Source organism: Pseudomonas sp. B21-015 (assembly GCF_024749285.1).
Taxonomy (GTDB): Bacteria; Pseudomonadota; Gammaproteobacteria; order Pseudomonadales; family Pseudomonadaceae; genus Aquipseudomonas.
Genome location: NZ_CP087196.1, coordinates 4,860,412 through 4,975,754 on the forward strand (window position 1 = coordinate 4,860,412; position 115,343 = coordinate 4,975,754).

The 115,343-nt window shown below is 58.7% G+C and carries 103 protein-coding genes and 1 tRNA gene (2 of these 104 only partly in view); 43 read left to right on the forward strand and 61 right to left on the reverse strand.

Annotated features, from left to right (window positions below; translation table 11 throughout):
• Both LOY38_RS22170 and aqpZ read left to right on the forward strand, forming a co-directional pair.
• Window positions 1-377, forward strand: the end of a protein-coding gene (locus tag LOY38_RS22170; protein ID WP_258697057.1) for an ABC transporter ATP-binding protein. The gene continues 1,456 nt to the left of window position 1, outside the view; 377 of the gene's 1,833 nt are visible here — the last part of the coding sequence; its start codon lies off the left edge, out of view; the stop codon is at window positions 375-377.
• Between the two features lie 281 nt (window positions 378-658).
• Window positions 659-1,357 (forward strand): aquaporin Z, encoded by a 699-nt coding sequence (aqpZ, locus tag LOY38_RS22175; protein WP_258697058.1) that lies wholly within the window; start codon window positions 659-661, stop codon window positions 1,355-1,357.
• Window positions 1,358-1,377: 20 nt separating this feature from the next.
• Here aqpZ and LOY38_RS22180 read toward each other — a convergent pair whose 3' ends face one another.
• The 7 genes from LOY38_RS22180 to aceK all read right to left on the reverse strand — a co-directional run bounded on the left by LOY38_RS22180 (window position 1,378) and on the right by aceK (window position 12,539).
• Window positions 1,378-2,502 (reverse strand): GNAT family N-acetyltransferase, encoded by a 1,125-nt coding sequence (locus LOY38_RS22180; protein ID WP_258697059.1) that lies wholly within the window; start codon window positions 2,500-2,502, stop codon window positions 1,378-1,380.
• Window positions 2,503-2,650: 148 nt separating this feature from the next.
• Complete coding sequence (locus LOY38_RS22185; RefSeq protein ID WP_258697060.1) at window positions 2,651-3,994, reverse strand: OprO/OprP family phosphate-selective porin; 1,344 nt, start codon at window positions 3,992-3,994, stop codon at window positions 2,651-2,653.
• Between the two features lie 228 nt (window positions 3,995-4,222).
• The gene (locus tag LOY38_RS22190; protein WP_258697061.1) at window positions 4,223-4,459 is read right to left on the reverse strand and encodes an anti-sigma factor; all 237 of its coding nucleotides are present in this window, start codon (window positions 4,457-4,459) and stop codon (window positions 4,223-4,225) included.
• Window positions 4,453-5,064, reverse strand: coding sequence for an RNA polymerase sigma factor (locus tag LOY38_RS22195; RefSeq protein ID WP_258697062.1), 612 nt, complete (start codon window positions 5,062-5,064; stop codon window positions 4,453-4,455). The genes LOY38_RS22190 and LOY38_RS22195 overlap by 7 nt, the downstream gene beginning before the upstream one ends.
• A 186-nt stretch (window positions 5,065-5,250) precedes the next feature.
• Window positions 5,251-6,372: a beta-ketoacyl-ACP synthase III gene (locus LOY38_RS22200; RefSeq protein WP_258697063.1), complete on the reverse strand. Its 1,122-nt coding sequence runs from the start codon at window positions 6,370-6,372 to the stop codon at window positions 5,251-5,253.
• Between the two features lie 309 nt (window positions 6,373-6,681).
• On the reverse strand, window positions 6,682-10,593 hold the full coding sequence (hrpA, locus tag LOY38_RS22205; RefSeq protein WP_258697064.1) for an ATP-dependent RNA helicase HrpA: 3,912 nt from the start codon (window positions 10,591-10,593) through the stop codon (window positions 6,682-6,684).
• Between the two features lie 224 nt (window positions 10,594-10,817).
• Window positions 10,818-12,539, reverse strand: a complete 1,722-nt coding sequence (aceK, locus tag LOY38_RS22210; RefSeq protein WP_258697065.1) for a bifunctional isocitrate dehydrogenase kinase/phosphatase — start codon at window positions 12,537-12,539, stop codon at window positions 10,818-10,820.
• A 129-nt stretch (window positions 12,540-12,668) separates the two neighbouring features.
• Between aceK and LOY38_RS22215 the strand changes: the two genes are divergently transcribed.
• Window positions 12,669-13,577 (forward strand): DMT family transporter, encoded by a 909-nt coding sequence (locus tag LOY38_RS22215; RefSeq protein ID WP_258697066.1) that lies wholly within the window; start codon window positions 12,669-12,671, stop codon window positions 13,575-13,577.
• 164 nt (window positions 13,578-13,741) lie between these two features.
• On the forward strand, window positions 13,742-15,322 hold the full coding sequence (locus LOY38_RS22220) for a diguanylate cyclase (protein ID WP_258697067.1): 1,581 nt from the start codon (window positions 13,742-13,744) through the stop codon (window positions 15,320-15,322).
• 39 nt (window positions 15,323-15,361) lie between these two features.
• On the opposite strand, the gene LOY38_RS22225 is transcribed toward LOY38_RS22220, so the two are convergent.
• From LOY38_RS22225 to cysK, 4 genes are all read right to left on the reverse strand, one after another.
• Entirely contained in the window at window positions 15,362-16,225 is an 864-nt protein-coding gene (locus LOY38_RS22225; RefSeq protein ID WP_258697068.1) for a DMT family transporter, read from the reverse strand.
• A gap of 98 nt (window positions 16,226-16,323) precedes the next feature.
• Entirely contained in the window at window positions 16,324-16,488 is a 165-nt protein-coding gene (locus tag LOY38_RS22230; protein ID WP_258697069.1) for a hypothetical protein, read from the reverse strand.
• Between the two features lie 260 nt (window positions 16,489-16,748).
• Window positions 16,749-17,687, reverse strand: coding sequence for an aspartyl/asparaginyl beta-hydroxylase domain-containing protein (locus LOY38_RS22235; RefSeq protein ID WP_258697070.1), 939 nt, complete (start codon window positions 17,685-17,687; stop codon window positions 16,749-16,751).
• A 234-nt stretch (window positions 17,688-17,921) separates the two neighbouring features.
• The gene (cysK, locus tag LOY38_RS22240; RefSeq protein ID WP_258697071.1) at window positions 17,922-18,896 is read right to left on the reverse strand and encodes a cysteine synthase A; all 975 of its coding nucleotides are present in this window, start codon (window positions 18,894-18,896) and stop codon (window positions 17,922-17,924) included.
• A gap of 126 nt (window positions 18,897-19,022) precedes the next feature.
• Between cysK and LOY38_RS22245 the strand changes: the two genes are divergently transcribed.
• On the forward strand, window positions 19,023-20,099 hold the full coding sequence (locus LOY38_RS22245; RefSeq protein WP_258697072.1) for a DUF748 domain-containing protein: 1,077 nt from the start codon (window positions 19,023-19,025) through the stop codon (window positions 20,097-20,099).
• Here the strand turns inward: LOY38_RS22245 and LOY38_RS22250 are convergent.
• A complete protein-coding gene (locus LOY38_RS22250; protein ID WP_258697073.1) occupies window positions 20,096-20,599 on the reverse strand; it encodes a DUF2442 domain-containing protein in 504 nt (167 codons plus the stop codon). The two genes, LOY38_RS22245 and LOY38_RS22250, sit on opposite strands and share 4 nt — an antisense overlap.
• Entirely contained in the window at window positions 20,587-20,817 is a 231-nt protein-coding gene (locus LOY38_RS22255) for a DUF4160 domain-containing protein (RefSeq protein WP_258697074.1), read from the reverse strand. Before LOY38_RS22255 ends, LOY38_RS22250 begins: the two co-directional genes overlap by 13 nt.
• A gap of 202 nt (window positions 20,818-21,019) precedes the next feature.
• Between LOY38_RS22255 and LOY38_RS22260 the strand changes: the two genes are divergently transcribed.
• Both LOY38_RS22260 and LOY38_RS22265 read left to right on the forward strand, forming a co-directional pair.
• Window positions 21,020-21,865 (forward strand): MoxR family ATPase, encoded by an 846-nt coding sequence (locus LOY38_RS22260; RefSeq protein ID WP_258697075.1) that lies wholly within the window; start codon window positions 21,020-21,022, stop codon window positions 21,863-21,865.
• Between the two features lie 32 nt (window positions 21,866-21,897).
• Window positions 21,898-23,076: a VWA domain-containing protein gene (locus LOY38_RS22265; RefSeq protein ID WP_258697076.1), complete on the forward strand. Its 1,179-nt coding sequence runs from the start codon at window positions 21,898-21,900 to the stop codon at window positions 23,074-23,076.
• A 116-nt stretch (window positions 23,077-23,192) separates the two neighbouring features.
• Here LOY38_RS22265 and LOY38_RS22270 read toward each other — a convergent pair whose 3' ends face one another.
• The 4 genes from LOY38_RS22270 to LOY38_RS22285 form a co-directional block, all read right to left on the reverse strand.
• Window positions 23,193-24,119 (reverse strand): biotin-dependent carboxyltransferase family protein, encoded by a 927-nt coding sequence (locus LOY38_RS22270; RefSeq protein ID WP_258697077.1) that lies wholly within the window; start codon window positions 24,117-24,119, stop codon window positions 23,193-23,195.
• Window positions 24,116-24,820 carry a 5-oxoprolinase subunit PxpB gene (gene pxpB, locus LOY38_RS22275; protein ID WP_258697078.1) on the reverse strand — a complete coding sequence of 235 codons (705 nt, stop codon included), beginning with the start codon at window positions 24,818-24,820 and terminating at the stop codon, window positions 24,116-24,118. Before pxpB ends, LOY38_RS22270 begins: the two co-directional genes overlap by 4 nt.
• Window positions 24,817-25,569 carry a 5-oxoprolinase subunit PxpA gene (locus LOY38_RS22280; protein WP_258697079.1) on the reverse strand — a complete coding sequence of 251 codons (753 nt, stop codon included), beginning with the start codon at window positions 25,567-25,569 and terminating at the stop codon, window positions 24,817-24,819. The genes pxpB and LOY38_RS22280 overlap by 4 nt, the downstream gene beginning before the upstream one ends.
• Before the next feature lie 63 nt (window positions 25,570-25,632).
• Window positions 25,633-26,934 (reverse strand): MFS transporter, encoded by a 1,302-nt coding sequence (locus tag LOY38_RS22285; RefSeq protein WP_258697080.1) that lies wholly within the window; start codon window positions 26,932-26,934, stop codon window positions 25,633-25,635.
• Window positions 26,935-27,108: 174 nt separating this feature from the next.
• Here LOY38_RS22285 and LOY38_RS22290 point away from each other — a divergent pair, with 174 nt between their 5' ends.
• The 4 genes from LOY38_RS22290 to LOY38_RS22305 all read left to right on the forward strand — a co-directional run bounded on the left by LOY38_RS22290 (window position 27,109) and on the right by LOY38_RS22305 (window position 33,398).
• Window positions 27,109-28,038 carry a LysR family transcriptional regulator gene (locus tag LOY38_RS22290; protein ID WP_258697081.1) on the forward strand — a complete coding sequence of 310 codons (930 nt, stop codon included), beginning with the start codon at window positions 27,109-27,111 and terminating at the stop codon, window positions 28,036-28,038.
• Window positions 28,039-28,149: 111 nt separating this feature from the next.
• Window positions 28,150-30,072, forward strand: coding sequence for an IucA/IucC family siderophore biosynthesis protein (locus LOY38_RS22295; RefSeq protein ID WP_258697082.1), 1,923 nt, complete (start codon window positions 28,150-28,152; stop codon window positions 30,070-30,072).
• Window positions 30,062-31,273 carry an MFS transporter gene (locus tag LOY38_RS22300; protein WP_258697083.1) on the forward strand — a complete coding sequence of 404 codons (1,212 nt, stop codon included), beginning with the start codon at window positions 30,062-30,064 and terminating at the stop codon, window positions 31,271-31,273. The genes LOY38_RS22295 and LOY38_RS22300 overlap by 11 nt, the downstream gene beginning before the upstream one ends.
• Before the next feature lie 13 nt (window positions 31,274-31,286).
• On the forward strand, window positions 31,287-33,398 hold the full coding sequence (locus tag LOY38_RS22305; RefSeq protein WP_258697084.1) for a TonB-dependent receptor: 2,112 nt from the start codon (window positions 31,287-31,289) through the stop codon (window positions 33,396-33,398).
• Window positions 33,399-33,509: 111 nt separating this feature from the next.
• Here LOY38_RS22305 and LOY38_RS22310 read toward each other — a convergent pair whose 3' ends face one another.
• The 3 genes from LOY38_RS22310 to LOY38_RS22320 are packed head-to-tail and all read right to left on the reverse strand — an operon-like array spanning window position 33,510 to window position 35,371.
• Window positions 33,510-34,052, reverse strand: coding sequence for a DUF2937 family protein (locus LOY38_RS22310; protein WP_258697085.1), 543 nt, complete (start codon window positions 34,050-34,052; stop codon window positions 33,510-33,512).
• A gap of 12 nt (window positions 34,053-34,064) precedes the next feature.
• Window positions 34,065-34,841: a class II glutamine amidotransferase gene (locus LOY38_RS22315; protein ID WP_258697086.1), complete on the reverse strand. Its 777-nt coding sequence runs from the start codon at window positions 34,839-34,841 to the stop codon at window positions 34,065-34,067.
• Between the two features lie 32 nt (window positions 34,842-34,873).
• Entirely contained in the window at window positions 34,874-35,371 is a 498-nt protein-coding gene (locus LOY38_RS22320; protein WP_258697087.1) for an MFS transporter, read from the reverse strand.
• A 302-nt stretch (window positions 35,372-35,673) separates the two neighbouring features.
• On the opposite strand from LOY38_RS22320, the gene LOY38_RS22325 reads away from it, so the two are divergent.
• Window positions 35,674-37,728, forward strand: a complete 2,055-nt coding sequence (locus LOY38_RS22325) for a S9 family peptidase (RefSeq protein WP_258697088.1) — start codon at window positions 35,674-35,676, stop codon at window positions 37,726-37,728.
• A gap of 153 nt (window positions 37,729-37,881) precedes the next feature.
• Window positions 37,882-38,355 carry a cyclic nucleotide-binding domain-containing protein gene (locus LOY38_RS22330; RefSeq protein WP_258697089.1) on the forward strand — a complete coding sequence of 158 codons (474 nt, stop codon included), beginning with the start codon at window positions 37,882-37,884 and terminating at the stop codon, window positions 38,353-38,355.
• On the opposite strand, the gene LOY38_RS22335 is transcribed toward LOY38_RS22330, so the two are convergent.
• On the reverse strand, window positions 38,352-38,642 hold the full coding sequence (locus LOY38_RS22335) for a hypothetical protein (RefSeq protein ID WP_258697090.1): 291 nt from the start codon (window positions 38,640-38,642) through the stop codon (window positions 38,352-38,354). The genes LOY38_RS22330 and LOY38_RS22335 overlap by 4 nt on opposite strands.
• Before the next feature lie 95 nt (window positions 38,643-38,737).
• Between LOY38_RS22335 and LOY38_RS22340 the strand changes: the two genes are divergently transcribed.
• From LOY38_RS22340 to LOY38_RS22355, 4 genes are all read left to right on the forward strand, one after another.
• Window positions 38,738-39,424, forward strand: a complete 687-nt coding sequence (locus LOY38_RS22340; RefSeq protein WP_007898703.1) for a spermidine synthase — start codon at window positions 38,738-38,740, stop codon at window positions 39,422-39,424.
• A 49-nt stretch (window positions 39,425-39,473) separates the two neighbouring features.
• Window positions 39,474-39,845 carry a YajD family HNH nuclease gene (locus LOY38_RS22345; RefSeq protein WP_007944009.1) on the forward strand — a complete coding sequence of 124 codons (372 nt, stop codon included), beginning with the start codon at window positions 39,474-39,476 and terminating at the stop codon, window positions 39,843-39,845.
• A gap of 214 nt (window positions 39,846-40,059) precedes the next feature.
• The gene (locus tag LOY38_RS22350; protein ID WP_007942196.1) at window positions 40,060-40,530 is read left to right on the forward strand and encodes an RNA methyltransferase; all 471 of its coding nucleotides are present in this window, start codon (window positions 40,060-40,062) and stop codon (window positions 40,528-40,530) included.
• A gap of 80 nt (window positions 40,531-40,610) precedes the next feature.
• On the forward strand, window positions 40,611-40,988 hold the full coding sequence (locus LOY38_RS22355; RefSeq protein WP_258697091.1) for a DUF2892 domain-containing protein: 378 nt from the start codon (window positions 40,611-40,613) through the stop codon (window positions 40,986-40,988).
• A 126-nt stretch (window positions 40,989-41,114) separates the two neighbouring features.
• On the opposite strand, the gene LOY38_RS22360 is transcribed toward LOY38_RS22355, so the two are convergent.
• The gene (locus LOY38_RS22360; RefSeq protein ID WP_258697092.1) at window positions 41,115-42,344 is read right to left on the reverse strand and encodes a hypothetical protein; all 1,230 of its coding nucleotides are present in this window, start codon (window positions 42,342-42,344) and stop codon (window positions 41,115-41,117) included.
• A gap of 126 nt (window positions 42,345-42,470) precedes the next feature.
• Complete coding sequence (locus LOY38_RS22365; RefSeq protein ID WP_007942199.1) at window positions 42,471-42,920, reverse strand: YcgN family cysteine cluster protein; 450 nt, start codon at window positions 42,918-42,920, stop codon at window positions 42,471-42,473.
• Between the two features lie 279 nt (window positions 42,921-43,199).
• Here LOY38_RS22365 and LOY38_RS22370 point away from each other — a divergent pair, with 279 nt between their 5' ends.
• Window positions 43,200-43,793: a nitroreductase family protein gene (locus LOY38_RS22370; protein WP_258697093.1), complete on the forward strand. Its 594-nt coding sequence runs from the start codon at window positions 43,200-43,202 to the stop codon at window positions 43,791-43,793.
• A gap of 126 nt (window positions 43,794-43,919) precedes the next feature.
• On the opposite strand, the gene LOY38_RS22375 is transcribed toward LOY38_RS22370, so the two are convergent.
• From LOY38_RS22375 to LOY38_RS22400, 6 genes are all read right to left on the reverse strand, one after another.
• Window positions 43,920-44,852 (reverse strand): D-2-hydroxyacid dehydrogenase, encoded by a 933-nt coding sequence (locus LOY38_RS22375; protein ID WP_258697094.1) that lies wholly within the window; start codon window positions 44,850-44,852, stop codon window positions 43,920-43,922.
• Between the two features lie 123 nt (window positions 44,853-44,975).
• Window positions 44,976-45,269, reverse strand: a complete 294-nt coding sequence (locus tag LOY38_RS22380) for a YcgL domain-containing protein (RefSeq protein ID WP_253419765.1) — start codon at window positions 45,267-45,269, stop codon at window positions 44,976-44,978.
• Window positions 45,266-46,399, reverse strand: a complete 1,134-nt coding sequence (gene rnd, locus LOY38_RS22385) for a ribonuclease D (RefSeq protein ID WP_258697095.1) — start codon at window positions 46,397-46,399, stop codon at window positions 45,266-45,268. The genes LOY38_RS22380 and rnd overlap by 4 nt, the downstream gene beginning before the upstream one ends.
• A 180-nt stretch (window positions 46,400-46,579) precedes the next feature.
• A complete protein-coding gene (locus tag LOY38_RS22390; protein ID WP_258697096.1) occupies window positions 46,580-47,242 on the reverse strand; it encodes a class I SAM-dependent methyltransferase in 663 nt (220 codons plus the stop codon).
• Window positions 47,243-47,314: 72 nt separating this feature from the next.
• The gene (locus LOY38_RS22395; RefSeq protein WP_258697097.1) at window positions 47,315-48,964 is read right to left on the reverse strand and encodes a phosphoethanolamine transferase; all 1,650 of its coding nucleotides are present in this window, start codon (window positions 48,962-48,964) and stop codon (window positions 47,315-47,317) included.
• A gap of 166 nt (window positions 48,965-49,130) precedes the next feature.
• Window positions 49,131-50,438: a glutamine synthetase family protein gene (locus LOY38_RS22400; RefSeq protein WP_408980638.1), complete on the reverse strand. Its 1,308-nt coding sequence runs from the start codon at window positions 50,436-50,438 to the stop codon at window positions 49,131-49,133.
• Window positions 50,439-51,032: 594 nt separating this feature from the next.
• Here LOY38_RS22400 and LOY38_RS22405 point away from each other — a divergent pair.
• The 3 genes from LOY38_RS22405 to LOY38_RS22415 all read left to right on the forward strand — a co-directional run bounded on the left by LOY38_RS22405 (window position 51,033) and on the right by LOY38_RS22415 (window position 54,262).
• Window positions 51,033-52,217, forward strand: coding sequence for a cyanate transporter (locus tag LOY38_RS22405; RefSeq protein ID WP_258697099.1), 1,185 nt, complete (start codon window positions 51,033-51,035; stop codon window positions 52,215-52,217).
• 14 nt (window positions 52,218-52,231) lie between these two features.
• Window positions 52,232-53,179, forward strand: coding sequence for a DMT family transporter (locus LOY38_RS22410; RefSeq protein WP_258697100.1), 948 nt, complete (start codon window positions 52,232-52,234; stop codon window positions 53,177-53,179).
• A gap of 147 nt (window positions 53,180-53,326) precedes the next feature.
• Window positions 53,327-54,262: a LysR family transcriptional regulator gene (locus LOY38_RS22415; protein ID WP_258697101.1), complete on the forward strand. Its 936-nt coding sequence runs from the start codon at window positions 53,327-53,329 to the stop codon at window positions 54,260-54,262.
• A 3-nt stretch (window positions 54,263-54,265) separates the two neighbouring features.
• Here LOY38_RS22415 and LOY38_RS22420 read toward each other — a convergent pair whose 3' ends face one another.
• From LOY38_RS22420 to LOY38_RS22430, 3 genes are all read right to left on the reverse strand, one after another.
• Window positions 54,266-54,631 carry a 5-carboxymethyl-2-hydroxymuconate Delta-isomerase gene (locus tag LOY38_RS22420; protein WP_258697102.1) on the reverse strand — a complete coding sequence of 122 codons (366 nt, stop codon included), beginning with the start codon at window positions 54,629-54,631 and terminating at the stop codon, window positions 54,266-54,268.
• A gap of 59 nt (window positions 54,632-54,690) precedes the next feature.
• Window positions 54,691-55,617, reverse strand: a complete 927-nt coding sequence (locus LOY38_RS22425; protein ID WP_258697103.1) for a LysR substrate-binding domain-containing protein — start codon at window positions 55,615-55,617, stop codon at window positions 54,691-54,693.
• A 166-nt stretch (window positions 55,618-55,783) separates the two neighbouring features.
• Window positions 55,784-55,975: a DUF1508 domain-containing protein gene (locus LOY38_RS22430; protein WP_074874292.1), complete on the reverse strand. Its 192-nt coding sequence runs from the start codon at window positions 55,973-55,975 to the stop codon at window positions 55,784-55,786.
• 318 nt (window positions 55,976-56,293) lie between these two features.
• Here LOY38_RS22430 and LOY38_RS22435 point away from each other — a divergent pair, with 318 nt between their 5' ends.
• The 4 genes from LOY38_RS22435 (at window position 56,294) to LOY38_RS22450 (ending at window position 58,753) form a co-directional block, all read left to right on the forward strand.
• The gene (locus LOY38_RS22435; RefSeq protein WP_258697104.1) at window positions 56,294-56,794 is read left to right on the forward strand and encodes a hypothetical protein; all 501 of its coding nucleotides are present in this window, start codon (window positions 56,294-56,296) and stop codon (window positions 56,792-56,794) included.
• Window positions 56,795-56,806: 12 nt separating this feature from the next.
• Window positions 56,807-57,049, forward strand: coding sequence for a hypothetical protein (locus LOY38_RS22440; protein WP_258697105.1), 243 nt, complete (start codon window positions 56,807-56,809; stop codon window positions 57,047-57,049).
• A gap of 106 nt (window positions 57,050-57,155) precedes the next feature.
• Complete coding sequence (locus tag LOY38_RS22445; protein ID WP_258697106.1) at window positions 57,156-57,839, forward strand: NYN domain-containing protein; 684 nt, start codon at window positions 57,156-57,158, stop codon at window positions 57,837-57,839.
• 197 nt (window positions 57,840-58,036) lie between these two features.
• The gene (locus LOY38_RS22450; RefSeq protein WP_258697107.1) at window positions 58,037-58,753 is read left to right on the forward strand and encodes a 4'-phosphopantetheinyl transferase superfamily protein; all 717 of its coding nucleotides are present in this window, start codon (window positions 58,037-58,039) and stop codon (window positions 58,751-58,753) included.
• Between the two features lie 65 nt (window positions 58,754-58,818).
• On the opposite strand, the gene murI is transcribed toward LOY38_RS22450, so the two are convergent.
• The 10 genes from murI to cysC all read right to left on the reverse strand — a co-directional run bounded on the left by murI (window position 58,819) and on the right by cysC (window position 78,647).
• Window positions 58,819-59,643, reverse strand: coding sequence for a glutamate racemase (gene murI / locus LOY38_RS22455; RefSeq protein ID WP_258697108.1), 825 nt, complete (start codon window positions 59,641-59,643; stop codon window positions 58,819-58,821).
• 265 nt (window positions 59,644-59,908) lie between these two features.
• Window positions 59,909-60,769, reverse strand: coding sequence for a bifunctional 2-polyprenyl-6-hydroxyphenol methylase/3-demethylubiquinol 3-O-methyltransferase UbiG (locus tag LOY38_RS22460; protein WP_258697109.1), 861 nt, complete (start codon window positions 60,767-60,769; stop codon window positions 59,909-59,911).
• Between the two features lie 105 nt (window positions 60,770-60,874).
• Window positions 60,875-61,753 (reverse strand): TauD/TfdA family dioxygenase, encoded by an 879-nt coding sequence (locus tag LOY38_RS22465; protein ID WP_258697110.1) that lies wholly within the window; start codon window positions 61,751-61,753, stop codon window positions 60,875-60,877.
• 1 nt (window position 61,754) lies between these two features.
• Window positions 61,755-62,519: a sulfotransferase family protein gene (locus LOY38_RS22470; protein ID WP_258697111.1), complete on the reverse strand. Its 765-nt coding sequence runs from the start codon at window positions 62,517-62,519 to the stop codon at window positions 61,755-61,757.
• A complete protein-coding gene (locus LOY38_RS22475; RefSeq protein WP_258697112.1) occupies window positions 62,516-71,467 on the reverse strand; it encodes a non-ribosomal peptide synthetase in 8,952 nt (2,983 codons plus the stop codon). The genes LOY38_RS22470 and LOY38_RS22475 overlap by 4 nt, the downstream gene beginning before the upstream one ends.
• A 95-nt stretch (window positions 71,468-71,562) precedes the next feature.
• A complete protein-coding gene (locus LOY38_RS22480) occupies window positions 71,563-72,969 on the reverse strand; it encodes an FAD/NAD(P)-binding protein (protein ID WP_258697113.1) in 1,407 nt (468 codons plus the stop codon).
• Window positions 72,970-73,090: 121 nt separating this feature from the next.
• The gene (locus tag LOY38_RS22485; RefSeq protein WP_258697114.1) at window positions 73,091-74,578 is read right to left on the reverse strand and encodes an efflux transporter outer membrane subunit; all 1,488 of its coding nucleotides are present in this window, start codon (window positions 74,576-74,578) and stop codon (window positions 73,091-73,093) included.
• A 90-nt stretch (window positions 74,579-74,668) separates the two neighbouring features.
• Window positions 74,669-76,003: an MFS transporter gene (locus LOY38_RS22490; protein WP_258697115.1), complete on the reverse strand. Its 1,335-nt coding sequence runs from the start codon at window positions 76,001-76,003 to the stop codon at window positions 74,669-74,671.
• 62 nt (window positions 76,004-76,065) lie between these two features.
• Window positions 76,066-77,895 carry an amino acid adenylation domain-containing protein gene (locus tag LOY38_RS22495; RefSeq protein WP_258697116.1) on the reverse strand — a complete coding sequence of 610 codons (1,830 nt, stop codon included), beginning with the start codon at window positions 77,893-77,895 and terminating at the stop codon, window positions 76,066-76,068.
• 92 nt (window positions 77,896-77,987) lie between these two features.
• A complete protein-coding gene (gene cysC, locus LOY38_RS22500; RefSeq protein WP_258697117.1) occupies window positions 77,988-78,647 on the reverse strand; it encodes an adenylyl-sulfate kinase in 660 nt (219 codons plus the stop codon).
• A gap of 489 nt (window positions 78,648-79,136) precedes the next feature.
• Between cysC and LOY38_RS22505 the strand changes: the two genes are divergently transcribed.
• The 5 genes from LOY38_RS22505 to LOY38_RS22525 all read left to right on the forward strand — a co-directional run bounded on the left by LOY38_RS22505 (window position 79,137) and on the right by LOY38_RS22525 (window position 86,191).
• Window positions 79,137-79,616 carry a ParB N-terminal domain-containing protein gene (locus tag LOY38_RS22505; RefSeq protein ID WP_258697118.1) on the forward strand — a complete coding sequence of 160 codons (480 nt, stop codon included), beginning with the start codon at window positions 79,137-79,139 and terminating at the stop codon, window positions 79,614-79,616.
• Window positions 79,617-79,693: 77 nt separating this feature from the next.
• On the forward strand, window positions 79,694-80,683 hold the full coding sequence (gene sbnA, locus LOY38_RS22510; protein ID WP_258697119.1) for a 2,3-diaminopropionate biosynthesis protein SbnA: 990 nt from the start codon (window positions 79,694-79,696) through the stop codon (window positions 80,681-80,683).
• Window positions 80,676-81,707 (forward strand): 2,3-diaminopropionate biosynthesis protein SbnB, encoded by a 1,032-nt coding sequence (gene sbnB / locus LOY38_RS22515; RefSeq protein ID WP_258697120.1) that lies wholly within the window; start codon window positions 80,676-80,678, stop codon window positions 81,705-81,707. The genes sbnA and sbnB overlap by 8 nt, the downstream gene beginning before the upstream one ends.
• 126 nt (window positions 81,708-81,833) lie before the next feature.
• Window positions 81,834-83,048, forward strand: coding sequence for an efflux RND transporter periplasmic adaptor subunit (locus LOY38_RS22520; protein ID WP_258697121.1), 1,215 nt, complete (start codon window positions 81,834-81,836; stop codon window positions 83,046-83,048).
• Window positions 83,045-86,191 (forward strand): efflux RND transporter permease subunit, encoded by a 3,147-nt coding sequence (locus LOY38_RS22525; protein ID WP_258697122.1) that lies wholly within the window; start codon window positions 83,045-83,047, stop codon window positions 86,189-86,191. Before LOY38_RS22520 ends, LOY38_RS22525 begins: the two co-directional genes overlap by 4 nt.
• A gap of 420 nt (window positions 86,192-86,611) precedes the next feature.
• Here the strand turns inward: LOY38_RS22525 and LOY38_RS22530 are convergent, their stop codons facing one another.
• On the reverse strand, window positions 86,612-86,833 hold the full coding sequence (locus LOY38_RS22530) for an AlpA family transcriptional regulator (RefSeq protein WP_258697123.1): 222 nt from the start codon (window positions 86,831-86,833) through the stop codon (window positions 86,612-86,614).
• 55 nt (window positions 86,834-86,888) lie between these two features.
• Window positions 86,889-87,161 (reverse strand): hypothetical protein, encoded by a 273-nt coding sequence (locus tag LOY38_RS22535; protein ID WP_258697124.1) that lies wholly within the window; start codon window positions 87,159-87,161, stop codon window positions 86,889-86,891.
• A gap of 76 nt (window positions 87,162-87,237) precedes the next feature.
• Between LOY38_RS22535 and LOY38_RS22540 the strand changes: the two genes are divergently transcribed.
• A complete protein-coding gene (locus tag LOY38_RS22540; RefSeq protein ID WP_258697125.1) occupies window positions 87,238-88,128 on the forward strand; it encodes a hypothetical protein in 891 nt (296 codons plus the stop codon).
• A 421-nt stretch (window positions 88,129-88,549) separates the two neighbouring features.
• Here LOY38_RS22540 and LOY38_RS22545 read toward each other — a convergent pair.
• From LOY38_RS22545 to dapA, 5 genes are all read right to left on the reverse strand, one after another.
• Window positions 88,550-88,639, reverse strand: a tRNA-Ser gene (locus LOY38_RS22545).
• Between the two features lie 84 nt (window positions 88,640-88,723).
• Entirely contained in the window at window positions 88,724-89,437 is a 714-nt protein-coding gene (gene purC / locus LOY38_RS22550) for a phosphoribosylaminoimidazolesuccinocarboxamide synthase (protein WP_007898671.1), read from the reverse strand.
• A 28-nt stretch (window positions 89,438-89,465) separates the two neighbouring features.
• Window positions 89,466-90,224 (reverse strand): MBL fold metallo-hydrolase, encoded by a 759-nt coding sequence (locus LOY38_RS22555; RefSeq protein WP_258697126.1) that lies wholly within the window; start codon window positions 90,222-90,224, stop codon window positions 89,466-89,468.
• 4 nt (window positions 90,225-90,228) lie between these two features.
• Window positions 90,229-91,344, reverse strand: a complete 1,116-nt coding sequence (bamC, locus tag LOY38_RS22560) for an outer membrane protein assembly factor BamC (RefSeq protein ID WP_258697127.1) — start codon at window positions 91,342-91,344, stop codon at window positions 90,229-90,231.
• 17 nt (window positions 91,345-91,361) lie between these two features.
• Window positions 91,362-92,240 carry a 4-hydroxy-tetrahydrodipicolinate synthase gene (gene dapA, locus LOY38_RS22565; RefSeq protein ID WP_007941448.1) on the reverse strand — a complete coding sequence of 293 codons (879 nt, stop codon included), beginning with the start codon at window positions 92,238-92,240 and terminating at the stop codon, window positions 91,362-91,364.
• Window positions 92,241-92,566: 326 nt separating this feature from the next.
• Here dapA and LOY38_RS22570 point away from each other — a divergent pair, with 326 nt between their 5' ends.
• Window positions 92,567-93,127: a glycine cleavage system protein R gene (locus tag LOY38_RS22570; RefSeq protein WP_253551533.1), complete on the forward strand. Its 561-nt coding sequence runs from the start codon at window positions 92,567-92,569 to the stop codon at window positions 93,125-93,127.
• 10 nt (window positions 93,128-93,137) lie between these two features.
• Window positions 93,138-93,611, forward strand: coding sequence for a peroxiredoxin (locus tag LOY38_RS22575; RefSeq protein ID WP_258697128.1), 474 nt, complete (start codon window positions 93,138-93,140; stop codon window positions 93,609-93,611).
• 47 nt (window positions 93,612-93,658) lie between these two features.
• Here the strand turns inward: LOY38_RS22575 and LOY38_RS22580 are convergent, their stop codons facing one another.
• Entirely contained in the window at window positions 93,659-94,729 is a 1,071-nt protein-coding gene (locus LOY38_RS22580; RefSeq protein ID WP_258697129.1) for an AI-2E family transporter, read from the reverse strand.
• A 31-nt stretch (window positions 94,730-94,760) separates the two neighbouring features.
• Entirely contained in the window at window positions 94,761-95,000 is a 240-nt protein-coding gene (locus tag LOY38_RS22585) for a sulfurtransferase TusA family protein (protein ID WP_007898654.1), read from the reverse strand.
• A gap of 98 nt (window positions 95,001-95,098) precedes the next feature.
• Here LOY38_RS22585 and LOY38_RS22590 point away from each other — a divergent pair, with 98 nt between their 5' ends.
• Complete coding sequence (locus LOY38_RS22590) at window positions 95,099-96,532, forward strand: M48 family metalloprotease (RefSeq protein WP_258697130.1); 1,434 nt, start codon at window positions 95,099-95,101, stop codon at window positions 96,530-96,532.
• A gap of 76 nt (window positions 96,533-96,608) precedes the next feature.
• Here LOY38_RS22590 and LOY38_RS22595 read toward each other — a convergent pair whose 3' ends face one another.
• From LOY38_RS22595 to rpoE, 4 genes are all read right to left on the reverse strand, one after another.
• Window positions 96,609-98,036, reverse strand: a complete 1,428-nt coding sequence (locus LOY38_RS22595) for a DegQ family serine endoprotease (protein WP_258697131.1) — start codon at window positions 98,034-98,036, stop codon at window positions 96,609-96,611.
• A gap of 246 nt (window positions 98,037-98,282) precedes the next feature.
• A complete protein-coding gene (locus tag LOY38_RS22600) occupies window positions 98,283-99,245 on the reverse strand; it encodes a MucB/RseB C-terminal domain-containing protein (RefSeq protein ID WP_258697132.1) in 963 nt (320 codons plus the stop codon).
• A gap of 8 nt (window positions 99,246-99,253) precedes the next feature.
• Complete coding sequence (locus LOY38_RS22605; protein ID WP_258697133.1) at window positions 99,254-99,841, reverse strand: sigma-E factor negative regulatory protein; 588 nt, start codon at window positions 99,839-99,841, stop codon at window positions 99,254-99,256.
• Between the two features lie 30 nt (window positions 99,842-99,871).
• Window positions 99,872-100,453 carry an RNA polymerase sigma factor RpoE gene (rpoE, locus tag LOY38_RS22610; RefSeq protein WP_003172477.1) on the reverse strand — a complete coding sequence of 194 codons (582 nt, stop codon included), beginning with the start codon at window positions 100,451-100,453 and terminating at the stop codon, window positions 99,872-99,874.
• A 557-nt stretch (window positions 100,454-101,010) separates the two neighbouring features.
• On the opposite strand from rpoE, the gene nadB reads away from it, so the two are divergent.
• Window positions 101,011-102,627: an L-aspartate oxidase gene (gene nadB, locus LOY38_RS22615; RefSeq protein WP_258697134.1), complete on the forward strand. Its 1,617-nt coding sequence runs from the start codon at window positions 101,011-101,013 to the stop codon at window positions 102,625-102,627.
• Here the strand turns inward: nadB and LOY38_RS22620 are convergent.
• Both LOY38_RS22620 and LOY38_RS22625 read right to left on the reverse strand, forming a co-directional pair.
• Window positions 102,596-103,048 (reverse strand): protein YgfX, encoded by a 453-nt coding sequence (locus LOY38_RS22620; protein WP_258697135.1) that lies wholly within the window; start codon window positions 103,046-103,048, stop codon window positions 102,596-102,598. The two genes, nadB and LOY38_RS22620, sit on opposite strands and share 32 nt — an antisense overlap.
• Entirely contained in the window at window positions 103,032-103,286 is a 255-nt protein-coding gene (locus LOY38_RS22625; RefSeq protein ID WP_007898624.1) for a succinate dehydrogenase assembly factor 2, read from the reverse strand. Before LOY38_RS22625 ends, LOY38_RS22620 begins: the two co-directional genes overlap by 17 nt.
• A gap of 149 nt (window positions 103,287-103,435) precedes the next feature.
• On the opposite strand from LOY38_RS22625, the gene LOY38_RS22630 reads away from it, so the two are divergent.
• Complete coding sequence (locus LOY38_RS22630; RefSeq protein WP_258697136.1) at window positions 103,436-104,377, forward strand: folate-binding protein YgfZ; 942 nt, start codon at window positions 103,436-103,438, stop codon at window positions 104,375-104,377.
• A gap of 35 nt (window positions 104,378-104,412) precedes the next feature.
• Entirely contained in the window at window positions 104,413-105,234 is an 822-nt protein-coding gene (locus LOY38_RS22635; RefSeq protein WP_258697137.1) for an HDOD domain-containing protein, read from the forward strand.
• Between the two features lie 176 nt (window positions 105,235-105,410).
• Here LOY38_RS22635 and LOY38_RS22640 read toward each other — a convergent pair whose 3' ends face one another.
• The gene (locus LOY38_RS22640) at window positions 105,411-106,799 is read right to left on the reverse strand and encodes a sensor histidine kinase (RefSeq protein ID WP_258697138.1); all 1,389 of its coding nucleotides are present in this window, start codon (window positions 106,797-106,799) and stop codon (window positions 105,411-105,413) included.
• On the reverse strand, window positions 106,792-107,463 hold the full coding sequence (locus tag LOY38_RS22645) for a response regulator (protein ID WP_007898613.1): 672 nt from the start codon (window positions 107,461-107,463) through the stop codon (window positions 106,792-106,794). Before LOY38_RS22645 ends, LOY38_RS22640 begins: the two co-directional genes overlap by 8 nt.
• A 221-nt stretch (window positions 107,464-107,684) precedes the next feature.
• On the opposite strand from LOY38_RS22645, the gene LOY38_RS22650 reads away from it, so the two are divergent.
• Genes LOY38_RS22650 through LOY38_RS22670 form a run of 5 tightly spaced genes read left to right on the forward strand, consistent with a single transcriptional unit; the run spans window position 107,685 to window position 113,064 of the window.
• Window positions 107,685-108,977, forward strand: a complete 1,293-nt coding sequence (locus LOY38_RS22650) for an OprD family porin (protein WP_258697139.1) — start codon at window positions 107,685-107,687, stop codon at window positions 108,975-108,977.
• Between the two features lie 43 nt (window positions 108,978-109,020).
• Window positions 109,021-109,998: a tripartite tricarboxylate transporter substrate binding protein gene (locus LOY38_RS22655; protein WP_258697140.1), complete on the forward strand. Its 978-nt coding sequence runs from the start codon at window positions 109,021-109,023 to the stop codon at window positions 109,996-109,998.
• A 58-nt stretch (window positions 109,999-110,056) separates the two neighbouring features.
• Complete coding sequence (locus LOY38_RS22660) at window positions 110,057-110,515, forward strand: tripartite tricarboxylate transporter TctB family protein (RefSeq protein ID WP_258697141.1); 459 nt, start codon at window positions 110,057-110,059, stop codon at window positions 110,513-110,515.
• Between the two features lies 1 nt (window position 110,516).
• The gene (locus LOY38_RS22665; RefSeq protein WP_019580849.1) at window positions 110,517-112,031 is read left to right on the forward strand and encodes a tripartite tricarboxylate transporter permease; all 1,515 of its coding nucleotides are present in this window, start codon (window positions 110,517-110,519) and stop codon (window positions 112,029-112,031) included.
• Window positions 112,024-113,064 (forward strand): AbrB family transcriptional regulator, encoded by a 1,041-nt coding sequence (locus LOY38_RS22670; RefSeq protein WP_258697142.1) that lies wholly within the window; start codon window positions 112,024-112,026, stop codon window positions 113,062-113,064. The genes LOY38_RS22665 and LOY38_RS22670 overlap by 8 nt, the downstream gene beginning before the upstream one ends.
• Before the next feature lie 102 nt (window positions 113,065-113,166).
• Here the strand turns inward: LOY38_RS22670 and ung are convergent, their stop codons facing one another.
• The gene (gene ung, locus LOY38_RS22675) at window positions 113,167-113,859 is read right to left on the reverse strand and encodes a uracil-DNA glycosylase (protein WP_258697143.1); all 693 of its coding nucleotides are present in this window, start codon (window positions 113,857-113,859) and stop codon (window positions 113,167-113,169) included.
• A gap of 132 nt (window positions 113,860-113,991) precedes the next feature.
• Between ung and LOY38_RS22680 the strand changes: the two genes are divergently transcribed.
• Window positions 113,992-115,104 carry an enoyl-CoA hydratase/isomerase family protein gene (locus LOY38_RS22680; RefSeq protein ID WP_258700777.1) on the forward strand — a complete coding sequence of 371 codons (1,113 nt, stop codon included), beginning with the start codon at window positions 113,992-113,994 and terminating at the stop codon, window positions 115,102-115,104.
• A gap of 54 nt (window positions 115,105-115,158) precedes the next feature.
• Here the strand turns inward: LOY38_RS22680 and LOY38_RS22685 are convergent, their stop codons facing one another.
• Window positions 115,159-115,343: the final stretch of a hypothetical protein gene (locus LOY38_RS22685; RefSeq protein WP_258697144.1), read on the reverse strand. The gene runs 286 nt beyond the window's last position; the window shows 185 of its 471 coding nt (coding positions 287-471); the start codon falls outside the window, past its right edge; the stop codon is at window positions 115,159-115,161.

Here is a 115,343-nt window from a genome sequence, read left to right on the forward strand (position 1 = left end):
ACTCCGAAGGCCGCACCGGTTTCGATGCACATGTCGGTGAGCGCGGGGTGAAACTCTCCGGTGGCCAGCGTCAGCGGATTGCCATCGCCCGGGTGCTGCTCAAGGACGCGCCGATCCTGATCATGGACGAAGCCACCTCGGCGCTGGACTCGGAAGTCGAAGCGGCGATCCAGGAAAGCCTCGAAACCCTGATGCAGGGTAAAACCGTGATCGCCATCGCCCACCGCCTCTCGACCATTGCCCGGATGGATCGGTTGGTGGTGCTGGAAAACGGCAAGATCGCCGAAACCGGCAGCCACGCCGAACTGCTGGCCCATGGCGGCTTGTATGCGCGGTTGTGGCAGCACCAGACCGGCGGGTTTGTCGGGATCGATTGAGTCTTGCGATCAACACCGACCCTGTGGGAGCGGGCTTGCTCGCGAAGAGGCCGTGTCAGTCGATATCAATGTTGCCTGATACACCGCACTCGCGAGCAAGCCCGCTCCCACATAGAACTGCGATAACCGCCAGAGCCCGTCAACCACGGACTCTGGCGGTTTTTTATGGCCACTGGAATTCCATAAAAACCCTGCTGTACTCAGCCAAGGTACTGGAGATGGTTCTGTAGTCCATCTACTGGATGCACAACGACAGTGGTATCTCGACAGGGAAATTCGCTATGTCTTTGTTCAAACGTTCAGCTACAGAATTGGTAGGTACGTTCTGGTTGGTGCTGGGAGGGTGCGGCAGTGCGGTGCTGGCGGCAGCATTTCCAAACGTGGGGATCGGTTTGCTGGGGGTGTCCCTGGCATTTGGTTTGACGGTGCTGACGATGGCCTTCGCCATCGGCCACATCTCCGGTTGTCATCTCAACCCCGCAGTCTCGGTCGGGCTGGTCGTCGGCGGACGATTCCCAGCCAAGGAACTGCCCGCCTACATCATCGCCCAAGTGCTTGGCGGGATCATCGCAGCAGCCTTGCTGTACTTCATCGCCAGTGGCAAACCCGGCTTCGAACTGGCCAGCGGCCTTGCATCCAATGGCTACGGCGAACACTCGCCAGGCGGCTACTCGATGGCGGCGGGGTTTGTCAGTGAACTGGTGATGACCGCGATGTTTATCCTGATCATTCTCGGCTCTACCGACAAACGCGCCCCGGCCGGCCTGGCGCCCATTGCCATCGGCCTGGCACTGACCCTGATCCACCTGATCTCGATTCCGGTCACCAACACCTCGGTCAACCCGGCCCGCAGCACGGGCCCGGCGCTGATTGTCGGTGGTTGGGCGATTCAACAACTATGGCTGTTCTGGCTGGCACCGCTATTGGGTGCCGTCATCGGTGGCGTGATGTATCGCTGGCTGGGTAAAGAAGACAGCTGACAAACGACATAGCGCGAAGATCAGCCTTGTCGGTAGGGCAAGGCGGTCTTCGCTTCTTCTGCATACCCCAGGACCCCGACCCGCTCACGCTCAAGGAAATCTTTCACCGCCGACTTCAAGCCCGGATGGCGCAGGTAATGCCAGGAATGGGTGATCACCGGTTCAAAACCGCGAATCAACTTGTGCTCGCCCTGAGCGCCAGCGTCAAAACGTTGGAAGCCATTGGCAATCGCGTAATCCATCCCCTGATAGAAACAGGTCTCGAAGTGCAGGCGATCGAACTCCGCCAGGCAGCCCCAGTAACGGCCATAAAAACTGTCGCCACCGACCAGACTGAAAGCCATGGCCACCGGTCGTGAGCCTTGCTTGGCCAGCACCACGCGAATCGATTCCGGCATGCGCTCGGCCAACAGACTGAAAAACTCCCGCGTCAGGTACGGCGTTTGCCGACGCACCGCGTAGGTATTGGCGTAGCAGGCATACACAAAGTCCCACTGCACCTGATCCAGTTGGCGCCCTTGCAGCCATTCGAAGTCGATGCCCTGCCCCGCCACTTGCTCACGTTCCTTGCGCATTTGCTTGCGCTTGCGCGAACTGAGGGCATCGAGGAAGTCCTGAAAGTCCCGATAACCGCGGTTCTGCCAATGGTACTGACAGCCAATGCGCTGCAACCAGCCAGGCTGTTCGGCCAATGCCGCGTCGGTGAATGGATCAGTGAAGTTGATATGGGCGCTGGAGAGTCCTTCGATCTCCAGATAACCCGGCAGGCTCTGCAGGAGCTCGAAACCGTCCTCGATCGTCGCCGCCAGCAATCGCGGCCCGCTGACCGGGCTGAACGGCACTGCCGTCAACAGCTTGGGGTAGTAGTCGATGCCAGCACGCTCGCAAGCTTCGGCCCAGGCATGATCGAATACGTACTCGCCGTAGGAGTGCCATTTGCGGTAACTGGGCAGCGCGGCGATCAGGCGATCACCTTCAACATGCAGCAGATGCTCAGGCTGCCAGCCGGAATGCGGGCCGAGGCTGCCGCTGTCTTCCAGCGCACCCAGAAAGGCATGGCGCAGAAACGGCTGAGTTTCCGGCACCAGCGCGTCCCAGGTGTGCGGCGCGATTTCAGACAGACGTTCCAGACGTTGCAGCGGCATCAGTATCCCCGACCATCATTCTCTACAGATGGGGCGAGTATCGCTTATCTGATGCTCCAAACCGAGACAAAAAACCCCGCCGAAGCGGGGTTAAAACGAGAGGAGCTTTAACGGATGAAGAAAGAGCTCGTACAGGGTTTGCTGCAATTTAGAACACGTATTGAGCGCGGACCACGAAGCCGTCACCGCTGTCATCACCGGTACGACGTGCCGGGGTAGTACCGCTGGCAGCCGTGGCATTGGTCACGTTGTCAGTCTTGGCCTTGAGGTAGGCGGCGGAAATTTTCACCGCTTCGTTGGCATACCAGTTGACGCCCAGGGTATGCACCTGAGCTTCGGCATCGCCGACATCGCGGGTCAGGCTGGCGGTGGTGATGTTGTCGTCTTCGACGGTCAGGCTGTCGTAGCGATAGAACAGCTCCCAGGCACCGATGGACTTGTTGGCTGGCTTGATCGCGTCGAACTTGCCGACTTTATAGCCACGGGCTTCACCGGTGAGGGTGTAGGCACCCTGAACGTAGAAACCGTGACCTTTGATGTCCTCAAGGTTACTGGCATCGGCCTTGGTTTTGCGGGCGATGTACTCACCCTGAATCGAGGCCGGGCCCATGGCGAAAGCGGCTTCCAGGCCGACAGCGTCGTCACGGTCATAGGAGCCGGCAGGCGAAGTGGCGCTGCCGCCCAGCACCGGACGGTTGCCGTTGGTGCCAGCATCGTTGCCGCCGAGGGTATCAACGCCACGCATGCCCATGCGGGTGCGATAGCGCGAATCGAAGGCGGTGTCGGAGACATCACGGGAAGCCACGTTCACACCGAAGTGCAGCACGTTGCCGGCGTCATGCAACGGGGCGAATACAAAGCGGCCGTTGACCTGTTTGACGCTGTTGCCATCGGTATCGTCGGTGTCTTTGCTGAACACGCCGGCGGAAGCGTAGAACGAATCGGCGAAGGTGCTGGAGGCTTGCAGACCCAGGCCATTCTGGTGGCTGTTTGCCCAATCAACCATGTCGTACGCCATGTTGCGCTCTGGCGCGGTGACCCACTTGGAGCTGGTGGCCTTTTCCAGGCCGAAGTCCGGGTCGAAACGACCGACTTTGATCGAGACCGGTTTGAAGCCGTTGTAGGCCAGCGACGCTTCGTCGAAGTAGCCGTTGTCGGAGTCACCGGTGTTATGGGAGAAGTCGTAGTTGATGGTGTAAGCCCAATCCGTGTACAGCACACCGGACAGTTCCAGGAACGCACGACGGAAGTAGGCCGCGTCGGCGGTGTCGCCGTTTTTGGTGTAGACACCATCGAACTGGCTGTAATCGGCCTGCAAGCGTCCGCCGAGTTTGAAGCTGAATTCTTTATCGGTGGTGGCGACCTCGAGGCCGCCCTTGGTTTTGACTACGATATCAGCGCCGTCAGAGGTGACGGTGCCAGCGAAAGCCTGGGCGGTTACTGCCATGGCCAGTGCGCTGGCGGCAAAACCGGCGAAGTGCTTACGGATCATCGAAGAGTTCCCCTAATTGGTGGTCTTGGCGTAAGAAACACGCGGGGCTGGCCCGCTGGTGTTGGGAGGGGATCTTGGCGATGGGGTATTTCAGCCGGGTTGCTGGTAGATAAAGATTTTATGACAGGGGAACTTTCTTACTTCGAATTGAAATAACGCGAGGACAGCGGCAAGCGATGAGCCGCAAGCCGCAAACCAGAGCGGATAAAGGGGGTACTGCCGGGGAGATCAGGATTTGTTCTTCAGATGTTCTTTGGCAAGTCGGTCAGCCAGCGCATCAAGATCAGTCACAGGTGGCTCAGGCATCACCTTCAGGGTGGCCTGGATCAACCGCATCTGCCGAATGAACCGCCGGCAATTGGGGCAAAACATCAAATGATGTCGCATCAGCAGCTTCTCGCGAAAACTCAATTGCCCATCGAGATAATCACTGGAGCGCGCCACTTGTTCCTTACAGGTCAGCATTCGCCGGTTTCCTCAAAATGTTCTACGGTCGCAAAGACCTTCAAGCGTGCCCGATGCAGCAGCACACGAACATTGGAGAGCGAGATTTCCAGAAGATTACAGATCTCCTCCAACTCCAGCCCCTGGCGCTCGCGCAACAACAAAACGCTGCGTTGCAGTTCCGACAGGCTGAGCAACGTGTGCTCCAGGCATTCGCGTAGCTCGCTTTCGATCAACAGCGCCTCTGGCGTGTCCTGATGCCAGGCGAACGGCGCCACCAGCCAATGCCCATCGCTCGATGAAAAACGATCGTCATCCACCGTGCCGTGAGGCGACGGCAGGTCATCGAGCAACACCTCCCGGCGGTTCTGCTTGTAGCGGTTCTTGGCCGAGTTGGCGGTGATGGTCAGCAGCCAGGTCTTGAGGCTCGAACGCCCCTCGAACCTGCCCAGGTTACGCACAACCGACAGCCATGCATCTTGAACCACTTCGTCGGCGTGCCGGTTACCTACGATAGCGTAGGCCACGGCACGCATGGCGCTCTGATAGGTGCTGACCAACTCTTTGAAAGCCTTTTGCTCACCTGCCAGCAAGCGCTCGAGCAGTTGCGCGTCGTCAGCCGCCATTAACAAACCCCTTGTCTTGACCTCGAAAATGAAAACAACAGGACTTCGCTGTAGGCGTCGTCCTGCTGGCATTTCCGAAAATTACAGCGTCCTGACTATTTCGAATGTAGGAACAATCCTCACAAATCGCAGGAAAGAACGACAGAAGTTCCGATCATCAAGAGCTCCGATCAACAGGAGTTCCAATCAACGCTTGCGCAGAATCACGCAGCCAATCGAGTAACCGGCGCCGAACGAGCTAAGCACGGCCAGCGAACCACTGATCAGATCGTCCTGATTCTTGTGAAACGAAATCACCGAACCGGCGGAACTGGTATTGGCATAGGTGTCGAGAATCACTGGGGCTTCTGCTTCGGTGGCTTCGCGGCCCAGCAGCTTCTTGACGATCAGGTGGTTCATGCTGAGGTTGGCCTGGTGCAGCCAGAAGCGCTTCACGTCGCTGACGTTGAGCTGGTTTTCTTCCAGGTGCGTGGCGATCAGCTCGGCGACCATCGGACAGACATCGCGGAACACCTTGCGGCCTTCCTGGACGAACAGCTTGTCGGGGGCACCGATGCCCTCTTCCGCCGCGCGGTTGAGGAAGCCGAAGTTGTTGCGGATGTTGTTGGAGAACTTGGTCAGCAGTTTGGTGCTGACCACGTCGAACTGATACTTGGAGGTCGCCAGATCGGCGCGCTCGATGATCACCGCGGTGGCGGCATCGCCGAAGATGAAGTGGCTGTCACGGTCGCGGAAATTCAGGTGACCGGTGCAGACTTCCGGGTTGACCATCAGGATCGCCCGCGCCTGGCCCAGTTGCACGCTGTTGGCGGCGGCCTGGATGCCGAAGGTCGCCGAAGAGCAGGCAACGTTCATGTCATAACCGAAACCCTGGATGCCCAGCGCTTCCTGAACTTCGATGGCGATAGCCGGGTAGGCGCGTTGCAGGTTGGAACAAGCGACGATCACACCATCGATGTCAGCAGCGGTCTTGCCGGCGCGCTGCAAGGCTTGCTCGGCCGCGCCGATGGCCATCTGGCACAGCACCGACCACTCGTCGTTGGAGCGCTCGGGCAAGCGTGGCGCCATGCGCTGCGGGTCGAGGATGCCTTCCTTGTCCATGACAAAGCGGCTTTTGATGCCGGACGCTTTTTCGATGAACGCTGCGCTGGATTCGGTCAATGCCTGGATTTCGCCACGCTCAATGGCCTCGGCGTTATCGGCGTTGAACTGTGCGACGTAAGCGTTGAAAGACTGCACCAGCTCTTCGTTGGAGATGCTGTTGGCCGGGGTGTAAAGGCCGGTGCCGCTGATGACGACGTTATGCATGGTCGTTTCTCTAATCTATTCAGGCAGAAAGCGCTGGCACCGACGTACCAACACACAAAGGGTCTATTCCAGGTTCCAGACGCAAACCTGGCATCGCTTTATTCCGATCCGCCCGGGCCCGTGGAGGCTCAAAACCGCGGGGCCGGCGTTTATAGGCGCGAAGTTTGCCATAAACGCTGGCTTTTGGCCCCTTTTGCAAGAGCAACAGCCTATCCAATGTGTGTGGGGCTTGCCCGCGATGAGGCCATCACATTCAACATCCATGTCGAATGATAGACCGCCATCGCGGGCAAGCCCGCTCCCACAGGATCAAGGTTCGACCTGGCTCCATTGCTTATTCAGGCGCTTGTCGGAGATCGGCACCTTGGTCCCCAGTTGCTGTGCGAACAGCGAGACCCGGTACTCCTCCAGCCACCAGCGATAAAGCTCCAGCTGCGGATCGCGTTTGCCTTCCTGGGCGTGTTTGTTGGCGCGGGTCTGGTATTGGCTCCAGAGGCCAGACAATTCTCCGCTCCAGACCCGGTCCTTCTGCACCTGAGCGCCGAGTTTCTCGAAGCGCTGCTCGACGGCCTTGAGGTAACGCGGCAGCTCCTTGAGCCACGGCATCGGCGTTTCACGCACGAACCCTGGATACACCAGATGGCTGAGCTGCTGCTTGATGTCGTTCAAGGCCACGGCTTGCGCCAGGTCGATCTTGCCCTTGAAGCGTTTTTGCAGGCCGTGCCAGTGCTTGAGAATCTCCAGGGTCAGCCTGGCCAGACGCTCGGCGTGCTCGGTCCAGGCGCCACGTTTGCGTTCGGCCAGCGACGCCAGGCCAGCGCCATCACGGGGCAACGGGTCTTCGCCGTCGAGGATGCAGCTGTCGAGACTGGCCAGCAGAATGTCTTCCACCAGGCTGTCGATGCGCCCCAATTCGCGGTACATCAGGCCCAACTCGGTCAGCCCCGGCAACTTGCCACGCAGGAACTTCGCCGGTTCCGCCAGTTGCTGCATCAGCAAGCGCTGCAAGGCCCGGCGATGCTGGAACTCGGCTTCGGCCGGCGTCGAGAAACGCCCTTCCTTGACCGTCCCGGCCTCTTCCACCAACGCCGGATACACCGTCATCGACAGCCCGGCGATCTTCTGTTGGGTTTTCTCGGCGACCGCCGCAAAGACTTTCGCCTCCACCGGCTGCTGACTTTTTGCAGTTTGCGGTACGGCTAATGCCGCTTGGCTGGCCTCGGCAAAGCGTGCGGTCAACTCGGCCAGATCGCGCCCTTCGCCAAGGAACTTGCCCTGGCCGTCGACGATTTCCAGGTTCATCCGCAAATGGCTTTCGACCTGCTGCGACGCTTCGGCCCAGGCCTCATCGCTGACCCGCGCCCCGGTCATGCGCAGCAACTCGCGGCCCAGCGCCTGGGGCAACGAGCCCTCGGCAAACGTGATGCGCTGCAACGCGGCTTTGACGAAGTCCGGCACCGGCACGAAGTTCTTGCGCAGGGCCTTGGGCAGGTTACGGACCAACGCGATGCACTTGGCCTCGATCACCCCCGGCACCAGCCATTCCAGACGCTCCGGCGGCAGCATCGGCAACAACGGTGCCGGCACGCGCAAGGTCACGCCGTCACGCGGATGGTTGGGCTCGAAGTGATAACTCAGCGCCAGTTCCAGATCGCCGATGTGCAGGGTGTCCGGGTAATGCGCGGCGGTGACTTCACTGGCTTCGCGGGCCAGCACGTCTTCTTCGCGCATGATCAGCAGCTGCGGGTCTTTCTGGCTGTTGACCCGGTACCAACTGTCGAAGGTGGCGGTCTGGTGAATCTCTGCCGGCAGTCGCGCATCGTAGAAGGCGAACAGGGTTTCTTCGTCGGCCAGAATGTCGCGACGACGGGCCTTGGCTTCCAGTTCGTCGAGCTGTTCCAGCAACTGTTGGTTGGCCGTCAGGCACTTGGCCTTGGATTGAATCTCGCCACGCACCAAGGCTTCGCGGATAAACAACTCGCGGGACACCACGGGGTCGACCGGCCCGTAATGCACTGGCCGGCGTCCGACCACGATCAGCCCGAACAGGGTGATTTGCTCGAAGGCCACGACCTGCCCACGCTTCTTCTCCCAATGGGGTTCGAAGTGGTTTTTCTTGATCAGGTGCCCGGCCAGCGGCTCGATCCAGTCGGCGTCGATCTTGGCGACCATCCGCGCGTAAAGCTTGGTGGTTTCCACCAGTTCGGCGGTCATCAGCCATTGCGGACGTTTTTTACCAAGCCCGGATGAAGGGTGAATCCAGAAGCGCCGCTGACGAGCGCCGAGGTAGTCGCCGTCTTCGGTTTTCTGACCGATCTGGCTGAGCAAACCCGACAGCACGGCTTTGTGCAGTTTCGGGTAATCCGCCGGCTCTTTGTTGAGGCCGAGCTGCATGTCGCGGCAGATCAGGCTCAACTGGCGATGGGAGTCGCGCCACTCGCGCAGGCGCAGGTAATTGAGGAAGTTCTTGCGGCACCAGTTGCGCAGCGGACTGGCCGTCAGGGCCTGGCGCTGCTCTTCGAAACCACGCCACAGATTGACCAGCCCGGCGAAGTCCGAGTCCACGTCTTTCCACTGGGCGTGGGCCTGATCCGCCGCTTGCTGACGCTCTGGCGGACGTTCGCGCGGGTCCTGAATCGACATGGCACTGGCGACAATCAGCACTTCCTGCAAGCTGCCGAGTTTGGCCGCTTCCAGCAGCATTCGACCCATGCGCGGGTCCACCGGCAGCCGCGCCAATTGACGACCGAGCGGGGTCAGCTGACTGTTGCGGTCCACCGCCGACAGTTCTTGCAGCAGGTTGAAACCGTCGCTGATGGCTTTGCCATCCGGCGGTTCGATAAACGGGAAATCAGTGATCTCGCCGAGGCGCAGATGGAGCATCTGCAAAATCACCGCCGCAAGGTTGGTACGCAGGATCTCCGGATCGGTAAATTCCGGCCGACCGATGAAATCTTCTTCGCTGTACAAGCGCACGCAAATACCCGGTTCGACCCGCCCGCAGCGACCTTTACGCTGGTTGGCGCTGGCCTGGGAAATCGCTTCGATGGGCAGGCGCTGGACCTTGGCGCGGTAGCTGTAGCGGCTGATGCGCGCGGTGCCGCTGTCGATCACGTAACGAATGCCCGGCACGGTCAACGAGGTTTCGGCGACGTTGGTGGCCAATACGACGCGGCGCCCTGGGTGCGACTGGAAAATCCGCTGCTGTTCGGCCGGCGACAGTCGTGCGTAGAGCGGCAGAATCTCGGTGTGCTTGAGCTGGGCCTTGCGCAGCATGTCTGCCGCGTCGCGAATCTCGCGCTCGCCGGGCAGGAACACCAGCACGTCGCCGGGGCTCTTGCGCTCACTGCGTTCAAACGCGGCGATTTCATCGAGGGTGGCGAGGATCGCCTGATCCACGGTCAGGTCATCCTCGACGCGGTTGCCCTCCTCGTCCTGCTCCAGGGTCAGCGGGCGATACCAGGTCTCGACCGGGAAAGTACGGCCGGAGACTTCGACAATCGGCGCATCGTCGAAGTGCTTGGAAAACCGCTCCAGGTCGATGGTGGCCGAGGTGATGATGACTTTCAGGTCCGGGCGACGCGGCAGCAGGGTTTTCAGGTAACCGAGCAAAAAGTCGATGTTCAGGCTGCGTTCGTGGGCTTCGTCGACGATGATCGTGTCGTAGCGTTCGAGGTAGCGGTCGTTCTGGGTTTCCGCCAGCAGGATGCCGTCGGTCATCAATTTGATCAGGGTGTTGGCATCGCTCTGGTCCTCGAACCGCACCTGATAGCCGACCAGCGCGCCCAACGGCGTCGCCAATTCTTCAGCGACCCGGCTCGCCACGCTGCGGGCGGCGATTCGACGGGGCTGGGTATGCCCGATCAGACCGTGCTGGCCGCGACCGATTTCCAGGCAGATCTTCGGCAACTGGGTGGTTTTACCCGACCCGGTTTCGCCGGCAATGATCAGCACCTGATGCTTTTGCAGCGCCGCTTTGATTTCATCGCGCTTGGCGGCGATCGGCAGGCTGTCGTCGTAACGAATCACCGGCAGGCTGGCGCGCCGCGCCAACACCTGATCACAGGACGCCTGCATGCGCGTCACCCACTGGGCCAGTTTGGCCTCGTCCGGTTTCTTGCGCAGCTCAAGCAACTGCCGCCGCAGCCGGTGGCGGTCGGCGAGCATGGCGTGATCGAGGTTTTTCAGCAGTTTGTCGATTGAAGGCGATTCGTCAGTCATCAGGTACGCAAAAGTCGTCTAGTGGCGCAGGGGGCGGATTGTCGCAGATTTGGGGCGCGCAGTGACGCGCTTTTGTGGCGAGGGAGCTTGCTCCCGCTCGGCTGCGAAGCAGTCGTAATCCTGCCAACGCGGCTTGTCTGAATCTCTGTGATGGATGGTTTTGGGGTCGCTTCGCGACCCAGCGGGAGCAAGCTCCCTCGCCACAGTGTGTTCACTCAGGTGGGCTACTCGTTATCAAGGCCCTTGCGCCGATACGGGAACACATCAATCACCTTCCCGGCCCGAATCGCTTCCTGCAGCCCCTTCCAGTAATCGGCGTTGTACAACTCGCCATGCAACTGATCGAACAATTTCCGCTGCCCGGAATCGGCAAACAGGAACGGTGGAAACTCCTCGGGAAACACATCCAGCGGCCCGATCGAGTACCACGGCTCGGAGGCCATTTCGTCTTCCGGCGTACGCGGTTGCGGGATGTGGCGGAAGTTGGCTTCGGTCAGGAAGCAAATTTCGTCGTAGTCATAAAACACCACGCGACCATGACGGGTAACGCCAAAATTCTTCAGCAACATGTCGCCGGGAAAGATATTCGCCGCCGCCAGCTGCTTGATCGCCAGACCGTAATCCTCCAGCGCCTCGCGCACCTGCGCCTCGTTGGCGTGTTCCAGATAAAGGTTCAACGGCGTCATCCGGCGTTCGGTCCAGCAGTGGCGGATCAGCACCGTATCGTCCTCCACCGACACCGTGGATGGCGCCACTTCAAGCAACTCCTCCAGGCATGCCGGCTCGAACTTGCTCAAGGGGAAACGGAAATCGGCGAACTCCTGGGTGTCGGCCATGCGGCCGACCCGGTCGACGCTCTTCACCAGGCGATACTTTTCGATCACCGTGGCACGGTCGACGTTTTTCGACGGTGAGAAGCGGTCCTTGATGATCTTGAACACGGTGTTGAAACCCGGCAGCGTAAACACGCTCATGACCATCCCGCGCACGCCGGGGGCCATGATGAACTGGTCGTCGGTGTTGGCCAGGTGGTTGATCAACGCCCGATAGAACTCGGACTTGCCATGCTTGTAGAAGCCGATCGAGGTGTACAGCTCGGCGATGTGCTTGCCCGGCAGGATGCGCTTGAGAAAGCCGATGAACTCCGCCGGCACCGGTACATCGACCATGAAATACGAACGGGTGAAGGAGAAGATGATCGACACCTCCGCCTCGTCGGTGATCAGCGCATCGATCTGAATGCCTCGGCCTTCGCGGTGCAGCAGCGGAATCACCAGTGGCCATTGCTCGTCCTGGGTATGAATGCGCCCCACCAGGTAGGCGCCCTTGTTGCGGTAAAGCACCGAGGAAAACAGCTCGACACTCAGTTGCGGGTCCTTGCAGACCCAGTCCGGCAGGTTCTCGCGCAATTGCGCTTCGAGGCGACGCAGGTCGCCGGGCAAATTGGCGTAGTCCTCACTGAAGCGGTAGTCGGCAAAGATGCTGGTGAGCATGCCCGACAACTGCCCCTGCGGCTTGTAGATGCGGGTTTGCGCGGCCCGGGCCCGGCGCAGGCTCGGCCGCGTGGTGTGGATGAACATGCAGCCGTCGCTGATCAGGTCGTGGCTGAACAGCCCGCAGAAAATCGAGTTGTACCAGGTCTCGGACAGTTCATCGTCGAAACGCAGGTCGATCAGGCTGATGTAAGCGCTTTTGACCAGCGGCCAGTTGCTGACGTCCATCAACACATCGGTGGCGAACGACGCATGCAAGTGCCCGACCGTTTCGCCGACCTTTTCTTCGTAGAGATTGATCCGCGCTGCCGAAGCGACTTGCGTCTCCTGCCACTGGGCCTGCTCGAAGCGGGCTCGGGCGCCATCGGTGATCTGACGGAAATGCTCGCGGTAATCGTCAAAGCCATCGAGGATCATTCGGGCGATGTCGGCGGCTGGCCATTGCTGCGGCATGGTGAAACCTCGGCGGCTGTTCTTATCGTTGGAGCCTGAGCTTAGTGGGCCTGTGTTACGCAACGCAAGCCATTGCCTTGTGCCCTGACAGGGGCGACACTTGCGCGCCAATCAAGGAAGGAAAGTGCTGTGAACCCCGTCGATATCCTGCGTTTGTTGTCACTTGCCGCCATTTGGGGTGCGAGCTTTCTGTTCATGCGCATTATCGCCCCAGTGATTGGCACAATCCCCACTGCCTTTTTCCGTGTGTCGATTGCCGCTGTCGGGCTGCTGGTGATCCTTGGGCTGATGCGCATCAGCTGGGATTTCAAAGGCAAACTCAAGACCGTGATGCTGCTCGGGCTGATCAACTCAGGGATTCCAGCGACCCTCTATTCCGTGGCCGCCCAAGTGCTGCCGGCCGGTTACTCGGCGATTTTCAACGCCACCACGCCGTTGATGGGGGTGTTGATCGGCGGGTTGTTCTTCCATGAAAAGCTCACCGGGGCGAAGGTCTGTGGGGTGTTTCTCGGCCTGTTCGGCGTCGGCGTCCTCACCCGTGCAGGTCCGGTGGCGTTCGACATGGAACTGCTGATGGGCGCACTGGCGTGCCTGATGGCCACCACCTGCTACGGCTTTGCCGGGTTCCTCGCCCGCCGCTGGCTCGATCAGGCCGGCGGCCTCGACAGTCGCCTTTCGGCCCTGGGCAGCATGCTCGGCGCGACCTTGTTTTTGCTGCCGCTGTTTGGCTACAGCGTGATCAGCCAGCCACCGGCGAGCTGGGGCGGCTGGAGCGTCTGGTTGTCGTTGCTGGGGTTGGGTTTGGTATGCACAGCCTTCGCCTACATTATTTACTTCCGTTTGCTCAGCTCGATCGGCCCGGTGAAGTCGATGACCGTGACCTTCATGATCCCGCCGTTCGGCGTGTTGTGGGGGGCGCTGTTGCTGGATGAGCCGCTGTCGATGGCGCACCTCTATGGCGGGGTATTGATTGCCGCGGCGTTGTGGCTGGTGTTGAAGCCGGCGGTGGTGAAACCGGTTGAGGTGGCTGCGCGGTAGAAGGTACGGCAAGCCAAAATAAAACAGCTGATCGTCATGTTTACCGGGTGCGGTATCTAGCTATCGGTGAGGCGCTGTGTAGATAATCCGCCCACAGCGCTGGCACCACTGAACCTTTCGGGGCAGGCACGCAAACTGCGTTTCAGATCACTCCCGAGGTGAAGATGAATTCCTGGATACCCCCATCCATCCGTCACCTCAAAGGCGACCGGTTTTTGATCGGGCTGTCGTTGTGTCTGACATTGAGCCTGAGCACCATCCTCCTGTTGCTCTGGTTGCCCGATCCGACTTCGATCCACCGTTATGCCGAACTGGCACTGATCGTCGAAACCCTGTTACTCGGCGTTCTCGGCGTTTCTACGCGGATACGTCAGAAACATTCCGGGGCCCGGTTCGAGGAACTGACCGCACAGAAAAACCAGATCAGCTTCTTGAACGCGCGCATCACCAACCTGATCAATGCCGCGACCCAGGTGGCCGTCATCACCACCGATCCGCAAGGGCGGATACAGGTGTTCAGCGAGGGCGCCCAGGCATTGTTCGGCTTCAGCCGCGAAGAAATGCTGGGGCGCAACAACGTCGAGATGCTCCATGTGCAGGAAGAGATCGATGCACGCCGTCTTGCCTGCGCCGACCCGGCGCTCCAGTCACTGACCGATAAACAACTGATCGGCCAGCTCTCCACCGATGACAACGGATCGAGCAAAGCCACGGAGTGGAGTTATCGGCGCAAGGACGGCAGCCGGTTCACCGGCGAGCTGCGCCATGCCCGGTTCACCGACACCCATAGCGGTCAGGTCGAGCACATCAGCGTGATCATCGATGTCAGCGAACGCATCGAGCTGCTCAACCGGATCAAAGAAAGCAAAGCCCTGTTGACGTTACTGACCCAACGCATTCCAAACGTGCTCTACCAGTACCACCTGCAGGGGCCTGGCGACGGTTTCTTTTCGTTTTGCAGCCGCAGCGTCGAAGACGTTTTCGAGCTCAAGGCCGAAGCGGTGGTCGGTGTCAATTTCGCCGGTAATCCACTGTTCCAGCGACTGCATCCCGAGGACCTGCCAATGATCCGGGCAGTCACCGCAAAGTCGATGGAAACCGCCGAAGGCTGGATGTGCGATTTTCGCGTGATACTGCCGGTCAAGGGCGTGCGCTGGCTGCGCGGCGAATCCTACGCCGAGCGCCAGCCGGACCAGAGCTGCGTCTGGTATGGCTCGTTCAGTGACATCACCGAGCTTAAGGACCGCGAGGAAAAACTGCGTACCCAGGCCATTACCGACGAGTTGACCGGTATCTACAACCGTCGTCATTTCATGAGTACTCTGGAGCACCTGGTGGACACCGGCAAACGTTACGCCGCCGGCTTTTCATTGATCATGCTCGACCTCGATCACTTCAAGTCCATCAATGACCGATGTGGCCATGATGTGGGTGACGCGGTGTTGAAGGAAACCTGCGCACGGATCCGCCAACGCTTGCGCACCAGCGACGTGTTTTGCCGGATCGGTGGAGAAGAACTGGCCATCCTTTGCCCGTTCACTTCAGAGGAGAATGCCGCACAGTTGGCCAACGTGTTGTGCCAGTCCCTGGCCAGCCATGACATAGCCATCGCCGGGCGCGTCACCGCCAGTTTCGGTGTCGCCACCTGGAACACGGATATCGCCGCCGAAGAGCTGCTGCGCCGTGCCGACCAGGCCAGTTATAGCGCCAAACAGGCTGGCCGCAATCGAGTGGTCAGCGCGTGAAGCCGTGGGTATGACCAACGGCTAGCACTCATCACGGGATCAAGCCTGCTTACGGAACACAAACACCAGGCCGACGATGATCAGCCCCATGCCAAGCAGGCTCAACACCGCCAGCCGATTGCCGAAAAACAGGTAATCCATCACCGCCGTCACTGCCGGCACCAGGTAGAACAGGCTGGTGACATTCACCAGATTGCCCCGGGCGATCAGTCGATACAGCAGCAGCGTCGCCAGCACCGACACCACCAACCCCATCCACAACACCGGCACGATGAACCCTGTGCTGTGTTCGATGTGAAACGGCTGGAATGGTACGAAAATCCCGCAGAGCAGCAACCCCGCCAGGTACTGCACCGGTAGTGTGCCCAGGGGATTGTCAGTGATGCGCTTCTGCATGATCGAACCGAACGTCATGCTCGCCAGCGCCAACAGGCCGAAGAGCATTCCGGCCAACGACACGCCAGCCAACCCGATGCCCTGATAAACCACCATGATCAACCCGGCCAAGCCCAGCGCCAGACCGAACAGCCGGCTCCAGGAACGCTGACGTTCCATCAGCACCACGGTGAGAATCGGTTGAACGCCCATGATGGTTGCCATCATCCCCGGCGTGACCTTCAGGTCGAGGGCCAGCAGATAGAAAATCTGATAAGCCCCCAGCAACACCACGCCCGTGGCCATCGCATACAACATCGGCTTGCCGCCCTTGGGCAGTTTCAGCTTGAGCAACGGCACCAGCAGCACCAACCCGCACAGAGCGATGGCGAAGCGAACCAGCAAAAAGGCAAAGGGTGACGCGTGGGCCAGGCCCCATTTGGAGAAGATCGCCCCGCTGCTCCACAGCAGAACGAACAGGCACGTGGACGCCGCCGCAAGCGCGGACTTTTTCGAAAGGACAAACATGAATACCACCTGTAGTCAGGCAAAAAGCCAACTCAGCCGAAGCTGAAATTCAGTAGTTTTTTCAGGCGGGCAAAGGGGGGAGCAGCGGAAAAAGCTGATCAGCCCAAGAAGCCAACGCCCGGCGGTGATACGACGGCGCACACCGGCGTGCTACTGACAGGTGGGGGGTAATGACTGATCTGCGCAGGCTGCTGATTCCCGCACGGCACGACGCCAGCGTTGACCGCTGAATCGACTACCGCGTTGATGAGGGAAGCAGGCATGGGCTGATCTTTCTTGATGGGTGAAACGGTGGCTCAGGAAACCACCGAGCGCCGACTATAACCAGCGCGTGACATCGATTGCAATGACTAAGCGTCTGGCACGATCCCTGTGGGAGCGGGCTTGCTCGCGAAAGCGGTGTGTCAGTCGACATCAATATTGACTGTGCCGCCGTCTTCGCGAGCAAGCCCGCTCCCACAGGTTCCGCGCCTTGACTGAGCAGCATTACTTCCGAGGAACTGATTTTGTTCCGGGGTCGGCCTCAACCAAACAGCCAATACCCCAACAACGTCAACACCACCACCGCCAGCACCGGACGCAGGACGCGGTAGGCCTTGGGGTTGCGACGCTTCCATTGTTTGATCACGCCGCTGAATTTGTCGCTGAATTTTTTGCTCCAGGCATAGGCCTGGTTGATCCCGCCAACGCGTTCATCATCAAGGTTCTGCGGTGCAGTGGCACGGCCCAGCAAGCCGCTGATCCAGCGGTTGATGCGGGTCATGAGGCGGTTGCTCAAGGGGCGTTCGATGTCGCAGAACAGGATGACCCGGGTTCGCTCGGTTTCGTTCTTGACCCAGTGCACGTAGGTTTCATCGAACATCACGTCTTCACCATCACGCCAGGCGTAGACCTGACCGTCGACAAAGATGCGGCAATCGTCGGAGTTCGGCGTCGACAGCCCCAAGTGATAACGCAGGGAGCCGGCAAACGGGTCGCGATGCGGGTTGAGGTGACTGCCGCCGGGCAGCAGCGCAAACATGGCGCCTTTGACATTCGGAATACCGCTGACCAACGCCACGGTTTTCGGGCACAAGGTTTCGGCCGACGGCAGCGGTTTGTCGTACCACTTGAGGTAGAAACGCTTCCAGCCCTTTTTGAAGAACGAACCGAAACCGGCGTCGTTGTTCTTTTCGGCGGCGCGAATGTAGCCCTCGTCGAACAGGTGCATGGCTTCGTCGCGGATAACTTCCCAGTTGTCCCTGAGCACGTCCAGTTCCGGGAACTTGCTGCGGTCCAGATAGGGTTTGGACGGCACGCCAGAGAACAGGTACATCAAGGCGTTGTAAGGCGCGAACAGGGCCGAGTGGTTGACGAATTGACGCAGGACCGGCAAACGCGCCTTGCCGCGCAAGTGCACATAGAGCGTGCTGCCGAGGAACAGCAGCAACACTGACGCCTTCGCGACAAAGGAAAAGCTCATCTACGACTCCTTGAGAATAGGAAACTCCGCACAACGCCATTTACCCGACGTGGCAGTCGGCCATGATAAACACTCCCGGTCTCGGGAAACACCCGCATAGTTCAACATTCAACGTTAAGGATTACGCAATAAACACTTATTAACACAAGGTTCCTGAACGGGGGCTGACCTGCATCAACCCCCTCTCTCTCCAGATCAAAAACAAGATCAAAAGATCGCAGCCTTCGGCAGCTCCTACTGCTGATTTTCCTGGTCGGTAAACAGATCGCTGAATAGCATGCTCGACAGGTAGCGCTCGCCAGAGTCGGGCAGGATCACCACGATGGTCTTGCCTTGCATTTCCGGGGTTTCGGCCAGCCGCACAGCCACCGCCATGGCGGCGCCGCAAGAGATGCCGCTCAAAATCCCTTCTTCCTGCATCAGGCGCAGGGCCATCGCCTTGGACTCGTCGTCGCTGACCAACTCGACCCGATCGACCATCGACAGGTCGAGGTTCTTCGGCACAAACCCAGCGCCGATGCCCTGGATCTTGTGAGGGCTCGGTTTGATCTCTTCCCCGGCGATCGCCTGGGTGATCACCGGAGACACCCGCGGCTCCACTGCCACCGAGAGAATCGGTTTGCCCTGGGTATTCTTGATATACCGCGAAACGCCGGTGATGGTTCCGCCCGTTCCGACACCCGCCACCAGTACGTCGACTGCGCCGTCGGTGTCGTTCCAGATTTCCGGACCGGTGGTTTTTTCATGGATGGCCGGGTTGGCCGGGTTTTCGAACTGCCCCGGCATGAAGTAGGTGGACGGGTCGCTGGCGAGGATTTCGGCGGCTTTCTCGATCGCGCCTTTCATGCCTTTGGCCGGCTCCGTCAGCACCAGTTCGGCGCCCAGGGCCTTGAGCACCTTGCGTCGTTCAATGCTCATGGATGCAGGCATGGTCAACATCAGCCGGTAACCACGGGCGGCGGCAACGAATGCCAGGCCAATACCGGTATTGCCCGAGGTCGGCTCGATGATGGTCATGCCTGGCTTGAGTTTACCGCTGCTTTCAGCCTCCCAGATCATGTTCGCGCCGATCCGGCACTTGACCGAATAACCGGGGTTGCGTCCTTCGATCTTGGCCAGAATGGTGACACCGCGCGGGGCGATACGGTTGATCTGCACCAACGGCGTATTGCCGATGGAGTGGGCGTTGTCAGCATAGATACGGCTCATGGCTGGGTCCTTATACCGCGTTGAATTAGCCCTCCACGGTATGCCTGTTACTCGTGGTCGTCCAGTCAGTCGAACGTCCGCCCACCACCGCAGTCAATCGCTTTACACCGCCAGAGATTTACCGCCATGAAGCGTCGATACAGCTGGCCCCTGGGGACCCTCGCCGGCTTCGTTTTGCTGCTGGTTGCCCTGCACATCGCCCTGCCCTACATAGTGCGCGATTACCTCAACGAGAGACTGGCGAACATGGGGGACTACCGCGGGCAGATTACCGACGTGGACCTGGCCCTGTGGCGCGGCGCCTACAAAATCAACGGACTGAAAATCGTCAAGGTCGACGGCAAGGTCCCGGTGCCTTTCGTCAACGCGCCATTGATCGACCTCTCCGTCAGCTGGCATTCGCTCTGGTACGACCATGCCGTGGTGGCCAAGGCGCAGTTCGACAAACTCGAGGTGAACTTCGTCGACGGCGGCGCCAACAAGAAAAACTCCCAGACTGGCCAGGGCACCGACTGGCGGGCACAGTTAGAAAAATTGCTGCCGATTACCCTGAACGAAGTGCGGATCAACGATGGCCGGGTCACCTTTCACAACTTCAATTCAAAACCGCCCGTGAACCTGAACGCTACTCAGGTGAATGCCAGCATTTACAACCTGACCAACGTAGTCGACACCAAAGGCAAACGCGATGCCCGTTTCGATGGCAAGGCGCTGTTACCGGGGAATGCACCGCTGGAAACAACGGCAACCTTCGATCCGCTGAGCAATTTCGAAGACTTCGAGTTCCGCCTGCGCGCCAGGGACCTTGAACTCAAACGCCTGAACGACTTCGCCGCGGCCTACGGCAAATTCGACTTCAATGCCGGCCATGGCGACGTGGTCATCGAGGCCAAAGCCGACAAGGGTCAACTCACCGGCTACATCAAGCCACTGTTGCGGGACGTCGAAGTGTTCAACTGGCAACAGGACGTGGAGAACAAAGAAAAAGGGATTTTTCGTTCCATCTGGGAAGCACTCGTCGGCGGCACCCAGAATGTGTTGAAGAACCAGGCGAAAAACCAGTTCGCCACTCGAGTCGAACTCAGGGGCAACGTGCATCAGCAAAATATCAGCGCGTTCGAGGCTTTTTTACAGATTTTACGCAACGGCTTCATCCAGGCGTTCAATGCCCAGTACGAACGCTCCAAGCCGGATTCCGGTTAAGATTTGCGTGTGACGGTGTAACGACCGGTTTCTTCCGCCGCCCGCGCCGGGCTCAATTGTTGCTGCAAAAAGTCCCAACCCAGACACGCCAGCGCCAACGACCGCGGCACGGCTTCACGACCGCTGCTATAGCGACTGATGCTACGAGCACTCACACCCAACGCTTCGGCCGCCTGATTCAGCGGCAACCCAGTGCGAGCACGCCAATCGATGAAAATACGGGTGTTTTCATCTACCGCATTTTGCGCAAGGGCATCCAGATACAGCGTGTTTGCGCCAATCTGGATATCCAGTTCAGGCCACTCCACGCTCCAGCCATCGTCACCCAAGGCTGCTCCTTCAAAAGCACGGCCCTCCAGCAATGGCTGCAGCCCCGAATATGAACGCAGGTCGCGACTTAAATCGAGGCTCAGCTGCTGCCCATCAATAAAAGTCAGCGCCAGCCTGTATTCCGGCAATGCCAGCACGGCCGACAATCGTGGTCGTTTCATGGGTAACATCGTTTCCAATCCTCCAGCAATTGCACCTGATGGGCCCTGACCCACTCCAGCGCTTCCTTGATAATCAGCGGCGGCGCCTTGCCCATCATCACTTCGACGGTTTCCGGGCTGAGCATAACGTCCAGCCCGCCACCGGTCAGGTGGACATGGGGCGGCGGATGATCCTTCTCGCGCAACTGAATACGGTACTCATCGCGAAATCGATATTTAGTAGACATGTCTCGCAAGCTATCGCCAGAATGGCGATACCTCAATACTGGCCAGCAGCCGAGACTGAGTCAAGATGTGACGCCCCATTCAGAGACTGAATGACCCGTCTGCGTTCACAGTCGACCGGGCAGCGCGTTATAGTCGGACATTACAACTATTGCGCCCCGCCCTGCCCCGTTCAGGTCGGCGTTACCGTTCGAGGATTAGCAGATGAAGTTCGAAGGCACCCAGGCCTACGTCGCCACCGATGACCTGAAGCTGGCGGTCAACGCCGCCATCACCCTGGAACGGCCACTGCTGGTCAAGGGCGAGCCAGGCACCGGCAAGACCATGCTCGCCGAGCAACTGGCCGAGTCCTTCGGCGCCAAGTTGATCACCTGGCACATCAAGTCCACCACCAAGGCGCATCAAGGCCTGTACGAGTACGACGCGGTCAGCCGCCTACGGGACTCGCAGCTGGGCGTGGACAAGGTTCACGACGTGCGCAACTACTTGAAAAAGGGCAAGCTCTGGGAGGCTTTCGAGTCCGAAGAGCGGGTGATTCTGCTGATCGACGAAATCGACAAGGCCGACATCGAGTTCCCCAACGACTTGCTGCAAGAACTCGACAAGATGGAGTTCTACGTTTACGAGATCGACGAGACGATCAAGGCCAAAAAACGTCCGATCATCATCATTACCTCCAACAACGAGAAAGAGCTGCCGGACGCCTTCCTGCGCCGCTGCTTCTTCCACTACATCGCCTTCCCGGATCGCATCACGATGCAGAAGATCGTCGACGTGCACTACCCGGACATCAAGAAAGACCTGGTCAGCGAAGCGCTGGATGTGTTCTTCGACGTGCGCAAGGTGCCGGGCCTGAAGAAAAAGCCCTCGACCTCCGAACTGGTGGACTGGTTGAAACTGCTGATGGCCGACAACATCGGCGAAGCAGTGCTGCGCGAACGCGATCCGACCAAGGCCATTCCACCGCTGGCAGGCGCCCTGGTGAAGAACGAACAGGACGTACAATTGCTCGAGCGCCTGGCGTTCATGAGCCGTCGCGGCACTCGTTGATCCCTCTTTTCACAAAGTCGTAGGCGATCGCCATGCTGCTCAACCTGTTCAATGAAATGCGTGCTGCCAAGGTGCCGGTTTCGGTGCGTGAGCTGCTAGACCTGATCAACGCCCTGAAACAGCGCGTGACCTTCGCCGACATGGACGAGTTCTATTACTTGTCACGGGCGATTCTGGTGAAGGACGAACGGCATTTCGACAAGTTCGACCGGGCGTTCGCTGCCTACTTCAATGGCCTGGAAAAACTCGACGATCACCTTCAGGCGTTGATCCCCGAAGACTGGCTGCGCAAGGAGTTCGAACGCTCCCTGACCGATGAGGAGCGGGCCGCGATCCAGTCCCTCGGCGGCCTGGACAAGCTGATCGAAGAGTTCAAGAAACGCCTGGAAGAACAGAAGGAACGCCATGCCGGCGGCAACAAATGGATCGGCACCGGCGGCACCAGCCCGTTCGGTTCCGGTGGTTTCAACCCGGAAGGCATTCGGGTCGGCGATGCTGGCAAGCGTCAGGGCAAGGCAGTGAAAGTCTGGGATCAGCGCGAGTACAAGAACCTCGACGATTCGGTCGAACTGGGCACGCGCAACATCAAGGTCGCCCTGCGTCGCCTGCGTAAATTCGCCCGTCAGGGTGCGGCGGAAGAACTGGACATCGACGGCACCATCGACCACACCGCTCGCGATGCCGGGTTGCTGAACATCCAGATGCGTCCGGAGCGGCGCAACACCGTCAAGTTGTTGCTGCTGTTCGACATCGGCGGTTCGATGGACGCCCACGTGAAGATCTGCGAAGAACTGTTCTCGGCCTGCAAGACCGAGTTCAAACACCTGGAGTACTTCTACTTCCACAACTTCATTTATGAATCGGTGTGGAAGAACAACATGCGCCGCACCTCCGAGCGCACCGCCACCCAGGACCTGCTGCACAAGTACGGCGCCGACTACAAAGTAATCTTCATCGGTGACGCCGCCATGGCGCCCTATGAAATCACTCAGGCCGGCGGCAGCGTCGAGCACTGGAACGAAGAAGCCGGTTATGTGTGGATGCAGCGCTTCAAGGAAAAGTACAAGAAGCTCATCTGGATCAACCCGTACCCGAAAGACACCTGGGGCTATACCTCGTCGACCAGCATCGTGAGGGATTTGATTGATGACCAGATGTTCCCGCTGACGTTGCGGGGGTTGGAGGAAGGGATGCGTTTTTTGTCCAAGTAATCTCTGTTGTCTGGACTGACGCCATCGCGGGCAAGCCCGCTCCCACAAGGATTAGCGTTGTTCACACATTTTGTGAACACCCTCCACCCTATGGGAGCGGGCTTGCCCGCGATGCTTTAACGGCCTAAAAACCGGCGCAAATACTCGACCTGTTCCCGATGCGCGACATCCTGCACCACCGGTCGCAACCGCACCTTCGCCCCCGGCAAACACTGCGCCAATCGCGCCAACGCCAACGGTGTCAACGCTCCCAGCCGCGGATACCCGCCAATGGTCTGCCGATCATTGAGCAACACAATCGGCTGCCCATCCGGTGGTACCTGCACCGCCCCCAGCGGGATGCCTTCGGAAATCATCGGTTTGCCCTGGTACTCCAGCGCCATTCCCAGCAAGCGAATCCCCATGCGATCGGCACGGCTGTCGAGGGTCCAGGCGCTGTTGAACGCGTCAAACAGACTCTGCCCGCTGAATTCACCGATCTGTGCACCGAGCACCAGGTCCAGCGGTGCCGCGAGACTCAGGTCCGGTCGCAGGTCCCCCGGCAACTCCCGCAGCAGCATCACCGAGTTGCCCGAATAGCTCAACGACTGCCCCTTGGCCAACGGACGGCCCATGCCATCAAGACCGCCGAGTTCCTCGCGCACCACCGTCGCCCGGCTGCCCAGCACCTTGGGCGCATCGAATCCGCCCGGCGCCGCCAGATAGGCCCGCGCCCCGAGTAACGGCTGAGTGAATTGCAGTCGCTGGCCTTTGTGCAGCCTGAAACTGCGCCACGGCGCCAACACCTCGCCATCGATTTGCGCCCCCAGATCCGCTCCGCCCAGTGCCAGCACGCAATCCTCTTCGGCCATCAAGCTGAAACCACCGAGGGTAATCTCGATGACCGATGCATCCAGCCCATTACCCACCAGCCAATTGGCCCACGACATCGATCGCCAATCCAGCGCGCCGCCCTGGGTCACGCCCAGATGCCGCACGCCAAATCGCCCGGCATCCTGCAACAGGCACAACGGCGTACTTGCCTCAATCGTCAGTTGGCTCATGCCAGGGCCTCCATCGGCGTATCGTCACCGCCCAGGTTGATGAACTCGGCATGGCTGACCGCTTCGAAGCGCACGGTGTCGCCCGGTTGCATCAGGCTATAGCCGTCGCGCTCGCGGTCGAACAGTCTGGCCGGGGTGCGGCCGATCAGGTTCCAGCCGCCAGGGGACACCACCGGATAAGCCGCCGTCTGGCGTTCGGCGATGCCGACACTGCCGGCAGCCACTTTTTTACGTGGAGTACTCAGACGCGGTGCAGCCAATACCTCTTCCACCAACCCCATGAAGGCGAACCCCGGCGCGAAACCCAACGCGAACACCTGATACTCGCGTTCGCTGTGGCAACGAATCACCTCTTCCACCGTTAACCCGCTGCGCTGAGATAGCAAAGTCAGTTCCGGGCCGACGCTCAGGTCATACCAGACCGGCAGCACATGGCATTTACCCCTGGCCCGAGCGTTGGGCGACAGATCGATCAAGGCGTTAGTGATCAATTCCCGCGCCTGGCCCGGATTCAGTGCCATCAGATCGTAATGCACCATCAACGTCGTGTAGGACGGCACCAGATCGATCAAATGGCGGGCGAACGCTTCTCGCAGACGCTCGCTGGCCGCGAGCATCCACGGCATATTGGCCTCGCTGATGTCATCGAACAGGCGCACCATCAGGCAATCCAGCGCCACCACTTCTACCCGTGGCTTCATGATGCGCTCTGCTGATTCAAGGCTTCGCGAATGCGTCGCACGGCGGCCACCGAACTGGCGTTGTCGCCGTGTACGCACAAGGTATTGGCTTGCAGGTGCAAGGCACTGCCGTCGCTGGCCGTGAGGTTGTCACCGCGGGCAATGATCAGCGCCTGTTCGATGATTTTCTCTGGATCGTGATGCACGGCTCCCGGCAGTTGCCGCGAGACCAGCATGCCTGCGCTGTCGTAAGCGCGATCGGCGAAAGCTTCAAACCACAACGTCACGCCATATTCATCGCCCAGTTGCTGCGCGGCACTGTTGTCGCGGGTCGCCATCAGCATCAATGGCAGCGTCCGGTCGTAGGCCGCCACGCCCTGAATCACCGCGCGCAATTGCGCCGGGTTGGCCATCATGTCGTTGTACATCGCGCCGTGGGGTTTGACGTAACTCACCCGCCCGCCCTGAGCCCGGCAAATGCCGTCGAGGGCACCGATCTGGTAATGCAACAGGTCCTGCAATTCCTGGGCGGTGTAAGCCATGGATCGACGACCGAACCCCACCAGATCCTGATAGGCCGGGTGCGCGCCAATCTGCACGCCATGGCTCAGGGCCAGGCTGACGGTCTTGTGCATGATGCTCGGGTCGCCGGCGTGGAAGCCGCAAGCGATGTTGGCGCAGTCGATGAAGGGCATGACCTCGGCGTCCAGACCCATGGTCCAGTTGCCGAAACTCTCGCCGATGTCGCAGTTCAATAGCAGGCGGTTCACGGTGAACGCTCCTGTAGGCTTTTATCTTTTTAACTGAAGGACTTATGCCCCACAGATTATCAGTTACCGGATATCCGGTTTTTGAGCATCAAGTTGTTTGCCGCGGGTTTCCGGCAGACTCAACGCCGCCAGGATCACCACCCCGTAGGACACCGCCGCGAAGGCCCCGATTCCCACGCTCAGCGGCACCTTCTGGCTGAGCAAGCCGATCAGCAACGGAAACAACGCCGCCAGTGCCCGACCGATGTTGTAGCAAAAACCCTGGCCCGAACCGCGAATCCGCGTTGGAAACAGCTCGGTCAAAAACGCGCCCATGCCGCTGAAGATCCCCGAAGCAAAGAAGCCCAAAGGAAAGCCGAGCCAGAGCATCACACCGTTGCTGACCGGTAATTGGGTGTACAGCAGAACAATGGTGAACGAGCCAACGGCAAACAGAATGAAGTTCTTTTTACGACCGAGGATGTCAGTCAAATACGCGCTGATCACGTATCCAATGTAGGACCCGATGATCACCATGGCCAGATAACCGCCCGTGCCGAGTACGCTCAAGCCCCGTTCATTCTTCAGAAAAGTCGGCAACCAGGAGGTGATCGCGTAATAACCGCCGAGGGCACCGGTGGTCAGGATCGACGCGCGAATCGTGGTGAAAAGGATGCCAGGGGCGAAAATCTCATAGAACTTGGCGGGGTTGCCTGGCTCCTGTTTGGCTTTGGCTTCGCGGTAGATTTCCGGGTCCTTGACCAGGCGGCGGACGAAGATCACGAAAATCGCAGGGACGATGCCGAGAAGGAACAGTGCCCGCCAGGCGTCTTCCGGCGGCAAGACCGAAAACAGCAGCGCATACAGAATCGCTGTCAGCCCCCACCCCAACGCCCAACCCGACTGCACCATGCCGACGACTTTGCCACGGTCCTTGGCACGGATCACTTCGCCGATCAGCACCGCGCCGGCCGTCCATTCGCCACCGAAACCGAAGCCCATCAGGGTGCGTGCGATCAGCAGTTGTTCGTAGTTCTGGGCGAAGCCGCAAAGAAAGGTGAAGAACGCAAACCACAGCACCGTCAGTTGCAGGGTGCGCACCCGGCCGATGCGGTCGGAGAGAATTCCCGCCACCCAACCACCGATGGCCGAGGCGATCAGGGTGCTGGTGTGAATCAGCCCGGCCTCGCCGGTGGTGATGCCCCACATGGCAATCAGGGTCGGCACCACGAAGCTGAGCATCTGGGTGTCCATGCCGTCCAGGGCATAGCCGATCTTGCAGCTCCAGAACGTGCGACGTTCCTGCTTGTTGATGTTGTGGTACCAATCGAAGGGTCCCGGGCGAGTCGTAGCCTTAGGGGTATCGAGGGTGTCGGGCGCACTCATGGCAAAATCTCCGTGCATATTTTATTGGTATTGTTCTGAGCCCCGACGACGCCTATCGTGGGAACCGGATGGCCTGATTTTTGGACGCCTTGCCCTGCTACGTCCAACTAATAAAACCCCGCCCTAGACATAAGAAAACCTTATCCGACGGGCTGAGTCCCACGAGCAGACCCCATGAACCTGAAGTTTCTCGAGACCTTTGTCTGGGTCGCCCGACTCAAGAGTTTTCGCCTGACGGCAGACAAGCTCTTCACCACCCAGGCGTCGATTTCCAGCCGTATCGCCGTGCTCGAAGGCGAGCTGGGGGTGAAGCTGTTTCTGCGCGATTCTCGCGGCGTGAGCCTGACCCCCGAAGGCTTGAAAGTGCTCGAATATGCCGAGCAGATGATGGACACGATGCAGGCGCTCAAGCAGTCGATCGAGACGCGATCGAGCAAGGTCGGGCGGGTCCGGATCGGCGTCATGGACACCGTGATCCACACCTGGCTCAGCCCGTTGGTGGCGCAGATGATGGATCACTACCCGCTGGTGGAAATCGAGCTGGTGGCCGATACCGCGCTCAACCTCTGCGATCAGCTGCAAAAAGGCTTTCTCGATCTGATCCTGCAAACCGACCTGCTGCGTCAGGAAAGCGTGCGCAGCCTGGAGCTGGCCAGTCATCCGATGGGCTGGATCGTGGCCAGCAATTCCATCTACAACCGCGAGTATTCAGGTGTCGCCGACCTGGCGCGGGAGCGGATCATCACCTATTCGAAAAACTCCCGTCCGCACCAGGACATCTTGAGCCTGATGCAGGCCAACGGGGTCATGGCGCCACGCCTCAATTGCGTAAATTCAGTGTCGGCGATTACCCGTTTGCTGCGGGACGGTTTCGGCATTGGCGCGCTGCCACCGGTGCTGGTGGCCGAGGAACTGGCGCGGGGGGAACTGACCTTGCTGGCCATCGATCAGCGGCCACCGAATTTGCAGGTGGTGGTGTCGTGGCGGGTAGGTGTGGAGTGGGTCGAAGAAATCGTGGCGTTGTGTCAGCAAGTCGTGGAGCACTACGCGCAGAAAGTGGGCGAGCACTACATCGTCTTGAGCAAACCACAGGCCAGAATCTGAAGGAATTTTTTCAAAGTGTAAATATGAACCACTATCATTTGCATTAATTTTTCAAGGAGGTATCCTCTGCGCGCTTTCAGCTAATCAATTGTCCAGAAGGAGTCGGACCTGATGCGCGGCTACACGCAAAAACAGCAGCAATTGCTCGCTCACTGGAGCGAAGCGCTTGGCACTCAGGCTTTCCAGTCCCACCGCATCACGCTCGATCATTTGAGCAATGCGCTGGAGCCCGCCGCCCAGCGCTGTTTCCAACGCCTGATCCAGGCGCTGTTTCGTGAAGATCTGATCAACCCCGACGCCTGCGAATACGACGACACCAACCGTTGCTGGCTGCCACTTGGCGATGGCGTGCATCTTTGCTTCGAGCACTTGTCCGGCGCAAGAATGAACAGCTGGGACGTACGCGGCAGCATCGTCCTGCACACCCCCGACAAACTGCCCCATAAAATCCAGTTACCCAGCGAACTGCTCGCTCACCTCAGCACTCAGCTCAACCCGCCAGCCTCCCCGCAGGTACTGGAACGTCTGGCCCGGGAGCTGGATGACAGCTTCAGCAACGACACCCTGTGCCTGGCGTTTCACCATGGATGGACCGAGCGCCTGAGAGAGCAAATCGACACCGAGTACGACGACAATCTGCTCGCGTGGCTCAAAACCGGCCCCAATCACCAGAACCCGACGTCATTGCTCGAACAATGGGGCACGCTTGGCCATCCGTGGCACCCGAACTACAAGACCAAACTGGGCTTGAGCGCTGCTCAGGTCATCGCGTTCTCGCCAGAATTCGAAGCGAGTTTTCCGATTGTCCTGTGCGCCCTGCACCGCCAGTACGCACACGTCGAAGCGCTGGCTGGCACCACCGATTACTGGGACTGGTGGCAAGGTCACTTCCCACAGGCCGCCGAGCAACTGCAACGTCATCTGCAGCAGCTGGGTCTGGAAGTCACGGACTACCTCCCGCTTCCGTCGCACCCATGGCAAGCCCATGAAGAGCTGCCACATTCGTTCGCCAACGAGATCGCCGACAACCTGCTGATCGTCACTGACATCGTGGCTTTTACCGGCCACCCGACCATGTCCTTCCGCACGGTCCTGCCGGAAGCCAGCCGCACGGCACCGATGGTCAAACTGCCGGTGGCTCTGCGACTGACCAGCGTGCAGCGCACCGTGTCGCCGCGCTCCGCCCGGATGGGTCCGCGCATCAGCCAGCTGGTATTGGATATTCTCGATCAGGAGCCGCAGATTCAGCGTCTGCTGAACATCGTTCCAGAGCGCATCGGCGTGCACTACGCACCGCTGCCGACCGATGACGAGCGCTCCCGGCATGCTGCCGTACTGTATCGCGACAACCCGCTTACCCTCCTGCAAGAAGGCGAGTTGGCGGTGCCGGTCGGCAGCCTGTTCGCCGTCAACGAATTCGACCAACCGTTGCTGCGTGATTGGGTAAGACTGGCTCAGGGCAGTGACGACAGCGAGGCCATGCTGAGGTTCTTCGATGATTACCTGTCGATTGCCGTACCGAGTCTGCTGGGCATTTACTTGATGTATGGCGTGGCGTTCGAAGCGCATCAGCAAAACAGTTTCATGGTGATGGGTGCTGACGGGCAGTTGAATCGGTTGCTATTGCGTGATTTTGGCGACGTTCGTATCGATCGCAAAACCCTGCACGCCAAGGGCCTGGATATCCAGTTGCACGATCCGAAAATGACCCTGTATGACGATTCCGGCTTTGTCCGCGACAAACTCCTGCACACCACCTTCATGTGCCACCTCGGTGAGCTGACGCTGCTCTGTGCCCGCCACTGGAATGTGTCGGACAGTATCCTGTGGGACCGATTGGCATCACACGTTGCACAGTGCTTCGAGACCTTGCGCGAGCGTGTTGAACCGGCACGTTGGGAAAGCGAGCACCAGGCCTTGCTGGAACAGGATTGGCCCGCCAAATCGTTCATGCGCATGCGCTTGCTCGACAGTCATGCCGACATCGTCGGACGCCTGAGCAACCCGCTGCGACCCAACACCCATGCTCGCTGACGGTCGCGCCTTGCGACTGCTGATCGTCATCCAGTTTGTCTCCATGGGCGCAATGGAAATGAGCGGCCCGTTCTGGCCCTTGCAGATCCAGCATCTGCTCGGGCCGGAGGGCGCCAGCTACACCGCGCTGTTATCGGCGATGGTCTATGCCGGTCCGATGCTGGCGGCCATGCTCCTGACGCCCATGTGGGGCCGGTTGGGCGATCGCACCGGACACAAACCGATGATTGTTCGGGCGTTGCTGGCACTCGCACTGTGCCAAGGGTTGGCGGCAATCACCCTCGACCCGTGGCTGCTGGTGGGTATTCGCGTGATGCAAGGCGCATTGGCCGGCTTTCTCGCTGCCGCGCAAGCCTATGCCTTGGCCTGCTGCGACAGTTCCAGGCGTGGTCACACCCTGGCCCGCCTGCAATCGGCCACCGCCGTCGGCTCGTTGATCGGCCCGGCGCTGGGTGGCTGGCTGATGGACGTCTCGGGGTTTGCCTTGCTGTGTTATGGCGCGACGGTGATTTGCCTGCTGTGCGCACTGGGAAGTTTTTTCCTGCCGGCCGACAAGGCGCGAACCTCGAAGAAAAAACCTGTCGAGCCGGTTGCTCTGCCCAAAGGCTGGCTCGGTGGAATCCTGTTGGTGATCGTGTTGATTCAGGCCGCGAAGATGATGCCGCAGTCGTTCTACGCCCTATACGTCGCGAACATTCTGCATGCCCCAAGCTGGCTGATCGGTGCCACCTACGCGGCGAGCGCCGCGACCCTGGCCATTTCCGCACCGCTGTGGGGCCGCCTGTTCGACCGCTGGCAGCCGGCCTACACCTTGCGCGTCATCGAAGGCGTGGCCTGGCTGTGCGCCCTGACACTGGCGGCCACGGCATTGACCAACGAATGGCTGGGGTTTCTCGTCAGCCGACTCGTCTGGGGCCTCTGGCAAGGCGCCCTGCTGCCCGTCGCCTATGCCCTGATCGCCAACACCATTTCCATCACCCAGCAGGGCTTCGCGCTGGGCCTGGGCAACAGCGCGGCAAAAGCTGGTGCTCTGCTCGGTGTCGTCCTTGGCGGGATCGGCATGGGCCTGGTCGGCCTGGCTCACAGTTTCTGGCTGGTGGCGCTGACCTACGCCCTGGCCGCCATCGGGATCCGCTGGGTGCGGTCGTTCAACACCGCGCCTGACCGTTCGACCTTATCGCCCCACACTTATCACAACTAAAAAAGACCACGTCATGACCCGAACCAAACTCTCCCTGCTGATCCCGCTGCTCGGTACCTTCAGCGCCCAGACCTGGGCCGAGGATATCGAGCAGCAGCCCGGCACCTTGAACATGCAAGCCACCGTCGTCTCCGCCACTCGCAGCGAGGCGAGCATCGCCTCGATTCCGGGCTCGGTCCAGGTCATCGACGAACAGCAGATCCGTGAGCAGAGCGGCGCGGGTCGCCGGGTCTCCGACATCCTCGGGCAATTGGTCCCCGGCATTGCACCGTCCAGCGGCGGGATGAGCAACTTCGGCCAGACCCTGCGCGGGCGCAACATGCTGGTGTTGATCGACGGCGTCTCGCAGAACGCCACGCGCGATAACTACCGCCAGCTCAACAGCATCGCCCCGGCCAGCATCGAACGCATCGAAGTAATCTCCGGCGCCAGCAGTATCTACGGTGCCGGTGCTTCAGGCGGCATCATCAACATCATCACCAAGCGCAATCAGGGCCAGGACATTGCCTACAGCAGCAAACTGGGCCTGACCAGCGGCAATAACCTCAACCGCAAAGGCTTCGCCTACGAAGCCTTTCAGAGTGCGACCGGGCGCAAGGATGCCTTGGACTGGTATGTGTCCGCCGACCTGACCCAGCGTAACGATCAGTACGATGGCAACGGCAACCGCATCCCTCAGGACACCTCCCAGGGCAGCAACATGGATACCGAAACCTATGACCTGCAAGGTCGTTTCGGTTACGAACTGGATGCCGACAAAAAACTCAGCCTGTCGCTGCAGGACTACAAGGACCAGCAGGACACTGGCTACACCAAAGACCCGAAAAACCTGCAGCAAGCCGTGGCAGTCAAAGGGCTGCAACTCGACGACCAACCCTATACCCATAACCAGGCGGCCAACCTCAACTACACCGACAAGGACTTCTACGGTCAGGGCCTGCAACTGGAAAGCTACTGGCGCCGCGCCGATGCGCTGTTCTTTCCGGACCTGTCGCGAGGCAGGGCCGGGATCTCCGACAACAACAGCGTGCAGGATGTCTACGGTCTGCGCGCGGCCATCGACACGCCGCTGCCGGCGATCGGGAGTGCCACGGGTAATCTGGTCTGGGGCGCCGACTATGATAATGAGCGCTCCCGCCAACGGGGTGATCAATACACGCTCAATGGCCTGAACTACACCAAGACCGGCACCACTTACGAGCTGGGCCCGGACATCGAAACCACCACCAAGTCGCTGTTCGGGCAGATGTCCTGGGACATCGGTGACTGGACCTTGCGTGGCGGTGTACGCCGTGAATGGATCGAAAGCGACGTCTCCGACAGCATCGCTTATGGGCAGATCGTCCAGACCGGCATACGCGCAACGCTGCCCGGCGACACTCTGAAATACGATGCCACGCTGTACAACCTGGGGGCGGTCTACCACCTGAGTGAAAACCAGGACCTCTTCGCCAATTACAGCCAGGGGTTTTCGCTACCGGATATCCAGCGCTTCATGCGTGACGTCAGCAGCACCTTCGACATCCAGAGTCTCAACGCCCAGGCCATCAAGGTCGACAGTTACGAGCTGGGCTGGCGCGGTAACTGGGATCAGTGGCAGGCCGACGTCACCGTGTACGAAAACACCTCGGACGTGACCCAGTTCTACGATGCCAATGATCGCGTATTGCGCCTGATCAACCAGAAAGAGCGGGTTCGCGGTATCGAAAACAGCCTGACCTACCGCGCGACCGATCGCTGGTCGGTGGGTGGCACTTATGCCTGGGCCAAAGGCGAGACCGAGCAGAACGGCAAATGGATCGATCTGCCGGCTACGCGCATCTCACCGGCCAAGACCACACTGTTCGTCGGCTACACCGAAGACGACTACACCTTGCGCCTGCAAGGCATGCATTTGTCCAGTTACGACGCTGCCGCCAAGGACAACAACGGACGCGAGATCGAAGGCTATACGCTGGTGGATCTGCTTGGCTCGGTGCAACTGCCGGTCGGTCGTCTTGAGGGCGGCGTGTACAACCTGACCAACCGCACCTACCAGAACCTGTTCACCCAGGCCAACGCCAGAGCGCCGTACGCCAACGCCGAAGGTCGTACGTTGAGCATGAGCTACTCGGTCGACTGGTAAAAACAGGAGCCGGCTTGCCAGCGACGAGATCTGCCAGGCATACCGTGTCGCGGCAATCGCCGACAAGCCGGCTGTAGGAGCTGCCGAAGGCTGCGTCTTTTGATTTTTTTCTTACAAACCGCGCAAGTCCCGCTCTTCGATCGGCCGGCTCTGGCGCAGACGCTTGCCGCCCAGCACCACCCAGTCGATCAACCGGAACAGGCATTCAATACCGAACGACAGCAGCAACGCGCCGCTCATGCCCCAGATCATCGCTTCCGGCGTCAGCAGGATCTGGTAGCTGTAGCCGTTCCAGGTTTCCTTGCGAATATCCGGGTCGGCGGCCAGAGCTACCTGCAGGATTCGGATATACCACGGGCCTTGCATGGCCTGGAATTGCTTGTCGAGGGCCAGTTGACGGGTGAGCAAGGTGCTCAGGCTGTCGGCATCGCTGCGAAAGATCGGGTCTTCGCTGGCACGGTAATGGGCCACGAGCGCCTGCATATCCCCCTTGAAAAACTGATTGGCAGTGCCCTGAAAACCGCTCAAACCGGTCTGCGCCTCAATCAGATGCGCCTCGACTCGCTTGGCATAGTCACTGATGAACCCAGGCACCTGGACACCAATCAACAGGCCTGCCGCAAACAACACCAGCCGTAGATAACTGAGCAACATGAGGGAGAATCCTTATTCGGTCTTGCCCTGACTGACGCATTCACCGCGCCGCCAGAGGCTCCATTGGCCCGGTTCGTAGCGGGTCCAGGTTTCGTTTTCGGTCAAAGGTTCGGTGGCGATCACCGTGACCACGTCGTTGGGCGTGGTTTCGGCCTGGAAGTCGACGATCACATCGACATCCTTCAAGCGCGCCGGGCCGAACGGTGCACGGCGGGTAATCTGCGCCAATTTGGTCGAGCAGTAGCAGAACAGCCAGTCGCCGTCGCTGAGCAGGCAATTGAACACGCCTTTGTTGCGGTACTCGGCGCAGGCGGCCACCAGCTCCGGCAACAGTTCTTCGATCTCCACCGGCTCAGGGAACGCAGCGCGTACCCGGTTGAGCAAATCGCAGAAGGCCGCTTCGCTGTCGGTATCGCCAACGGGGCGGTAGAAACTGGCGGTCGGGTTGAAGTCGGCCAACTGGCCGTTGTGGGCGAAACACCAGTTACGCCCCCACAACTCACGCACGAACGGGTGGGTGTTGGACAGGCAGACCTTGCCGACGTTGGCCTGGCGGATGTGCCCGATCACCACTTCGCTCTTGATCGGATAGCGTTGCACCAGGTTCGCCACTTCCGACTCGCTGCTCGCCGCCGGGTCCTGGAACAGCCGCAGGCCACGACCTTCATAGAAAGCGATGCCCCAGCCGTCACGGTGCGGCCCGGTGCGACCGCCACGTTGCATCAGCCCGGTGAAACTGAACACGATATCGGTCGGGACATTGGCGCTCATGCCCAATAGCTCACACATGCTCGGACTCTCGACTCAATACAGGGGCACGGTTATAGACGCGGTTCGACCCGCAAACGCTGAGGGTTGCTTGGCACCGGTGGCCGGCCGTAACGATCATCGCCAGCACCGCCGAACGGTTGATCGTTTTCAGGTTCGTCGGCACGCGCCGCAACCTTCGCGGCAGCCGCCCGTTCCTTGCGAGCGTTGGAGGCGCGCTCGATGGGAAAACGGATCGCCACGAATACCAGGTAAATGCCGAAGGCAATCATGGCGTACATGAACAGGTCGGAAATCGCCCGCCAGGCGTTGTTGCCGACCTTGAACAGCAGATCGAGGGCGGTGATGGCGATGGCCGGGGCAACCTTTTCCTTCACCGGGTCGATGATGGTCGGGCTGAACAGCAACACCGCCACCAGCAGCCGCAGCGGCTCACGCAGCCAACGCCACATCCAGCGGGTGATGCGCATCCACACCAACAGGCAGCCTAAAGCAGCAAAGGCGTAGAGGCCCCAAGCGATCAGATAGTCGTTCTCGGTCATGGTGTCCATGGCAAGGCAGGCAAAGAGGCGCTTATAGTAACGACTTTTCGCACGTCAGGCTTGTCCCAATACCAGTTGAGCAAGACTCAGAGCCTGTGGGAGCGAGCTTATGTGGCGAGGGGACTTTTGTGGTGAGCGAGCTTTTGTGGCGAGGGAGCTTGCTCCCGTTGGGCTGCGAAGCGGCCCCAAAAAAGGAACTGCTGCGCAGTTCAGCGGGAGCAAGCTCCCTCGCCACAGAATAGCCCCCTCACCATAAGCCCGCCCCCACAGGTTGCGAAGCCCCTATTTCATACATTGTTCGAGAGCCATTCATGCCCTTATCCGCCAACGTCACCTGCGCCCCGATTGCCCACAAGGCCGACGGTTCTGACCCGTATGCCTGGCTGCAGGAGCGCGACACCGGCGCGGTGCTCGATTATCTGAAAGCTGAAAACAGCTATCAAGAGGCGCAAACCGCCGATCAGGCCGGGCTGCGTGAAACCCTGTTCGAAGAGATCAAGGGGCGGATTCTCGAAACCGATCTGTCGCTCCCCTCGCCGTGGGGCCCGTATCTGTATTACACCCGCACCACCGCAGGCGATGAATACGCCCGCCACTACCGCTGCCCGCGTCCGACCGACGGCAGCCTGCATATCGACGAAAGCCAGGAGCTATTGCTGCTTGATCCTAACGTGCTGGCCAAGGGCGGTTTCTTTTCCCTGGGCGCGTTCAGCATCAGCCCGGACCACCAGCGTCTGGCCTACAGCATCGATTCCAGTGGCGAGGAGATCTACACGCTGTTCGTGAAGGAATTGTCCAACGGCCGCGTCAGCGAACTGGAATTCCAGGACTGCGATGGCAGCATGACCTGGGCCAACGACAGCCTGACGCTGTTTTTCGGCGAACTCGACGAGACCCATCGCCCGCACAAACTGTTCCGCTATCGGCTGGACGGCACCGCGGCCGAAGAAGTGTTCCATGAGCCCGACGGCCGATTTTTCCTGCACTGCTACCGCTCCAGCTCCGAACGGCAATTGTTGCTGTCGCTGGGCAGCAAGACCACCAGCGAAGTCTGGGCACTCGACGCCTCGCTGCCGCATCAGGCCTTTACTTGCCTGGCGCCGAGGGTCGAAGAACATGAGTACGATGTCGACCACGGCAAACTCGATGGCGAGTGGACGTGGCTGATCCGCACCAACCGTGACGGTATCAACTTCGCCCTGTACCAGGCCGTCGATACCGGTGTCGCGCCGACCGAAGCCGACTGGCAGAACCTGATTCCCCACAGCGACACGGTGATGATCGACGGCATGAGCCTGAACGCCGAGGCCATGACCCTGAGCCTGCGTGAAGGTGGCCTGCCGATCATCGAAGTCCACCCACAGGACTTGGTACCGTATCGCGTGCAATTGCCGGACGCGGCCTACAGTCTGCATGTGCAAAACAGCCTGGAATTTGTCAGCGACAGGATCCGTCTGCGCTACGAAGCACTGAACCGTCCGGCGCAGATCCGCCAACTGACTCTGACCTCCGGCGAGCAGAAAGTCCTCAAGGAAACCCCGGTACTCGGCCCGTTCGACGCCGATGCTTACGTCAGCCAGCGGCTTTGGGCGACGGCACCGGACGGTACGCAAGTGCCGATCAGCCTTGTAGTCAAACGCGAATTCCTAGGTAAGCCGACGCCGCTTTATCTGTACGGCTATGGCGCCTATGGCGAAAGCCTCGACCCATGGTTCTCCCATGCCCGCCTGAGTCTGCTGGATCGCGGCATGGCGTTTGCCATCGCTCACGTACGCGGTGGCGGCGAGCTGGGTGAAGCCTGGTATCGCGCCGGCAAGCAGGAACACAAGCACAACACCTTCAGCGACTTCATCGCCTGCGCCGAACACCTGATCACCCACGGTTTCACCACCTCATCGCAGCTGGTGATCAGCGGTGGCAGCGCCGGTGGTTTGCTGATTGGCGCGGTGCTTAACCAACGGCCAGAGCTGTTTGGCGCGGCGATTGCGGAAGTGCCGTTCGTCGACGTGCTCAACACCATGCTCGACCCGGAGCTGCCGCTGACCGTCACCGAATACGACGAGTGGGGCAACCCGCAAGAGTCGGACGTCTATGAGCGGATCAAGGCCTACGCCCCGTACGAAAACGTCACCGCGCAAGCGTATCCGGCGACGCTGGTGATCGCCGGCTATAACGACAGCCGCGTGCAGTACTGGGAAGCGGCCAAGTGGGTGGCAAAATTGCGGGCGACCAAAACCGACACCCATCCCCTGCTGCTCAAGACTGAACTGGGCGCCGGGCATGGCGGGATGAGCGGTCGTTATCAGGGATTACGTGACGTAGCCCTCGAATACGCATTTGTTTTGAAGGTTTTGGGCATTGCCTGAGGAACTTGGCCCGGTGTCCTGGTCTTAACACCAGACACCGGGACCCGAGACAATACACATCCCCTGTGGGGGCGGGCTTGCCCGCTCCCACAGGGGATGATGGGTGACTGAAGGCCCGGAACAGACACAGACACAAAAAAAGACCGTGACGACATGTCAGAACCGACCTTACTGAACAAAGAAATTCGCGACTGGCTGATGGACTGCGGCCTGTTCGATCAACTGCTGCCGGCAGACTTCGTGGCGGCTTCGGGCTACTTCAGCATCAGTACCATCGCCGAAGGCGAAGAGATTTTCCATGAGGGTGATGCCGGCAGTTTCATGTGCATCATCCACACTGGTCAGGTTGCGGTGCAGAAGACCAACAGCGACGGGCAACGGGTCACCATGGCCACCTTGCGCAGCGGTCGGGCGTTCGGCGAAATGGCCGTGCTCGATGGCGAACGGCGTTCGGCCAGTTGCGTGGCCGCGAGCAATTGCCAGTTGCTCAACCTGGGCAAGGACTCCCTGGAGAAGATGCTCAATGACGCGCCGAAAATCGCCGCCAAGATCATCCGCGCCCTCGCCGTCTCCCTCTCCAAACGCTTGCGCATGGCCGACGGGCAATTACTCTTGCAGCAAGTTTAACCGCCCGGCGTTTTGATTTTGGTCGTGCTCGGTTCAAGACCCGGCAAGGTCTGGTCCTTGGGCGGATTGGGCATTTCGATTGGCGGCAACAGCGGTGCCCCGCCACTGCCGGAACCGGCCTTGGGCACGCTGGTCGGGGTGATTTGCGGGTACGGCGTCGGGGTGGCGGTGCCGGGTGAACCGGGCATCGGCGTGGGGCTGGTCGGGATGGTTTGCAGCTCTTGGGCCTGCACTGCAGTTATCGAGAGCGCGGCCAGGGCAATGGCCGTTAGAATGGTGCGCTTCATCAATGGCTCCGTTGGCCTTGTTGTCCTTTTGCAGGCTACTCCCAACTGCGCGTGTTTGCCTTCCTCCGTAGTCAATTTCTCATCAAGAGAGCCCCATGAAACGTTTCGTTCTGCTCGACACCACCCCCATTCCTGAAAACGGCGGTGCCCTGTGCCTGTTCGAATACGGCGAGGACTTCGTTATCAAGATACAGGGCGGCGACGGCGGGCAGTTGATGAACACCCGCATGCACGGCTCTGAAGATGCCCTGGCCGAAATCCCCTGCCGCAAGGTCGCCGGCCGGCCGAATTCGCGGGTATTGATCGGTGGCCTGGGCATGGGCTTCACCCTCGCCTCGGCGCTCAAGCATTTGGGCAAGACCGCTGAAGTGGTGGTCGCCGAACTGGTGCCCGGCGTGGTGGAGTGGAATCGCGGGCCGCTGGGCGAGAAAGCCGGCAACCCGCTGCTCGACCCGCGCACGGTGATCCGCATGGAAGACGTGGCCAAGGTGCTGCAAGCCGAGCCGCAAGGTTTCGATGCGATCATGCTCGACGTCGACAACGGCCCCGAAGGTTTGACCCAGAAGGCCAACAGCTGGCTCTACTCCGCTGGCGGCCTGAGCGCGTGTGCCAAGGCCCTGCGGCCAAAAGGCGTGCTGGCGGTGTGGTCGGCCAGCGCCGACCGGCAGTTTTCCGACAAGCTGAAAAAGGCCGGTTTCAAGGCCGAGGAAGTGCAAGTCTTCGCCCACGGCAACAAGGGCACCCGCCACACCATCTGGATTGCCGAGAAGCTCAAGGGCTGAGCTAAACTCACGTCATAACCGTCATTAGTCTTTTTACAAAGGTGAACCCATGAGTTCGTCCACCCCAACCAACACATCGAAGCTGGACCGCATCCTCGCCGACAACCAGCGCGACAAGGAAATGGGTTACCGCGACAAGGCCCTGAAGATGTACCCGCACGTGTGCGGCCGCTGCGCCCGTGAGTTCTCCGGCAAACGCCTGAGCGAACTGACCGTGCACCACCGCGACCACAACCATGACAACAACCCTCAGGACGGTTCGAACTGGGAACTGTTGTGCCTGTATTGCCATGACAACGAACATTCGCGCTATACCGATCAGCAGTATTTTGGCGAGGGCTCGCTGAGTACGCCGAAGATTGCCAAGGCGACGCATAACCCGTTTGCGGCGTTGGCGGGGCTGATGAAAAAAGAAGACTGAAGATCTTCAGCGCCTGCGCCTGCGCCGGCCCCGTCGCGAGCAAGCCCGCTCCCACAGTGATTGGCGGTGAGCACCGATGTTGTGTACGCCGCAGCCCCCTGTGGGAGCGGGCTTGCCCGCGATAGCATTTGTCCGGACACCACCAATCTACAATCTGACCACCCTCCCCCAATCCCCGTATAATCGCCGTTTTTTCCCCGAAGGCACCCCGCTCGTGGCAGACAAACGGTACAGCTGCATTGGTTTGTATAACCCCAAATCACCGGAGAACGTCGGTTCGGTGATGCGCGCCGCCGGTTGTTATGGCGTGGCGTCAGTGTTCTACACCGGCAAGCGCTATGAGCGCGCCGCCGATTTCGTCACCGACACCAAGAAAGTCCACTACGACATTCCGCTGATCGGCATCGACGACCTGAAGAAAATCCTGCCGCTGGGCTGTGTACCAGTCGCCGTGGAACTGGTCGACGGCGCCCGCTCGCTGCCGGAATACACTCACCCGGATCGCGCCCTCTACATCTTCGGCCCCGAAGACGGCTCGCTGGATAAAGAGATCCGCGACTGGTGCGAAGACGTGGTCTACATCCCGACCACCGGCTGCATGAACCTGGCGGCCACCGTCAACGTTGTGCTGTACGACCGCATGGCCAAGGGCAACAACACCCGCTCGGGGCCGAAATTCCGTTGAATCGCCGCACATCCGATGGAACGAGCCGCCCGCCTCGGCAGTCAGCTTAATTATCTATTCTTGAAGCCTGGAGACAGATCATGAGCGACCTCAAGCGCGTAGAGCGTATCGAATCCACCCCGTTCCAGACTCATTCCGACCAGAACGTCCAGGGTTGGGAGCGCATCGGTTCTGTGGCCGGCGGTGTGGTGATGGTCGGCAAGGGCCTGCGTCGCGGTGGCGTGTTCGGGTTGATTCAAGTGGCGATCGGCGGCGTGGCCCTGGCCCGAGGTATCACCGGGCACAGTTCGGCGAAAAGTTTTCTGGAAAAAAGCCGTCAGGACATGAATAACGTTCGGGCGAGGATTGAGCGTGCCGGGGATGAGCTGAGCCGCATGAGAGCCAATGCCGAAGCGGCAACCCGCACGGCGACCGTGACGGGTAATGATTCGTTGGACTCGCCGAAGGCCGGGGTCTGATCCGAAGTTGCGGTGAAGCTCCGGGCCTCTTCGCGGGCAAGCCCGCTCCCACAGTGATTGGCGGTGATCACAATTGTTGTGTACAGCGCAAACCCTGTGGGAGCGGGCTTGCCCGCGATGGCGGCGCTACTGAAGCAACTCGGTATCAAGCACCCTGGAAGACTCGCCAATAACGCTTTGCGCGAGCTGAATGAATGCCTTCGTATCCACGCTCTCCAACTGCATCGCCCCGCGCAACACATCATCCAGCGAACGCTTGTTGCGGGTTTTCAGGCGAATCTCGCGATCCAGCTCCTGTAGCAACACCACCGCTTTGGCCACCTGCGCCGGGTTGATCTGCTCCCCGCGCAATGTGCTGACCTTCTGGCTTTCCTTGACCAACTTGCTCTGCAGGCTCTCATACCGCTCATCACTCATCCCGCCTGCGCGGCGCACCAGTTCGATGGCGTAATACTCGGCAAACCCTTCGCTGATCCAGTCGCTACGCTGGCTGTCATTGATCCGCCCGAACACCTGGGCCAATTCACGCACCAAGGCACTGGTACCGCTTTCGCTGACCAGCGGCAGGCGGCTATTGAGGTAGATCGATTCATGCGCGCCCAGGCTGCCACGCCACATCGGGTCGTTGGCGCCGACAATCAGCAGCTTGCTGGGGTGACGCGGAAAAACCGCCTGCACTTGCGGCCAGACAAAGGTCAGCAGTGTCAGCACGTCCATGCGATGCATGCCCTGGCCTTGGGGTGAAGCCACGGTGACTTCGGTTTCCCCCAACTGCGTGCGACGGCTGCCGAGGTGGCCAGCGAGCATCCAGCCAGTGGGACGGTCGAACAGGCGCGAGACGTTATCGATCCGGAACTTGTTTTTGCCGATCCTTGGCCAGGCGGTTTCGACGCTTTTCCAACCGGTGGGCAATTCGAATTCAAGGCGTGATACCAGCTCGATACCGTCCTGCTGATCGAGTCTGGCGGCGGGCACCAGGTCATCGCCACGCATCAGCGCCCACGTTGGCGTCATGCGCGTGTCGAAGCTGCCGTTTTTGCGCCCATGGCTGATGCGCACGCGGTAGGTCAGGCTGGCCTTGTCGGTGGCCGGGCGCCAGACACCACGGGCCTGCTTGCCCGATGTGAGCTGCCATTGGCCGTCGGCCTTGAAATCGCTGTAGTGACTGCCATCGCCCAAGTCGAAATCCAGACTGCGCACCGCCGAGCCCTGGGCCAGGGTCAGGCGCACTTCGGCCTGATCGCTTTGCGGCAACAGGCGCACGTGATAATCCAGATCGACTTTCTTGGCCGCCCACACAGGCAAACTCAGGGCCAGCAGCCCGACAGCCAACGCCCGCCGCACTCCCACAGCCATACACACTCCTATTGTGGCGAGCGAGCTTGCTCGCGCTGGGCTGCGTAGCAGCCCCAAATTCTTGTAATCACTGCCGATTATGTGAGTGCTACGCACTCAAGCGCGAGCAAGCGCCCTCGCCACACATTAACCCGCGCGGAAAATCAGATGGTCTTCCCAATCGTCTTCAGCCACGCTGCCTTCGGCGAGCATGCGCCCGGACTGGGAAATACGTTCGTGATGCACCGCATCACGATCACCGCACACCAGGTGATGCCAGAGCGGCAGGTCCTTGCCTTCACTGACCAGTCGATAACCGCAGGTCGGCGGCAGCCATTTGAACTCATCGGCCTTGCCCGGCGTGAGCTGGATGCAATCGGGCACAAAGTCGCGGCGGTTGGGGTAATCGGTGCACTGGCAGGTTTTGAGGTCCAGCAGTTTGCAGGCGATACGCGTGTAGTAGACGGCGTTGTCGTCTTCATCCTCGAGCTTTTGCAGGCAGCACAGGCCACAGCCGTCGCACAGCGATTCCCATTCCTCTTGATCGAGTTGATCGAGGGTTTTGCGTATCCAGAACGGTTCGACTTTGGCGGCCATGGCTCAAGCATCAACATCAGGTGGTGAAAAGGCCGCCAGTCTAGTGCCAAGGCACCGGCGGGCCAAGCATTGGCGACTGCCGGTACGCGGCACTTGTGAGTTTTTGCGCCGCCCGGTAGCTTTGCCAGTCGCAAGGAGCCCTACCCAAGTGCCATTAACGCTCAACCGCGTTGCATTCAGGTGAACGGCCCAGGCTCTCGGAAAACCCTATCGCTCAGCTCAACTGCGCCCACCGGTTTTTTCGACGCCCCTCACTTTCAACCGTAAAGGAATCTCTTGATGAGTGCTAACCCACGCGTTGCCGACTACGCCATTCACCCTCAGTTCACCGATCGCTGGTCGCCCCGCGCCTTCACTGGCGAAACCATTCCTGAAGAGACCCTGCTGAGCTTCTTCGAAGCCGCACGCTGGGCGCCATCGGCGTACAACTCGCAGCCTTGGCGGTTTCTCTATGCCCGTCGCGATACGCCGAACTGGGAGCGTTACCTGGGCCTGCTGAATGAGTTCAACCGCAGCTGGGCACAGCACGCCTCGGCGCTGGTGATCGTGATCTCGAAAACCACCTTCGTGGCACCCGGCGCCAGCGAAGAAACCCCGGCGCTGTGGCACACCTTCGACACCGGTTCGGCCTGGGGCCACCTGGCGCTGCAAGCGAGCATCAGCGGCTGGCACACCCACGGCATGGCCGGTTTCGATCAGGACCTGACCCGCAAGGAGCTGAACATTCCTGAAGGCTACGCACTGCATGTCGCCGTGGCGATCGGCAAGCTGGGCGACAAGGCGACGCTGGCCGAGTACCTGCAAGCGCGCGAAGAGCCAAGCCCACGTCTCCCGCTGAGCGAGTTGGCGGCTGAAGGCGATTTCACCCTCTAAGCCACAACATAAAGCCAATGTGGGAGCGAGCCTGCCCGCGATACCGGCCTGTCAGTCAATACTTATGGAGACTGATACACCGCTATCGCGAGCAGGCTCGCTCCCACATTTTGTTTGGGGGTGAGTTTAATATCCGCGTGCGAAATCCACTTCCCCACGCAATGCTTCGCCCGCCTGATACGCCCGCAAGTTCTCGATAAACAGCTTCGCCATCATCGGCGGCGAAGTCGGTGCCGAACTGTGACCGGTCAGCAGCAGCCCCCACGCAGTCCAGAATGGATGACGTTGCGGCAGCGGCTCCTGACGGCAGACGTCGATCACGGCCCCGGCCAGGTGCCCTTCTTTCAAGGCTTCCACCAGGTCTGCATCGACCACCGCCACGCCACGCCCGACATTAATGAACAACCCGGTCGCCTTGAACTGCTTGAACAGCGCGGCGTCGTACAGGTCATGCGTATTCGGGGTATTCGGCAGCAGATTGACGACGTAATCCACTTCACCGACCAGACGCGGCAAGTCGCTCAGTGCCCCCACTTCGACAAAAGGCGCCTGCTCCCGGGCAGTGCTGGCGATGCCATATAACTCGACGCCAAACGGCAGCAGAAACTGCGCCACCGCCTGACCGATGTCACCGGTGCCGACAATCAACACCTTGCGCCCTGCAAGGCTTTGACCCTGGCGATTGTCCCATTTGCGCTCGACCTGGCTGACCAGCCGCGCCAGCACTTCGCGCTCGTGGCCGAGCATGTAAGTCAGCACGTATTCAGCCATGACCTGACCGAAAATCCCTACCGCGCGAGTCAGTCGATAGTGCCGTGGCAGGCCGTCGGCCAGCAGCGGCGTGATACCGGCCCAGGTCGACTGCAGCCATGCAGGCGTGTGGCCCTGACGCAACAGCGTTGCCAGCAAGTCCGGCTGGCCGAGCCAGACCTGGCAATCGGCGGCCTGACGGGACAGTTCGGCGGAGTCACCGCTGGTCAGTACTTCCAGATCAGGCGCTGCCTGACGCAACAGTTGGGCATACACAGGGTGGTCGTGTTCAGCAATCAGAACGCGCATGGTTCAAACCTTTCAAAAACAGTGCAGACGACCACCGACGGAGTATCACTCCATCGTCGTGGCCATCGCCAAAATCATTCCAGTGTTTCTTTCATAAAGGCCCTGAATAGAGCCTGTCTGCGATCACATCGGGTCGTTGCGGCGCAGCAATTCTTCCGGCAAGTGTTCGATGTACTCGTCTTCGGCCGGCGGCATTTGCAGGTGGTAGCCCTGCTTGTCGAGGTTCTCCAGTACTACAGTAATGTCTTCGCGCGACAGCTTGCGCTCGGGGCTCAGCACCAGATCAAAAGCGTGGATGGCTTTGCCGAAAGCCGCCATCAGGGATTCAGGCACGCGCTCCAGTGCATCGCTCTTGAGCACATAGAGGTACATCTCGTTTTTCTTCGAGCTTCGATAAATGGAGCAAATACGTTTCAAGGCTGTTCTCCGGCGGTGGCCAGGCTGTCGAGCAGCGCCTGGCCCATCAATTCGCGGCGCCAGCCACGCAGCGAATCAGGCAATTGGTAAGGACCCTTGGGAAAGCCGCTCTTGAGCAGCGCTTCCAGGGTTTTCTTGCGCAGCATCAGCTCCGGCGCGATGTTCAGGCGCTCGGCTTCGGCCTGGCCGATGGCCCGCAGCTGTTTGACCAGCGCGGCGGCTTCCACCGGCAATGGCTCCGGCACTGCCGGCGGCCATTGATCAGGCGGCACACTGCCCGAGCGCTTGATCAGATCAAGCAGAAATTCGCCGTCCTGACGCACGGTACGCGGGTGCATGTCTTCGATTTTCGCCAACGCGCCAAGGTTGTCCGGTTGCGTGCGCGCCAGTGGCCACAGGGAATGTTCACGGACAATGCGGTTGCGCGGCAGATCACGGGCGCGGGCTTCGCGCTCACGCCAGGCGCAGAGTTCACGCAGCACGGCGAGTTGGGCGCGGGACAGTTTCCAGGCCAGTTTGGCATCGCGATAGACCTCATACGGGTCGACCTCGCGACGCAGATTGGCCACCAGCTCGGCACCGTCTTCCAGGACCCAGGCGTATTTTTCGTCAGAAAGCTTAGGACGCAGCTGTACGAAAACTTCCGCCAGGTGCAGGGCATCTTCGGCGGCGTAGCTGATTTGAGTGTCGGATAGAGGGCGTTGCAGCCAGTCGGAGCGGGTCTCGCCCTTGGGCAGGTCGATGCCGAGCACTTCCTGCACCAACCGCGAATAGCCCATGGAAAAACCCAGGTTCAGGTAAGCGCCGGCCAGTTGGGTGTCGAACAGCGGTGCCGGCAGGCTGCCGGTCAGGCGCAACAGGACTTCGAGGTCCTCGCTGCACGCATGCACGACCTTGACCACGGCCGGGTTTTCCAGCAACGCGGCCAGGGGCTGCCAGTTGTCGATGGTCAGAGGGTCAATCAGGTAAGCGCGTACGCCATCGCCGATCTGCAGCAGGCCTGCGATCGGATAAAAGGTGTCGACCCGCATGAATTCGGTGTCGAGGGCAACGAATGGCAGCTGCTGCCACTCGGCGCAAAATTGACCGAGGCTATCGTTGTCGCGAATCCAGTGAATATCGATGGCCACACGGCTCTCCCTTGAAGAATGGCGCGCAGTATATATCGCCCCCGGCGATTTCCGCGCATTCACTGAACAAGAGCTTTAGCGAAAATACCTGCCGGACAGCAAGAATTGTCTGATAGATGGTGACTAGGGGGCGCTCTCAATTAGTTTCCCCTCGGTGTGGAAACTAATTGAGAAAGCCCCCTAGCTGCCCTTACGCAACACGTAGACCCGCATCCTCGTGCAACCCGGCAGGAAGTCGTGATGACTGAGCAAGCGGAAACCCGCCTGCCTGAACTCGGCCTCAAGCGCGGCTTTGCTGGCTTGCGGCTGGATTTGTGCGCCTTCTGCGCCCAATCGCCGGAGCTTGAAATGCGCTTCAACCCGTACCGCCACAATCACCGTATCGCGGCTGACCCGGTGGAACTCGCCCAGCATGGCCAACCGATGCTCGGGACTGGTGATGTGCTGGAACAGTTGCAGGCAAAGAATGCAGTCAACCGCATTCGCCGACAAGCCGATGGTGAAGGCTGAACTCTGAAAGGTCTTGACCCGATCCAGCAGGTTCTGTGGATGGTGGGTGCGGGCGTGATCGAGCATGTCCTGAGACGGATCGGTCGCGAGGATCACCCGGTTCGCATGCTCGGCCAGTACCGGCCAGAAACGCCCGGCACCGCAGGCCACATCAAGAATCAATCCCGGTTCGCCCGCGACCTGAAGCGCGTTACGCACCAGTTGCTCATCGCGCCAGAACGTCAAACGCCCCGCCAGGCCACGCGGTCGCGGCTGCGAGCAGACGCGGGCGTGTGCCTGATCGTAGCGCCGGGCGAACTCAAGTTCGATGGCGGAAGGGGGTTGCGCGGACATGTGCAATGGCTCTGTTTGGACGTTCCAGGCGCCGCAGGTTAGCGGTCGCCACGTGAAAAAAAGGTCGAGCACTCATTTCTTGGCCAGCACACCGTCGATCACTGCACCGCGGCATTCGGAGAACATGTCCAGCCCCGGGCTGTAGACCTTGCTGTTGACCTCTAGCAGACCGAGCATCGAATGGAACAGGTTGTCCTGGCTCAAGGGCTTCTCGCGACTCAGTTGCAGGCAATGGGTGTCCACCGAGAACGACTTTTGATAGCTGTCGGAGAACCACGCCAGCATCGCGACGTGCTTCTGCTGTTCCGGCGCCAGCATGTAAGGCGTGCCATGCAGGAACAGGTTGTATTCGCCCAGCGATTCGCCGTGGTCCGACAGATAAAGCATCGCGGTATCGACTTTGTCCTGATTGCTACGCAACAGGTCGATCAGGCTCGACAGCACGTGGTCGGTATACACCAGCGTATTGTCGTAGCCATTGACGATGCTTTCACGGCTGCAATTGTTCAGCGCATTGCTTTCACACACCGGCGTGAAGTGTTCGTACTCTTTCGGGTAGCGCTTGAAGTATTCCGGACCGTGACTGCCCATTTGGTGCAGCACCAGCACCGTGTCTTTATCCAGCGTGTCGATGAAGTGCTGCAAACCTTGCAGGAGAATTTCATCGCGGCACTCGCTGTTGGCGCACAGCACCGGATCTTTCAGGTTACTCACGTCATCGACAGTGACCCGATCGCAGGTGCCTTTGCAGCCCGACTGGTTATCGCGCCAGATCACCTCGAGACCGGCGTGTTTGAGCACGTCCAGCAAACCTTCCTGGTTCTTCGCCTTGCTGGCGTTGTAATCCTTGCGGCCCATGTTGGAGAACATGCAGGGCACCGACACAGCCGTTTCCGTGCCGCAGGAGTGCACATCGGTGAAAGCAATAAGGCCGGCTTCCTTATTCAGTTCCGGTGTGGTGTCGCGGTTATAACCCAGGATGCCGAAGTTCTCGGCCCGGGCGCTTTCGCCCACCACCAGTACCGTCAGGGATTTACGGCCGTGGGTCTGCCAGACAGGATTTTTCCGGGCATCTTCACCCAGCTTGGCGAAGGGTTGTTGCGCAGACACCACTTGCTCACGCAAATAACCGACCGAGGCACCGATGTAGTTGCTCGGCACCACCATCAGGCGCAATTCATGGTGATTGCGAAACAACGACGACAGGCCTTGATAATTGACCAATGCGACACCGCCAATCACCGCAGCCGAGGCGACACTTACCAGCACTTTACTTAATAACTCACGGTGCCAGCGACGGTAATTAACCGGGATTTTCCACAACAACCACGACGGCAAGACGCCGAGCAGCACGATATAAACAAACAGTTTGAGCGAGAGTAAGTCGCGTACTTCCGTGGCATTGGTTTCTGCGAAGTTACGCAACATGCCGGCGTCAATCAGCACACCGTATTGACTCATGAAGTACGCCACACCGGCACTGATCAGAAAGATCAGCGTCAACAGGGGTTTCATCACGGGCCGGAATGCCAGCAACGTCAGCACAATGTTGAAGGCCGCCAGGATCATCACCCCGAACGCGACACGCATGACGATGCCTTTACCGTCTGCGGCGGTGATATCGAAGAGGTGTTGCCAGAGAACTAAATTGAACCCTGCCAATAGAAAGGCACTGGAAACCAACGTCACCCACTCGGGGCGCACGGCTTTGAACTTCAACATGTGATCGGCTGTTCCTGAAAAGAAGTGCCCGCGGCAAATGTGAAAATTTCATTGACCGAGGCGACACAAATCTTAAGCAGTCAACCATCAATTTTTCGTGAAAAAGAAGCCAACGAATAGTTGGCTCATGGCATTTGGCCAAAACTTTCAACACTGGAGACCCGTTTCAAGCCTGGTGCAGATACCAGCGCCAGTCCTGCTCACCGACTTCGCCCATGAACCGCCGGTATTCGGCACGTTTCACTGCCAGGTACACACCAAGAAACTCACAGCCGAATGCCTCCCGTGCCCAATTCGAACGTTCCAGCGCTCGCAAGGTGGTCAGCCAGTCGGTCGGTAACAGTTGCGTGGCCTGGGCGTAACCGTTGCCTTCTACCGGTACTCCAGGGTCAAGCTGCTCGCGGATGCCGCGATGAATACCGGCCAGGATCGCCGCAGCCGCCAGATACGGATTGGCGTCGGCACCACAGATGCGATGCTCGATATGCCGGGAGAATGCCGGCCCGCCGGGCACTCGCAAACTCACGGTGCGGTTGTCCACGCCCCAGGTGGCCGCCAGTGGTGCGTAGCTATGGGTCTGGAAACGACGGTAAGAGTTGGCGTTTGGACAGAACAGCAGCAACGAATCGAGCAATGTGGCGAGCATCCCGCCGACCGCTTGTTTGAGCAGCGGCGTGCCCTCCGGGGCGTCGCTGGCGAACAGGTTGTTGCCGTCCTTGTCCGCCAGGCTGACGTGCATGTGCATGCCGGTGCCGGCCAGGTCATCGAAAGGCTTGGCCATGAAACAAGCCGTCATCCCGTGCTTGTGGGCCACGCCCTTGACCAGCCGCTTGTAACGCACTGCCTCGTCCATCGCCTGCAAAGCGTCGGTGCGGTGTTCGAGAGTGATTTCCACCTGCCCCGGTGCGTATTCGGAAATCGCCGTGCGCGCCGGAATGCCCTGGAGCTTGCAGGCGCTGTAGAGGTCGGCCAGAAACGGTTCGATCTGTTCCAGTTCACGCAAGCCGTAGACCTGAGTCCCACGGGGCCGCCCGCCATCGACATCCCGCGCCGGCTGCGGCCGACCGTTGCTGTCGCGCTGCTGATCCAGCAGATAGAACTCCAGCTCCGCCGCCATCACCGGGTAATAACCGTCAGTCTGCAAGCCTTCGATGACCTTGGCCAACAGATGCCGTGGGTCGGCGATGGTCGCGGGCATGCCCTCTTTTGGATGCATGCTGACCTGCACCGCCGCCGTGGGAATCAATCGCCACGGCATACGCTGCAAACTGCCGCTGAGCGGATAAGCGCGACAATCGATATCACCCACGTCCCAGACCAGCCCGGAGTTTTCCACGTCATCGCCATTGATAGTCAGGCCCAGGATGGTACTCGGCAGTGGTCGCCCGCTTTCGTAAACCGCCAGCAGTTCATCGCGATGCAGTAATTTGCCCCGTGGCACACCATTGTTGTCGAGGATGAACAACTCGAACATCTCGATATCCGGGTTCTGTTCAAGAAACGTCAGGGCTTGTTCTTTCGTGGCGAAGGATGTCATGGCACAGTTCATGGGAATTCTCGTTTATCCGCGTCAGGCAAACGCACAGGCGCCGCCGGTTCGATCCCGGCGCACAGCGCGGGACCTGTCAGAACAATCAACGGGACATGCAAGAATCCGGCGGGCGCGCGTGGCGGCAGTGCCACAGCGCCCAGAAGGCCAGTTCACAGGGAAGTGCAGCAGGCCAACCATCCATAGAGAAAACCGCTGGAAACAGATGAGCAGCAGCGTCACACGGGTGCTCAAGTCGTTAAATCGGGATTTGAAGAACCTTGGGTTCGGATTGGCTAAACATTCACCAAGCTCTACCAAACACTACATCCCCCTGTGGAAGCGAGCCTGCTCGCGATGAAGCCATCACATTCAACATATCTGTTGGCTGTCACACCGCTATCGCGAGCAGGCTCGCTCCCACAGGAATTTTGGGGTGCAGTACGGTTATTTAATTTCTAAATACTGCTCCAGACTTTCTGATTTGCCGCCTCCAGGGCTCGCGTGCCTAATCGGCTCCTTGTTCCTGAAGGTCCGATTATGGAAAACGTTCGCGCAACCTCCCGTCCTGCCCTCTGGCTGATGTTCAGCATCATTCTCGTCGCCCTGAACCTGCGTCCGTCCATGGCCGCTGTCGGTCCTTTGCTGTCAGCCATTCGCGGTGACATCCCGTTGAGTTTCAGCCTGGCGTCGCTGCTGACGATGCTGCCGGTCATGGCCATGGGACTGGCGATGTTCTTCGGCATCGGTGTCAGTCAGCGCCTGGGCGAACAGCGCACTGTGGTGCTGTCGCTGCTGATCATCGGCCTGGCCACGGTGTCGCGGTTGTTCCTCGATTCAGCGGCGGAACTGATCCTCAGCGCCGTATTGGCCGGCGTAGGCATTGCGCTGATTCAGGCGTTGATGCCCGCCCTGATCAAGTCCCGTTTCAGCGACAACGTTGCCGTGTGCATGGGCCTCTACGTGACCTCGATCATGGGCGGCGCGGCAATCGCGGCGTCGTTTTCGCCGCTGGTGATGACCCACACCGGCAGTTGGCGAGTGGGGCTGGCGATCTGGGCGGCGCTGGCGCTGGTGGCGTTGCTGTTCTGGTGTGTTCAACGCTCGGGAATGCCGACACCGAGTGCTGAATCATCAAGCAAAGAATCCTTTTTCACCCATTCCCGGGCCTGGTTACTCGCGATCTTCTTCGGCCTGGGCACGGCGTCCTACACCTGTGTGCTGGCCTGGTTGGCGCCGTATTACGTGGAAAAAGGCTGGAGCGAACAACAGGCCGGTTTGTTGCTGGGCTTTTTGACCGCCATGGAAGTGTTGTCGGGGCTGCTGACACCCGCCATCGCCAATCGCAGCCGTGACCGGCGCCTGGTGCTGGTGGTGTTGCTGGCACTGATCATGGCCGGTTTTTGCGGGCTGATTCTGAGCCCGCAGCACCTGAGCCTGCTGTGGCCGTGCCTGCTGGGACTGGGCATCGGCGGCCTGTTCCCGATGAGCCTGATCGTGTCGCTGGATCATCTGGATAATCCTCAGCGCGCGGGCGGGTTAACCGCCTTCGTGCAAGGCATCGGCTACCTGATCGCCGGCCTCTCGCCACTGATGGCCGGGATGATTCGCGATCATCTGGGCAGTTTCGAATGGGCCTGGTGGTCACTGACCGGCGTCATGGCACTGATGATCCTGATGGCTTTACGTTTCGATCCACGGCATTACGCCAAGCACATTCACTGACCCGGAACCTCATCATGAAACGCACGGGTTTTGCTGCCGCTCACGTCGGCATGTTGCTCTGGGCGCTGTTGATTGCCGTCTCGTTTTCCGCGGCAGCCCAGGTGAGTCAGGCCATCGACCCGATTCTGCTCACCGGGTTGCGCCTGCTGTTTTGCGCCCTGGTGTTTTTGCCCCTGCTGCTGTTCAAGGGCGATACCGTCATGACCGTCCGTGGCCTGTTCGGTCATGCCGCGCTCGGCATGCTGCTGGCGCTGTATTTCGGCTCGTTGTTCGAAGCGCTGCGCTACACCTCGTCGGTCAACACCGGGACGATGTTCACCCTGGTGCCGTTGCTGACGCTGCTGTTCGAAGCCCTCCTGACACCCGACAGCCGCCTGAAACAACGCGTGTTGCCCATGCTGATTGCTGCGGCCGGCGCCATACTGCTGGTGTTGAAAGGTGCAGGCCCCGGCGAACTGCCATCGCTGTATGCGGTGTCGGTGTATGGGGTCGGCTGCCTGGCCATGGCGCTCTACTCGCCCCTGAGTCAACGGCTCAAGGCCAACAGCCTCAAAGGTCGCGGCCCGGTGGGCATGACCTTCTGGAACATGCTGTTCGGCGCAGTGTTTCTATTGGCGTTCTGTGGGTTCAGCGGCGGCTGGCGATCGGCGTCGTTGCTGACCGCGAGCGATCTTGGGTGGTTGATCTACCTGGCATTGTTCGCCACGCTGGCGACCTTCTGGCTACTGCATCGAGCCATTGGCGTCATCGCCCCTTCCTCGGTCATTTCCTACATCTACCTGAGCACCCTGTTCATCACGCTTTTCCACTGGTTCTGGCTACGCCAGTCGCCACGAGCCCTGGAAATCATCGGTGCATTACTGGTGGGCATCGGCATGTTGGCGCTGTTAATATCCAGCCACTTTGCGATATCTGTGCAGCCCTCAGCGGCAAAGGCTTCTGGCCAGGTTTCAGGGGATTGAACTCACAGGTCGTGTTCATAACACTTTCTGTCCCACAACTGACCATGAAACGTCCTACAAGGCATTCACTTGGCACCATCGTTCCGCTAGGATCGTTCGCACCCGTTTGCGCACAGTCAGCGCAAGGAGCACAGCGAGACAGAACGGATGCTGAACAGTAACTTGCTTAGAAAGCTCGACATGCAGGACCTCATGGTGTTTGTGGCCGTGTATGAGCAAAGCAGCGTCACCGGTGTGTCGGAGGCGCTCTGCGTCAGCCAGTCCACCGTGAGTTACTGCCTGAAGAAACTGCGCACCAGTTTCGAAGACGAGCTATTCATCAATACCCGCACGGGTATGCGCCCCACCTACAAAGCCAGCACCATGTATACCCATGTGCTGAAGATTCTCGAAAGCATCAACCTGTGCCACGCCGGGACACCGACGTTCGATCCAACCTTGCAACCGGTCACCTTCAATATCTGCGCGCCGGAATACTTCGAGCAGTTGATCCTGCCGCGTCTGTTGAAGAACTTAGATTTCGCTGACCTGCCGGTGATGGTCAACATGCACAAGTTCGAAACCGACATCCCGGCCGAAGAACTGCGCGACGGCAGTCTCGACCTGGTGATCTGTTTCGGCCCGAACTTTCATCGCAGCCACACCGATTTCAACTCCAGGAAGCTGCTGGAAGACGATCTGGTCTGCGTCTTCGACAAACGCGCCACGCCGCTGGAACCGCGCTTGAGCCTGCAAGCGTTCATTGAACGCCGGCATGTGTTCCCGACGCCCTGGACGTCTACCACCAACATGGTTGACGGTTGGCTGGCTCAACAGGCCCACAAACGGCAGATTGTCGCGCGTTCCAACAGCTACAGCGCGGCGCTGAAGATGATCACCGGCACCGACTTCATCCTGACCCTGCCCCGACGCATCCAGCAATTGCTGGCCAACGAGGCGATCTTCATTCACTGCGAAGCGCCCAACGGCTTGCCGGGCTTCACCCTGGACATGCAATGGAGTCAAAGCGTCGACCAGGACAGCGCCAACACCTGGCTGCGCGAGCAAGTGATCAAGGCCTGCTCCGAGCAGGAAATGACCTGAAACTCAGTGGCCGATGGCAGTCTTGGTGTAGGACTCTCGATCGATGTCGAGGATTTCCACACATAGCTGGACCTCAACGCCGACCGGCCATTCACACACATCCTGCACCACCGCCAGCAGGCTTTCAGACAACTGCTTCTTGATCTGCGGCGAGCGACCGCTCAACAGCGCCAGCTTTACATGCACGAACGCCCGCTCACCCGGTGCAGTACCCACCCTGAAAGTCTCGACCTTCACCGCACGGGCCTTGATGTCGAACTCAGCGCTAAACTGCCCGGAAGCGACCAGCGCATTATTGAGTCGCATCAACGCCACATCGGCATTCAGTTCGGACAGGTTAGCGGTGTATTCCATGTGCAGGTGGGGCATAACGGGGTTCCTGAGGATGGGTAGAAAGGTCGTACATATAACACAGAGCCGCCCTGTGCTCACTGTGACAGCGGAAGAGTCGGACGCTCACTCATGAACGCCTCCAGACGCGAGCGCAGCCAGCGTTCGGCTGGGTCGCTGTCGACATGGCTGAGCCAGACCATGGACAGGTCCAGCGTCGGCGTCTTGAACGGAAACGGCTCTTTGAACAGTTGGCCGGACGCAGCCATCGCCTCGGCCGTGTAATCCGGCAGGCTGGCGATCAGGTCGGTGCCAGCGAGCAACGCCGGCAATGAGCTGTATTGCGGGACGGACAGCAGGACGTGGCGTGTACGACCGATCTCCGCCAGCCATTCATCGGCATAACCACTGACGTTGGCAGTGTGGGACACCAGCACGTGCGGCCGCGCGCAATATTCATCGAGGGTCAACGGCGTGTCCGATGCGTCGGCGCGCAAAATACTGGGCTGGATGTGTCGCAACAACTTGCGCTTGGCGTTGGCCGGCAGGCCGCGGGTCTGGCTGATACCAACGGTGATATCGCCAGACGCCAGCAGGTCGGGAATGCGCCAATAGTCGACATGCTGGACCACGAACACCACCTTCGGCGCTTCCTGGCGCAAAGCGCGCAGCAACGGCGGCAACAGGCCGAACTCGACATCATCCGACAGCCCGATGCGAAACGTCATGGTGCTGCTGAGCGGATCGAAATCGTGGGTCAGGCTCAAGGCCACCGACAGCGAATCCAGCGCCGGAGACAGGTGCTGAATAATCTCCTCGGCCCGTGCCGTCGGCTCCATGCGATGGCCAACCCGAATGAACAGCGGATCATTGAACATCGTCCGCAAGCGGTTCAGCGCCGCACTGATGGTCGGCTGACCGAGGAACAGCTTCTCCGCCACCCGTGTGACGTTGCGTTCGAGCATCAAAGTCTCGAACACCACCATCAGGTTGATGTCGGCCTTGCGCAGTTCGTTGCGATTCATCCGTTGCACCCCGGTCCCAAATCTGCCGACAGTTTAGGGAGGTGTCGCAATCGGCGTCTATGCAGGCAGGCAAATGACCTGCTCCATAAAAACCCGGGACACTTATCCCCCAGACCGCCCGGTAAAAACGAAGCTGCTCTCACTGAGCAGCTTCACCGCCTGAAGCCTAGATTTCCTTGACCGGGGTCTGATCGTGAGTCCCCTTGATCAAACTGATGGCGTGCACGCAATCAGACTTGTTGACGTAAGCCTCCCCGCTGGCAATCGTTTCATGATTCCCCGCCCGCAAACGCCAGCGCCATTGGCCCTTGCCGGTCTGTGCGGTGCCACGGGTTTGCCTGTAAATCTCAAAATACATTGATCGCTCCTTGCGATGGCTGATTACGACAGGTCAGTGACCTGCGAAACCAGAGTAGATGAGGAATTTCTGAGGCAAAGTCTTTCAATGTCAGGGGATATTTCGGGGAAAAACCCTTGATTGACGAAACGATCAACAAATACGGGGAGTGGTAATTCGAACGACTCGGCGGAGCAACTTTTCCCGTGAATAGACATATCTTTCTTACGTTGTTGTGTAAGCGCCCGACCAACACACCTTGCCAGCAAGGCGAAATGATTTGAATCCAATTCGCTCCTTGTAGAGAATCGCCGTCTTTGCCTCGAAAGGATGCGCGCGATGAAGTTCGAAGGGACTTTCCAGTACATGGGCACTCACGGGATCGTCTTCAACGTCTCGCATATCACCCTCACCGACAGCGAACGCGGACGCCTGCGCGAGCTGCATTTTGGCGAGGCGAAAAGCGCCCACTATGAGGTCAACAGCAAGGTCGTCGAGGTGTACGACAAGATGCAGGCCAAGAGCCTGCCGTGCGTGATGATGATCGGCATCTCCAAGCCGCTGACCCGGCAACAGGGCGATGTCCTCAATGCCCAACGCACCAAGATCGCCAACCTGGCCGCCTCCGCCTTCGGTGGCGCTGCCGGTACTGTGGGCGGTTTAGCCGGACCTGCAGGCAGTGTCGCCGCAGGTACTGTTGTAACGGCGGGTGTGCGCTCGTACGTCAATGACGCTCTGCCCACCTACCATGCTGGCGACGTAATCGTCAGCATCCAGGCGCAAGTCAATGGTGGGATTGGCCCACAGCGCTCTTCCGAATCCCTGATCATCAAGACCTGAGTGGGGCTGCACATGTCCGAAATTACCCAGACGGTCATCGCTGTGGCGCTGGCCTTTCTACTTGATCGGCTTCTTAAGCCGTACCCGCTGCGCAAGTGGCTAGGGGTGACGCTGGTGGTGGCAGGCGCAATCGGCGGCGTTGCACTGAGCCAGACCCAGTTGCTGGGCTTTGACTTGGGATTGATGTCGGTCCTTGCCGTGCCGGTGGGCGCGGGGCTGTTCGTGACCAGGCGGCGGTTTGAGCAGATTGGCTGAAGGGATGTAGGGATGCAGGGATGTAGGGATTTATCGCGTTAACCAGCAAACTAGCTCATACGATCCTAGATGCGCCCAATCCTCTGATGCTGACCCGTTCAGCCTTATGTTTGGGCCTTCTCCTTCATCGGTGATGCAACAGCATTTCGAGCACTGCGGACAAGTCACTCAGCTTCACTCTTATTTGGTATTGGACGAGGTAGCTGAAAACGAGAAGCCGAATTACGCTTCTTGGCGTCGTAGTTGCCGATACAGACTTGAAGAGTCAGGTTTCAGGTTGCATACGAAGCCTCCCAAACTCTATCAAAGCTCAGAAAAGGCTTCGATCACCAAAACCACTGTCGATATAGCTGTCGATATTTTACTGCATTCTGATCGACTGGAGCGAGTGGTGCCCGTGAGCGGAGATGGTGATTTTGTAAGACTCGTGCAAGCTCTTCAAGATAAAGGTATTTGGGTGGACATTGCCGCACATAAGGGTGTGTCACGCGACATCGCAAAAATCTGCAACTCTCTGATCGATCCGCTCATGATCCCGGGAGTGCACTACTCGCCGGATAACACCTATCAATATATTTTTCGAGTCGTTGCCTTTGATTCACGAGAGATGCAGATCGATATCGAGTATCTGGATCGCTCACCGCAATCACTGTCACCTCATGATCCTGCCTGGGTGAGGTCGCGTATTGCAGGGACAAAAGAGATGTATATGTCTCAGCGTTTCAAACCAGGCAATATACTGGCATGGACAGGTGCCAGTGGGCTTGCCGCCTACCATGATATTGACTGAATTCCGTGGCAGCATTCGCCGGATGCTGCTATCGAAGACTGGAGACCGCAATCGATGGAAATCAATGTTTACTCAAAATAAAAAGTCATTGCCGCTTTCATGGCAATGAGCGTTGTAAATTCTTCTGCTTATATTGACTCACTATTGAGTTGCAATATTTAAGCACTTCAAGACTTCTAAATTTTGGCAAGAAGACAATGAATATCCCGATCAAAAGCATAAAGTTGCCCGAAGACTGCCCCGCTGATATCTCTCTATGGCTAGCTCATGTCAGATTCGATCTACCACCAGACAGCAGCTGTTTCTCTGAGCTCTGCGCAGATGAAAAAATGCGCCTTGCGGCTTTCCACCAAACGGCTGATGCCGCTCGCTTTGCATCGACTCGAGCGGCTTTACGAATACTGCTGTCAGAAAAGCTGGGCAAGCCTCCTGGACAAATATCGTTCACAGTGGACGCATACGGGCGGCCGAGCGTGAAAAACATACCTTGCTGCGAAGCGGAGTTCCCCTTTCTCGACTTCAATGTTTCCCACTCAGGTGAGTACGGCCTGATCGCCTTGTCAATGAAACGCCGGGTAGGTGTCGATATACAGCAGCATACTAAGCTCGATTGGCGTGAAGTCGCTGCCGTCACACTGAGCACCGACGAGTCTGCTCATATCGACCAACTAGATGCACCGAATCAATTGGCTACATTTTACGATTACTGGTCGACCAAAGAAGCTTTGCTTAAATGCGTAGGCGTTGGAATTTCGTATGGTATGAAACGTATATCAGTTCACCCGCGCTCACAGCGCAGTGTAAAGTGGTTACATCCTAACAACGGCGTAACACGCTGCTATGCGGCTGCTCCTGTCGACGCCCCGAAAAATTACGCTGCACAGCTTGCATGGTCTATTACCGACCCATGTTAACGTGGGTCGCACGAAAGTCATGGGCGCGCTGTAATGCAATGCCCATGTTCATTGAATACAATCAATCATCTCTCGCAGTCCCCTCCGATGCGTACAGCATGAACTTGGCATTCTATGCTCAGTAGTCGATTGGCTAACTTCATTAGCGCAATTTGTTGGCTATCAGTCGTCGTTGAACAGAAACGCAGGAAAGTACTGCTCCCTTCCTCTGCTTTCACTCCAGACTTTGTCAGTAGATCATAAGCTCTTCTAGCGATCGCAGTTCCAGTCTCGATAAGTTCCAATTGATCACCGAACAGATGTTTTATGTGTGGGGCCAGTAAAGCGAAGTGTGTGGAGCCGAGCACAACCGTATCGGCACCCGCCAGTATCATCGGTACCAGATATTTCTGAAGTAACGTAGAGATGTCCGGTGAGTTGATATCGCCCTGTTCGATCAGCTCGACAAGGCCGTGGCCTGCTTGGCAAATAAAACTGCAATGACCGCTATAGTTGGAAAGAAGATCCCGCAGTTTCTCGCTGCGTAGCGTTGCGGCTGTTGCCAGCACTCCAACAATACCGGTAACGGACACCAGCACTGAGGGTTTGATCCCAGGTTCAACTCCCACAATGGGAACCTTCAATTGGTCTCGCAGACTCGCAATTGCGTGTGTGGTAGCAGTATTACAAGCAACAACCAACATCTTCGCGCCCTGCTCCACGAGCCATTTGGCCAACGCCGCGCTACGCTCGCGGATAAACTCGTTTGTCTTCTCGCCATATGGTGCATAGCGCGAGTCCGCCAGATAAATTATCGATTCGTCAGGGAGCCGCCGGCGAAGTGCTTCCAGTACCGAGAGACCTCCCAAACCCGAATCGAATACGCCAATAGGTGCAGAGTTACTGATCATAATATCGAACCAATGATTGTAATTTACTCCGGGGCGCCGGCTCTGATGCAATCACTGCGTATTGTTTGAAAACCGCAAATAATACGCACCGTGAAGAGTCCAATCGGGTATACCCGACTGATTTCTCGTGCTTTGTTTCGCATCAATACTGACCGTGCCGCCGCGCCTAGAGCTGCGTCTACACGCCTGTTTGTGATTGTCCCGCTGGGTTTCCTGTCGTCGCAGGATGCGTGGTCCCTGAATCGCCACGCACCGGGTGTTGGTTTTAGCTCACTTCACCCTTTTGCGGCGTACGCGCTACCCAGCTTTCACGTGCGCCTCGTTTGTAATCGTCGAGCTCGGTCCAGTCTGTTATCCCCTGTGACTTCCAATCTACGCGCTCGTATTCAAGACCGAAGTGATCGAAAAGCATTTCGACCAGCGAGGGATTCGCCCAGCCCATCAGGCCACTTGGACGAGCCGTCGCGCCTGGCGCTTGTGCGTCTTCATACAGGAACACCAGATTACCTGTGCGGCTATGAGAACTTGGAACGATATTGGCAAGCCAACTCTGTATCCGCTTCATCAGGCCAGCGCCACGGGTTCCACCTTGTTGGGTTCGTGTCACGAACGAGTTCACGCGATAGTTTCGTAAGCGTTCGCGCAGATTCCATTGCTCCAACGCGACCCACGTGTCGAGTATGAAGGTGCCCGGAGCGATCCGACTGACTTCGCGCATAATCTCGATATGCTCAATCAAGTGGCTCAAGACGCCGAAGCAAAGGATCGTATCGAATGCGCCGGGCTCGACGCTTTTCAGGTATTCGACTAGATCCCCACAGATCACTTCATAGCTGTCGTTGCTGTGACCGCCTTGCGCCAGATTTTCCTGCGCACTTATCGTGTGATCGGCCCGCACCTCCACTCCGACGACTTTACTCGCGCCATGGGCAAGCGCGGCATGCATGAAGCGTCCGTCGTGACTCGCCAGATCGAGCACTTTTTTGCCCTTGAACGCGTCCGCGTATCGACTCAGCAGTACTTCGGATCGCCAGTTCAAACGATGCGCGTTCGCGCGGACGTTGCTCGACTCTAAGAAAATTGATTTGGAAAAATCGATGCTTCGTTCACTCAATTGACTCGACATATCTTGACTCGCACAGGATTAAATAAAGTGGCCAAAGCCCAGGTATCTGGCCGCATCTTCTCCCTTGAATGGGCAAGTATTGCGGCCAAGCTAAAGAACGCTGAATTACGCCGTCGCAGGTTCCGTTTTTTTCACGCCGCTCACTCCCAAAGGCACGTCGCCCCTGACGCAAACACGGTGCGCCAGACGCCGCCCCGAACCGTAGTCGTCCACCGCCGTATGCATCGTGCAGCGGTTGTCCCAGACCGCGACGTCGCCCTTGGACCAGTGCCAACGTACGACGAACTCCGGCCTCTGCATGTGTGCATAGAGGAAGTTGAGGAGGTGGGCACTCTCTGAGGAACTGAAGCCGACGATATGCGAGGTCATGAATGGATTGACGAACAGGCACTTGCGACCGGTTTCCGGATGCACACGAACGACGGGGTGTTCGGCGCCGAAGACGTTCGAAAAATCAATGTCGTTACGACCCTTGGTCTGAAACGCACCAGGCCGCTCCGCGTATTGTTTGCTCAACATGTCGTGGACAGCAGTCTGTCCTTCAAGAAATTGCTGCATCGAGGCAGACAAGGTCGAATAGGCCGCTTCACAGTCCGCCCACATAGTATCGCCGCCGCTCTCTGGCACTTCTTTTACACAGAGAATTCCCATGGCTGTAGGCCGTTTCGCGATACTCAGATCCGTATGCCAGATAGAAGCCCGACCACTGGCGACATCACCGTCGAAAATGGTGAGCTCCGGCGTCTCTTTAGGCTTGGCCGCGAAAGACGGGAACTCGGTTTCTACCGTACCGAACAGGCGGCCGAATGCGATTTGTGTGTGCGTCGGCAGCGCCGGCTGATCGGTGAACAGCAACACCTTGTACTTCAGCATCGCCTGTCGAACTTCTTCTATATTTGCGCTCTCTACCAGATCGCAAATGTTGCATCCACGAACTTGCGCGCCAATCGTCCCGCTCAGAGGGCGAATATCTAATGTTGCCATTTCATGCACTCCTTGTTGCCTGATTGATACTGCAATCACCAGCATCAGCGGTGGACTCGAACAGGTCCTTCGCGAAGCCGTATAACTCCATGTCGAACTGATTTCTTTCTGTGACGTAGCTCAGACACGACTCGGACAGCGTCACATCCGGACCGTAAGCACCTTCGTTTTGCCGCTCCAGTTGCGGCAAATCCCACATAAAGTCGCGCGCAAAACGATTCATCGATCGATCGAATTGCTCGGTCAGACCGAACGCGGTAAAGCGCTCAACAAGGTTGTACTTGGCCTCGTCCAGATGCCGCTGCGACACACGCTCGCGCACCGAGCCGAACCGGGCACCTGAGATCGCCCGCACCTGATAGTTGTCCAAATCGATGCTGGCATCGCTCTGCAGGAATTGCTCAAGTCCCAGGCGCCGCTGTAACAGGTAGGAGTGCAGATAGTTGCTGCGGTCTTTGAGCGCGTAAAAATAGAAGGAAATCAGTCGTTGAATCGGCTCCCTCAACAACGTCACGTGATGGATGTCACGCAGATCGCTATCGAAGCCGTAGACGAAATGGCCCCGCAACATATCGAACCCAGCTTTCTCGCTGGCGCTCAGGTTACGGAACGCATCGATCTTCTCGTTCACCACGCTGCTCTGTTCGTCGCCATAGAATTTCGCGGACTGACTTCCGCAATACAGGTCGTCAAGCATAGTGCCGAACGACGTACCTGCCGTTCGGGGGATGTGGACAAACGCGATCCGGGGATTCGCAAGGCTCATTGCGCCCCCCCAATGGAGACGCTTTCCCATAGTTCCTGCAGCGAGCTCGCTACGCGCTCAGGGCAATCACGCAGTAAGTAGTGCCCGACGCCGGGGTATTCCACGAGTCGGGTCTGGGTCCCAAGGTGGTTCCAGTCCTGGAATCGCTGTTGATAGCTTGGTACCAGTTGATCCTCTGTGCCGACCAGACACCACACTGGAATATGCAGGTTCTCCAGAGCATTGCGCCCCATGTCTGCGACCAGGTGGTTGTAGTAGCCGTCAGCCATCGAGCAGTCGTAGCGGAAGTCGTGCATGAAAAACGCTAATTCGTCTGGCTGCACCGGCAGTGTTGAGCCTACCGATCCCAGGAAATTGATGACCTCCCTGTCGGTACGCAAGTCCTTGGCGCTAATGGCGGTACGCATTAGTGCCCCACCAATGCACAATCCGCGCAAGTCAGCCGAACGTCTTTTCAGTTCGCGCGCCACGCTGATTGCCAATGCCGAGCCATTGCACTGGGCAAATACGATAATCGGCAGCATCGTTTCTTTCAGCAGACCGTCGCAAATCTCGTTCGTCAGACGTGCGACTTCATCGATCATCGCCGCCTCGTTGCCGACGTCGTTGCGCGGAAACTTCACCGCGTACAACGCCAACTTGCGAGGAAGTGCAGCCATCGCACGACCCGTTTCAATGAAGTTGACGGGACCGCCCGCCGAGTTGGCGAAACAGACGACAACGGCTTCGGCTGTCGTCAGGTCCCCGCTCATTGGCACCAGAGTGCGCTGAGCGTCGCTGCTGCGCGAGGCAAGGTGCGCGGCGAGCGTCTCTATCGTCGGAAAATTGTAGATATCCGTTACTTCAACCGGCGGGCCGTATTTCGCCGCAATACGGATCGCCTTGAACGAATCACCGCCGAGCTCGAAGAAGTCGTCGCGGATGCCTATCGCTGGATTGGCCAGCACCCCACACCAGATATCCGCAAGATGCCGTTCAACATCGGTCGTTGGTTCGACGTATTCCGAACGCGGCGCATCATCTTGGAACTGAGCGAGCAACGCCCGGCGATCCACCTTGCCGCTTTGCAGCTCAGGCAGGTGTGTTGAGAAACGGAAAACCGACGGCACCATGGACGGCGGGAGCTTGGCTTTCAGCTCATCGATAATGTGTTCGCGATCGCCCTCGTTGTGCGGCACGACATAGGCACACAAGAACGCTTCGCGTCCTTCGGGCCGGATGTCGAGCACCGCCGCCTGACGCACGGCCGCAATTTCGAGCAGATTCGATTCGACTTCTCCCAATTCGATCCGCATGCCGCGGATTTTCACCTGATTGTCTTTTCTTCCGTGATACAGCAACACGCCATCCGGACGCATCACGCCGATGTCGCCGGTGCGATACAGACGTCCCTTGTACTTATCCGGAAACGGGCTTTCCACAAACGCTTTGGCTGTCGCCCCTGCCATCCCTACGTAACCGCGTCCAATGCCGACACCGCTGACGACGATTTCTCCTTTCACCCCGAACGGCACGGGTCGCAACTCGTCATCGACGACATAGATGTCAAAGTTGGCGAGTGCCCGGCCTACCGGAACTGGATTGACGATGACGTCATCGGCTGTCATCACGTGGTGTGTGATGTCGTCCGATGCTTCGGTCGGACCATATGCATTGACCGCTTTACTGGTCGGAAACAGCTTGAACCAGCGTCTGAGAAGCGATGCATCCACCGCTTCACCAGTGACCAACAGGAACTGCAGGTCTAACGCGGGTCGTTGTAGCGGCCGCTCCTCCAAGAACTCGATCAGCACCAGCAAGTACGTTGGCACGACTTCCAGCACCGTGATCTGGTCCTGCACAAGACGGCCGATAAAGCCGGCAATGTCGTTGACAACGCGCTCGTCATACACAAACGTTGTGCCACCCTGGGTCAATGCAATAAACATCTGCCAGACCGACACATCGAAACTCATCGAGGCATTCTGCACAACGCGACTCGCGTCGTTCATCTCCAGATCGATTGCCTTGTTCGCAATATTGTTCAGCATGCCGATGTGCTCGACCATCGCGCCTTTCGGTTTGCCGGTCGATCCGGAAGTGAATAGCACGTAACTCAGATCATGGGCGGAAACATGGATATCCGGGTTTTCGTCGCATGCTTGTGCTCCCTCTATCAGATCGCCGTAGGTCGCTGTGCGAACGTCGGTCATCGGTGCCGCGAATGCTGCGACATCCGTGTCCTCGATTAGCAGCGTCGCCTCCGCAATCTGCAACATCTCGCGCACACGCTGCTCCGGTAGTACCGGGTCGATAGGAATGTACGCCGCACCGACCTTCCAAATGGCCAGGATCGTGACGATAAGTCTGTCGCTTCGCGGGATGCGCACGCCAATCAATGCGTCCGTGCCCAGGTTCGGGAAAGACGACAGAAGGCTGTTCGCCAGACGATTCGCTGCACAGTTGAGATCGTCGTAGCTGTAGCTATACTCGTTGAAAACCAGCGCCTGCTTGCTCGGTGTGGCGGCCGCATGATCCTCGACAAGATGCGGGACGAGGAGCCTGCCCAACCGAAGATCGCCCTGTCGCAACGTACGGCTGACTTCCACGCCATCAGTTTCGATATCGTAGGCAGCCAAGGCCGTATCGCCACGACCAAGGGCTGTGCCTACCGGCTCGTCAAGACGATTGGGTATGTTGAGGAGAGCCGTTTCAAACTTATCAGCCATAGTGTGAACATCCTTGATGTGGAATCGCGAAGAGTTGAAAGCTATTTCCAGTCCGAGGCGTGTCCCCGGCTTGGCCGACACCGTGAGGCCGTAATGGGTCTCTTCGGCGTAGCCGTAATCAGTCAGGCCGAGCAGCTCGTTCGAGTCGAGCGACACTTCGGGGTAGTTCTCGACGATCAATACGCTGTCGAACAACGATTGACCGTTTCGAATTGCGCTTTCGCGCTGGATCTGGAGCAGATCGAGGCTGGCATGTTCTTCGCGCTCGATATGAGCGTCGTGAACGCTGCGCAACCAGTCCCGAAGACTCAGGTTAGGGTCGATCGTCAGTCGTGCAGGAACTGTATTGATCAATGGCCCAACGATGGTTTCGACGCCGAGTAGATCAATCGAGCGGCCGGAGACTGTGACGCCGAACACCACGTCTTGTTCGCCGCTGTACTGGCGGAGCAATAGCGCCCATGCGGCCTGAAGCATTGCCGATACCGTGATATGGCAAGCACGGGCAGTGTCAACGAGTCGGCGTGTGTCTTGCTCGTTGAGCTCACGACGCAGTACTGGCGACTCGCCGGCAGGGGATTCAAGCTCGTGCTGTTCAATGCCGAGCGTGGTCCGGCTTGCCAGATTACCCAGCACACCGCGCCAATAGCGTCTGTCTTCGTCCTGCGATCGGCGCTGTCGCCATTCGATGAAGTGGCCGAACGATTGCGCAGCCTGCAGTGTTGGTGCACACCCCGCATGAAGTGACTCGTACGCAGTAAAAACTTCTGCCCAGATCAGTGAAACGCTCCAGCCGTCGAGAATGCCGTGGTGATAGGTCCAGACGAACCGATATCCCTGCGCGCCGCGATCAACGAGCGTCAGGCGGATATGTGAAGCGCATGCGAAATCGAACGGCGTAGACTTATCCGCAGCCAGTATCGCGTCGAACGCAACGACCTGCTGCTGCACATCGAGCTGACGATGATCGACCTCACGCCATGGGCATTCGACATGCGATAGCACCGCCTGCAATGGTTGCTCACGGTCGAACCCGACAAATGCGGTGCGCAACACTGGATGACGATCAATGACCAGCTGCCAGGCTGCCTTGAACAGCTTCGGCTCAAAGGAACCTGCGAAGCTCATAAACACCTGGTTTGTGTAAGCGCTGGCGTGATCGGGCATCAGACTGTGAAACACCATGCCCACCTGCATACCAGTGACCGGGTAGAGGTTTTCGAGCGCTGGGTAACACTCGCGCCAAGCACAAATTTCGTCCGCCGTGACAGATGCAAGGGGAAAGTCGGCCGGCGTCGGACGCCAGCGCGTCGGTAATGTCTTGCAATGGGCCGCTATCTCACACAGTGCATTGACAAACAGCGATGCGAAGGTCTGTATGGTCTGTTGTTCGTATTCTTCGCTCGAGTAATCGATTTCGAACGCCAAGCAGCCATCCTTGACTTCACCGTTCATGCCGAGTCTGTGCTCACGACGGCGTTGCTCACCGATATCATCGCTCGCCACGACATTCAGCACCGAAATGCCAGCCGTTTCGTCGCCGTGGGTATCGATCTGACCGAAGTAGTTAAAGACGATCTCGGCCGGGCTAGCCTCTTCCGCCTCTACCAACGAAGGGTCAGCCACCACGTGTCGCAAGATGCCGTAGCCGAAACCGTGATGGGGTATCGCCCGATACTGCTCTTTGACAGACATGACCGCCGCGGCAACCTGCTCATCCGGCGACCCGTTTCTGCTCGTAAGCGCATTGTTCAGCATCAACACGAGCGGGTAATAGCTGGTGAACCAGCCCACGGTCTGGCTGACGTCAAGCTCATCCGGAGCACCAGCGTATTGACTCAGGGCATAGGTTTCTCGTCCGTGCCCCTCCAGCGCGATCCGTATCGCTTCATGGCCCGTCCAGCGGTATACCGCAAGCAACAGTGCAGTGAGCATCAGTTCATTGATGTGCGTCTGATAGGCATGATGACTCTCGGTCAGCAGCATCGCGGTTGTCTGCGCGCTCAAACAGGCTACTTCGATCCGTCTAAAGCGGCGCGTGCTGTCGCTCGCCACGCCGTGATCGATAGGTAGCTGCGGCACCGGCTGAGCCAGCGTTTTCAGCCAGTAGTCACGCTCGGCAAGTAGCGCGGGGGCATTGCGCTGCGCCACGATCTCGTTTGCCCACGCCTGGTATGAGTCGGTTTTGTCGTGCAGCGAAATGCTTTCAGTGACTTGCCATTGCGAATAAGCATGACGCAGATCCTCGAGGAGGATGCGCCATGACACACCGTCGACCACAGTGTGATGGCAAATCAGCAACAGACGGGAAGTGCATTGCCCGCCGCGCGTGGCCAGCGCCGCCTTGAATAGCGGCCCGTCTGACAAGTTGATGCAATCACGAGCCTCGCTAAAGAATGTATCGATGTTCTGCGATGAGTTGCCCGAGTGCGCGAAGTTGCGCGTTTCGAGCGAAGCATGTACCTGCAACTCGTCCATCGGAACGAATTCACCGCTCCATTCCCCCTCCCTCGTCTGCAACCGCATGCGCAAAGCATCGTGACGCAGGAACAGCGCGCTTAACCACACCTTGAGGAATGCACAGTCGAGGTCCACCGGAACATCCAGCAGTCGCGATTGGTGATAGTGATTGATCTGCTCCGCGTCGAGCGCAAAGAAGCGCCGGTGGATCGGCAACAATGGCATCGTCTTGACGCTCGCCTGTTGCGAAGGCTTTCTGACCGAGCCGCGAACGTTCGCCGCTAGCCGCTCGATGGTCTGGTGCTGGAACACATCTCGTGCGGACAGTTTCATTCCCTGCTGCCGTGCCCGGGATGCGACCTGAATCGATAAAATCGAATCACCTCCTGCCGCGAAGAAATTGTCGGTGACACCAATCTCTGGCACCCGCAGCACCGATTTCCAGATTTCACACAGCAGGCTTTCAATCTCATTGCGTGCGGCGACCGAAGCACTGTGCTCGGGCCGTACCTCGCCACTGATCGTTTCAAGTTCCTTGCGGTTGAGCTTTCCGGTGATACCTTTCGGTAGGCTGACGGTGAACACAAACGATGCGGGTACCATATATTCTGGCAAGCGCAGTTTGATCGCCTCCGTCAGCGTCTGTGCCAACAGGGTCGATGCGTGCGAAGCCGTAAGCACCTCACCCTCCATGTGGCCGGACGGCACGACATAAGCGACCAATCTAGTTGGTCCGCCCTCCGCGCTTTGAGCGAGAACGGCGGCTTCACTGACGAGTGGGTGTGCATTCAAAACGCTGGCGATTTCGTCGAGTTCAATTCGATAACCGCGGATCTTGATCTGTTGATCATCACGGCCGAGATATTCGATTTCCCCACTGCGTAGCCAGCGCGCGAGGTCCCCGGTTTTGTATAACGTGCCATTCCTGGCGAACGGATCGGGCAGAAAGCGTTCTTCGCACAGATCTGGGCGATTCAAATACCCGGCGGCGATGCCGCTACCGGCAAGGTAGAGATCGCCCGGCACGCCGATAGGCGCGGGCTGCATATGCTCGTCCAGGACATACGTCCGTACGTTGGCAAACGGTCTGCCAATCGGAATCTTTGTGCCAGGTACCGGAGACGCGTAGGAGTGGCCTGTCGCAAAGACCGTTGCCTCGGTCGGTCCGTACAAGTTCTCAATCGCTGCTGGGCGAAGCCCCGATAACGCATCGTTGGCAAGATCCTTCGGCAACTCCTCACCAGCAACGAACACGTACTTCAGGCAGTGGTTGTTCTGGAAGCGTTCGCTGGCCGACACCTCGGTAACAAACGGACGCAGCATTGATGGCGTGAAGTTCACGTGAGTAACAGCGTGCTGGATCATCTCATCGGCGATCAGGTCGGGCGAGCCTTCGAACTGGGGCGGCAAGATAACCAGAGAGCCCTCGCCGACGAACCAGCCGAACAATTCGGGCACAGATACATCGAAGGCATAGTTGGTTTTCAGCAGATAGCGATCTTCACTTTCCAGCGGATAACGCGCCTGCATTGCGTTAAGCAGATGCGTCACGTTGGCATGAGTGACGACCACTCCTTTCGGCGCCCCCGTAGACCCGGACGTGTACATCACGTAGGCGACAGATTCCGGGGTGGTTTCGGGGGCGAGATGCTCTGTGTGCTGCTCATCTACGACCGGCATCGATTCATCGATGCACAGGACTTTGATCGGCTGCGCCGCGAACTTTTCTTCTCTGATTGTGACCACTGTCAGGACAAACGCTGCTGCACTGTCAGCCAGCATGAAGTCGATGCGTTCCGATGGCAGGCGCGTATCGATTGGGACATAGGCAGCACCAGCTTTGAGCACCGCCAGAATTGCCACCAGCATTTCCACTGAACGGTCCAAGCAGATTGCGATCCTGACGTCGCGTCCCTGGATAATGCGGCGTAGTCGTCCGGCTAGTTCGTCGACTCGCCGATTGAGTTCGCAGTACGTCAGCGATTGATTACCGAAGCGGACAGCGATGGCATCAGGTCGCTCCTTGGCCCGCGCTTCGAATAGCTGATGGATGCAGGCAGGAGTCGCTTGCGAAAGCTCCGTGGCGTTCCATACGTTGACGACTTTTTCGAGTTCGCCCTTGGGAACACATGACAGCCGGGACACTAGGGCCTTGGGCGTTGCCACGACTTGCTGCAGCAGGACCTCGTATTGCGCCAACATTCCCTCGATCGTGGTGACATCGAAGAGTGACGTAGCGTATTCGATCGAGCAGACGAGACCGTCGCGCGTATTGGCAATTTCCAGACTCAGATCGTATTTTGCGACGCCGATGTCATGGGTAACCAGACGAAACTCCGTGGGTTCAGTACCCTCTTCGTCCAGCAGTTCGTTGTGAAACTCCAACATCACCTGAAACAACGGGGAATGACTCAGACTGCGTTCCTGGCTCGCCAATTCGACGACCTGACGCAGCGGTAGATCCTTGTGTTCGTAGGCTCCGAGAGTAACGTGCACGACGCGCTGCAACAGTTCGTCGAAACGTTCGGTTGGCACCACCTGCCCACGAATGACCACAGTGTTGACGAAATAGCCGACCGTCGATTCGAACCCGTCACCATCCCGCGTCGCCATCGGCGTGCCTATGGCGAATTCTGTCTGCCGACTATAACGCCACAGCAGCAGTTGCCAAGCGGCCATCAATGTCATGAATAGCGACGCACCCCATTTACCGCCGACGGCCGCAACCTGTTCAGCCAGCTCCGACGACAGAACTTTGGTGAATTTGGCGCCATCGGAGTTGCGCACACGTGGACGCAGGAAATCGGTTGGCAGATCGATGACCTGCGGCAGCGCAGCAAGCTGCGTGGACCAGTAGTGGCGCAACTGCGCCAGCCGCGTCGGGGTCAAGCGCGCGTTATGCCAGCGCGCGAACGCTCCCGGTTCTGCACTTGTTGACGCAAGTTTCAGCGCAAGCCCACTGTCGAGTGAGTTGTACACAGTCTCGATCTCACGTGACACGACGACACGTGACCAAGCATCGAATACAGCGTGATGAACCACAAACTGCACGATGAAGTCGTCAGTGTTCATACGATACAGGCACGCCCGTATTAGAGGACCGCTGGCGAGATCAAAGCTTTTCCGGGCGAAAGCAGCGAGCCTCGCATGAAGCTGTTCCTCGCGCGATGCGCCACCGAGTGCGTCGTCCAGCGATACCACCGACCACTCAAATGTCGCATCGGTGGCCACCACCTGCCTTAAACCCCGCTGATCACGTTCAAGGGTTGTTCGAAGCGCCGCATGGCGTCTGACGACTTGAGAGATTGCTTGATGCATGACGTCGGCATGCAGTGGCTTGTCGGAACGCAGAGCAGTCGACAGGTTGTAGGCCATCGAACTTCCTTCAATCTGATCCACCAGCCACAGATCTTCCTGCGCCAATGATGCTGCTACGTTGCTCTCATGATCGTCGACATAGGCATCGTGCCCGCTCTGCGTAGGTTGCTGGCTATCCTCGGCGGCCGTATTCGTCGAAGGGACTGTGCTTTGCCCGTTTTTACGCACAATCAGATCGGCCAGTTCTTTGATGGTTGCGCAACCCAGCACATCCAGCGGCGTGATGACGACCTGGCTGAAACGTCGAGTTTCCCGTACCAGCTCCTGCAGCGGCAAGTCGTCGCCCCAATGTTCGGTCAATGCTTCGTCAATGCCAATGTTGCCTAAATCCAGGGCCTCCGAGAGATGCTCGCGCAACTTCTCCGCAAGCGTTTCCCCGTAAGTGCCGACCACTTGACTCATCATTGTTCCCTCAAAATTCGTCTTTCGTTAGGGTTCGCGCGAAGCGACATTCAGGGTGTTGCGATTGCTTTGACCAATAGGCACACAGATTCGGATCACACGGGCAGAGCTTCCCGTTGAAGGCTTTTCAACACGTCCGCCAGGCGCTCCACATAGCCTCGCAATTCAGGCACTGCCGTGGCTTCCCAATCGCGTGCCTGAAGGAATGGTCCGACGTAATGCAGCCAGCGCGACGCAACTCCTTTGCAATCTATTAGCGCCCCAAGGTGGTCGACCTCAAGGCCGATACCAAGTACGTCAGATACCAACAGTCCATCGGCGCGTAGGGACGAGAGCAGTGGGTCCGCCAAATGGCGAAGATCGGGGGTCGTGCAATTAATCACGGCGGCAACATCGAGTCGCTCCTCGGTCTGGGCGCTACGGCGACGCAGACAAACGCCGACGCCATCGGCTTTAGGGGCGTAACCGACGACACGTGCGGCCAGCAGCGTGAGCCCGCCGCGCTCGATCTCTGCCTGCAGACGTGCACCCGGTTGTGGTGCGCAACGGTGACGGTGGACATCCCAGTAAGGACGCACATGACGCAAGAAACGTTGGCGCTCATTTGTCGGCAGTGCGTGCCACAGTTGCGCAGTCGCCGATCGCAGCCCGCCGATCACGTCCCGCCAGTCACCGCCGGCACGGGTGTGCTGCTCGAGCGAGTCACGCACTGCTCGCACATAGTGGCGCACGCTGCAATCGGTGAGCATGCGGTGAGGCAGTCGCTCGTCATAGGTGGGTTGCGCATTCAGTTCACGATGCGGCTGAGGGATCAGGCCGCGACGAGAAATAGCCTGGATCGGCCCCCGATGGCCGCGATCACGCAGATCAAGCACCACATCCACCATTGTCAGTCCGCTGCCGATGAGCAGAACGGGGTCGTCAGCACCGATATTGCGTAATGCGCCTGGACGCCAAGGGTCATGCACATAGCGCGGTTCTTCGTAAAATGATCGTTGTTCGGGCGCTATCGATGGCTCTTGGCGGGCGTAGTAACCGATGCTCAAGACAATGCGGTCGGCATCGAAGCGCTCTCCGTTCTTCATCAAGAGGCGAGCTCCCTCGCCATCTTTACGAGGTACCACCTGTACTACTTCACCGATGACGCTGTGCAGTTCACAGCCCGGCGGCGCCTTTTCGGCCGCATCATTGAGCAATGCCTCGAGGCAATCACCATAGAGACGGCGCCCCACGAAAGACCCCGGTACAATACTGGGGTCGCAACGCCTGGCATATTCATGAAAGCTGTCCTCTTCACCTGCCAGCGCACTCATTCTGCCGGCCGGCACATTGAGCACATGCGCGGCGGTACGGGTGCCATAGGCAACACCCCGGGCCATCGTGCCTGACCTGTTGATCAAAAGAATTCTCAGCGGTGTGACCGGTGGGCGGCGCAGTAGATGTACCGCCAGCGTCGAACCGCAGAAACCGGCACCGATAATCGCAATGGTCTTGGTCTTCATTCCCGCTTCCAATTCGATGTAACGTTTTGTTTCATCAGACTATGAGTGGTGTTTACGCCGAGGCGACCGAATCACCATGCGACCTGTCGATGTGAGCACCCAGGCAGTAACCCGATTTGCGTCAATTGCGTTGCACAGTCGAACCGTCGTTCCATCCGCCACCCAGCGCCTTGGCGAGGAAAACCAGGGAGCCTGCCTGACGACCATTAATGCGTGCTCGCTGTCGCTCACTGTTGAGCAGCAGCTGCTGTGCGGTGATCACGTCGAGGTAGTCGACCAGTCCGTCGCGATAGCGATACGTCGACAAATTCACCAACTGCTGCGCATCGTCGACCGAGGCATTCACATCATTCAGCGCAGCGTCGAGCACCGCGAGATTGCTGACCGCGTCCTGGACTTCCTGAAAGGCTGTCAGCACGGTTGCGCGATAGCGCGCGTTCGCCGCGACATAGCCCGCCTGCGCATAGGCGACCCCCGCCGCATTACGCCCGCCATCGAACAGCGTCTGGCTAATCGAAGTCCCCAGTGACCAGATCATGCTGGGGGCGTTTGTCAGCGTCGCGAACCGGGTACTTTGCCAACCCACCTCAGGCGACAACGTAAGGCTTGGAAAGTAGGCCGCGCGGGCGACGCCGGTTCTGGCATTCGCCGCCGCCATTGCACGCTCTGCGGATGCAACGTCCGGACGACGCAGCAACAACTCGCTTGGCATACCAATCGGTAATACAGGCAACTTGAGCGGATCAACTTTTGGCGCAAGCGAAAATTGCGGTGCCGGTACGCCGATCATTGCGGCAATCGCATGTTCGTATTGTGATCGTCGCGTCAAAAGCAGTCGCGCTTGGGTACGGGTCGTATCGAGTTGTGCGCGCTGCTGCAACACACTCAGTTCAGAAACCTGTCCGAAACTGTTTTGCGCACTAACGAAGTCAAGCGCCTTCTGCTGCCAGGCGATCGAACGCGTCAGTACATCACGCTCGGCATCAACCTCTCTGAGGGCGAAATAGGTAGCCGCAAGTTGCGCGGTGATCACCAATCGCGCATTCGATAGATCGTTGGCCTGCTGCTGCATATCGGCTTTCGCCGATTCGACCTCACGCCGTATGCGGCCGAACAGATCGAGTTCATAGCTGGCCGAAAAAGCCGCGATTACATTGTTCTGCACAGTTGATTTGTTAGGCGAATCGTAGTCGGTCAACGGCCGGTTCGCGGAAATCCGGCGACGGTCCAGTTCGGCCGACAATCCAATTTGCGGTAGTTGCTCGGACGAAACCGATGACAGCGTTGCGCGTGACTGGTCGTAATGCGCAACCGCTTCGCGCAACGTCTGGTTGTTCTCCAGCGCTGTTCGCTCCAGCGTGTCGAGTTCATCGATACCGAACACCGTCCACCAGTCCTCATTGAGCGGCTGAGGCGCGACGGGATGCCAGTACGAGTATTCTGGATCGATCTTCCACGTCGTCGGTGTTTCGACCTCTGGCCGACGATAGTTCGGTCCAACGGTACAGGCGGTCAGCAAGCCCGATATCAGCGCGCAGCCCATCCCCAGCCAAACGCGAGTTCCATACCCGCACTTGAGTGTTCGATCAATCGTGTTGCTGCTAGTCATTCCACATATCCTTGTGCATCGGCCGCGACGATCCCGAAGGCAGGTCTCGTGTGGCTTCTTTTAGTCAGCGTGTTGCTATCTTTCAGGGGACTAGCGCGCGATCTCCGGGCACTGATCGTAAGGGACCGGGGATGGCAATGGCATGCGCAGTGCCAACAACATAGACACGAACATGAACAGCCCCGAAATGACGAATGTGGCGTTGATCGTTGTTGCCGTGGCCACCATGCCCCACACAAAACTGCCGATCGCCAGACCTCCGACGATGCAGGAGTGAAACAGTGACAGCGCACGACCTGCGACCCAGCTTGGCGACGCCGTCTGGATCGCCAGGTTGTAGGTCGACACGACAACAACCCAGCTCGCACCCGAGATGGCCAGCCCGAGCATGGCTACGGCCTTGCACGGACTCCATGCAGTCATCAGCGCCCCCAAGCCGAACGTCAACGTAAAGATTCGTAATACCAACTCCGGGTGGTGCCGCGCTCGCATCGCCGCACCGCCGAGCGCGCCGCAAGCTGCCCCTGCGCCGAACGCCCCCAGGAGGATGCCGTAGGTGCCGGCCTCGCCGCCGAACTGCCGTTTGGCGAACAGCGGAAGGAGCGCCCAGACCGGGCTTCCGAGAAAGCCGAACAGACTGCTTCGTAACAACGCACTGCGAATACCGTGGGAGCCGAGGCAATACCGGATACCACCCATCAGGGACGCGAGTAGCCCTTGGCGAGGAGCGCGCGGAGCTTTCACATCGGCATCACGGCGACGCCAGCGTAACAACACGTAAATCAGTCCCGCGGACGACACGCCGCTTACGATGAACGCTACATCGGGAGCCAACCGCGCGACGATCAATCCACCGACTGCCGGTCCGGCAGTGCGGGCAAAGTTCAGAGAAAAACTGTCGAGCGCAATGGCCGCAGAAAGCTCACTACGCGGCACTTGTTCCGCGACCGCCGACTGCCAGGCCGGCTGAAACATCGCTGCGCCGCAGCCGCTGACAAACGTGCAAACGAGCAGAGCCAACGGCGTGATCTGTCCTGTTGCACACAGAACAGCAAGCATTACCGCGACTGAACACACCAGTACTTGCGAGGCGAGCATCACCAGACGTCGATCCCAAGCGTCCGCTGCGACTCCGGAAAGGAGCGCAAACAACGCAATCGGCAGGGTCGATGCGGTCTGCACAAGCGATACTTGTGCAGGCGTGGGTGCCATTGAGGTCATCAACCAAAACGCGCCGACGTTCTGAATAGAGCCGCCGATATTGGCAAACAAGCTCGCCACCCATATCGTCGTAAATGCTCGGTATGCAAAGGGACCGCCCAATGTGCCAAACCACGAGCGGGGACGCAGGTGTAAGTCGAGACCATCGGCGGTCGCGTGGGTGTGCTTACCGTCGGCAAGGCTATTGCTGGCGCGTTCAGTCATGCGTCTGTCTCGATAGGTTCACTAGATGCATCAGATCTTTGAGGCCGCGATGGGCGCCGCGACTACCGTGACGGTATCGACAAATGCACCGCCAGCGACTCGACGGTTGGATGACCGAACAGATCGCTCAGCCCCAGCTCCAACTCGAGACTGGCGTTGATTCGTGCAAGCAGGCGCACGCCTAGAAGTGAGTCGCCACCCAGTTCGAAAAAGTTTTCATCCGTACCGAGCGCGTCACGCCGCAGCACCGTCGACCAGAGGCCGACGAGCAACCTTTGCAGAGGTGTTTGAGGTCTCTTTGGCTCATACGCAGTATCTGTCACTGCCGCGATAGGTAGCGCGCTGCGGTTGACCTTTCCGTTTGGCAGTAAGGGGATCGCGCAGAGTTCAACGAACGTCTGCGGAATCATGTAAGACGGCAAGCTGCTGGCCAGGTAGACGCGAAAACGAGCAGTGACATCGGTACTGTCGGGCGCACGTAACACGACATAAGCAATGATCGACTGCTGCTGCGTTGCAGGGTCGGTGTGCGGCAGAACGACTGCCTGAAGCACATTTTCGTGCATGCAGAGAGTGGCCTGGATTTCGCCGAGTTCAACGCGAAACCCACGAATTTTGATCTGATCATCGACTCGCGTCAGGTATTCGAGGTTACCAGCCGCGTTCCACTTCACCATATCGCCGGTCCGGTAACAGCGCTCGCCATTTGGGCCGGCCAGTTCACCGAACCGCTCGTGTGTCAGATCCTGACGCTCCCAATATCCAAGCGCGACATATTGGCTGATGATTGCCAGCTCGCCTTCGGTGGCCGACGAATTACCGTCGGCGTCCAGCAGCACTACTTCGATTCCTGGCACCGGCCTACCCACCGGTAAACGGAGCAAATTGCAGTCCTGTATCGGATCGGCAACGTACTGCAGAGCCGTGGTGCATTCGGTAGGGCCGAGACCGTTGAGTAGACTGCAATGCGCACCGGCATGGAGCAGTGTCAGGCTCAGATCCTGGCCTGTGGCCGTCTCACCTCCTAGCACGACCCAACGCAGGTCAACGGTGCGTTTGAAGGTTGGGAAAGCCGCACGTAACACGCTGGGCGTCGAATGCCAAACTGTGATCTGGCTGTCGGCCAGCCAGTCATTAACTCGCTCAAGGCCATCCTTGCGCACGTTCCAGATATACAGGGAGGCGCCGGTCAGCAACGTAGCGAAAATATCCATCACCGAAGCATCGAATCCGTAAAATGGCAGCAGCGTCATCCGGTCGTTCGCGGTCAGTTCGATGGCTGACGCGTAACACGCTGCGTGGTGCAACACGTTACGATCGTTCTGGAAGACACCTTTGGGCACCCCGGTCGTGCCTGACGTGTACAGGAGATAAGCAATCGAATCACCGGACCTCGTATCGAGTGAGCCCCCCTCCACAGGCAGGCTCGCCTCTTCGATCACCATTGCTCCACTGCCGAGTTGCCCTCCTAATTCAGCCAGTTCGCAGCTGACAAAGACGGCGCGACATCGGCTCTCGCGCAAAATAGTCTGCAGGCGCGGCAGTGGATCGTCCGCAACCAGCGGAACGTAGAACTTACCGGCCCCTAACACGCCGAGAATCGCTGCGACCATCGGTGCGCCATGTGGAAACAGCAGCGCGACAGGTTCGTTGCCTTCACCGCACACACTCGTGATCAAACCGGCTATGCGAGCCGCACGGTCCGAAAGTTCCCTGTACGTCCAGCACTCACTTTGGGTGACGACTGCGGTGGCGTTGCCATACAGGCGTGTCACTTCGTTGAATCGCTGTATCAACGAGTGGGAGTTTGCGATCGTTTCTGCGTTACGGGACATGAACCGCTGGCTGCTTACACGCGCTTGCGCCGTCGACGGGAGGTCTATTTCGACCATGACATTTTGATCCATTGGTGGTGGTCTCGAAATTTTTGAGGAGAAACGGACGTCGCGAGCATCGCGGCCCACACGTCATTGACCAGCTCGCGTTATTCGGACGTTGCTGTGTCGAGACTGGTCTGGGGCGAAGACCTGAATGCGGAAGGCTCGTGCGGGGTGGGTCGTAGCACGCTATCGATGTAGTACCGACGCAGGATGTCTGTGGCTGTATCGATATCGGTGGTGGTTGTGTCGATACGTACTTGCGGATTGAGCGGCGCCTCGTACTGGGCGTGGATACCTGTGAACAACTGGATTTTTCCGGCGCGGGCGCGCTGGTACAGACCTTTCGGATCCCGCTCTTCCGCGACTTCGAGTGGGGTGTCGATATGCACTTCGATGAAGCGTCGGTCGCCGATGATGGTTCTGGCCATGTCCCGGAACGACTTCATCGGCGAAATGCACGAGACGATCACGAGTAAGTGTGCATCCGCCATCAGTGCTGCGACCTCGGCAATTCGACGGATGTTTTCCGCGCGGTCTTGCTCCGAGAAACCAAGGTCCGAATTCAAGCGGCTACGCACGACATCACCATCGAGTGTCACGACCGGCCAATTTGCTGTGCGGCAAACGCTTTCGAAACTCGTCGCTATCGTGGTCTTTCCAGCGCCTGATACACCCGTCAGCCAAAAAACGGCCGACGACGGGCCAAACGGAGAAGTATTGAGGGGGGAATGTGTTCCACAATCGATAGCTTTACGGTCATGCATGACAATACCTCTCCTTGTTCTAATCACCGCTCATAGAGTTGGAACGGTGTTGCAATTCCTTTGCGTGTTTATTGCCTTTATCGGCCGTAGCTCAACACATTTTCGAACTTCCAATCGATCACGGACACACATTGATACTGATTGTGGCATTGCAGAAGTAGCTGAACATTCTTAGGTTGTAAAGTTTTTCAAACCAAAACTAGTTAAATTTTTTGTCATCCGAAAAAAAATTTTGACAAACTGGATCCAATGCTGCTTTATAAAAAAAGCTGATACTTGCACCACTGTGGACAGGCCTGTTTTCTCTAAGGCATCAGGTGGTGATACCTCCAGACTCAGGAGGGATTTTTGCTAGCGCAGTTATGGATGTTCGCTTGGTTGTAAGGTGCAATCGGTGCATTCCACTGGCTCATACCAGGTGGTTGTCAGCAGTTTCACCGGAAAGTCCGCACATGGAAGAGGCGCGAAATGCCCGAGGAAAGGCGTGAAATGAACGTACGGACAGCTGAGCCTCACTCCGAGGAAGCTCCTGAGTTAATGTTTTTACCACCCGAAATGCTGAAGCCTACGGAAGAGATTATTCCGAGTCATTTGCGTGAGCTAACCGCGCAGATGCTGTCATCTAGCCAGTGGCAAACCCCCATTCTCGTCGAGCGCTCAACGCTGATCATCATGGATGGTCACCATCGCAGGGCCTTCGCCCTTGAGCAGAAATTCGCCCGCGTCCCCTGCATTCTTCTTTCATATTCCCACGTCCTGCTGGAGTCGCGCAGGAAGGACCTTCTGGTGACGCCTGCCGAGGTCATTTCGCGCGGGTTGAAAGGCAAGCTATATCCACCAAAATCTACCCGACACACCCTGCAAACCGGCGGTGAACTGATAATCGAGTTTTCCTTTCAGGAACTGCTCGCCCCTTTTAAAAGTAGTGATCGCTTAATCCCTTCAAGTTGCAAGGTGATAAGCAGCTAATAAATCTTATGCGACGCTGACTCTATTATCAGATCCTTGTTAGATCTTGCCTATTTGTGCCCGGGGTAAAACTAAAAATGAAATTCGACTCCATCGATCAAATAATCAATGACAATATTTTCCTGTTACTGGATCAGTTTACACCGGGGAAAAAATTATATTTAAAGATGGAGGGATTCAATCCCGGGGGTTCCATCAAGATTAAAACTGCAATGGCGCTGATGAGAAACGCGGAAGAGCACAGCAACTTGCGGGAGAAGAAGAGATTCATAGAGTCGAGTTCAGGTAATCTTGGACTCTCATTGAGCATGATTGCCGCAGCCAGAGGCTATCGATTCACTTGCGTCGTCGACAGCAATACCAGCGCACAATGCGTCGGGATAATGAGGGCGCTGGGCGCCACAGTGGTGGTCATCGATTGCCGCGACGAACAAGGCGGTTATCTTGGCAATCGGCTCGCCTATATCCGAAATGCACTTGATCTCGATCCTGAGCTCACCTGGCTCAACCAATATCAGAACCCGGCAAATCCCGCCGTCCATGTCGAGATGACCGCGCAAGCGATCTTCGATGAGTTCGACCATATTGATTATCTGTTTGTGGGTGCCGGCACCACGGGCACGCTCATGGGCTGCTCTGATTTTTTTCGCCGCCATTCTCCTCGCACGAAACTCATTGCAGTCGATTCGATAGGCTCAGTGACATTTGGCACACCCGGTCAACGCCGTTATTTGCCAGGCCTGGGAGCCAGCGTGATGCCGCATTTTTTCAACCGCAGCAAACTGGACCGACTCATTCAGATACCCGAGGCTGAAACAGTAGCGGCCTGCCGAGACGCAGCGCTTCGCTACGGCAGCTTTTGCGGCGCGTCGACCGGTACCGTGCTCGCGGCAGTCAAGCGCATGTCTGCCGAACTGCCTCGTGATGCGACCGTCGTCGCGATTTCTCCAGACCTCGGCAATTCCTATTTCGACACAATCTATAGCGACGAATGGTGTGACAGTACATTTGGTCTCGCATGGCGCGAACTCTCGCATACGACTACGGATATCCCAGAGCATGCATAATCACGACCCGCAGTTTTCGGTGATCGGGGGCGACTACATTCAGACGCTGCTGTCAAACTCGACAGTGGACATTATCAATATCGTCGAACATTGCTACCTACTGCATCACAGCGGCAACACCGTCAATCCGGATAGCTATTTTCTGAAATTCGATGACAAGCCCGAGGCTCGCATCATCGCGTTACCCACAGCCATCCGAGACGAAAATAACGGCTCCTCGTTTTCGGGCATCAAGTGGATTGCGAGCTACCCGCGCAATATTGATGCGAATCTGCAACGGGCTTCAGCCGTCATTGTGCTTAACGACTATCAAACCGGTTATCCGTTCGCATGTCTTGAAGCGTCGCAGATCAGCGCCGCCCGCACTGCTGCTTCCGCGGTGCTGGCCGCTAGCCGGCTCGGTCCGCAGAACCGACGCGCAGCACGCCTGGGCATAATCGGTGGAGGCCTTATTGCGAGCACTATTCTCAAGTTTTTCAAGGCTCACGGTTGGCAGTTCGAAGATGTGTGCCTGTATGACATATCCGCGCAACATTGCGAAAAATTTGTCCGCAACGTAAATGCGCGCTCAATTTACCCTGTGCGCCCAGGCTCCCAAGACGAGGCACTCAGCGCAGACATCGTTGTGTTGGCGACCACAGCAGGCAGCCCGTGGATCCCGGCAACACACACCTTTGTTCAGTCACAGTTGGTATTGAACATTTCCCTGCGTGACCTGCCACCTGAAACCATCCTTGCCTGTAACAACATCCTGGACGATGTCGACCACTGCATGAAAGCTAATACATCACCGCATCTCGCAGAGCAGCAGTATGGGCATCGCGATTTCATTTCTGGGACTCTGGCTGAATTCATTCTTGGTCAAGCGCGGATCGATACCGGCAAGCCAACCATATTCTCGCCGTTCGGCCTGGGCGTCCTCGATCTGGGAGTTGCGATGTTTATCTATCAGAAAAGCCAACTTGCCGGCGCGCGTCATGCCATTCCCGGATTTTTTTCGACAACTCGACGCTGGACCGACTGAAGCGACCGGCCCCGCTGCAGCGCAACCATCACCGGTACTGCACAGACACGCCGAGCATCACCACTGTTTTTACCTATCGAGCTGCGCCTTAACCCTTTCATCGCTTTTCTGGAATCGCACGCGCCAATGTCTATCTCATTTCCGAAGTGCCTAAAAACCAAGCGTTCTCTTCTCCTGCTTCCAATAATCGCTGCCTTGGCACTGTTTGTTTATGGCGGATCAAGCACTACATCCGCGTCGCAGCCAAGTGCAGGTAATCCAGGAGAAGCGGCCGTACCGGTGACGGCGGTCGAAGTGCTGAGTATGGACTTACCGATGTACCTTACGGGCGTCGGGCTGGTTCAGCCAATCGAGCAGATCACGATAAAAAGTCAGGTCGACGGCCAGATCACCAAAGTGCTCTTTAAACAGGGGCAATTCGTACGAAAAGGCGATCCACTGTTCGAGATCGACAGTCGATCATTTCGTGCGACGCTGGATCAGGTAGTCGCCAAGAAGGAACAGAATCAAGCGATGCTCGCAAACGCCAAACTGGACCTAGAAAGGCACTTGAAACTCGCGAAGGTCAACGCAATTTCCATGCAGGCGCTCGAAGCGCAGAAAGCACTGGTCGCACAATTGACGGCACAGGTACGCGGTGACCAAGCAGCCATTCAGAGTGCGCAGGTGCAGGCCGGGTATACGACGGTGAATGCACCGCTGCCCGGAAGGGTCGGTTTCCAACTCGTAGATCCGGGCAATATCGTGAAGGCGAACGACACGTCGATTCTCACACTCGTTCGGATTTCACCGATCTCAGTGGTGTACTCCCAACCTGAGAATGCATTACCTGCGATCCATCAGGCGATCGCCGCAGGTAAGGTCTCGATCGATGCGCTGACGACTGATGGCAAGACGCTCCTGTCCAGCGGGCATGTGAGCGCCGTCGACAACAGCGTCGACTCCTCCAGTGGAACAATCCGTCTGAAAGCGGAATTCTTGAATGACACGAATGCGCTTTGGCCAGGACAGTCAGTGATGACTCGTACGGTGATTAGCGTGTTAAAGCAGGCGATCGTGGTACCTGAAGATGCTGTTCAACATGGGCCCGAAGGCCTATTTACCTATGTAGTCGGAGACGACAACCGGGTGACAGTACAACCGATCGTCGTCGAACACAGATCAGTGGGATATGCCGCTATAACAAGCGGTTTGCAGCCAAAGCAGCGAGTAGTGGTTAAAGGGCAATATCGCTTGCAGGACCGAACGCTTGTCTCCGTTACGTTGGCGAACACCAATGCTACATCGGACACGCAAATGCAGACGGAGTCGACAGCCCGGCTCGCGATGGACGCTCAATGACCATGAACACGAACCTGTTTGCCCCGTTCATCCGTTACCCAGTCGCGACCTGTCTGCTGATGGTTGGCATCATCTTTAGCGGGCTTGTCGCCTATTTTCATCTGCCCGTCGCGCCGCTGCCTCAGGTCGAATTTCCCACCATTCAAGTATCCGCGACGCTTCCAGGGGCCGATCCAATCTCTGTCGCATCGTCGCTCGCGCAACCGCTAGAAACACAGCTCGCGAAAATCCCATACGTCACGCAGATGACATCGCAGAGCACGTTAAGCTCGACGTCGATCGTTCTGCAGTTCAGTCTGGATCGCAACATCGACGCCGCGGGGAACGATGTGCAGGCCGCTATAAACGCGGCAGCCGCACAATTGCCCAAAGACCTACCATCACCTCCGACGTTTCAGAAACTCAACCCGGCCGACCCTCCGATTCTACTGCTGAGCGCGACCTCCGCGACACTACCGCTGACGACCATCAATGACTATGTTGAAACACGGCTCACGCAAAGCCTGAGTCAGATCGATGGCGTCGGTGCTGTGTCGATCGGAGGCCAACAGAAACCGTCGATCCGTATCCAGCTCGATCCCCTGAAACTAGCTGCCAAAGGCCTGTCGCTTGAAGACGTACGACTGTCGTTAACGAGGGTCTCGGGGGTCAGTCCCAAAGGGGTGCTGAACGGAGCGACACGCTCATATACCATTTATACGAACGGCCAGATCACTGATCCCACCGAGTGGAACAATGCGATCATCGCTCACCGAGAAGGCAATCCGATTCGCGTCAGCGATGTCGGTACAGCGATACTCGGACCGGAAGACAGTACGCTGTCAGCATGGCTCGACAGTAAGCGGGCGATCACCATCGGCATTTACAAGAAGCCAGGTGCTAATACAGTCGACACTGTCGACAAGATCAAAGCGAAACTGCCGGAGCTCGTTGCGACGCTTCCACCGTCACTGAAAGTCGCTGTTCTTGCAGACCGAACTCAGACTATCCGCGCATCGTTGCTCGATATCGAACTGACACTGCTCGTTAACATCGTTCTGGTCGTCCTGGTCATCTATGCATTTCTAGGGAACGTGCGCACAACGATCATTCCAGCCGTCACGGTGCCCGTGTCGCTCCTCGGAGCATGTTCGCTCATGTGGGCATGTGGATACAGCCTGGACAACATCTCACTAATGGCGTTGACCATCGCGGTGGGCTTCGTCGTCGATGACGCGATCGTGATGGTGGAGAATATTTCGCGCCACATCGAGCAGGGCGTATCGCCGAGGCAGGCCGCGTTCAAAGGCCTTAGTGAAACCAGCTTCACGATTGCGTCTATCAGCATCTCGCTCGTCGCGGCCCTGATCCCCCTACTACTGATGGACGGCATCATCGGGCGAATGTTTCGGGAGTTCGCGGTCACGCTGTCAATGACGATTATCGTATCGGCGTTCGTATCACTGACGCTGACGCCGATGATGGCTTGCTACCTACTACGGCCGACATTGCCCGAAAACGAACGCTCCGATGGCTGGATCAAAAAAAGTCTGGATCGGCTCACGCATGGGTATGAGCGCTACCTCGATATCGCCCTAAAGCATCAATTCGCCACGCTCTGCGTCTTTTTTCTTTCGCTGATTGCATCCGTGTTTCTCTATATCGGCATACCCAAAGGTTTCTTTCCGCAACAGGACACCGGCCTCATTACCGGTTTATCGGAGGCCTCACAGGATATCTCGGTCGAAGAAATGGGGCGGCATTCCAAAGCACTGGCCGCGATCATTAGCAAGGATCCCGCAGTCGAGCACTGCTTGATGGCTGTCGGCGGCAGCGCTTATACCGGCACCACTGTCAACAACGGGCGCTGGTACATTACGCTGAAGCCTCGTAATCAGCGCGACGCTTCTGCTGACGAGGTCATCCAGCGTCTGAAGCCGCAGCTCGCAAAAGTGACGGGGGTACGCCTGTACATGCAGGCTGCACAGGACGTCATCATCGGTGCACGACTCTCCCGCACGCAATATCAGCTCACACTGCAGAGCGCGGACGTTGCGGAACTGACGAAGTGGGCACCGCGACTACTCACCCAGTTGTCGTCGTTGCCGCAACTCAGGGATGTAGCGACGGACCAGCAGGTAAACGGCACGGCGCTGAGTGTGTCAATTGATCGCGATCAGGTTGCACGCTACGGCCTAACCCCTGAATTGATTGACGACACTTTGTACAACGCCTTCGGACAACGTCAGATTGCGCAATATTTCACGCAACTAGCGACCTACAAAGTCATCATGGAGGTGCTGCCGTCTTTGCAACGCGATGCGAGTGCACTGGATAGGATCTATGTGAAATCGCCGTCGACAGGCGCCATGGTACCGCTGTCTTCGGTGGCGCAATGGACGACGGATCCGGTGCAACCGTTATCAGTCAATCACCAGTCACATTTCCCATCGGTCACGATCAGCTTCAACCTCGCACCTGGTGTATCGCTTGGTCAGGCGACCACAGCGATCGAGGCCGCGCAAGCACAACTGCAACTACCGCCAGCGGTGTTGAGCTCGTTTCAGGGAACCGCCCAGGCTTTCCAGAGTACGCTGGCGACAATGCCTATCCTGATCATCTCGGCGCTGGTCGTCGCGTACCTGATTCTTGGCGCACTTTATGGGAGCTTTGTTCATCCGTTAACTATTCTATCGACCTTGCCTTCGGCTGGTGTCGGAGCAATCGCCACCCTTTGGCTCTTTCACTATGACTTCAGTCTGATCGCATTGATTGGCATTATTTTGTTGATCGGCATCGTCAAGAAGAACGGAATCATGATGGTCGACTTCGCCATTACCGCGACACGCCGAGACAACATGTCGTCGTTCGACGCCATCCGCACTGCATGCCTGCTACGCTTTCGTCCGATCATGATGACGACGATGACCGCTCTATTCGGTGCGCTGCCTCTATTGCTAGGTACCGGCATGGGCTCGGAGCTACGGCGACCGTTGGGCTATGCTCTGGTCGGTGGCCTCGTCATAAGCCAACTGCTCACCCTGTTCACCACGCCGGTCATCTATCTTTATCTCGACAGTTTGTCAAAACGGCTGAACCGATGGTTTGGATCGCACAGTGAGGCTCACGCTGCAGATCAGCGCGCCGAAATATCGGGTCAGTAGTAGATGCCTTCAGGATCAGGATTGCCATCTGGCCGTACTCGGTTTCTCGCTGATTATGTACAGTTTCGCTAACGTCCAGGATGACGAAAACTATGACGCTCTTTACCCGATTCACACTCATTGCGATCGCCTTCGTAGTCATGCTTTCAGCGCCTCTGACGCTGGAAGCGAACACAAGTCGACATCAGCAATATCTCGTATAAATATTGGCTATGAATATAGACCCTATAAATAATACTAATACCGAAACCTATCGCTCCACGCCCGCAAGGGAGTGGAGCGGCGGAATGCCAGAGAACAAGGGAAGAATGTGACAGATTCAATGATTCAGATGCTCTGGAAATAAACCACTTTTTTGAGCCATCCGATCAGCTCGAACGCCGACCGAATGACTGGGCGCAAGCTCAGCCCATCGGCTGATCATGCAGCCTTTAACTGCGACACCGCAGTGAGGGACTCGTGACTATCACGAGCCTCGATCCTAGCCATGACCCAGGCCATGACTTCACTTTCAACCCAGCCGACAGCCCTGTCACCCAATGACACTGGCTTCGGAAAGCTCCCCTCGCTGATGTACTTGTAGATCGTGGACCGACCCAGGCCGGTGGCGTGCTTGACGTCTTTCAGACGAATGATCCTCATGAACTGGCTCCTCTGTATTCCGTTCAGAGGATTGGGAGGTCCTGTAGAAAAATACCTACGTGTTCTTCGCCTTGCCGCCTGGCCGAGTCAGCAAGCCGTAGCGGTATCGATACTCGATAGGAATGTCAGACTCGCAGGTAAACTCCTGCGGCTTGGTATCGGGTTCAACGAATAAACAGCTACGCCAGCCATCTAAATCATGGGGCCGAGCAAGCAGCGTGATGCCGCAATAACCACGCTCCATAGGCTGAGGCATGATGACGAAATCCATCGTGTCAAACGAAACCTCGGAGGCTTGGCAAAGCAGCTTCTTGATCTGTATTGCCAATACGTAAACCCTATAGTGGAGTCAGATCGGCGAGGAGCTGGAGCGATCGAGAACGGGCATATTGATCATTGGGCAGATGAAAAATGCCCGGAGGCAGGCGAAACGCAACGCCTCAGATAAAGACAAGGACCGTAAGACCTATGCCTTCAAGCTCGGAATCGATGTAGAAGAAGAGCTGACGCGACTCACAAAGAAGCACAAGATTACTGCCGCCGACATGCTCAGCAGACTGATCTCCGCCGAGCAGGATGCACATGCAAGTGTTGAGGAGAAGCTCAACGAAGCAAAAAAGACGCACAAAGAACTGCTGAGCAATTGCAGAAATCAGACCAACCATTACAGACAGACCAACAGCACCCTGAGAGAGTTGCTGGAGGTCAGCGTGGCGCGACTGTGTCGATCTGCAGTCCTGCTGGAAGATGCCTCAATCTCGACAGAGAGCCTCACCGAGGTGCAGCAGCACAGGATAGAACAGCTACGTAAGCAAACAATGACCGAAGTTGACGCCGATATAAAAGGTGAGATTAAGCTTCTACGCTCAGGGCTCCTTGATCGCCCCAGAAAAGGAAGTAACGCCACCCACCACGCATCGAAAGAAAATGCGGCAGAGACCGACAGCAGTACACCGACGCAGCCAGCTCGTACCCAGGTGATAATTGATGAGAGCCCGGTCGCTCCCCCAGCACCTCAGGACCAGCAGACTCCAGAAGCAAAGCCCGAGTCCAGCTCGTCAGTCGCACGCAATAGTGCCAGCCCATTGACCGACGATCCTGTTAGTGGGGATCTGAAGGCACACCCCAATGAGAATGCTTCATCCCACCTAGAGACAGACAGACCACCCCAGACTGCCCAAACAGCAACACTAAGCCCACCCAGCAAATACAAGGCCGGCCAGACTCTCGGGGACCTCATGCGCGAACAGCAGGAGAAAGAGGCCCTTGGTTTGGAAGCTAAGGCAGGAGGCTGATTAAAATCGGCTCATGAGACACCTTCCCGGGCAGGCGCTGAGCCCCTTGGGCAGTCTGGGCTGCTCACTGAGGTCTCAGTGCGCCCAGGCGGGCCAGCCTTGAACTGGTAGGGTGGGTCATCAGCTTGCTTCGGCACTGACACCTGCCCGACGCCCATAGCGACTCAATAGAGGGATTGCAACATGACGACGATAGAGTACTGACCGACCACGCACGCACAACAGGGCCGCAGATGACTAGGCCGCGCACGTCATACGATCTGATGAGTATTTTTATTCCAGACGCTCACACCGCTGCATTCACACCCTTTAGAGGGCGGCAGAGCAAAATCACACAAAAGTAGAGTGGGGGAACAGATGGGGGAACAGAAACCGCAGAATGCAAAAAGGCCCCATAGAATGGGGCCTTTTTGTGCATATATGGCGGAGAGATAGGGATTCGAACCCTAGGTACCGGTGAAGGTACAACGGATTTCGAATCCGTCCCATTCGGCCACTCTGGCATCTCTCCAACGGCGCGCATCATAACAGCACAATCGCCGGAAGCGAACCCCCTTGAGCGATTTTTTTCCGTGCTATCAGATGCTTGCGTCGATTAAAGCGGTACGCCCAGACGGTTGGCGACTTCTTCGTAGGCTTCGATGACGTCACCGAGGCCCTGACGGAAGCGGTCCTTGTCCATTTTCTTGCCGGTGGCCTTGTCCCACAGACGGCAGCCGTCCGGGCTGAATTCGTCACCCAGAACGATGGAGCCGTCGGAGAACACGCCGAATTCGAGTTTGAAGTCGACCAGCAGCAGGCCGGCGTCGTCGAACAGTTTGCTCAGGACTTCGTTGACCTTGAGCGACAGTTCTTTCATGCGAACCAGTTGCTCGGCGGTGCCCCAACCGAATGCCACGACGTGGGATTCGTTGATGAACGGGTCGCCCTTGGCGTCGTCCTTCAGGAACAGTTCGAAGGTGTAAGGGTTGAGCTTCATGCCCTCTTCCACGCCCAAGCGCTTGACCAGGCTGCCGGCGGCGTAGTTACGCACGACGCACTCGACCGGGATCATGTCGAGTTTCTTCACCAGGCATTCGTTGTCGCCCAGCAGTTTGTCGAATTGAGTCGGCACGCCGGCTGCTTCGAGTTTCTGCATGATGAAGGCGTTGAACTTGTTGTTCACCATGCCTTTGCGGTCGAGCTGCTCGATGCGCTTGCCGTCGAACGCCGAGGTGTCGTTGCGAAACAGCAGGATCAAGCGGTCAGCGTCGTCGGTCTTGTAAACCGATTTGGCTTTGCCGCGGTAGAGTTCTTCACGTTTTTCCATGATGGGCTCCGCTTGCTAAGTAGGTGGGCTAGGCGATGTGTCGCCAGTCGAGCCCTGAATCTTGATCGGCCAGTTGCAGCCAGTCCGGGTCGCACCCGAGGGTGTCGACAAAACATTGCCGGGCCAGCTGCGGCAGGTTGTTCTTGCTGCTCAGATGGGCCAGGACCAGGTGTTGCAGGCCTTGCCAGCCCAACTCGGCCACCAGGAATGCCGCCTGATGGTTGTTCAAATGTCCCAATTCACCGCCTACCCGCTGCTTGAGAAAGTAAGGGTAGTGACCGCGAGCCAGCATGTCACGGCAATGGTTGGACTCGATCATCAATGCATCGAGGTCCCGATAACCGTCCAGCACCTTGTTGCAGTACGAACCCAGGTCGGTCAGCAGGCCGAAACGCCGCTGACCATCACTGAAGACATACTGCGTTGGCTCCTGCGCATCGTGGGCCACGGCAATGACGCCGATGCTCAGAGGGCCGATTTGCAGTTGCTCGCCGCCGGCCAGAAGGCCTGCGGGTTCAATCGGTTTGCGCATCCCGCGCAAGGTCCCGCGACTGAGGTAGACAGGCAGATTGTAACGCCGAGACAGCAAACCCACGCCATGCACGTGGTCGGCATGTTCGTGGGTCACGAGTATCGCGCTCAGCTGCGCAGGGTTCACACCCAGGCGCAGCAGGCGTTTTTCGGTTTCCCGCAGGGAGAAACCACAATCCACCAGTACATACGTGTCATCGCTGGCTACCAGCGTGCCGTTCCCTTGGCTACCGCTGCCGAGAACGGCAAAACGCATGGGATCAGCCCAGGTTGTCCTGAATCACGGTCAACACTTTGCGCGCCACGTCTGCCGGCGCCACGGTGTTGATGTTTTTCTCGACGGTGACTTGTACGTTGTCGCCAACCTTGCTCAGACGAACCTGATAACGCTCGGCGCGGGCTTCAACTTCTTCCTTGTCCGGTTTGCTGCCGAACAGACCGCTGAAGAAACCTGGCTGCTCGTCCTTTTTCTCGGCTTTTTCGGCGAGGTTGATGTAGTACAGGCCCAGGCTGCGGTTGATGTCTTCAACACGCCATTCGCCCTGCTCCAGCGCACGACCGACGCTTGACCAGGCACGATCCAGATCGGAACCGACGTTGAGCACCGGGTTGCCACTGCCGTCTTCGGTCAGGCTGACACGGCTTGGCGTGTCGAAATCACGACTCGCCAGCATGGAAACCGAACCGCCCTTCTCCGAAGTGCGGCTCATGCTCGCAAGCATGTCGTCGACCAGCGCTGCGTCCAGGCCGGTATTGACCGAACGATTGGTGAAATCGACATTGGCGGTGCTGCCGGCAGGACGCTCGGCGCTGACCACGTAGACTTCACTGGTGTTGCGCTGCACGCCCGGCTCGATACGCACCCGCACGCGGGTTTCGCTGTCGGCGCCGACACCGGCCGCGCTCAGGCGCTTGGCCATGGCTGCGGACAGTTCGTCGGAATGCTGCCAGGTGGTGGTGAATTCGCCGGTTTGCGGGCGCTGTTCGTCCAGACGGAAACCGTTGTCCTGGAAGAACTGCACGGCCACTGGCCAGACTTCAGCCGGCGGGTTCTGAGCCATGATCCAACGCGAATCACCGCTCTTCTGCAGTGAGTAGGCGCTGGCATCAGCCGCTGCCGACAGCGGCTGCGGACGAGGCACGATGTATTCGCCCTTGGCGGTGTCGTCGGCCACGTTGCGCGGGATCGGCAACAGCGGATCCAGGCGCTTGGCGGTGCTGACATCCGGTGGCAGTTGCATCGGTGCAGTCTGTTGCGCTTCCAGGTAATCGCTACCACGGTCACGGAAGTAACCTTCCGGGCCCCAGATCCATCCACAGCCACTGGTGCTGGAGATAATCAAGGCAAGTGCGGAAAGTCCGGCCATTCGCTTCATGCGTTGTACTTCCTCAATTAAACCAGGACGCCGGACTGGCGCATGGCCTGCCGCAGCGGTTCGTGACAGGCAGCGCTGAGCCAGGTGAGCGGCAGACGGATACCGTCCGGCATCAAGCCCATTTCATGCAGTGCCCATTTCACGGGGATAGGGTTGGATTCGATAAACAGGGTTTTATTGAGCGGCATCAGCTTTTCGTGGATAGCCCGGGCCTTGACGGCATCGCCGGCCATGGCCGCGGCGCACAGCTCGCTCATGGCGCGCGGCGCGACGTTGGCGGTCACCGAAATATTGCCCTTGCCGCCGAGCAGCATCAGCTCGACCGCGGTCGCGTCGTCACCGGAATAGACCAGGAAGTCGCTGCTCACGCCCGCCAGGATGTCCTTGGCGCGCTGCAGGTCGCCCGTGGCTTCCTTGATGCCGATGATGTTCTTCACGGTCGACAGGCGGATCACTGTCTCGGCCTGCATGTCACACGCGGTACGACCCGGCACGTTGTAAAGAATCTGCGGGATATCGACCGCTTCGGCGATGGCGCGGAAGTGCAGGTACAGGCCTTCTTGCGTCGGCTTGTTGTAGTAAGGGGTTACCAGCAGGCACGCATCGGCGCCGGCGTTCTTCGCGTTGGTGGTCAGTTCGATCGCTTCGCGCGTCGAATTGGCGCCCGTACCGGCGATCACCGGAATACGCCCTGCAACCTGGGCAACCACGCGACGAATCACTTCGATGTGCTCGTTCACGTCAAGCGTGGCCGACTCACCCGTAGTGCCGACCGCCACGATGGCGTTGGTGCCCTCTTGCAGGTGGAAGTCCACCAGTTTGCTCAGGCTGTCCCAGTCAAGACGACCCTGTGCATCCATGGGTGTGACCAGTGCCACCATACTGCCCGCAATCATGCAACCGCTCCTGCCGGAAAAAGAGAGCGGTAATGGTACTGGCGCCAAGATGCTTGTACAAGCGAAGTACTGCGCTGCTGCCATTCCCCTTGGCGCTGCTTTTCGCTACCCTTCAGACTTTGATCGGTACTGATAAGCTCGTACGCCGCGTTCCAGCCTCCATTTTCGGCATCACAAGCCCCGATCCAGCGTTGCCACCCCTCGCTCTCGCCATACTGGAGCACGTTGCAACCTTCGGCCGGGTTTTCTGAATTCGCATCCGCAGGCTCGTCCCGGTAAAAAAGGCCCATAAAAGTATCGACCGCTCATCGCTTTAGGAATGCTGCATGTCCACCCCCACAGTTCGCGAACAATTCCTTGTCATCAGTGCCCTCGGCGCCAACCCCATGGAGCTGACTAACGTCCTGTGCCGCGCCAGCCATGAAAACCGCTGCGCCGTGGTCACCTCTCGCCTGACACGCCATGGCGAATGCAGTGCGCTGATCCTCGAGATCTCCGGCAGCTGGGACGCCCTGGCGCGCCTCGAAGGCAGTCTGCCAGTGCTGGCCAAACGGCACGCCTTCACCGTCAATGTGGTGCGCAGCGCAGCCCTGGAGAATCGTCCTCAGGCCCTGCCGTACGTCGCCTATGTCAGCTCGGCCTATCGCTCGGACATCATCAACGAGCTGTGCCAGTTCTTCATGGACCACAACGTCGAGCTGGAAAACCTGACCTGCGACACCTATCAGGCTCCGCAAACCGGCGGCACCATGCTCAACGCCACGTTTACCGTGACCTTGCCGGCCGGCGTGCAAATCAGCTGGCTGCGTGATCAATTCCTGGATTTCGCCGACGCGCTGAATCTGGATGCCCTGATCGAACCGTGGCGCCCACAAAACCCAATGTAAGGAAACTTCCATGGCCGTTGCCATCGACCAACCGGTTGCCGACTTCGAAGCCCCCGCCACCAGCGGGCAGAACGTCAGCCTCGCGGGCCTTAAAGGCAAGCAAGTGGTGATTTACTTCTATCCGAAGGACAGCACGCCAGGTTGCACCACTCAGGGTCAGGGCTTTCGCGATCAGCTTGATGCTTTTAAAGCCGCCAACACTGAAGTCTTCGGCGTATCCCGCGACAGCCTCAAATCCCACGAAAACTTCAAGGCCAAGCAGGCGTTCACCTTCGAGTTGATCAGCGACAAGGAAGAAGCGCTCTGCCAGCAGTTCGACGTGATCAAGCTGAAAAAGCTCTATGGCAAAGAATATATGGGCGTTGATCGCAGCACGTTCCTGATCGACAAGGACGGTGTGTTGCGTCAGGAATGGCGCGGTGTGAAGGTGCCGGGCCATGTGGATGCGGTATTGGCTGCAGCTCAGGCGCTGAACAAGGCCTGATTCATTTGGCGCCTGCTCGCGAAGAGGCCATCAGCCTCACTAAAGAATTAAAGCAGCGGCGACACCACCGGCTCTTTGCGCGGCCAGGCGTCCAGCACAGCCTTGAACAGGGTTGCTAGCGGAATCGCAAAAAACACTCCCCAGAAGCCCCACAACCCGCCAAACAGCAGCACCGCGCAGATGATCGCCACCGGATGCAGATTGACCGCCTCCGAGAACAGCAGCGGCACCAGCACGTTGCCATCCAGCGTCTGGATGATCCCGTAGACCGCCATCAAATAGATGAACTGATCGCTCCAGCCCCACTGGAACAGCGCAATCAGCATGACCGGCACGGTCACCACCACTGCGCCGACGTAAGGCACCACCACCGACACGCCCACCAGTAATGCCAGCAGTGCCGCGTAGTTGAGGCCCAGAACAACGAAACCGATATAGGTCACGCCACCGCAAATGAAAATCTCGATGACCTTGCCGCGAATGTAATTGGCGATCTGTCGGTTCATTTCCTGGGCTACCCGGGTGATCAGCGCCCGCTCCCGCGGCAGATAACCGCGCACCCACTGGCCGATCATTTCCCGGTCCTTGAGAAAGAAGAACACCAGGATTGGCACCAGCACCAGATAAATCATGATGTTCACCAGCAGCGGCAGGCTCGACAGTGAAAACGTCAGCGCCCACTGGCCGAACTTGCCGATCTCGCCCCGCGCCACTTCGATCGCCTGCAACACCTGCTCGTCCGACACCAGATGGGGATAACGCTCGGGCAGCAGCAACAGCAACGACTGCCACTTGGCGAGCATGCCGGGCAATTCGTTGAACAGCGTGATCAGTTGATGCCAGAGTAGTGGCACTACGACGATGATGAATACCAGCAACAGCCCCATGAACAACGCGAAGACCAGCCCCACCGCCACGCCACCCGGTACGCGCAGGCGCTCGAGAGTCACCACCAACCCTTGCATCAGATACGCCAGGACCATCCCGGCCAGTACCGGCGCGAGCATTCCACCCAAGGTGAGTACGGCGGTAAATGCCAGAAACAGCAGCACCGCCAGCACCACGGCCTCCTCATCCGAGAAGTAGCGCTGAATCCAGTCGCGTAACACTTTGAACATCAATAATCCTTAGAAACGAACGCAGCAGGTTTCAGGCTTTTTTCAACCAATAGCGGTAAACACCCGCCTCATCTTCTTCACGAAGCAGCGTATGACCAGCCAATCGGGCAAAGGTGCGAAAGTCGCGCTGAGAGCCTGCATCGGTGGCGATCACCTTGAGCACCGCACCGCTAGCCAGTCGATTGAGCTCCAGTTTGGCCTTGAGCAACGGCAACGGACAATTCAGACCGCTGGCGTCCAGTTCGGCGTCGTGGGTTACAGCGTCAGTCATCAAATCACTCCGGAGCAGGGGGTTGAGCCGCTTAGAATATCTGGTCCCAAGCGTAGTGTCCGGCTACAGTAAGGTCTTTGTCGACTAAGGCTTTGTGCATGACTTTTTTGCGCCCTACCCTGCTGACGCTCGCTTGCCTGCTCGCCTCACCGGGCTTCGCCGACGACTTGCCGTCACTCGGCGACGCCAGTTCTGCCATCGTCTCGCCGCAACAGGAATACCAACTGGGCCGTGCATGGCTGGCGCTGTTGCGCAGCCAGGTGTCGCAGCTCAACGATCCGCAACTCAAGGATTACGTCGAATCCAGCGTCTACCGGCTAGTGGAGACCAGCCAGGTCAATGACCGGCGCCTGGAGTTCATCCTGATCAACAGCCCGCAGCTCAACGCGTTTGCCGCGCCGGGCGGGATCGTCGGCGTAAACGGTGGCTTGTTCCTCAATGCCCAGACCGAAGGTGAATATGCTTCGGTACTGGCCCACGAACTGGCTCACTTGTCGCAGCGTCACTTCGCACGCGGTGTCGAAGCCCAGCAGCGCATGCAGGTGCCGATGATGGCTGCCCTGCTGGCCGGGATCGTGATTGCCGCAGCCGGGGCAGGCGATGCCGGGATCGCGACCATTGCCGGCACTCAAGCGGCGGCGATCCAGGAACAACGACGCTTCTCGCGCCAGAACGAGCAGGAAGCCGACCGTATCGGCATCATGAATCTGGAAAAGGCCGGTTACGATCCGCGCTCGATGCCGACCATGTTCGAACGGCTGATGCGCCAGTACCGCTTCGATGCCAAACCGCCGGAATTCCTGCTGACTCACCCGGTGACCGAATCGCGGATCGCCGACACCCGCAACCGTGCCGAACAGGCCAAACCGGGCGGTATCGAAGACAGCATGCGTTATCAGCTGATTCGGGCGCGCGTACAGCTGATCTACGAAGAAACCCCAGGCCTGGGCGCCAAGCGCTTCCGAGCCCAACTGGATGAAAACCCGAAAAACGACGTCGCGCGCTATGGCCTGGCGATCGCCCAGATCAAGGGCGGCCAGCTGAATGAGGCTCGCGAGAACCTCAAGCCGCTACTGGCCAAATCGCCTAACGAGATCATCTATAACCTGGCGCAGGTCGATCTGGACATTACCAATAATCGCCTGCCCGATGCTCAGTCACGGGTCGACCGGATGCTCACTCAGTATCCAGGCAACTACCCGCTGAATCAGGTGCGTGTCGACCTGTTGCTCAAGCAGAATCGAGCGGCCGATGCGGAAAAAGCACTGGAAAACCTGCTCAAGACCCGTCCCGACGATCCGGACGTCTGGTACCTGGTAGCCGAGACTCGCGGCCTGTCGGGCAACATCATTGGCCTGCATCAGGCTCGCGCGGAGTACTTTGCATTGGTCGGCGACTATCGCCAGGCGATCCAGCAACTGGACTTCGCCAAGCGCAAGGCTGGCAGCAACTTCCCGCTGTCATCGCGGATCGACGCACGGCAACGTGAGTTGATGGAGCAGGAACGCATGGTCAAGGACATGATGGGCTGATTCTTTCCAGACAGAAAAATCAGGCACAAAAAAACCGCCTCCTTCGAGGCGGTTTTTTATTCAGCCGACAACCGGTTTATTCAGCCAGTTTGAAGGTGATGAAGCTGGCGCGACCTTGACGCAGAACCCGCATCGACACCGATCGGTTTTTCGGCAGCGCCTTGGCAATCTCCGTGAACTCCTTGGCGGAGCCGATCGCCTGGTTGTTCAGGTGAGTGATCACATCGCCCGGCTGCAAGCCGATCAGGGCAGCAGGACCGTCCTGGACCTCCTTGATCACCACACCGCCTTTCAGGTCGTAGGTTTTCTTCTGCTCATCGGTCAACTCGACCACGGATACACCCAGGCGATTGCTGCTGCGCTCGACGCTGGATTTAGGCAGGGCGTCCAGCTCTTTGCCTTCTTCAGGGATAGCGCCGACGGTCAGCTCGACATTCTTGCGCTTGCCTTCGCGGATCACTTCAAGATTGGCTTTCGAACCTGCCTTCAGCGCCCCCACCAAGTGCGGCAGATCGGCGGACATGACGATCGGTTGACCGTTCATGCTCAGGATCACATCGCCCACTTGCAGGCCACCCTTGGCAGCCGGACCGTCATCCTGGATCTGAGCCACCAGCGCACCGGCCGGTTTCTCGAGACCGAACGACTCGGCCAGATCCTTGTTCACTTCCTGGATCACGACGCCCAACCAACCACGGCTGACCTTGCCGCCGCTTTTCAGCTGATTGGAAACGTCCATTGCCACATCGATAGGGATCGCGAACGACACGCCCATGAAGCCGCCAGAGCGGGTGTAGATCTGCGAGTTGATGCCGACCACTTCACCCGCCAGGTTGAACAGCGGACCACCGGAGTTGCCCGGGTTGATCGGCACGTCGGTCTGGATGAACGGCACATAGTTTTCGTTCGGCAGGCTGCGACCGATGGCGCTGACGATGCCTTGAGTCACAGTGTGGTCAAAGCCGAACGGCGAGCCGATGGCCACGACCCACTGACCGGCTTTCAGGTCCTGCGATTTACCGAGTTTCAGGACCGGCAGGTCCTTGCCTTCGATTTTCAGCAAGGCGACGTCGGAACGCGGATCGGTACCGATCAGCTTGGCTTTCAACTCACTGCGATCGGCGAGGCGCACGAGAATCTCGTCGGCATCGGCGATCACATGGTTGTTGGTCAGGATGTAGCCGTCAGACGAAATGATGAAACCCGAACCCAGGGACTGCGCTTCACGCTGGCGATCGCCACGAGGTGAGCGCGGCTGCGGCATGCCACGTTCGAAGAACTCGCGCAGCATCGGCGGCAAGCCTTCAAGGTCAGGCATTTGCTCGCTGGACACCTTGCGGTCCGGCAGCTTCTGCGTGGTACTGATGTTCACCACCGCGGGCGAGGCCTGCTCGACCAGTTGTGTGAAGTCAGGCAATTCGACCGCTTGCGCAGCAACCGCCTGACCGAGCACCAGCACGGTGGCAAAAATGGAGAGGTAAGACTTCAAGCGTGGTATCGACATACGGCTCCCGTTACGACGAGCATGGTTAAGCGATATGGAGCAAGGAACACCGGGAACGATACGCCGGTATTTTTGTTCCGGGAACAACAAACAAGGCCAGAGCCGAGGGGCTCTGACCTATAAAAAATTTTCGGGATATTTGCAAATGAAAATGCTCAGCAAAACATTTCGAGGCCTCAACGACGGGGCAGCCATTGCGACCTCCCACACCATCCAGCCCCCGATTGATGAGCATGGCTAATCAGCTCACTGCTTGCTGGTAGCCGCGGCATCGTTGCGCATGGACAGCGCAATTCGTTCGGCGGTGCCAATCGGTATTTCACCGACCACGGTCACCATTATCTCGCCTTGCGGGGTGGTCAAGCGGCGGGAGACAGCGACTGTCGGCCCCAGCTGGGTACGTGTGTCGGTGACTGTTGCGCCATTCAACGGCTCAAGGAACACCGAGAATCGGGCCAGACCGTCGTCGAACATCAGACTGTTGACCTGGACTTTGGTATCCGGGTCCTTGTGCGAGGTACTGCTGGTCAGCTCGAAACCTGGCGGCAACCAGTCCGAATGCCAGACCTGCGCGGTTTTGACGGCGGAAGCCTTGTCACTGTCGAGGGTAATGGGTTTGCAATCAGAACCTGCCTGCAAATCGCTGTCGGAAGGTACCTCGGCAGTATCCAGTCGGGTGAACTGGAATCGCTCCAGCAGTTGCCCTTTGTCATTGAGCAACAATGACTTCAACGGCAAGCCGGTTTCCTTGTCCAGATGCAGCTCAAAACCGTAGCGGTGCTGATCGCGTGGCGTCAACGACACGATCACCGAGGCACGCCCGGCCACACGCGACTTGCCGATGACGGCAAGGTCATACCAATTCTTCAGCTTTTGTGGATCGAGTGCACGAGCGGCGGAGTTGGGTGAGTCCCCCAGCCCTGCTATCAAGGTGCCGCTGACACATTGAGTATGCCCATCAATGCGCACGACTTCCTGAGCCGAGCCGTCGAGCTGGAGTAAACGCTCTTGGACTTTGCCATCCTGGACGCGGTGCCAGATGTTATGGGTAGAAAAACTACCGTTACGCTCGTAGACGAAAGTACCGTGAAAGCTCTGCGTTTGCTCGGCCTGTCCCAGACGCTTCAGCCAGTCCTGGGCTTCATCGGCGTGGGCTGGAACAACAAACCAGCCACTGAGCAGAAGCGCAAGTAGAGGTATGGCGCGCATGATCCTCCTTAACGGTTTTCCAGGCTTGCTGCTCGAGCGTAAGGCAGAGCGCTCTCAGTACCTTTCAGTGCAGCCTGTTGAGCATGTTGGCGCAAGTAACCTGGCAGACGCTGATCGTGCCAGCCTGGCTGACCTTGCAATACGCCGTTGGCCATAGGGCCAGTGGCTTCCGAACTCTCATTGTAGCCTGCCAATACAGCGGGACCCTTGACCTGAGGAGTGGCCAGACCCGGCTGGCTGGATTGCTGAGCCAGTTCGACACCAGCGATCTCGTCCTGGTTGTACAGACGAACACCCGCCAGCACAGCAATGGTCACCGAAGCAGCGACTGCCAGACGACCCAGGCTGCGCCATGGACCGCGAGAGGCTTTTGCCGGTACGGCTTCGTCAGCCAGCGCAGCAGAGACTGCCGCAGCGATGTCCAGACGAGGAAGCAGCAGGTCCTTGTGCATGACTGCCCGAGCGATCTGGTAACGAGCCCAGGTTTCGCGAGTTTCAACATCGTCAAAGGCATTCAATACCCGACGCAATTCCAATTCGTCCGCTTCGTTATCCATCACTGCGGACAGCGATTCCTGCAGGGCTTCACGACTCATGGCGTTCCTCTCTTGGCTGTCGCCGCTGTCTCAGTTTTCCTGCAACAACGGCTGCAGGGCTTTATCGATGGCCTCCCGGGCGCGGAAAATCCGGGAGCGCACGGTACCCACCGGACACTGCATGACGCTGGCAATGTCCTCGTAACTCAGACCATCGAATTCACGTAAAGTTAAAGCCGTACGCAAATCTTCTGGCAGTTGCTGAATGGTTCGATGGACGGTGCCTTCGATCTCATCCCGCAGCAATGCACGTTCTGGCGACTCGAGATCCTTGAGGCCATGATCGCCATCGTAGAACTCTGCATCCTCGGAACTGACATCGCTATCCGGCGGCCGACGGCCGCGTGAAACCAGATAGTTTTTCGCCGTGTTGATGGCGATGCGGTAAAGCCACGTATAAAACGCGCTGTCTCCGCGAAAATTACCAAGTGCACGGTATGCCTTGATAAAGGCTTCCTGTGCTACATCCTGGGCTTCATGGGTGTCGTGCACGAAACGCACGATCAACCCGAGAATTTTGTGCTGATATTTCAGCACTAGCAGATCGAAAGCTCGCTTGTCGCCGCGTTGAACACGCTCGACCAGCTGCTGATCCTCTTCCTGGGTTAGCATGAACACTCCTCGATAAGCTCGGAGGAGGCTTGCATAACTGAACGACCAGACTTGCAAACATAGACTCGGGCTTTTCGCAAAAGTTCTCCCCCTCCAAGCAAGTTTCCTGCGGGCTCTGATTTGGCACGCACGAAAAGCGCAGCGCGGGATAACCCGGCTGCGCGAATAATCTTGTCATCGGATTCGTCAGCTAGGACCCAACCGCAAGTCCCGCACCGAAGCCGACACTGTCCCTTGTTTCAGGCAACCGTCTATTGATCTTGGGCCGCTGGCAAAAGTTCCATATTTATAGCTGCCCGGAACCGACATTGTGCAACCGTGAAGAGAAAAAGACTGTTAAATCCGCGATACAGTCGCCTTGTCGCCGAAGCGGTCAAAAAAACATCCGACGAAGCGTCCAGTCTTTTCCGTCACAGTAGTTTCACAATGCCATGTGGGCTCAGCTATTGTGCCGCTCCCCCCCTCTATATACTAGTGGGCTGTGTGGCTGTATTGACTTGCCGATCCAGTTGTCCTGCGCCACCCCCGACCCGGGTCGCTTTGAGCGGAATCCTGAAATGAGCCAACAGTTTCAACACGATGTTCTGGTAATTGGCAGCGGTGCTGCCGGCTTGAGCCTTGCGCTGACCTTGCCCGGTCATTTGCGCATCGCCGTATTGAGCAAAGGCGACCTCGCCAATGGCTCGACTTTCTGGGCCCAGGGCGGTGTCGCCGCCGTTCTGGATGACACCGATACTGTCGAATCCCACGTCGATGACACCCTCAACGCCGGCGGCGGTCTGTGCCATGAAGACGCCGTGCGCTTTACCGTCGAACACAGCAGAGAGGCCATTCAATGGCTGATCGATCAAGGCGTGCCCTTTACCCGCGATGAACAGTCCGGCACCGAAGACGGTGGTTTCGAGTTTCACCTGACCCGCGAAGGCGGTCACAGTCATCGGCGCATCATCCACGCCGCCGATGCGACGGGCGCGGCGATCTTCAGAACCCTGCTCGACCAGGCCAAACAGCGTCCCAACATCGAATTGCTGGAACAGCGGGTCGCCATCGACCTGATCACCGAAAAGCGCTTGGGCCTTGAAGGCGACCGTTGCCTCGGCGCTTATGTGCTCAACCGCGGAACCGGTGAAGTCGACACCTACGGCGCGCGCTTCGTGATCCTTGCATCGGGCGGCGCGGCAAAGGTCTACCTCTATACCAGCAACCCCGACGGCGCCTGTGGTGATGGCATCGCCATGGCCTGGCGTTCGGGCTGCCGGGTAGCAAACCTGGAGTTCAATCAGTTCCACCCGACCTGCTTGTATCATCCGCAAGCCAAGAGTTTCCTGATCACCGAAGCCTTGCGCGGCGAAGGCGGCCACCTGAAACTGCCCAATGGCGAACGCTTCATGCCGCGCTTCGACCCACGAGCCGAGCTGGCACCACGGGACATCGTCGCCCGTGCTATCGACCATGAGATGAAGCGCCTGGGTATCGACTGTGTCTACCTGGACATCAGTCACAAGCCTGAAGACTTCATCAAGACGCACTTCCCGACGGTCTATGAACGCTGCCTGGAATTCTCCATCGATATCACCAAGCAGCCGATCCCGGTGGTACCCGCGGCGCACTACACCTGCGGCGGCGTGATGGTCGATCAGCGGGGCCGCACCGACGTGCCGGGCCTGTATGCAATTGGCGAAACCAGCTTCACCGGCCTGCACGGTGCCAACCGCATGGCCAGCAACTCACTGCTGGAATGCTTCGTTTACGCCCGTTCGGCTGCAGCGGACATTCTTGAGCAGTTGCCAGAGGTGTCGATTCCGACCGCCCTGCCCGTGTGGGATGCGAGCCAGGTCACCGATTCCGATGAAGACGTGATCATTGCGCACAACTGGGACGAATTGCGGCGATTCATGTGGGACTACGTTGGCATCGTGCGCACCAACAAGCGCTTGCAACGAGCCCAGCACCGGGTGCGTCTGTTGCTGGACGAAATCGACGAGTTCTACAGCAACTATAAGGTCAGTCGGGATTTGATCGAATTGCGTAACCTGGCCCAAGTGGCCGAGCTGATGATCCAGTCAGCCATGGAGCGCAAGGAAAGTCGCGGCCTGCATTACACCCTCGACTACCCGAACATGCTACCGGTCGCCCTGGACACTATTCTGGTGCCGCCCACCTACGCCGACTGAACTTAAGCCGAACCCGCAGGCGTCGGTGCAAATCCGCCGCCAGCGAATCCCGCGGCACGCATATCGCCCTGACCCGTCGCTCGCCCCGCAGACGAAAACGCAGCACCACGACCAGCGGCAACGCCAGGCTGTCCGGCCGTAGCTGCACGGGTTGCCAACCCATCGCCTGATTCCACAACTGCCAGCCATCGGCATCGCGACGCAAGCCACAAAAGGCCTGCGGGTGTGTCAGAAGAATGTGTCGCGGCAACGCCCGGAAACCGTGAGCCACGCACAGTACGAAGCCGAGCAGGCTGGCCCAGAGTGGTATAGAGAGAAGAAGCAGCGAACCCAGCGCGAACAGCTGGGCCAGAAGATAGGCCGCCAGCAACTGCCGTGAGGCATGCCAGCGGCATTCGAACGCGTTACTTGGGCTGGACACGATCCAGGATCATGCGAACCATGCGCTGAAGCTCCGGATCTTCCGATTCGGCGCGCTCCATGAACCAGCCGAACATGTCCTGATCCTCGCACTCGAGCAGCCTGACGTAGCACGCGCGATCAACCTCGTTGAGGTGCGGGTAGACCTCTTTCACAAACGGCACCAGCAACACGTCAAGCTCAAGCATGCCGCGGCGGCTGTGCCAGTAGAGGCGATTCAGTTCAACATCTTCGACCATGGAGCGCTCCTCAAATAGGCCGCAAGTATACAGCCCCGAGGCGAGCCGAACAGTCGGCTTTGGTCGGGCACCGATGATCCTTTGTGAACTACCCATTTCATGGGCGCCCCCTTATGATGTCCTTCGGACTCTTTACCCTGCGATGACCCATGGCCGATTCTGCTTTTTTCTGCACCCTGTCTCACGAAGGCGTTCTCGCGGTACGCGGCGCGGATGCCGGCAAATTTCTGCAAGGCCAATTGACTTGCAACCTTAATTACCTGAGCGACACCCAGGCCAGCCTTGGCGCGCGCTGCACGCAGAAAGGCCGGATGCAGTCGAGTTTCCGGATTCTGCTGGAAGGCGACGGTGTGCTGATGGCGATGGCCAGCGAACTGCTGGAGCCGCAACTGGCGGACCTGAAAAAGTACGCGGTGTTCTCCAAATCGAAACTGACCGATGAAAGTGCCCACTGGGTTCGTTTTGGTCTTGAGCATGGCGATGCAGCACTGGCCAGTCTGGGCCTGGTGCTGCCGGCCGACACCGACAGCGTCGTGCGTAATGACGGCCTGATCGCCCTTCGCGTCTCGCCTGAGCGCGCAGAACTCTGGGTTGGCTCCGATCAAGCCGACACCGTCAAGGGCAAGCTGTCCGCCCTGTTAGCCGAAAGCGATCTGAACCAATGGCTGCTGGGCCAGATCCGCGCCGGGATCGGTCAGGTCATGCCGAGTACCCGCGAGCTGTTCATCCCGCAGATGCTCAATCTGCAAGCCGTCGGTGGCGTGAGCTTCAAGAAGGGTTGTTATACCGGCCAGGAAATCGTTGCGCGCATGCAGTATCTGGGCAAACTCAAGCGTCGCCTGTATCGCCTGCAACTGGAGGTCGGTGAATTGCCGGAACCCGGCACCCCACTGTTCTCCCCCACTCATGGCAGTTCGATCGGTGAAGTGGTGCTGGCCGCCCGCGCCGGGCAAAACATTGAGCTCCTGGCCGTGCTCCAAGCCGAAGCCGTAGAAGATGACAACCTGCACCTTGGCGCACTTGAAGGTCCGGGCCTGCAACTGCTCGACCTGCCTTACCAACTGGATCGTGATCGCGAAATCCAGCGTTAACAGCAGCACTTGTCGCAATACCCTAGAGAAAAGAAATGAGCGAGCTGGCGGATAAGGTCCAACAGGATTTGGTTGAGGCCATCGATAACGATGACCTGGTTCTGCCAACATTACCGGAAGTGGCCCTGCAGATTCGCAAGGCCGCCGAAGACCCGGAAATCAGTGTCAGTACCCTGAGCAAAGTGATTGGCCGCGATACCGCGCTGTCGGCGCGACTGATCAAAGTGGTCAATAGTCCGTTGCTGCGCGCGACCCAGGAAGTGACTGACCTGCACACGGCCATCACCCGACTGGGCGTCAACTACAGCAGCAACCTGGCCATCGGTCTGGTGATGGAACAGATCTTCAATGCCCGTTCCGAAGTGGTGGAACAGAAAATGCGCGAGGTCTGGCGCAAAAGCCTGGAAATCGCCGGCGTCAGCTATGCGTTGTGCCGCAGCTACACGCAGCTCAAGCCTGATCAGGCAGCCCTTGGCGGCCTGGTGCATCAGATTGGCGTGCTGCCGATCCTGACCTACGCCGAAGATCACTATGAATTGCTGGCGGATCCGGTCAGCCTCAACCATGTGATCGACCGCATTCATCCGCTGCTTGGCGATAAATTGCTCAGGGTCTGGGAGTTTCCGGAAATGCTGGTGCAACTGCCAGGGCTGTATCTGGATTTCAAGCGGCAATCGGAGCGGGTCGATTATGTCGATCTGGTGCAAGTGGCCAGCCTGTATTGCCACAAGGACCCCGATCATCCACTGGCCCGTATCGACCCGTTCAGCGTGCCGGCCCTCAAGAAACTGGGGATCGATCTGGAGAACGAGGCGATATGCAAGGATCTGGAAGAATCGCGATCGATGTTTTACTGATTGTGAACACAAGCAACTGTGGCGAGGGAGCTTGCTCCCGCTCGGCTGCGCAGCAGTCGTAAACCCGATAAATAGGGTTTAACTGAAATACTGCGCTGTATGGTTTTGGGGCTGCTTCGCCGCCCAGCGGGAGCAAGCTCCCTCGCCACAAAAGCCTCTGTGCCACAGGGTTGTGTTCACTCTCCCGCAATAAAACTCACCCGCACCTTCAACCCCGCCTGCTCGCCATCGTGCAGGCTGATCTGCGCCAGGTGAGCGCGGCAGATCTCGCCGACAATGGCCAGGCCCAGCCCCGACCCGACCACCTGCTGGTTGCGCCGGTAAAAGCGCTCAAACACCCGATCCCGCTCTTCGAGGGGAATCCCCGGGCCATCGTCCTCGACTTCCAGCACCGCCGGTGCCGTGACCCGCAGGATCACATTGCCGCCCGGCGGCGTGTGGGCCAACGCGTTGTCCACCAGATTGCTCAACAGTTCGTTCAACAGCGTCGGCTCGCCGCGCAGCCACACCGGCTCATCGGCTTCCAGCGCCAGTGCGACGCCGCGTGCATGGGCCAGCGGCGCCATGGCCATGCCCAGTTCACGGGCCAATTGACTGAGGTCGAGCAACTGCGCACCACCCTCGGCGATGGCCCGGGCGCCATTCTCGACCCGTGCCAGCGAGAGCAATTGATTGGCCAGATGGGTCAGGCGATCCGTGCCCTGGGCGGCGGTTTCCAGGGTGCTGCGCCAGGTTTCGGGTTCGTTCGACCGCAAGCCCAGTTCGAGTCGTGCCTTGAGCGCCGCCAATGGAGTACGCAATTCATGGGCCGCATCGGCGATGAACTGCGCCTGACGCTCGAACTGCCCGCGCAAACGCTCGGTAAAGTGATTGAGCGCACGCACCAGCGGCCCCAACTCATGCTGCACTTCCACCAACGGCAAAGGCCGCAAGTCATCGGGCTGACGCTCTTCCACCGCCGTGCGCAAGCGTTCCAGCGGACGCAGCGCCGCACTGACCGCAAACCACACCAGCAGCAGCGCACCGATCGCCAGCATGCCCAGACGCAACAACGTGTCGGCCATCAGGCTGCGAGCCATGCGGACCCGCGCCTCATCGGTTTCCGCCACGCGGATTTCCGCCATGCCGTTCATGTTCGGCTCGCTGACCGCCTTGAGCAGGCTGACCACCCGCACGTTCTGCCCTTGATAAGTGGCGTTGTAGAAACGCGCCAGCGCCGGATAGTCATCGGTGCGCGGCGTTCCCGGCGGCGGTGCCGGCAGGTTTTCGTAGCCCGAGATCAGCTTCTGATTGATGTCGTTGACCAGGTAAAAAATCCGCCCGGCGCTGTCGTAGGCGAACGTATCGAGGGCCACATAAGGCACGTTGGCACTGAGGCTACCGTCGCGCTGGGACAGGCCCGCAGCGATGGTTCGCGCCGAGGCCAGCAAGGTCCGGTCATAAGCGGTGTCGGCGGCTTCGCGACCGTTCCAGTACGCACTCAAACCACTGGCCAGCATCAACACCACCAGCAGCAGCGCGAGGTTCCACAGCAACCGCCAACGCAGGCTGCTGAGCTTATGCATCGCGGCTTTCCAGCAGATAACCAAGGCCACGGAAGGTCACGATGGCCACCGGTTGGCCGTCAAGTTTTTTGCGCAAGCGGTGGACGTAGATCTCGATGGCATCGGGACTGGCCTCCTCGTCCAGGCCGAAGACCTGGGCAGCCAGTTGCTCCTTGCTCATCACCCGACCGGGACGGGCGATCAGGGCTTCGAGCACCGCCTGCTCGCGGGAAGTCAGGGTCAGCAATTCTTCGCCAAGGGTGAAGCGCCGGGTGTCCAAGTCATAGGCCAGCACACCACAACGCTGCTGACGCTCACCGCCGAGCACACTGCGGCGCAGCAAGGCTTTGACCCGGGCTTCGAGCTCGGTCAGTTCGAAGGGTTTGGCCAGGTAATCGTCAGCCCCAAGGTTCAGGCCATGGACCCGATCCTTGACGTCGCTGCGGGCGGTCAGCATCAGCACCGGCAGGTTTTTGCCCCGCGCTCGCAGGCGCGCCAGCACTTCGAAGCCATCCATGCGCGGCAGGCCGACATCGAGGATCGCCACGGCGTATTCCTCGCTGCTCAAGGCCAGGTCGGCCGCCACGCCGTCGTGCAGCACGTCCACGGTCAGCCCGGTGCTCTTGAGCGCCTGAGCGACACTTTCGGCAAGCTGCAGATGGTCTTCAACGAGCAGAACACGCATGGATCTTTACCTCATTCAGGGATGGTCGACGCCATTCTTTGGCGCGGAGTTTACAGCCGCATCCGTCGCTGTGAAGCCCGAAAACCGTGAAAGTCAGCTGAAAGGTTAGCGAAAGGTTGGCCGGTTAGAGTCCAGCCACGGACAGTTTCGACTGCCGTCGCTATACGAAAAACGCCTCGAAGCGTTTTCGCCAATAAGAACAATAAACGGAGTACGTCACCATGCTGTCCATGCAGCTTCAGGTTTGCCCACCTGCTCGTTTTTCCCGCCTCAGCCAGACCGCCCTTGCCAGTGCCGCCGCCCTCGCCGGCTTTTCGCCGTTGAGCCAGGCTGCCTTCTTCGAAGACAGTACGGCAACCTTCGAAACCCGCAACATGTATTTCAACCGCGACTTTCGCGACGGCACCAGCGCCCAGCAATCCAAGCGGGACGAATGGGCCCAGGGGTTCATGCTCAACCTGCAATCGGGTTACACCGATGGCACCGTGGGGTTCGGTGTCGATGCACTGGGCATGCTGGGGGTAAAACTCGATTCGAGTCCCGATCGCACTGGCACCGGTCTGTTGCCGACCCATGACGACGGGCGCGCGGCTGACGAGTATTCCAAGCTCGGCCTGACCGGTAAAGTGAAGATCTCCGCCACGGAACTGAAAATCGGCAGCCTGATTCCGGAACTGCCAATTCTCAAACCCAACGACGGGCGCATTCTGCCGCAGACCTTTGAAGGCGGCCTGCTGACCTCCAAAGAAATCAAGAACCTGACCTTCACCGGCGGGCGTTTGGAGAAAGCCAAGGACCGCGACAGCACCGACTTCGAGGACATCGCCCTCAACAACAAGAACAGCCGCTTCGCCGGCACCGTGGCCGGCAAGCATTTTGACTTTGGCGGTGTGGACTATAAATTCACCGACAAGATCACCGGCAGCTACCACTTCGCCCAACTCGATGAAGTCTATAACCAGCACTTCCTTGGCGTGGTCGCCTCGCAACCGTTCGGCCCCGGTACTTTCGGCACCGACCTGCGATTGGCCATCAGTGACGACGAGGGCGCGGCCCGAGGCGGCAAGATCGACAACAAATCCCTGAACGGGCTGGTGAGCTACGCCTTGAACGGGCATAAACTCAGCGCCGGCTATCAGCACATGTCTGGCGACAGTGCGTTCCCTTATGTGGATGGCAGCGATCCGTACCTGGTCAACTTCGTGCAGATCAATGACTTTGCCGGCGCCGAAGAACGTTCCTGGCAGGCACGTTACGACTACGATTTCTCCAAACTCGGCATTCCCGGCCTGAGTTTCATGAGCCGTTACCTGAGCGGTGACAACATCAAGCTCAAGAACGGTGATGAGGGCAAAGAGTGGGAACGCAACACCGAGATCAAATACGTCGTACAAAGCGGCGCCCTGAAAGATGTCGCCGTACGCCTGCGCAATGCCACCTACCGTTCCAACTACTCCGCTCGCGATGCCGATGAAGTGCGTCTGCTGGTGAGCTATAGCGTTGCCCTTTGGTAAACATCACGTTCAATAACAATAATGAATGCCCGTGGAGACTCAAATGAACTTATCAATGCGTAAAGTTGCTCTCGCCGCCAGCTGTGTGCTGTTTGCCAGCCAATTGATGGCCGAACCGAAACGTCCGGAATGCATCGCGCCGGCCTCGCCAGGCGGCGGTTTCGACCTCACCTGCAAACTGGCGCAGAGCGCGCTGGTCAACGAAAAACTGCTGACCAAACCGATGCGCGTGACCTACATGCCCGGCGGTGTCGGCGCGGTGGCGTACAACGCGGTGGTCGCTCAGCGCCCCGCCGATGCCGGCACGCTGGTGGCGTGGTCCAGCGGTTCGCTGCTGAACCTGGCGCAAGGCAAGTTCGGTCGCTTCGATGAAACCAACGTTCGTTGGCTGGCAGCTGTCGGCACAAGCTATGGCGCCATCGCGGTGAAAAGCGATTCGCCTTACAAGACCCTGGACGACCTGGTTCAGGCGCTGAAGAAAGATCCGAGCAAAGTGGTGATCGGTTCCGGCGGCACCGTCGGCAGCCAGGACTGGATGCAGACCGCACTGATCGCCAAAGCCGCCGGGATCAACCCGCGCGACCTGCGTTACGTCGCTCTCGAAGGCGGTGGTGAAATTGCCACCGCCCTGCTCGGCGGCCACATCCAGGTCGGCAGCACCGACATCTCCGACTCCATGCCACACATCCTGAGCGGCGACATGCGCCTGCTGGCGGTGTTCTCCGAGAAGCGTCTGGACGAGCCGGAAATGAAAGACATTCCGACCGCTAAAGAGCAAGGCTACGACATCGTCTGGCCCGTGGTTCGCGGTTTCTACCTCGGGCCAAAAGTCAGCGACGAAGACTACGCCTGGTGGAAAAACGCCTTCGACAAACTGCTGGCCTCCGAGGATTTCGCCAAGCTGCGCGATCAGCGTGAACTGTTCCCGTTCGCCATGACCGGCCCGGAGCTGGACACCTACGTGAAGAAGCAGGTCGCGGACTACAAAGTGCTGGCCAAAGAGTTCGGCCTGATCCAGTGATCGCCTCTGTCTAGCGGCTGCGGCCCCGGTTCTCGGGGTCGTGGCCCAGGAGTTCCGCATGCTCATACAACGCATTTTCGCTTCGGTGCTGTTGCTGGCCTGTGTCGGCCTGGCGCTGATGGCGTGGCCGTATCAAGCGGCTTTTTCCTACGAACCGGTCGGGCCTCGCGCCTTCCCCCTGCTGATGCTCGGCCTGATGGGCCTGGCTTTGCTGTACATGGTGTTTCGGCCGGCGCCGATCGTGCACAGCGATGACGACCCGAAACTGGACCGCGAAACCCTGACCAAAATCGGCCTCTGCGTGCTGCTGTTGCTGGTGTTCGCCGGGGCCTTCGAACCTCTTGGCTTCATCGTCGCCAGCATTCTGATCGGGGTCCCGATGGCACGCCTGTATGGCGGCCGCTGGCTGCCCAGCGCAGTGATCATCAGCCTGATGGCCATCGGTCTTTATCTGCTGTTCGACAAGTTGATGGACGTGCCACTGCCGTTGGGCGTGCTCGACGTTCTGGAGAACTGACATGGATACTCTTGGCTATTTGGGTCAGGGTTTCGGCGTTGCGCTGAGCCCGTACAACCTGGTGACCGCACTGTGCGGCACCTTGATCGGCACCGTCGTCGGGCTGCTGCCGGGGCTGGGTCCGATCAACGGCGTGGCGTTGCTGATTCCCATCGCATTCGCCCTCGGCCTGCCACCGGAGTCGGCGCTGATCCTGCTGGCGGCGGTGTACCTGGGTTGCGAATACGGTGGCCGGATCAGCTCGATCCTGCTGAACATTCCAGGCGAAGCCTCCACCGTCATGACCACCCTCGACGGTTACCCGATGGCCCGCAAGGGCCTGGCCGGTGTAGCGCTGTCGTTGTCGGCGTGGAGTTCGTTCATCGGCGCGTTCATCGCGACTTGCGGCATGGTGCTGTTCGCCCCGCTGCTGGCGAAATGGGCGATTGCCTTCGGCCCGGCGGAATATTTCGTGCTGATGGTGTTTGCGATTGTCTGTCTCGGCGGCATGGCCGGTGATCGACCGCTCAAGACTTTCATTGCGGCGCTGATCGGTCTGTTTCTGTCGAGCGTCGGCATCGACGCCAACAGCGGCGTGTACCGCTTCACCGGGGATAACATTCACCTGACGGACGGCATTCAGTTCGTCGTGCTGGTATTGGGCCTGTTCTCCATCAGCGAAATCCTCCTGCTGCTGGAAAAAACCCACCGAGGTCAGGAAGCGGTGAAAGCCACCGGGCGCATGATGTTCAACTTCAAGGAAGCCTCGGCGGTGTTTGTGGTGAACGTCCGTTGCGGTTTGCTGGGTTTCATCATGGGCGTGTTGCCGGGTGCCGGCGCGACGCTGGCCAGTGCTGTGGCCTACATGACCGAGAAACGTATCGCCGGCGCCAAGGGCACGTTCGGACAAGGCGACATGCGTGGCCTCGCGGCTCCGGAAACCGCCATCGGTGGCGCCGCCTGCGGTGCACTGGTACCGATGCTGACTCTTGGTGTTCCGGGTTCGGGTACCACGGCAGTGATGATCGGCGCGCTGTCGCTGTACAACATCACCCCCGGCCCGCTGTTGTTCCAACAGCAACCGGACATCGTCTGGGGCCTGATCGCGTCGTTGTTCGTCGCCAACGTGATGCTGGTGATCCTCAACATTCCGATGATCCGCATCTTTACCCGCATCCTCGCCGTGCCAAACTGGGCGCTGGTGCCGGTGATCGCGATCATCACCGGGATCGGTGTCTACGCGGTGCATGCCACCACGTTCGACCTGTTCCTGATGATCGGCATCGGTATCTTCGGCTACATCCTGCGCAAGCTCGACTTCCCGTTGTCGCCGGTACTGCTGGGTTTCATCCTTGGTGGTCTGATGGAGCAAAACCTGCGTCGTGCGCTGTCGATTTCCAACGGTGCGCTGGAAATTCTCTGGTCGAGCCCGATCACGTTCGGTTGCTGGGTGCTGACTGCAATCATGTTGCTGATGCCACTGCTGCGCATCTGGCGCAAACGTTCGGTCGCCCGGCGCGCTATTGCCGATGTCTGATCGAACACCTTTCAAAGCCTGGTGGGGAACACCGCTGGTCGGTCTGCTGGGCGGTTACCTCGCCAGCCAGATCGGCTGGCCGCTACCGTGGATGGTCGGCTCGTTGCTGGCGATCATCCTGGTGCGCTGTCTGACTCCCTGGCAATTGGCGGAAATCCCTGGCGGCCGCAAGTGCGGCCAGTGGATCGTCGGTATCGGCATCGGCCTGCACTTCACTCCGGTGGTGATGGAGCAGGTGCTGAGCCACTTCGGTCTGATCTTCTTCGGTGCGTTGGTCACCAGCCTGTCCGCGGTGGTCGGGGTCTGGTTGATGCGGCGTACTGGCGAAGATCGCGCCACGGCGTTCTTTTCCAGCATGCCCGGCGGCTCCGGGGAGATGGTCAACCTCGGCGCCCGCAACGGCGCGGTGCTCAGCCGTGTCGCGGCGGGACAAAGTCTGCGGGTGTTGGTGGTGGTGCTGTGTGTGCCGGCGGCGTTCAAGTATCTGTTGGGCGGCGGTGCGCTGGTCTTGCATCCATCGACCGTCAACGGGTGGTGGCTGGCCCTTCTGTTCCCGGCGGGCGCCCTGGCCGCCTGGATCTGGGAGCGCCTGCGTCAACCCAATCCGTGGTTGTTCGGGCCACTGCTGGTAAGTGCGGCGATGAGTATTGGTTGGGACCTGCACATTGGACTGCCCAACGGCGGCAGCCAGATCGGCCAGTGGCTGATCGGTAGCGGGTTGGGTTGTCACTTCAATCGGCAGTTCTTCCGGCGGGCACCGTCCTTCATGGGCCGCACCCTGATCGGCACGGCGTTGACCATGTTGATCGCCACATTGGCGGCGCTGGGGTTGAGCGCGCTGACCCATCTGGATCTGCGCTCGCTGACGCTGGGCATGATGCCCGGAGGGATTGCCGAGATGAGTTTGACGGCGGAGACCCTGCAATTGTCGGTGCCGCTGGTGACGGCGATGCAGGTGATGCGGTTGTTGTTTGTATTGTTTCTGGCGGAGCCGTTGTTTCGGTATTGGAACCGGGAGCCGGACTCACCCTGATAGACCGAGTCGCTTTCATCGCGGGCAAGCCCGTTCCCACAGGGGCCGCGCAGTCCTTGTGGGAGCGGGCTTGCCCGCGATAGGGCCCTCCCGGTCAACACATCAGACCGACGGCAACCGCCACTCGATCGGCGTCTCGCCATTCTGCTCCAGAAACTTGTTCGCCCGGCTGAAGTGCCCGCAACCGAGGAAGCCGCGATAGGCGGACAGCGGCGAGGGGTGAACCGAAGTCAGTACCAGGTGCTTGGTGGCATCGATGAGTTTCTGCTTGCTCTGGGCATGTGCGCCCCACAGCAGGAACACCAGATGGGGCTGGTGTTCGCTGACCACTTCGATAATCCGGTCGGTAAAGTACTGCCAGCCCTTGCCCGCATGGGCGTTGGCATTCGCGCGCTCCACGGTCATGGTGGTGTTGAGCATCAACACGCCCTGCTCTGCCCAGCTCTGCAGGTAGCCGTGGTTGGGGATGTCGATGTTCAGGTCGCGTTTCAACTCTTTATAGATGTTCACCAGCGACGGCGGAGCGGGCACGCCCGGTTGCACCGAGAAGCACAACCCATGGGCCTGGCCCGGGCCGTGATAAGGGTCCTGACCAAGAATGACGACCTTGACCTTGTCCAGCGGCGTGGAATTGAGTGCGTTGAAAATCAACGGCCCTGGCGGATAGATCTCCTTGCCCGCCGCGCGCTCCTGCTGCAGGAATGTGCGCAACTCTGCCATGTAAGGCTGGTCGAATTCGGCACGCAGGGCCTCCTTCCAGCTCGGTTCGAGTTTGATACGGTCGTCGGCAGTCATGGTTACATCCGGCAAAAACAATGGGGCGAACCCTAGGAAACCCTATCTCCCTTGTCAATTGATCTGACGCAGATACGGCACTTTCCTATAGAACGATCATACTGAACGCTCAAATTCCCGATCGAGGTCATGATGAATCTGCACTTCGAAGAACTCACCGGCACCGACGGCGCACGCATCGGCATCGCCAGCCTGGATGCCGAGAAGTCCCTCAACGCCCTCTCCTTGCCGATGATCAACGCCTTGCGCGATCAACTGGACGCCTGGGCCAAGGAACCACAGATCGTTTGCGTGCTGCTGCGCGGCAATGGCCCCAAGGCTTTTTGCGCCGGCGGTGAAGTGCGCAGTCTGGTGGAGGCGTGTCGCGCCCATCCCGGAGAAGTGCCGCCCCTGGCTGCACACTTCTTTGCGGCAGAATATCGCCTTGACTTCAACCTGCACACCTACCCGAAACCGTTGATCTGTTGGGGGCATGGTTATGTGCTCGGCGGTGGCATGGGGCTGCTGCAAGGGGCAAGCATTCGGATAGTCACACCGAGCAGCCGGTTGGCAATGCCGGAGATCGGCATCGGCTTGTACCCGGACGTCGGCGCCAGTTGGTTTCTGTCGCGATTGCCCGGCAAGCTCGGGTTGTTTCTCGGCCTGACCGGCGCCCAGATGAACGGTCGTGATGCGATCGATCTGGACCTGGCTGACCGTTTTTTGCGCGATGAACAACAGCAACAACTGATCGAAGGCTTGCTGCAATTGAACTGGCAGGAACAGACAGCCATGCAGCTCAACAGTCTGCTCAAGGCCTTGCAGCAGGAAGCGCTCGTAAAAATGCCCGAAGCGCAGTGGTTGCCACGACGCCAGCAGATCGACGAGCTGCTGGATGTCAGCGATGTCCGTTGCGCCTGGAAGGCCATCAGCCTGTTACGCGATCACCCCGACTTGCTGCTCAGCCGTGCTGCCAGGACCATGACTGAAGGCTCGCCCCTGACCGCTCATCTGGTATGGGAACAGATCGCCCGCGCCCGACACCTGTCGCTGGCTCAAGTCTTTCAGATGGAATACACCATGAGCCTCAATTGCTGCCGTCATCCGGAGCTCAGCGAGGGCGTGCGGGCACGGTTGATCGACAAAGACCGGAAACCTCACTGGCACTGGCCGGACATCAACAATGTGCCGGAGGCTGCGGTGGAGGCGCATTTCCATAAGGCCTGGGAAGGCCGGCATCCTCTGGCTGATCTCTCGGAATACTAAAAATCGGGCACAAAAAAAAGCGGCGCTTAATGCACCGCTTTTTCATTGAGTGGTTTACCGGTGGTTGACTCGGCCATCCCGATCGCCATCACGGTGATCGCCCCTACCGCCACGATGATCCGACCTATTGTGGCCTCGATAGTCATCGTTCCGACCGCCTCGTTGACGGCCGTCCCAGCCGCCGCGGTCATGACGGTCCCATCCACGATTCTGGTAGACGCGGTAGTCAGCTCGTGGCG

Coding starts and splice junctions, on each gene's coding strand:
- LOY38_RS22195 (WP_258697062.1), bottom strand. CDS start 5,064: ATGGCGGCTGACGACGCGCAACTGCTCGAGCGCTTGCTGGCAGGTGAG.
- LOY38_RS22450 (WP_258697107.1), top strand. CDS start 58,037: ATGAATATCCCGATCAAAAGCATAAAGTTGCCCGAAGACTGCCCCGCT.
- LOY38_RS22470 (WP_258697111.1), bottom strand. CDS start 62,519: ATGAGCCTTGCGAATCCCCGGATCGCGTTTGTCCACATCCCCCGAACG.
- bamC (WP_258697127.1), bottom strand. CDS start 91,344: ATGAAGCGAATGGCCGGACTTTCCGCACTTGCCTTGATTATCTCCAGC.
- LOY38_RS22305 (WP_258697084.1), top strand. CDS start 31,287: ATGACCCGAACCAAACTCTCCCTGCTGATCCCGCTGCTCGGTACCTTC.
- LOY38_RS22645 (WP_007898613.1), bottom strand. CDS start 107,463: ATGCGTGTTCTGCTCGTTGAAGACCATCTGCAGCTTGCCGAAAGTGTC.
- LOY38_RS22580 (WP_258697129.1), bottom strand. CDS start 94,729: ATGTTCAAAGTGTTACGCGACTGGATTCAGCGCTACTTCTCGGATGAG.
- LOY38_RS22425 (WP_258697103.1), bottom strand. CDS start 55,617: ATGAATCGCAACGAACTGCGCAAGGCCGACATCAACCTGATGGTGGTG.
- LOY38_RS22375 (WP_258697094.1), bottom strand. CDS start 44,852: ATGCGCGTTCTGATTGCTGAACACGACCACCCTGTGTATGCCCAACTG.
- LOY38_RS22575 (WP_258697128.1), top strand. CDS start 93,138: ATGGCCGTTGCCATCGACCAACCGGTTGCCGACTTCGAAGCCCCCGCC.
- LOY38_RS22230 (WP_258697069.1), bottom strand. CDS start 16,488: ATGCCTGCTTCCCTCATCAACGCGGTAGTCGATTCAGCGGTCAACGCT.
- LOY38_RS22245 (WP_258697072.1), top strand. CDS start 19,023: ATGAAGCGTCGATACAGCTGGCCCCTGGGGACCCTCGCCGGCTTCGTT.
- LOY38_RS22465 (WP_258697110.1), bottom strand. CDS start 61,753: ATGGCAACATTAGATATTCGCCCTCTGAGCGGGACGATTGGCGCGCAA.
- LOY38_RS22600 (WP_258697132.1), bottom strand. CDS start 99,245: ATGCGCGCCATACCTCTACTTGCGCTTCTGCTCAGTGGCTGGTTTGTT.
- LOY38_RS22640 (WP_258697138.1), bottom strand. CDS start 106,799: ATGCATAAGCTCAGCAGCCTGCGTTGGCGGTTGCTGTGGAACCTCGCG.
- LOY38_RS22540 (WP_258697125.1), top strand. CDS start 87,238: ATGAAAAATGCCCGGAGGCAGGCGAAACGCAACGCCTCAGATAAAGAC.
- LOY38_RS22255 (WP_258697074.1), bottom strand. CDS start 20,817: ATGTCTACTAAATATCGATTTCGCGATGAGTACCGTATTCAGTTGCGC.
- LOY38_RS22260 (WP_258697075.1), top strand. CDS start 21,020: ATGAAGTTCGAAGGCACCCAGGCCTACGTCGCCACCGATGACCTGAAG.
- LOY38_RS22290 (WP_258697081.1), top strand. CDS start 27,109: ATGAACCTGAAGTTTCTCGAGACCTTTGTCTGGGTCGCCCGACTCAAG.
- LOY38_RS22445 (WP_258697106.1), top strand. CDS start 57,156: ATGTTTGGGCCTTCTCCTTCATCGGTGATGCAACAGCATTTCGAGCAC.
- LOY38_RS22185 (WP_258697060.1), bottom strand. CDS start 3,994: ATGATCCGTAAGCACTTCGCCGGTTTTGCCGCCAGCGCACTGGCCATG.
- LOY38_RS22200 (WP_258697063.1), bottom strand. CDS start 6,372: ATGCATAACGTCGTCATCAGCGGCACCGGCCTTTACACCCCGGCCAAC.
- LOY38_RS22590 (WP_258697130.1), top strand. CDS start 95,099: ATGACTTTTTTGCGCCCTACCCTGCTGACGCTCGCTTGCCTGCTCGCC.
- sbnB (WP_258697120.1), top strand. CDS start 80,676: ATGCATAATCACGACCCGCAGTTTTCGGTGATCGGGGGCGACTACATT.
- LOY38_RS22595 (WP_258697131.1), bottom strand. CDS start 98,036: ATGTCGATACCACGCTTGAAGTCTTACCTCTCCATTTTTGCCACCGTG.
- LOY38_RS22295 (WP_258697082.1), top strand. CDS start 28,150: ATGCGCGGCTACACGCAAAAACAGCAGCAATTGCTCGCTCACTGGAGC.
- LOY38_RS22660 (WP_258697141.1), top strand. CDS start 110,057: ATGCTCATACAACGCATTTTCGCTTCGGTGCTGTTGCTGGCCTGTGTC.
- LOY38_RS22190 (WP_258697061.1), bottom strand. CDS start 4,459: ATGCTGACCTGTAAGGAACAAGTGGCGCGCTCCAGTGATTATCTCGAT.
- LOY38_RS22475 (WP_258697112.1), bottom strand. CDS start 71,467: ATGAGTCAAGTGGTCGGCACTTACGGGGAAACGCTTGCGGAGAAGTTG.
- murI (WP_258697108.1), bottom strand. CDS start 59,643: ATGATCAGTAACTCTGCACCTATTGGCGTATTCGATTCGGGTTTGGGA.
- LOY38_RS22505 (WP_258697118.1), top strand. CDS start 79,137: ATGAACGTACGGACAGCTGAGCCTCACTCCGAGGAAGCTCCTGAGTTA.
- LOY38_RS22370 (WP_258697093.1), top strand. CDS start 43,200: ATGAGTGCTAACCCACGCGTTGCCGACTACGCCATTCACCCTCAGTTC.
- LOY38_RS22670 (WP_258697142.1), top strand. CDS start 112,024: ATGTCTGATCGAACACCTTTCAAAGCCTGGTGGGGAACACCGCTGGTC.
- LOY38_RS22480 (WP_258697113.1), bottom strand. CDS start 72,969: ATGAAGACCAAGACCATTGCGATTATCGGTGCCGGTTTCTGCGGTTCG.
- aceK (WP_258697065.1), bottom strand. CDS start 12,539: ATGCCGCAGCAATGGCCAGCCGCCGACATCGCCCGAATGATCCTCGAT.
- pxpB (WP_258697078.1), bottom strand. CDS start 24,820: ATGAAGCCACGGGTAGAAGTGGTGGCGCTGGATTGCCTGATGGTGCGC.
- LOY38_RS22220 (WP_258697067.1), top strand. CDS start 13,742: ATGAATTCCTGGATACCCCCATCCATCCGTCACCTCAAAGGCGACCGG.
- LOY38_RS22285 (WP_258697080.1), bottom strand. CDS start 26,934: ATGAGTGCGCCCGACACCCTCGATACCCCTAAGGCTACGACTCGCCCG.
- ung (WP_258697143.1), bottom strand. CDS start 113,859: ATGACTGCCGACGACCGTATCAAACTCGAACCGAGCTGGAAGGAGGCC.
- LOY38_RS22400 (WP_408980638.1), bottom strand. CDS start 50,438: ATGTTCGAGTTGTTCATCCTCGACAACAATGGTGTGCCACGGGGCAAA.
- LOY38_RS22525 (WP_258697122.1), top strand. CDS start 83,045: ATGACCATGAACACGAACCTGTTTGCCCCGTTCATCCGTTACCCAGTC.
- LOY38_RS22680 (WP_258700777.1), top strand. CDS start 113,992: ATGAATCTGCACTTCGAAGAACTCACCGGCACCGACGGCGCACGCATC.
- LOY38_RS22650 (WP_258697139.1), top strand. CDS start 107,685: ATGCTGTCCATGCAGCTTCAGGTTTGCCCACCTGCTCGTTTTTCCCGC.
- LOY38_RS22530 (WP_258697123.1), bottom strand. CDS start 86,833: ATGAGGATCATTCGTCTGAAAGACGTCAAGCACGCCACCGGCCTGGGT.
- LOY38_RS22420 (WP_258697102.1), bottom strand. CDS start 54,631: ATGCCCCACCTGCACATGGAATACACCGCTAACCTGTCCGAACTGAAT.
- LOY38_RS22355 (WP_258697091.1), top strand. CDS start 40,611: ATGAGCGACCTCAAGCGCGTAGAGCGTATCGAATCCACCCCGTTCCAG.
- LOY38_RS22330 (WP_258697089.1), top strand. CDS start 37,882: ATGTCAGAACCGACCTTACTGAACAAAGAAATTCGCGACTGGCTGATG.
- LOY38_RS22300 (WP_258697083.1), top strand. CDS start 30,062: ATGCTCGCTGACGGTCGCGCCTTGCGACTGCTGATCGTCATCCAGTTT.
- rpoE (WP_003172477.1), bottom strand. CDS start 100,453: ATGCTAACCCAGGAAGAGGATCAGCAGCTGGTCGAGCGTGTTCAACGC.
- LOY38_RS22360 (WP_258697092.1), bottom strand. CDS start 42,344: ATGGCTGTGGGAGTGCGGCGGGCGTTGGCTGTCGGGCTGCTGGCCCTG.
- LOY38_RS22655 (WP_258697140.1), top strand. CDS start 109,021: ATGAACTTATCAATGCGTAAAGTTGCTCTCGCCGCCAGCTGTGTGCTG.
- sbnA (WP_258697119.1), top strand. CDS start 79,694: ATGAAATTCGACTCCATCGATCAAATAATCAATGACAATATTTTCCTG.
- LOY38_RS22405 (WP_258697099.1), top strand. CDS start 51,033: ATGGAAAACGTTCGCGCAACCTCCCGTCCTGCCCTCTGGCTGATGTTC.
- LOY38_RS22415 (WP_258697101.1), top strand. CDS start 53,327: ATGCTGAACAGTAACTTGCTTAGAAAGCTCGACATGCAGGACCTCATG.
- LOY38_RS22555 (WP_258697126.1), bottom strand. CDS start 90,224: ATGCGTTTTGCCGTTCTCGGCAGCGGTAGCCAAGGGAACGGCACGCTG.
- LOY38_RS22265 (WP_258697076.1), top strand. CDS start 21,898: ATGCTGCTCAACCTGTTCAATGAAATGCGTGCTGCCAAGGTGCCGGTT.
- LOY38_RS22390 (WP_258697096.1), bottom strand. CDS start 47,242: ATGTCCGCGCAACCCCCTTCCGCCATCGAACTTGAGTTCGCCCGGCGC.
- LOY38_RS22345 (WP_007944009.1), top strand. CDS start 39,474: ATGAGTTCGTCCACCCCAACCAACACATCGAAGCTGGACCGCATCCTC.
- LOY38_RS22365 (WP_007942199.1), bottom strand. CDS start 42,920: ATGGCCGCCAAAGTCGAACCGTTCTGGATACGCAAAACCCTCGATCAA.
- LOY38_RS22435 (WP_258697104.1), top strand. CDS start 56,294: ATGAAGTTCGAAGGGACTTTCCAGTACATGGGCACTCACGGGATCGTC.
- LOY38_RS22570 (WP_253551533.1), top strand. CDS start 92,567: ATGTCCACCCCCACAGTTCGCGAACAATTCCTTGTCATCAGTGCCCTC.
- LOY38_RS22335 (WP_258697090.1), bottom strand. CDS start 38,642: ATGAAGCGCACCATTCTAACGGCCATTGCCCTGGCCGCGCTCTCGATA.
- LOY38_RS22585 (WP_007898654.1), bottom strand. CDS start 95,000: ATGACTGACGCTGTAACCCACGACGCCGAACTGGACGCCAGCGGTCTG.
- LOY38_RS22460 (WP_258697109.1), bottom strand. CDS start 60,769: ATGTCGAGTCAATTGAGTGAACGAAGCATCGATTTTTCCAAATCAATT.
- LOY38_RS22395 (WP_258697097.1), bottom strand. CDS start 48,964: ATGTTGAAGTTCAAAGCCGTGCGCCCCGAGTGGGTGACGTTGGTTTCC.
- LOY38_RS22625 (WP_007898624.1), bottom strand. CDS start 103,286: ATGGTCGAAGATGTTGAACTGAATCGCCTCTACTGGCACAGCCGCCGC.
- aqpZ (WP_258697058.1), top strand. CDS start 659: ATGTCTTTGTTCAAACGTTCAGCTACAGAATTGGTAGGTACGTTCTGG.
- LOY38_RS22270 (WP_258697077.1), bottom strand. CDS start 24,119: ATGAGCCAACTGACGATTGAGGCAAGTACGCCGTTGTGCCTGTTGCAG.
- LOY38_RS22320 (WP_258697087.1), bottom strand. CDS start 35,371: ATGGACACCATGACCGAGAACGACTATCTGATCGCTTGGGGCCTCTAC.
- LOY38_RS22315 (WP_258697086.1), bottom strand. CDS start 34,841: ATGTGTGAGCTATTGGGCATGAGCGCCAATGTCCCGACCGATATCGTG.
- LOY38_RS22485 (WP_258697114.1), bottom strand. CDS start 74,578: ATGACTAGCAGCAACACGATTGATCGAACACTCAAGTGCGGGTATGGA.
- LOY38_RS22430 (WP_074874292.1), bottom strand. CDS start 55,975: ATGTATTTTGAGATTTACAGGCAAACCCGTGGCACCGCACAGACCGGC.
- LOY38_RS22605 (WP_258697133.1), bottom strand. CDS start 99,841: ATGAGTCGTGAAGCCCTGCAGGAATCGCTGTCCGCAGTGATGGATAAC.
- purC (WP_007898671.1), bottom strand. CDS start 89,437: ATGGAAAAACGTGAAGAACTCTACCGCGGCAAAGCCAAATCGGTTTAC.
- LOY38_RS22635 (WP_258697137.1), top strand. CDS start 104,413: ATGAGCGAGCTGGCGGATAAGGTCCAACAGGATTTGGTTGAGGCCATC.
- hrpA (WP_258697064.1), bottom strand. CDS start 10,593: ATGACTGACGAATCGCCTTCAATCGACAAACTGCTGAAAAACCTCGAT.
- nadB (WP_258697134.1), top strand. CDS start 101,011: ATGAGCCAACAGTTTCAACACGATGTTCTGGTAATTGGCAGCGGTGCT.
- LOY38_RS22665 (WP_019580849.1), top strand. CDS start 110,517: ATGGATACTCTTGGCTATTTGGGTCAGGGTTTCGGCGTTGCGCTGAGC.
- LOY38_RS22180 (WP_258697059.1), bottom strand. CDS start 2,502: ATGCCGCTGCAACGTCTGGAACGTCTGTCTGAAATCGCGCCGCACACC.
- cysC (WP_258697117.1), bottom strand. CDS start 78,647: ATGCATGACCGTAAAGCTATCGATTGTGGAACACATTCCCCCCTCAAT.
- LOY38_RS22325 (WP_258697088.1), top strand. CDS start 35,674: ATGCCCTTATCCGCCAACGTCACCTGCGCCCCGATTGCCCACAAGGCC.
- LOY38_RS22630 (WP_258697136.1), top strand. CDS start 103,436: ATGGCCGATTCTGCTTTTTTCTGCACCCTGTCTCACGAAGGCGTTCTC.
- LOY38_RS22440 (WP_258697105.1), top strand. CDS start 56,807: ATGTCCGAAATTACCCAGACGGTCATCGCTGTGGCGCTGGCCTTTCTA.
- LOY38_RS22495 (WP_258697116.1), bottom strand. CDS start 77,895: ATGGTCGAAATAGACCTCCCGTCGACGGCGCAAGCGCGTGTAAGCAGC.
- LOY38_RS22225 (WP_258697068.1), bottom strand. CDS start 16,225: ATGTTTGTCCTTTCGAAAAAGTCCGCGCTTGCGGCGGCGTCCACGTGC.
- LOY38_RS22340 (WP_007898703.1), top strand. CDS start 38,738: ATGAAACGTTTCGTTCTGCTCGACACCACCCCCATTCCTGAAAACGGC.
- cysK (WP_258697071.1), bottom strand. CDS start 18,896: ATGAGCCGTATCTATGCTGACAACGCCCACTCCATCGGCAATACGCCG.
- LOY38_RS22235 (WP_258697070.1), bottom strand. CDS start 17,687: ATGAGCTTTTCCTTTGTCGCGAAGGCGTCAGTGTTGCTGCTGTTCCTC.
- LOY38_RS22250 (WP_258697073.1), bottom strand. CDS start 20,599: ATGTTACCCATGAAACGACCACGATTGTCGGCCGTGCTGGCATTGCCG.
- LOY38_RS22410 (WP_258697100.1), top strand. CDS start 52,232: ATGAAACGCACGGGTTTTGCTGCCGCTCACGTCGGCATGTTGCTCTGG.
- LOY38_RS22520 (WP_258697121.1), top strand. CDS start 81,834: ATGTCTATCTCATTTCCGAAGTGCCTAAAAACCAAGCGTTCTCTTCTC.
- dapA (WP_007941448.1), bottom strand. CDS start 92,240: ATGATTGCGGGCAGTATGGTGGCACTGGTCACACCCATGGATGCACAG.
- LOY38_RS22310 (WP_258697085.1), bottom strand. CDS start 34,052: ATGTTGCTCAGTTATCTACGGCTGGTGTTGTTTGCGGCAGGCCTGTTG.
- LOY38_RS22490 (WP_258697115.1), bottom strand. CDS start 76,003: ATGACTGAACGCGCCAGCAATAGCCTTGCCGACGGTAAGCACACCCAC.